The organism is Lentibacillus halophilus (assembly GCF_039522485.1).
Taxonomy (GTDB): domain Bacteria; phylum Bacillota; class Bacilli; order Bacillales; family Amphibacillaceae; genus Lentibacillus; species Lentibacillus halophilus.
The window spans coordinates 173,015-288,357 of sequence record NZ_BAAADM010000054.1; the positions used below are offsets into that span (position 1 = coordinate 173,015).

Annotated in this window: 123 protein-coding genes and 2 riboswitches (2 of these 125 running past the window's edge); of the genes, 107 read left to right on the plus strand and 16 right to left on the minus strand. The window is 42.6% G+C overall.

Annotation, left to right across the window (positions count from 1 at the left end; translation table 11 throughout):
* Positions 1-39 carry the 5' end (the start) of a competence type IV pilus ATPase ComGA gene (gene comGA / locus ABDZ72_RS10615; protein WP_343752875.1) on the minus strand. It extends 1,014 nt beyond the left edge of the window, so 39 of the gene's 1,053 nt are visible here — the first part of the coding sequence; it begins with the start codon at positions 37-39; its stop codon lies off the left edge, out of view.
* A gap of 64 nt (positions 40-103) precedes the next feature.
* Between comGA and ABDZ72_RS10620 the strand changes: the two genes are divergently transcribed.
* Together ABDZ72_RS10620 and ABDZ72_RS10625 are read left to right on the plus strand one after the other, a co-directional pair.
* A complete protein-coding gene (locus ABDZ72_RS10620) occupies positions 104-595 on the plus strand; it encodes a shikimate kinase (protein ID WP_343752876.1) in 492 nt (163 codons plus the stop codon).
* Between the two features lie 76 nt (positions 596-671).
* Positions 672-857 (plus strand): YqzE family protein, encoded by a 186-nt coding sequence (locus ABDZ72_RS10625; protein WP_343752878.1) that lies wholly within the window; start codon positions 672-674, stop codon positions 855-857.
* Between the two features lie 34 nt (positions 858-891).
* On the opposite strand, the gene ABDZ72_RS10630 is transcribed toward ABDZ72_RS10625, so the two are convergent.
* Together ABDZ72_RS10630 and ABDZ72_RS10635 are read right to left on the minus strand one after the other, a co-directional pair.
* A complete protein-coding gene (locus ABDZ72_RS10630; RefSeq protein ID WP_343752880.1) occupies positions 892-1,671 on the minus strand; it encodes a YqhG family protein in 780 nt (259 codons plus the stop codon).
* Entirely contained in the window at positions 1,661-3,322 is a 1,662-nt protein-coding gene (locus ABDZ72_RS10635) for a DEAD/DEAH box helicase (protein ID WP_343752883.1), read from the minus strand. Before ABDZ72_RS10635 ends, ABDZ72_RS10630 begins: the two co-directional genes overlap by 11 nt.
* Before the next feature lie 139 nt (positions 3,323-3,461).
* Positions 3,462-3,554, plus strand: a riboswitch (glycine riboswitch).
* Positions 3,555-3,798: 244 nt separating this feature from the next.
* Here ABDZ72_RS10635 and gcvT point away from each other — a divergent pair.
* Genes gcvT through gcvPB form a run of 3 tightly spaced genes read left to right on the plus strand, consistent with a single transcriptional unit; the run spans position 3,799 to position 7,720 of the window.
* Positions 3,799-4,911 (plus strand): glycine cleavage system aminomethyltransferase GcvT, encoded by a 1,113-nt coding sequence (gene gcvT, locus ABDZ72_RS10640; protein ID WP_343752885.1) that lies wholly within the window; start codon positions 3,799-3,801, stop codon positions 4,909-4,911.
* Between the two features lie 15 nt (positions 4,912-4,926).
* Complete coding sequence (gene gcvPA, locus ABDZ72_RS10645; protein WP_343752887.1) at positions 4,927-6,276, plus strand: aminomethyl-transferring glycine dehydrogenase subunit GcvPA; 1,350 nt, start codon at positions 4,927-4,929, stop codon at positions 6,274-6,276.
* Positions 6,269-7,720 (plus strand): aminomethyl-transferring glycine dehydrogenase subunit GcvPB, encoded by a 1,452-nt coding sequence (gene gcvPB / locus ABDZ72_RS10650; protein WP_343752889.1) that lies wholly within the window; start codon positions 6,269-6,271, stop codon positions 7,718-7,720. The genes gcvPA and gcvPB overlap by 8 nt, the downstream gene beginning before the upstream one ends.
* A gap of 111 nt (positions 7,721-7,831) precedes the next feature.
* Here gcvPB and ABDZ72_RS10655 read toward each other — a convergent pair whose 3' ends face one another.
* Positions 7,832-8,197 carry a rhodanese-like domain-containing protein gene (locus ABDZ72_RS10655; protein ID WP_343752891.1) on the minus strand — a complete coding sequence of 122 codons (366 nt, stop codon included), beginning with the start codon at positions 8,195-8,197 and terminating at the stop codon, positions 7,832-7,834.
* Positions 8,198-8,541: 344 nt separating this feature from the next.
* On the opposite strand from ABDZ72_RS10655, the gene ABDZ72_RS10660 reads away from it, so the two are divergent.
* The 3 genes from ABDZ72_RS10660 (at position 8,542) to ABDZ72_RS10670 (ending at position 12,668) form a co-directional block, all read left to right on the plus strand.
* Positions 8,542-11,100 carry a vitamin B12-dependent ribonucleotide reductase gene (locus ABDZ72_RS10660; RefSeq protein WP_343752893.1) on the plus strand — a complete coding sequence of 853 codons (2,559 nt, stop codon included), beginning with the start codon at positions 8,542-8,544 and terminating at the stop codon, positions 11,098-11,100.
* 140 nt (positions 11,101-11,240) lie between these two features.
* Positions 11,241-11,660 (plus strand): transcriptional regulator MntR, encoded by a 420-nt coding sequence (gene mntR, locus ABDZ72_RS10665; protein WP_343752896.1) that lies wholly within the window; start codon positions 11,241-11,243, stop codon positions 11,658-11,660.
* A gap of 117 nt (positions 11,661-11,777) precedes the next feature.
* On the plus strand, positions 11,778-12,668 hold the full coding sequence (locus ABDZ72_RS10670) for a patatin-like phospholipase family protein (protein ID WP_343752898.1): 891 nt from the start codon (positions 11,778-11,780) through the stop codon (positions 12,666-12,668).
* A gap of 12 nt (positions 12,669-12,680) precedes the next feature.
* Here the strand turns inward: ABDZ72_RS10670 and ABDZ72_RS10675 are convergent, their stop codons facing one another.
* On the minus strand, positions 12,681-13,058 hold the full coding sequence (locus ABDZ72_RS10675; protein WP_343752900.1) for an SA1362 family protein: 378 nt from the start codon (positions 13,056-13,058) through the stop codon (positions 12,681-12,683).
* A gap of 276 nt (positions 13,059-13,334) precedes the next feature.
* On the opposite strand from ABDZ72_RS10675, the gene ABDZ72_RS10680 reads away from it, so the two are divergent.
* From ABDZ72_RS10680 to spo0A, 26 genes are all read left to right on the plus strand, one after another.
* The gene (locus tag ABDZ72_RS10680; RefSeq protein WP_343752902.1) at positions 13,335-13,853 is read left to right on the plus strand and encodes a YqhR family membrane protein; all 519 of its coding nucleotides are present in this window, start codon (positions 13,335-13,337) and stop codon (positions 13,851-13,853) included.
* A gap of 126 nt (positions 13,854-13,979) precedes the next feature.
* Entirely contained in the window at positions 13,980-14,423 is a 444-nt protein-coding gene (gene aroQ / locus ABDZ72_RS10685; RefSeq protein ID WP_343752904.1) for a type II 3-dehydroquinate dehydratase, read from the plus strand.
* Positions 14,424-15,488: a M24 family metallopeptidase gene (locus ABDZ72_RS10690; RefSeq protein ID WP_343752906.1), complete on the plus strand. Its 1,065-nt coding sequence runs from the start codon at positions 14,424-14,426 to the stop codon at positions 15,486-15,488.
* Positions 15,489-15,502: 14 nt separating this feature from the next.
* Positions 15,503-16,060 (plus strand): elongation factor P, encoded by a 558-nt coding sequence (gene efp / locus ABDZ72_RS10695; protein ID WP_343752908.1) that lies wholly within the window; start codon positions 15,503-15,505, stop codon positions 16,058-16,060.
* Positions 16,061-16,183: 123 nt separating this feature from the next.
* The gene (spoIIIAA, locus tag ABDZ72_RS10700; protein ID WP_343752910.1) at positions 16,184-17,161 is read left to right on the plus strand and encodes a stage III sporulation protein AA; all 978 of its coding nucleotides are present in this window, start codon (positions 16,184-16,186) and stop codon (positions 17,159-17,161) included.
* Positions 17,106-17,618 (plus strand): stage III sporulation protein SpoIIIAB, encoded by a 513-nt coding sequence (gene spoIIIAB, locus ABDZ72_RS10705; protein ID WP_343752912.1) that lies wholly within the window; start codon positions 17,106-17,108, stop codon positions 17,616-17,618. Before spoIIIAA ends, spoIIIAB begins: the two co-directional genes overlap by 56 nt.
* Positions 17,619-17,638: 20 nt before the next feature.
* Positions 17,639-17,845, plus strand: a complete 207-nt coding sequence (gene spoIIIAC / locus ABDZ72_RS10710) for a stage III sporulation protein AC (protein ID WP_343752914.1) — start codon at positions 17,639-17,641, stop codon at positions 17,843-17,845.
* A gap of 6 nt (positions 17,846-17,851) precedes the next feature.
* Positions 17,852-18,244 (plus strand): stage III sporulation protein AD, encoded by a 393-nt coding sequence (spoIIIAD, locus tag ABDZ72_RS10715; RefSeq protein ID WP_343752916.1) that lies wholly within the window; start codon positions 17,852-17,854, stop codon positions 18,242-18,244.
* 21 nt (positions 18,245-18,265) lie between these two features.
* Entirely contained in the window at positions 18,266-19,462 is a 1,197-nt protein-coding gene (spoIIIAE, locus tag ABDZ72_RS10720) for a stage III sporulation protein AE (protein WP_343752919.1), read from the plus strand.
* 11 nt (positions 19,463-19,473) lie between these two features.
* Positions 19,474-20,118, plus strand: a complete 645-nt coding sequence (gene spoIIIAF, locus ABDZ72_RS10725; protein ID WP_343752921.1) for a stage III sporulation protein AF — start codon at positions 19,474-19,476, stop codon at positions 20,116-20,118.
* Positions 20,115-20,750 carry a stage III sporulation protein AG gene (gene spoIIIAG / locus ABDZ72_RS10730; RefSeq protein WP_343752923.1) on the plus strand — a complete coding sequence of 212 codons (636 nt, stop codon included), beginning with the start codon at positions 20,115-20,117 and terminating at the stop codon, positions 20,748-20,750. The genes spoIIIAF and spoIIIAG overlap by 4 nt, the downstream gene beginning before the upstream one ends.
* A 12-nt stretch (positions 20,751-20,762) precedes the next feature.
* The gene (locus tag ABDZ72_RS10735; RefSeq protein WP_343752925.1) at positions 20,763-21,335 is read left to right on the plus strand and encodes a SpoIIIAH-like family protein; all 573 of its coding nucleotides are present in this window, start codon (positions 20,763-20,765) and stop codon (positions 21,333-21,335) included.
* A 212-nt stretch (positions 21,336-21,547) separates the two neighbouring features.
* On the plus strand, positions 21,548-22,045 hold the full coding sequence (gene accB, locus ABDZ72_RS10740; RefSeq protein WP_343752927.1) for an acetyl-CoA carboxylase biotin carboxyl carrier protein: 498 nt from the start codon (positions 21,548-21,550) through the stop codon (positions 22,043-22,045).
* Positions 22,046-22,058: 13 nt separating this feature from the next.
* Positions 22,059-23,429 carry an acetyl-CoA carboxylase biotin carboxylase subunit gene (accC, locus tag ABDZ72_RS10745; protein ID WP_343752929.1) on the plus strand — a complete coding sequence of 457 codons (1,371 nt, stop codon included), beginning with the start codon at positions 22,059-22,061 and terminating at the stop codon, positions 23,427-23,429.
* Positions 23,422-23,808, plus strand: a complete 387-nt coding sequence (locus tag ABDZ72_RS10750; RefSeq protein WP_343752931.1) for an Asp23/Gls24 family envelope stress response protein — start codon at positions 23,422-23,424, stop codon at positions 23,806-23,808. Before accC ends, ABDZ72_RS10750 begins: the two co-directional genes overlap by 8 nt.
* Before the next feature lie 136 nt (positions 23,809-23,944).
* Positions 23,945-24,325 carry a transcription antitermination factor NusB gene (gene nusB / locus ABDZ72_RS10755; RefSeq protein WP_343752933.1) on the plus strand — a complete coding sequence of 127 codons (381 nt, stop codon included), beginning with the start codon at positions 23,945-23,947 and terminating at the stop codon, positions 24,323-24,325.
* Between the two features lie 27 nt (positions 24,326-24,352).
* Positions 24,353-25,213, plus strand: a complete 861-nt coding sequence (gene folD / locus ABDZ72_RS10760) for a bifunctional methylenetetrahydrofolate dehydrogenase/methenyltetrahydrofolate cyclohydrolase FolD (protein WP_343752934.1) — start codon at positions 24,353-24,355, stop codon at positions 25,211-25,213.
* On the plus strand, positions 25,203-26,561 hold the full coding sequence (gene xseA / locus ABDZ72_RS10765) for an exodeoxyribonuclease VII large subunit (protein ID WP_343753722.1): 1,359 nt from the start codon (positions 25,203-25,205) through the stop codon (positions 26,559-26,561). The genes folD and xseA overlap by 11 nt, the downstream gene beginning before the upstream one ends.
* Positions 26,545-26,778 carry an exodeoxyribonuclease VII small subunit gene (locus tag ABDZ72_RS10770; RefSeq protein ID WP_343752935.1) on the plus strand — a complete coding sequence of 78 codons (234 nt, stop codon included), beginning with the start codon at positions 26,545-26,547 and terminating at the stop codon, positions 26,776-26,778. Before xseA ends, ABDZ72_RS10770 begins: the two co-directional genes overlap by 17 nt.
* A gap of 2 nt (positions 26,779-26,780) precedes the next feature.
* On the plus strand, positions 26,781-27,665 hold the full coding sequence (locus ABDZ72_RS10775) for a polyprenyl synthetase family protein (RefSeq protein WP_343752936.1): 885 nt from the start codon (positions 26,781-26,783) through the stop codon (positions 27,663-27,665).
* A 682-nt stretch (positions 27,666-28,347) separates the two neighbouring features.
* Positions 28,348-28,947, plus strand: a complete 600-nt coding sequence (locus tag ABDZ72_RS10780; protein ID WP_343752938.1) for a hypothetical protein — start codon at positions 28,348-28,350, stop codon at positions 28,945-28,947.
* A 28-nt stretch (positions 28,948-28,975) separates the two neighbouring features.
* Positions 28,976-29,821, plus strand: coding sequence for a TlyA family RNA methyltransferase (locus ABDZ72_RS10785; RefSeq protein ID WP_425542383.1), 846 nt, complete (start codon positions 28,976-28,978; stop codon positions 29,819-29,821).
* Positions 29,822-29,853: 32 nt separating this feature from the next.
* Positions 29,854-30,303 (plus strand): transcriptional regulator AhrC/ArgR, encoded by a 450-nt coding sequence (gene ahrC, locus ABDZ72_RS10790; RefSeq protein ID WP_343752942.1) that lies wholly within the window; start codon positions 29,854-29,856, stop codon positions 30,301-30,303.
* A 17-nt stretch (positions 30,304-30,320) separates the two neighbouring features.
* Complete coding sequence (gene recN / locus ABDZ72_RS10795; protein WP_343752944.1) at positions 30,321-32,033, plus strand: DNA repair protein RecN; 1,713 nt, start codon at positions 30,321-30,323, stop codon at positions 32,031-32,033.
* A gap of 131 nt (positions 32,034-32,164) precedes the next feature.
* Entirely contained in the window at positions 32,165-33,499 is a 1,335-nt protein-coding gene (gene spoIVB / locus ABDZ72_RS10800; RefSeq protein ID WP_343752946.1) for a SpoIVB peptidase, read from the plus strand.
* A 232-nt stretch (positions 33,500-33,731) separates the two neighbouring features.
* Complete coding sequence (spo0A, locus tag ABDZ72_RS10805; RefSeq protein ID WP_343752948.1) at positions 33,732-34,526, plus strand: sporulation transcription factor Spo0A; 795 nt, start codon at positions 33,732-33,734, stop codon at positions 34,524-34,526.
* 37 nt (positions 34,527-34,563) lie between these two features.
* On the opposite strand, the gene ABDZ72_RS10810 is transcribed toward spo0A, so the two are convergent.
* Positions 34,564-35,910 carry an aspartate kinase gene (locus tag ABDZ72_RS10810; RefSeq protein WP_343752950.1) on the minus strand — a complete coding sequence of 449 codons (1,347 nt, stop codon included), beginning with the start codon at positions 35,908-35,910 and terminating at the stop codon, positions 34,564-34,566.
* 45 nt (positions 35,911-35,955) lie between these two features.
* Positions 35,956-36,189, minus strand: coding sequence for a DUF2627 family protein (locus ABDZ72_RS10815; RefSeq protein ID WP_343752952.1), 234 nt, complete (start codon positions 36,187-36,189; stop codon positions 35,956-35,958).
* Positions 36,190-36,704: 515 nt separating this feature from the next.
* Between ABDZ72_RS10815 and ABDZ72_RS10820 the strand changes: the two genes are divergently transcribed.
* From ABDZ72_RS10820 to ABDZ72_RS10850, 7 genes are all read left to right on the plus strand, one after another.
* Positions 36,705-37,799: a Leu/Phe/Val dehydrogenase gene (locus ABDZ72_RS10820; RefSeq protein WP_343752954.1), complete on the plus strand. Its 1,095-nt coding sequence runs from the start codon at positions 36,705-36,707 to the stop codon at positions 37,797-37,799.
* A 56-nt stretch (positions 37,800-37,855) separates the two neighbouring features.
* Complete coding sequence (gene lpdA, locus ABDZ72_RS10825) at positions 37,856-39,277, plus strand: dihydrolipoyl dehydrogenase (RefSeq protein WP_343752956.1); 1,422 nt, start codon at positions 37,856-37,858, stop codon at positions 39,275-39,277.
* Between the two features lie 61 nt (positions 39,278-39,338).
* Positions 39,339-40,331 carry a thiamine pyrophosphate-dependent dehydrogenase E1 component subunit alpha gene (locus ABDZ72_RS10830; protein ID WP_343752958.1) on the plus strand — a complete coding sequence of 331 codons (993 nt, stop codon included), beginning with the start codon at positions 39,339-39,341 and terminating at the stop codon, positions 40,329-40,331.
* 14 nt (positions 40,332-40,345) lie between these two features.
* Positions 40,346-41,329, plus strand: a complete 984-nt coding sequence (locus tag ABDZ72_RS10835) for an alpha-ketoacid dehydrogenase subunit beta (RefSeq protein WP_343752960.1) — start codon at positions 40,346-40,348, stop codon at positions 41,327-41,329.
* A gap of 35 nt (positions 41,330-41,364) precedes the next feature.
* On the plus strand, positions 41,365-42,639 hold the full coding sequence (locus tag ABDZ72_RS10840) for a dihydrolipoamide acetyltransferase family protein (protein ID WP_343753724.1): 1,275 nt from the start codon (positions 41,365-41,367) through the stop codon (positions 42,637-42,639).
* Between the two features lie 104 nt (positions 42,640-42,743).
* Positions 42,744-43,175, plus strand: a complete 432-nt coding sequence (locus ABDZ72_RS10845) for a BrxA/BrxB family bacilliredoxin (protein ID WP_343752962.1) — start codon at positions 42,744-42,746, stop codon at positions 43,173-43,175.
* 166 nt (positions 43,176-43,341) lie between these two features.
* Entirely contained in the window at positions 43,342-44,325 is a 984-nt protein-coding gene (locus ABDZ72_RS10850) for an aromatic acid exporter family protein (protein WP_343752964.1), read from the plus strand.
* A 64-nt stretch (positions 44,326-44,389) separates the two neighbouring features.
* Here the strand turns inward: ABDZ72_RS10850 and prli42 are convergent, their stop codons facing one another.
* Positions 44,390-44,527 carry a stressosome-associated protein Prli42 gene (gene prli42, locus ABDZ72_RS10855; RefSeq protein WP_343752966.1) on the minus strand — a complete coding sequence of 46 codons (138 nt, stop codon included), beginning with the start codon at positions 44,525-44,527 and terminating at the stop codon, positions 44,390-44,392.
* A 186-nt stretch (positions 44,528-44,713) separates the two neighbouring features.
* Here prli42 and mce point away from each other — a divergent pair, with 186 nt between their 5' ends.
* The 3 genes from mce to ABDZ72_RS10870 all read left to right on the plus strand — a co-directional run bounded on the left by mce (position 44,714) and on the right by ABDZ72_RS10870 (position 47,658).
* Positions 44,714-45,136 (plus strand): methylmalonyl-CoA epimerase, encoded by a 423-nt coding sequence (gene mce / locus ABDZ72_RS10860; protein ID WP_343752968.1) that lies wholly within the window; start codon positions 44,714-44,716, stop codon positions 45,134-45,136.
* 74 nt (positions 45,137-45,210) lie between these two features.
* On the plus strand, positions 45,211-46,338 hold the full coding sequence (locus tag ABDZ72_RS10865) for a M20/M25/M40 family metallo-hydrolase (RefSeq protein WP_343752970.1): 1,128 nt from the start codon (positions 45,211-45,213) through the stop codon (positions 46,336-46,338).
* A gap of 75 nt (positions 46,339-46,413) precedes the next feature.
* On the plus strand, positions 46,414-47,658 hold the full coding sequence (locus ABDZ72_RS10870) for a DNA polymerase IV (protein ID WP_343752972.1): 1,245 nt from the start codon (positions 46,414-46,416) through the stop codon (positions 47,656-47,658).
* An 81-nt stretch (positions 47,659-47,739) separates the two neighbouring features.
* On the opposite strand, the gene rnz is transcribed toward ABDZ72_RS10870, so the two are convergent.
* Together rnz and ABDZ72_RS10880 are read right to left on the minus strand one after the other, a co-directional pair.
* Positions 47,740-48,684 carry a ribonuclease Z gene (gene rnz / locus ABDZ72_RS10875; RefSeq protein WP_343752974.1) on the minus strand — a complete coding sequence of 315 codons (945 nt, stop codon included), beginning with the start codon at positions 48,682-48,684 and terminating at the stop codon, positions 47,740-47,742.
* 126 nt (positions 48,685-48,810) lie between these two features.
* On the minus strand, positions 48,811-49,542 hold the full coding sequence (locus ABDZ72_RS10880) for a glycerophosphodiester phosphodiesterase (protein WP_343752976.1): 732 nt from the start codon (positions 49,540-49,542) through the stop codon (positions 48,811-48,813).
* Positions 49,543-49,694: 152 nt separating this feature from the next.
* A riboswitch (TPP riboswitch) is annotated at positions 49,695-49,805 on the plus strand.
* Between the two features lie 93 nt (positions 49,806-49,898).
* Here ABDZ72_RS10880 and thiO point away from each other — a divergent pair.
* Positions 49,899-51,020: a glycine oxidase ThiO gene (thiO, locus tag ABDZ72_RS10885; protein WP_343752978.1), complete on the plus strand. Its 1,122-nt coding sequence runs from the start codon at positions 49,899-49,901 to the stop codon at positions 51,018-51,020.
* 490 nt (positions 51,021-51,510) lie between these two features.
* On the opposite strand, the gene ABDZ72_RS10890 is transcribed toward thiO, so the two are convergent.
* On the minus strand, positions 51,511-52,764 hold the full coding sequence (locus tag ABDZ72_RS10890) for a DNA polymerase IV (RefSeq protein WP_343752980.1): 1,254 nt from the start codon (positions 52,762-52,764) through the stop codon (positions 51,511-51,513).
* A 179-nt stretch (positions 52,765-52,943) separates the two neighbouring features.
* Positions 52,944-53,858 (minus strand): aldo/keto reductase, encoded by a 915-nt coding sequence (locus ABDZ72_RS10895; RefSeq protein ID WP_343752982.1) that lies wholly within the window; start codon positions 53,856-53,858, stop codon positions 52,944-52,946.
* Positions 53,859-53,971: 113 nt separating this feature from the next.
* Here ABDZ72_RS10895 and ABDZ72_RS10900 point away from each other — a divergent pair, with 113 nt between their 5' ends.
* From ABDZ72_RS10900 to sigF, 12 genes are all read left to right on the plus strand, one after another.
* The gene (locus ABDZ72_RS10900) at positions 53,972-54,517 is read left to right on the plus strand and encodes an NUDIX hydrolase (RefSeq protein ID WP_343752984.1); all 546 of its coding nucleotides are present in this window, start codon (positions 53,972-53,974) and stop codon (positions 54,515-54,517) included.
* A 3-nt stretch (positions 54,518-54,520) separates the two neighbouring features.
* Entirely contained in the window at positions 54,521-55,690 is a 1,170-nt protein-coding gene (locus tag ABDZ72_RS10905; RefSeq protein ID WP_343752986.1) for an endonuclease Q family protein, read from the plus strand.
* 108 nt (positions 55,691-55,798) lie between these two features.
* Positions 55,799-56,443: a stage II sporulation protein M gene (spoIIM, locus tag ABDZ72_RS10910; protein WP_343752988.1), complete on the plus strand. Its 645-nt coding sequence runs from the start codon at positions 55,799-55,801 to the stop codon at positions 56,441-56,443.
* A 108-nt stretch (positions 56,444-56,551) separates the two neighbouring features.
* The gene (fur, locus tag ABDZ72_RS10915; RefSeq protein ID WP_343752990.1) at positions 56,552-57,010 is read left to right on the plus strand and encodes a ferric iron uptake transcriptional regulator; all 459 of its coding nucleotides are present in this window, start codon (positions 56,552-56,554) and stop codon (positions 57,008-57,010) included.
* A 189-nt stretch (positions 57,011-57,199) separates the two neighbouring features.
* Positions 57,200-57,412, plus strand: a complete 213-nt coding sequence (locus ABDZ72_RS10920; RefSeq protein WP_343752992.1) for a DUF4227 family protein — start codon at positions 57,200-57,202, stop codon at positions 57,410-57,412.
* 5 nt (positions 57,413-57,417) lie between these two features.
* On the plus strand, positions 57,418-58,311 hold the full coding sequence (gene xerD / locus ABDZ72_RS10925) for a site-specific tyrosine recombinase XerD (protein ID WP_343752994.1): 894 nt from the start codon (positions 57,418-57,420) through the stop codon (positions 58,309-58,311).
* Between the two features lie 56 nt (positions 58,312-58,367).
* On the plus strand, positions 58,368-59,555 hold the full coding sequence (gene deoB / locus ABDZ72_RS10930) for a phosphopentomutase (protein ID WP_343752996.1): 1,188 nt from the start codon (positions 58,368-58,370) through the stop codon (positions 59,553-59,555).
* Positions 59,556-59,573: 18 nt separating this feature from the next.
* Complete coding sequence (locus ABDZ72_RS10935; RefSeq protein ID WP_343752998.1) at positions 59,574-60,878, plus strand: pyrimidine-nucleoside phosphorylase; 1,305 nt, start codon at positions 59,574-59,576, stop codon at positions 60,876-60,878.
* Between the two features lie 366 nt (positions 60,879-61,244).
* Entirely contained in the window at positions 61,245-62,426 is a 1,182-nt protein-coding gene (locus ABDZ72_RS10940; RefSeq protein ID WP_343753000.1) for a D-alanyl-D-alanine carboxypeptidase family protein, read from the plus strand.
* A gap of 99 nt (positions 62,427-62,525) precedes the next feature.
* Positions 62,526-62,879 carry an anti-sigma F factor antagonist gene (gene spoIIAA / locus ABDZ72_RS10945; RefSeq protein WP_343753002.1) on the plus strand — a complete coding sequence of 118 codons (354 nt, stop codon included), beginning with the start codon at positions 62,526-62,528 and terminating at the stop codon, positions 62,877-62,879.
* Complete coding sequence (gene spoIIAB / locus ABDZ72_RS10950) at positions 62,876-63,313, plus strand: anti-sigma F factor (RefSeq protein ID WP_343753004.1); 438 nt, start codon at positions 62,876-62,878, stop codon at positions 63,311-63,313. The genes spoIIAA and spoIIAB overlap by 4 nt, the downstream gene beginning before the upstream one ends.
* An 8-nt stretch (positions 63,314-63,321) precedes the next feature.
* Positions 63,322-64,077 (plus strand): RNA polymerase sporulation sigma factor SigF, encoded by a 756-nt coding sequence (gene sigF / locus ABDZ72_RS10955; RefSeq protein ID WP_343753006.1) that lies wholly within the window; start codon positions 63,322-63,324, stop codon positions 64,075-64,077.
* A gap of 81 nt (positions 64,078-64,158) precedes the next feature.
* Here the strand turns inward: sigF and spoIIP are convergent, their stop codons facing one another.
* Positions 64,159-65,289 (minus strand): stage II sporulation protein P, encoded by a 1,131-nt coding sequence (gene spoIIP / locus ABDZ72_RS10960; RefSeq protein WP_343753008.1) that lies wholly within the window; start codon positions 65,287-65,289, stop codon positions 64,159-64,161.
* Between the two features lie 239 nt (positions 65,290-65,528).
* Between spoIIP and ABDZ72_RS10965 the strand changes: the two genes are divergently transcribed.
* The 5 genes from ABDZ72_RS10965 (at position 65,529) to ABDZ72_RS10985 (ending at position 70,285) form a co-directional block, all read left to right on the plus strand.
* Positions 65,529-66,146 carry a stage V sporulation protein AA gene (locus ABDZ72_RS10965; RefSeq protein ID WP_343753010.1) on the plus strand — a complete coding sequence of 206 codons (618 nt, stop codon included), beginning with the start codon at positions 65,529-65,531 and terminating at the stop codon, positions 66,144-66,146.
* Positions 66,124-66,552: a stage V sporulation protein AB gene (locus ABDZ72_RS10970; protein ID WP_343753726.1), complete on the plus strand. Its 429-nt coding sequence runs from the start codon at positions 66,124-66,126 to the stop codon at positions 66,550-66,552. The genes ABDZ72_RS10965 and ABDZ72_RS10970 overlap by 23 nt, the downstream gene beginning before the upstream one ends.
* A 96-nt stretch (positions 66,553-66,648) precedes the next feature.
* The gene (locus ABDZ72_RS10975) at positions 66,649-68,130 is read left to right on the plus strand and encodes a spore germination protein (RefSeq protein ID WP_343753012.1); all 1,482 of its coding nucleotides are present in this window, start codon (positions 66,649-66,651) and stop codon (positions 68,128-68,130) included.
* A 185-nt stretch (positions 68,131-68,315) separates the two neighbouring features.
* Positions 68,316-69,623 (plus strand): diaminopimelate decarboxylase, encoded by a 1,308-nt coding sequence (gene lysA, locus ABDZ72_RS10980; RefSeq protein WP_343753014.1) that lies wholly within the window; start codon positions 68,316-68,318, stop codon positions 69,621-69,623.
* A 287-nt stretch (positions 69,624-69,910) separates the two neighbouring features.
* Positions 69,911-70,285, plus strand: a complete 375-nt coding sequence (locus tag ABDZ72_RS10985; RefSeq protein ID WP_343753016.1) for a GNAT family N-acetyltransferase — start codon at positions 69,911-69,913, stop codon at positions 70,283-70,285.
* 68 nt (positions 70,286-70,353) lie between these two features.
* Here the strand turns inward: ABDZ72_RS10985 and ABDZ72_RS10990 are convergent, their stop codons facing one another.
* The gene (locus tag ABDZ72_RS10990) at positions 70,354-70,437 is read right to left on the minus strand and encodes a YjcZ family sporulation protein (protein WP_188632618.1); all 84 of its coding nucleotides are present in this window, start codon (positions 70,435-70,437) and stop codon (positions 70,354-70,356) included.
* 213 nt (positions 70,438-70,650) lie between these two features.
* On the opposite strand from ABDZ72_RS10990, the gene ABDZ72_RS10995 reads away from it, so the two are divergent.
* From ABDZ72_RS10995 to ABDZ72_RS11055, 13 genes are all read left to right on the plus strand, one after another.
* Positions 70,651-71,388, plus strand: coding sequence for a segregation/condensation protein A (locus ABDZ72_RS10995; RefSeq protein WP_343753018.1), 738 nt, complete (start codon positions 70,651-70,653; stop codon positions 71,386-71,388).
* 2 nt (positions 71,389-71,390) lie between these two features.
* Entirely contained in the window at positions 71,391-71,975 is a 585-nt protein-coding gene (gene scpB, locus ABDZ72_RS11000) for an SMC-Scp complex subunit ScpB (protein ID WP_343753020.1), read from the plus strand.
* A gap of 121 nt (positions 71,976-72,096) precedes the next feature.
* Positions 72,097-73,206, plus strand: coding sequence for a D-alanyl-D-alanine carboxypeptidase family protein (locus tag ABDZ72_RS11005; protein ID WP_343753022.1), 1,110 nt, complete (start codon positions 72,097-72,099; stop codon positions 73,204-73,206).
* Positions 73,199-73,783, plus strand: coding sequence for a nucleoside recognition domain-containing protein (locus ABDZ72_RS11010; protein ID WP_343753024.1), 585 nt, complete (start codon positions 73,199-73,201; stop codon positions 73,781-73,783). Before ABDZ72_RS11005 ends, ABDZ72_RS11010 begins: the two co-directional genes overlap by 8 nt.
* Before the next feature lie 2 nt (positions 73,784-73,785).
* Complete coding sequence (locus ABDZ72_RS11015; protein ID WP_343753025.1) at positions 73,786-74,316, plus strand: spore maturation protein; 531 nt, start codon at positions 73,786-73,788, stop codon at positions 74,314-74,316.
* A 74-nt stretch (positions 74,317-74,390) separates the two neighbouring features.
* Complete coding sequence (locus tag ABDZ72_RS11020) at positions 74,391-75,137, plus strand: pseudouridine synthase (RefSeq protein WP_343753731.1); 747 nt, start codon at positions 74,391-74,393, stop codon at positions 75,135-75,137.
* A gap of 52 nt (positions 75,138-75,189) precedes the next feature.
* Positions 75,190-75,765, plus strand: coding sequence for a thiol-disulfide oxidoreductase ResA (gene resA / locus ABDZ72_RS11025; RefSeq protein WP_343753027.1), 576 nt, complete (start codon positions 75,190-75,192; stop codon positions 75,763-75,765).
* A 28-nt stretch (positions 75,766-75,793) separates the two neighbouring features.
* Complete coding sequence (gene resB, locus ABDZ72_RS11030) at positions 75,794-77,425, plus strand: cytochrome c biogenesis protein ResB (RefSeq protein ID WP_343753029.1); 1,632 nt, start codon at positions 75,794-75,796, stop codon at positions 77,423-77,425.
* 33 nt (positions 77,426-77,458) lie between these two features.
* A complete protein-coding gene (gene ccsB, locus ABDZ72_RS11035; RefSeq protein WP_343753031.1) occupies positions 77,459-78,655 on the plus strand; it encodes a c-type cytochrome biogenesis protein CcsB in 1,197 nt (398 codons plus the stop codon).
* Between the two features lie 66 nt (positions 78,656-78,721).
* The gene (locus ABDZ72_RS11040; protein ID WP_343753033.1) at positions 78,722-79,438 is read left to right on the plus strand and encodes a response regulator transcription factor; all 717 of its coding nucleotides are present in this window, start codon (positions 78,722-78,724) and stop codon (positions 79,436-79,438) included.
* Complete coding sequence (locus tag ABDZ72_RS11045) at positions 79,438-81,198, plus strand: ATP-binding protein (protein ID WP_343753733.1); 1,761 nt, start codon at positions 79,438-79,440, stop codon at positions 81,196-81,198. The genes ABDZ72_RS11040 and ABDZ72_RS11045 overlap by 1 nt, the downstream gene beginning before the upstream one ends.
* 128 nt (positions 81,199-81,326) lie before the next feature.
* Positions 81,327-81,866, plus strand: a complete 540-nt coding sequence (locus ABDZ72_RS11050) for an RNA polymerase sigma factor SigX (protein ID WP_343753035.1) — start codon at positions 81,327-81,329, stop codon at positions 81,864-81,866.
* A complete protein-coding gene (locus ABDZ72_RS11055) occupies positions 81,863-83,041 on the plus strand; it encodes a hypothetical protein (protein WP_343753037.1) in 1,179 nt (392 codons plus the stop codon). Before ABDZ72_RS11050 ends, ABDZ72_RS11055 begins: the two co-directional genes overlap by 4 nt.
* Before the next feature lie 120 nt (positions 83,042-83,161).
* Here the strand turns inward: ABDZ72_RS11055 and ABDZ72_RS11060 are convergent, their stop codons facing one another.
* On the minus strand, positions 83,162-83,416 hold the full coding sequence (locus ABDZ72_RS11060; protein WP_343753038.1) for a ferredoxin: 255 nt from the start codon (positions 83,414-83,416) through the stop codon (positions 83,162-83,164).
* Between the two features lie 215 nt (positions 83,417-83,631).
* Between ABDZ72_RS11060 and ABDZ72_RS11065 the strand changes: the two genes are divergently transcribed.
* The 7 genes from ABDZ72_RS11065 (at position 83,632) to ABDZ72_RS11095 (ending at position 90,736) form a co-directional block, all read left to right on the plus strand.
* Positions 83,632-84,681, plus strand: coding sequence for a YpbB family protein (locus tag ABDZ72_RS11065; RefSeq protein ID WP_343753040.1), 1,050 nt, complete (start codon positions 83,632-83,634; stop codon positions 84,679-84,681).
* 78 nt (positions 84,682-84,759) lie between these two features.
* Positions 84,760-86,307 (plus strand): RecQ family ATP-dependent DNA helicase, encoded by a 1,548-nt coding sequence (locus tag ABDZ72_RS11070; protein WP_343753042.1) that lies wholly within the window; start codon positions 84,760-84,762, stop codon positions 86,305-86,307.
* Complete coding sequence (locus tag ABDZ72_RS11075) at positions 86,282-86,884, plus strand: CPBP family intramembrane glutamic endopeptidase (protein ID WP_343753044.1); 603 nt, start codon at positions 86,282-86,284, stop codon at positions 86,882-86,884. The genes ABDZ72_RS11070 and ABDZ72_RS11075 overlap by 26 nt, the downstream gene beginning before the upstream one ends.
* Positions 86,862-87,251, plus strand: coding sequence for a hypothetical protein (locus ABDZ72_RS11080; RefSeq protein WP_343753046.1), 390 nt, complete (start codon positions 86,862-86,864; stop codon positions 87,249-87,251). Before ABDZ72_RS11075 ends, ABDZ72_RS11080 begins: the two co-directional genes overlap by 23 nt.
* 279 nt (positions 87,252-87,530) lie before the next feature.
* Positions 87,531-88,112, plus strand: coding sequence for a genetic competence negative regulator (locus ABDZ72_RS11085; protein ID WP_343753048.1), 582 nt, complete (start codon positions 87,531-87,533; stop codon positions 88,110-88,112).
* A 155-nt stretch (positions 88,113-88,267) separates the two neighbouring features.
* Complete coding sequence (locus ABDZ72_RS11090; RefSeq protein WP_343753050.1) at positions 88,268-89,548, plus strand: Glu/Leu/Phe/Val family dehydrogenase; 1,281 nt, start codon at positions 88,268-88,270, stop codon at positions 89,546-89,548.
* Positions 89,549-89,737: 189 nt separating this feature from the next.
* Positions 89,738-90,736, plus strand: coding sequence for a YpdA family putative bacillithiol disulfide reductase (locus ABDZ72_RS11095; RefSeq protein WP_343753735.1), 999 nt, complete (start codon positions 89,738-89,740; stop codon positions 90,734-90,736).
* A 174-nt stretch (positions 90,737-90,910) separates the two neighbouring features.
* On the opposite strand, the gene ABDZ72_RS11100 is transcribed toward ABDZ72_RS11095, so the two are convergent.
* Positions 90,911-91,882 (minus strand): asparaginase, encoded by a 972-nt coding sequence (locus tag ABDZ72_RS11100; protein ID WP_343753052.1) that lies wholly within the window; start codon positions 91,880-91,882, stop codon positions 90,911-90,913.
* 216 nt (positions 91,883-92,098) lie between these two features.
* On the opposite strand from ABDZ72_RS11100, the gene sleB reads away from it, so the two are divergent.
* The 25 genes from sleB to ABDZ72_RS11225 all read left to right on the plus strand — a co-directional run.
* Positions 92,099-92,929 (plus strand): spore cortex-lytic enzyme, encoded by an 831-nt coding sequence (gene sleB, locus ABDZ72_RS11105; protein ID WP_425542376.1) that lies wholly within the window; start codon positions 92,099-92,101, stop codon positions 92,927-92,929.
* Between the two features lie 15 nt (positions 92,930-92,944).
* Positions 92,945-94,318, plus strand: coding sequence for a germination protein YpeB (gene ypeB / locus ABDZ72_RS11110; protein ID WP_343753054.1), 1,374 nt, complete (start codon positions 92,945-92,947; stop codon positions 94,316-94,318).
* Positions 94,319-94,555: 237 nt separating this feature from the next.
* Positions 94,556-95,251, plus strand: a complete 696-nt coding sequence (gene cmk, locus ABDZ72_RS11115) for a (d)CMP kinase (RefSeq protein WP_343753739.1) — start codon at positions 94,556-94,558, stop codon at positions 95,249-95,251.
* The gene (locus ABDZ72_RS11120; protein WP_343753056.1) at positions 95,248-95,847 is read left to right on the plus strand and encodes a lysophospholipid acyltransferase family protein; all 600 of its coding nucleotides are present in this window, start codon (positions 95,248-95,250) and stop codon (positions 95,845-95,847) included. Before cmk ends, ABDZ72_RS11120 begins: the two co-directional genes overlap by 4 nt.
* A 72-nt stretch (positions 95,848-95,919) precedes the next feature.
* On the plus strand, positions 95,920-97,050 hold the full coding sequence (rpsA, locus tag ABDZ72_RS11125; RefSeq protein ID WP_343753058.1) for a 30S ribosomal protein S1: 1,131 nt from the start codon (positions 95,920-95,922) through the stop codon (positions 97,048-97,050).
* Between the two features lie 122 nt (positions 97,051-97,172).
* Positions 97,173-97,790 (plus strand): YphA family membrane protein, encoded by a 618-nt coding sequence (locus ABDZ72_RS11130; RefSeq protein ID WP_343753060.1) that lies wholly within the window; start codon positions 97,173-97,175, stop codon positions 97,788-97,790.
* A 133-nt stretch (positions 97,791-97,923) separates the two neighbouring features.
* Positions 97,924-99,234 carry a ribosome biogenesis GTPase Der gene (gene der, locus ABDZ72_RS11135; protein WP_343753062.1) on the plus strand — a complete coding sequence of 437 codons (1,311 nt, stop codon included), beginning with the start codon at positions 97,924-97,926 and terminating at the stop codon, positions 99,232-99,234.
* A 15-nt stretch (positions 99,235-99,249) separates the two neighbouring features.
* Entirely contained in the window at positions 99,250-100,287 is a 1,038-nt protein-coding gene (locus tag ABDZ72_RS11140) for an NAD(P)H-dependent glycerol-3-phosphate dehydrogenase (RefSeq protein WP_343753064.1), read from the plus strand.
* A gap of 59 nt (positions 100,288-100,346) precedes the next feature.
* Complete coding sequence (locus tag ABDZ72_RS11145; protein WP_343753066.1) at positions 100,347-100,607, plus strand: stage VI sporulation protein F; 261 nt, start codon at positions 100,347-100,349, stop codon at positions 100,605-100,607.
* Between the two features lie 207 nt (positions 100,608-100,814).
* Positions 100,815-101,012 (plus strand): DUF2768 domain-containing protein, encoded by a 198-nt coding sequence (locus tag ABDZ72_RS11150; RefSeq protein WP_343753068.1) that lies wholly within the window; start codon positions 100,815-100,817, stop codon positions 101,010-101,012.
* A 12-nt stretch (positions 101,013-101,024) separates the two neighbouring features.
* On the plus strand, positions 101,025-101,762 hold the full coding sequence (locus tag ABDZ72_RS11155; RefSeq protein ID WP_343753070.1) for a hypothetical protein: 738 nt from the start codon (positions 101,025-101,027) through the stop codon (positions 101,760-101,762).
* A gap of 193 nt (positions 101,763-101,955) precedes the next feature.
* Positions 101,956-103,434, plus strand: a complete 1,479-nt coding sequence (gene spoIVA / locus ABDZ72_RS11160; RefSeq protein WP_343753072.1) for a stage IV sporulation protein A — start codon at positions 101,956-101,958, stop codon at positions 103,432-103,434.
* Positions 103,435-103,824: 390 nt separating this feature from the next.
* Entirely contained in the window at positions 103,825-104,097 is a 273-nt protein-coding gene (locus ABDZ72_RS11165) for an HU family DNA-binding protein (protein ID WP_343753074.1), read from the plus strand.
* A gap of 151 nt (positions 104,098-104,248) precedes the next feature.
* Entirely contained in the window at positions 104,249-104,461 is a 213-nt protein-coding gene (gene mtrB, locus ABDZ72_RS11170; protein ID WP_343753076.1) for a trp RNA-binding attenuation protein MtrB, read from the plus strand.
* 109 nt (positions 104,462-104,570) lie between these two features.
* On the plus strand, positions 104,571-105,365 hold the full coding sequence (locus tag ABDZ72_RS11175) for a heptaprenyl diphosphate synthase component 1 (protein ID WP_343753078.1): 795 nt from the start codon (positions 104,571-104,573) through the stop codon (positions 105,363-105,365).
* Between the two features lie 4 nt (positions 105,366-105,369).
* The gene (locus ABDZ72_RS11180; RefSeq protein WP_343753080.1) at positions 105,370-106,089 is read left to right on the plus strand and encodes a demethylmenaquinone methyltransferase; all 720 of its coding nucleotides are present in this window, start codon (positions 105,370-105,372) and stop codon (positions 106,087-106,089) included.
* Between the two features lie 123 nt (positions 106,090-106,212).
* Positions 106,213-107,184 (plus strand): heptaprenyl diphosphate synthase component II, encoded by a 972-nt coding sequence (hepT, locus tag ABDZ72_RS11185; RefSeq protein WP_343753082.1) that lies wholly within the window; start codon positions 106,213-106,215, stop codon positions 107,182-107,184.
* Between the two features lie 82 nt (positions 107,185-107,266).
* On the plus strand, positions 107,267-107,713 hold the full coding sequence (gene ndk, locus ABDZ72_RS11190) for a nucleoside-diphosphate kinase (protein ID WP_343753084.1): 447 nt from the start codon (positions 107,267-107,269) through the stop codon (positions 107,711-107,713).
* Between the two features lie 183 nt (positions 107,714-107,896).
* A complete protein-coding gene (aroC, locus tag ABDZ72_RS11195) occupies positions 107,897-109,063 on the plus strand; it encodes a chorismate synthase (RefSeq protein ID WP_343753086.1) in 1,167 nt (388 codons plus the stop codon).
* The gene (gene aroB, locus ABDZ72_RS11200; RefSeq protein WP_343753088.1) at positions 109,063-110,151 is read left to right on the plus strand and encodes a 3-dehydroquinate synthase; all 1,089 of its coding nucleotides are present in this window, start codon (positions 109,063-109,065) and stop codon (positions 110,149-110,151) included. Before aroC ends, aroB begins: the two co-directional genes overlap by 1 nt.
* Positions 110,152-110,155: 4 nt before the next feature.
* A complete protein-coding gene (gene hisC, locus ABDZ72_RS11205) occupies positions 110,156-111,253 on the plus strand; it encodes a histidinol-phosphate transaminase (protein ID WP_343753090.1) in 1,098 nt (365 codons plus the stop codon).
* A gap of 5 nt (positions 111,254-111,258) precedes the next feature.
* Complete coding sequence (locus ABDZ72_RS11210) at positions 111,259-112,359, plus strand: prephenate dehydrogenase (protein ID WP_343753092.1); 1,101 nt, start codon at positions 111,259-111,261, stop codon at positions 112,357-112,359.
* Positions 112,360-112,389: 30 nt separating this feature from the next.
* On the plus strand, positions 112,390-113,673 hold the full coding sequence (aroA, locus tag ABDZ72_RS11215; RefSeq protein WP_343753741.1) for a 3-phosphoshikimate 1-carboxyvinyltransferase: 1,284 nt from the start codon (positions 112,390-112,392) through the stop codon (positions 113,671-113,673).
* 95 nt (positions 113,674-113,768) lie between these two features.
* Positions 113,769-115,034 (plus strand): tetratricopeptide repeat protein, encoded by a 1,266-nt coding sequence (locus ABDZ72_RS11220; RefSeq protein ID WP_343753094.1) that lies wholly within the window; start codon positions 113,769-113,771, stop codon positions 115,032-115,034.
* Positions 115,035-115,067: 33 nt separating this feature from the next.
* Positions 115,068-115,343, plus strand: partial view of a ReoY family proteolytic degradation factor gene (locus ABDZ72_RS11225; RefSeq protein ID WP_343753096.1) — the 5' portion only. 291 nt of this gene lie beyond the right edge of the window; 276 of the gene's 567 nt are visible here — the first part of the coding sequence; its start codon is at positions 115,068-115,070; the stop codon falls past the right edge of the window.

The window sequence follows — 115,343 nt, forward strand, 5'->3', positions numbered from 1 at the left end:
TGAATGATTCACCTCCTTACACAAGACTATATTCGACATGGTTTGCTGAACTCCTTCTTTTTTTATAAAATTATTTTAAAATTTCTCAAAGGCAGGGAATCATATGAAGCCTATTTATTTAATCGGATTCATGGGAAGTGGAAAAAGTACCATAGGAGAACGGTTGTGCACCAAATTGGATGTTCCGTTGGTAGATACCGATCAGATGATTGTGGATAAATACGGACCGATAACAACCATATTTCAGGAACATGGGGAACAAATCTTCCGTAAGTATGAAACCGAAATGCTTAAGCGCACCGGGGGAATGGAACAAATTGTTTCAACAGGTGGCGGCATGGTTGAACGAGAGGAAAACGTTGCGTTTATGACGCATCATGGCCTGGTTGTTCATTTGAACGCCTCTATGAATGCTATTGCTTCTCGATTGGGTGAAGACCCCAACAGACCGCTTTGGGGAAAAGACTCCAGCGAAAGGGTTCGTTTATACAATCGTCGCAAGGATCTGTACACAGAAGCGGCGGATGCGACTGTGTTGACTGATAACAAATCCATAGAGGCTATCGCAGAGGAAATAGCTGACCTCCAGGCATAAAATCGAGTACCATCGGTATAAAGTATGTGGCAGCAGTTGATAATAATGATACAAATAAGCGAAAGAGGTGTGGGCATTGTCTTTCAATGAGTATGTTAAGTACATGGTTCAGCGGTTCACCAAGTTGCTGGATACACCGGCAGAAGAAAGACAGTCACGCAAAACAGATCCCTCTGATGAGCCGAATCAGGCCATTTATACAACCCGATGGCTAGGGTTGCTGCCATTTGCGTGGAAAGTATTTTTCAATAAGGCTGATTGACAAGCCCCTGGCGTTAAGGGGCTTGTCTCATTTTTTAGCTTGCGTCTTCCGTCAGATAAAAAAGTCCTCCATTAACCACACTGAAATGAATGCATGGATAATAGCGTCTTTTAATTTCATCCATTTCCTTTCTTATGTCACTCTCCTGATCCTCTCCTTTATAAAAATGTCGCAGGAGACTTATTTCTTCCTCCATGGTTTCCAATGAACGTTCCGCCCAATCATGCTGTTGATTACGAATATAATCCTCGAGTACACGTTCGATACGTTTATATCCGCTCGACAAGGTAATCATCGGCGTCATGGTATAGCAGTAATCGGAGATGGATGCTTGTATCGTTTTGTTGCGCAATTCGTCCATCATATTCGCTTTCATCGTTCCGTTGATCAAGTGGAGCCCTATGGAGACCATTTCATCCATTTTTTGTTTTCCTTCATAACTGATTTTTACATTGGTGACCAACCATGGGAAAAGAGCGGTTTTCTGATTGGTATTTATTCGTTCAAATAGTTTTGTGTAGGTTTCATTGTCGTGTAAATGATTCAAAATCTGATGAAGACGTGGACTGCCAAAATGAATCCATTCATGTTTTCCATCGCGTTTTTCGGGATCTGTTATCAAGGTCAGTTGTTTTGGATCACCGGCATATCCCATTTTCTTGATATAATGCCAATAGAACGGACGATTCATTAACGCCCGATCCATAGCTTCCGTCAATTGAATCGTGAGCATACCTTCGTCATTATGTACAATGCTGCACTGATGGGCCGTGAAATACGATTCAAGAAAATGGTGCAAATCTTTAATGGCCATAGTGTTCCACCTCCTCGTGTATTGCGTCGTCATGTGTCTTTTGAATGATCGATGACAGATTATCCAGTTTTATTTTTGCTTCTCCGGTTGATGCGGATTCCGAAAAAATGGTTTGAATTTTGGATTCAATATCTTCAATATCTAACTCGGCCAGAATGCTGTCCAAATTGCCGATAATTTGTTCAAAAAGATTAATTTTTTCATACAGCAGTGTCATAATGTGCTCTTCCACTGTGCCACGGGTAGCCAAATTATATATGTGCACATCTCTCTCTTGACCATACCGGTGGATTCTTCCAATACGTTGTTCCAGACGCATTGGGTTCCATGGCAGATCATAATTAATTAAATGGTTGCAGAACTGAAGGTTAATGCCTTCTCCACCGGCTTCTGTGGCGATCAGCACTTGGGCATGATTTTCAAACAACTGTCGCATCCAATCTTTTTTACCTTTGTTAAAACCGCCACGGTATGGCACCGACGTGATTCCACTTTCCTTTAAATACCATTGCAAATAAAACTGTGTCGCCCGGTATTCGGTGAATACAATTACTTTTTCGCCACCGGCATTATTAATGAGATCGACCATTTTGGCTGCCTTCACATGGTGTGGAAGCTGTTCAATTTGTTCGGTGATCGGACGGATCCATTTGTCGTTTTCTTCCGTATCCATCATTTTTTGAAGGGATAGGTAACAGGCTTCTCTTGACGAACATAACTCTCGCAGCAACGTGACTTTTGAAAAGGCGGGAAGAGTTTCCACTGTGTTTTCCAATTGTTTGTAAACCCTCTGTTCATCTTCGGTAAAGTTTACCCAGACTGTTTCAATATGTCGCTTGATTTGATTAAATCGGGCGTTCTGTCGTGTGTTTCGAATCATTACTTTTTGGATGAGCTGCTTGAGATACCCGTCCTGACCAATCGTTTTCCGATCCTTGCCATATTGATTTAAAAATGTATCATAATCGCCGAGGTGTCCCGGCTTCAGGATGGATACGAGGTTAAATATTTCGGAAAGACGGTTTTGAACAGGTGTTGCTGTCAGCAGTAGGCAATACGTTTTCTTCAATTTCGTAATGAATTCGTAATTTTTTGTTTTGTTGTTTTTCAGTTTATGTGCCTCGTCCACTAATAAAAAATCATAGTCCTGCTCCAAAATGTGCTCGCGGTGCGGGGACCGTTTTGCCGTATCAATAGATGTAATGATAACGTCATACTGATCCCAAGGGTGGGTTTTCCTGAATGTCACCGCAGGGATGTAAAACTTTTCATTCAGTTCCTTGGCCCATTGGTTGACCAACGATGCCGGTACGATAATAAGGGCTTTTTTGACGAGACCACGAAGCATATATTCTTTTAAAATCAAACCTGCTTCAATCGTTTTCCCCAACCCCACTTCATCAGCCAAAATAGCACGTCCGTTCATCTCTTCCATCACTTGTTTGGCACAGGAAAGTTGATGATCCATAAATTCCATTTGCGGGAGATATTCCAGTGCTTTTAACCCATCAAATGATGGCGACATGGTTGTCAGAGCTGCCTCATAATTCATTTGGAACAGATTCCATGGGGCGAAAGGACCTTCTTGTCTCAGGGTCGTTTCCAATCCATCCACAAAATGAGGATCATATGATATATCCATCTGATTCATGTTATACTTCCTTTTTCAAAAAGTTGTGATCATCCCTATTTTTGTGAAGGGACCTATGGTATAATGCATTTAATTACATACTTGAGACGTATATTATCTAATACATAGTGTAACCAAAAAAATGCATATCATGATGCGAATGAATACAAGGGGAGAGCTTACTGTGTACAGTAACGCCGAAGGAGCAAACATATTACGTGAATCTCTCAGGCAAAAAGACTCTTGTAGGACGCGACTCTGGAGAGTGTCCGCCAATAGTATGGTGGACCACCCACGAAGCAAGCATTTTTGTTTTGACAAAAATGTACAACTTTCTGGTTGAAGGACAGAGATTTCCCCGGTGACGGGAGAAATCTCTGTTTTTTATGTAAAAACATAAATGTCTGCCGGGGAAAAGCCCATCAAGTGGGGTTTATTCATTTGATTTGTTGGAATAGTTTGTCTTTTATTTAACATGTTTATAAGGAGTGAAAGACATGAGCGCGTTAAAACAAACACCGCTTTTTCCAGAGTATGCCAAACTAGGTGGCAAAACCGTTGATTTCGGCGGATGGGAACTGCCTGTTCAATTCAGCGGCATCAAACAGGAACACCATACGACGAGAACGCAGGCCGGACTGTTTGATGTGTCGCATATGGGAGAGATTCTGATTGAAGGTCCGGACAGTGAGGCGTTTTTGCAATATGTTGTGACCAATGACATCTCCCGATTGACTCCAAACCGCGCCCAGTACACGTTTATGTGTTATGAGGATGGCGGCACAACAGATGACTTTCTCATTTACATGCTTGATGATGATCAATACCTGCTTGTTGTCAATGCGGCCAATACCCAAAAAGACTTTGAATGGCTGACCGGTCAAAAAGACAAGAGCCAGAACGTATCGATTGAAAACGTCTCAGCCGATTATGCCCAGCTTGCCCTGCAGGGACCATTGGCTGAAACCATCCTCCAAAAGCTGACGGAAACGGATTTGAGTCACATTAAATTTTTCCGCTTTGACAATCCGGTATATTTTTCGGCTATTGATGCCGAAGCCATTGTCTCGCGTACCGGCTATACGGGAGAAGATGGTTTTGAAATATATCTTGATGCAGCTAAAGCTCGTGATTTATGGAACATGATTCTTGAAGCGGGCAACGAATACGGCATAGTGCCAGCAGGCCTCGGGGCAAGGGACACGTTGCGATTTGAGGTGAATCTGCCATTATACGGCCAGGAACTTTCGGAAACAATTACACCGGTGGAAGCAGGCATGTCCTTTGCCGTTAAAGTCAATAAAGAAGCAGATTTTATCGGAAAAGACACGTTGAAAAAGCAAATAGAACAGGGGCCGGCAAGAGGATTAGTCGGAATTGAGATGATCGATAAGGGCATCCCCCGAACAGGGTATACCGTGCTGGATGGGGACAGAACAATTGGCTTTGTAACGACAGGAACTCAGTCGCCGACTTTGAAAAAAAATATCGGACTGATTCTCGTGGAAAGCACTTACACTCAACTTGGAACAGAAGTGTTTGTGCAAGTGCGCAATCGAAAATGCAAAGCTGTTGTTGTTAAAACACCGTTCTATCAACGGGATGAATAAAAGGGAGGTTTCCAAATGGAATTTCGCTATTTGCCTATGACCGAAACAGATAAGCAGGAAATGCTCGATGTTATCGGGGTCGATTCAACAGATGCACTATTTGCTGATATTCCCGAGAAAGTAAGGTTTTCCGGTGATTTAAATCTGAAAAAGCCGGCCAATGAACATTCGTTAAAAAAAGAACTCGCCGGAATGGCTGCCAAAAATGCCAATTTAAGCGAATACAGCTGTTTCCTTGGAGCCGGGGTATATGATCATGGCATCCCATCCGTTGTGGATCATGTTATTTCACGATCAGAATTTTATACAGCATATACACCATACCAGCCAGAAATGTCTCAAGGTGAACTTCAAGCCATATTTGAATTTCAGACCATGATATGCGAGCTTACCGGCATGGATGTGGCCAACTCCTCTGTATATGATGGAGGGACAGCGTTGGCTGAGGCAGTCACCTTGAGTGCCGGACAGACCAAACGAAAAAAAATCGTTGTATCAAAAACCGTTCATCCGGAGTCAAGAGACGTCATTCACACGTACGCAAAAGGGCACAATCTGAATGTTGTCGAAATTGATTATACTGGCGGACAAACGAATATCGAGCAATTGGAAAATGAAGTGGATGACCATACAGCCGGGGTTGTCGTTCAATATCCCAACTTTTTCGGTCAAATGGAACCTATGCAGGACATCAATGCCATCATTCGCCAGCAGCAAAAGACGATGTTTATCACTTCCAGTAACCCACTTGCACTGGGATACCTAACACCTCCGGGGGACTTTGGTGCGGACATTGCTGTCGGTGATACACAAGTGTTCGGAATCCCAGCGCAGTTTGGCGGACCGCATTGCGGTTATTTTGCAACAACCGATAAATTAAAACGTAAAATCCCCGGGCGTTTGGTTGGTCAAACGACGGATGAAGAGGGGGAACGTGGTTTTGTCCTCACATTGCAAGCAAGAGAACAGCACATCCGGCGTGATAAGGCAACATCCAATATTTGTTCCAACCAGGCACTGAACGCCCTTGCCAGTTCGGTCGCAATGACATCAATCGGAAAACATGGTCTTGGACACATGGCTGTTTTGAATATGCAAAAGGCTCGCTATTTAAAACGAAAATTGGAGGATATAGGACTATCAGCTGCTTTTGACGGACCATTCTTTAATGAATTGGTTGTCAAATTGCCGGAAAATGTCACCAATGTTAATGAAAAACTTTTTCAACATGGTATCATCGGTGGCTATGATCTGGAGAAGGCCTACCCGGAACTTCAGAATCATATGTTGATTGCGGTCACAGAAATCCGTACAAAAGCGGAGATAGACACGTTTGTAAATGAATTGGGGGATATTCATGGCTAATAAAGACTTTCCTTTGATTTTTGAACGCGGCCAGGAAGGAAGAACCAGTTATAGTTTACCAATGCTTGACGTACCGGAAACAGATTTGGACAGCGAATTTCAGGATGTCTATATCCGGACAGAAGCACCCGATTTGCCTGAAGTGAGTGAACTGGAGATTATGCGTCATTACACCGCGCTCTCGAATCGAAATTACGGGGTTGATTCCGGTTTTTACCCGCTTGGCTCCTGCACTATGAAATACAATCCGAAAATAAATGAGGACGTGGCAGGACTTAATGGCTTTAGTCAACTACATCCATACCAGGATCCGAAAACCGTTCAGGGAGCCATGGAAATGATGTATGATTTGCAAACGTCTCTGGCAGAGTTAACGGGCATGGATGCTGTTTCTCTACAACCGTCAGCAGGTGCACAGGGTGAATGGACCGGACTGATGATGATCAGGGCTTTCCATGAAGCTAATGGCGACTATAATCGGACAAAAGTGATTGTTCCGGATTCTGCTCATGGAACCAATCCTGCCTCCGTTGCGGTTGCCGGGTTTGATGTGGCAACTGTCCAAACAAATGAACACGGATTGGTTGATCTGGATGATTTAAAACGTGTGGTTGATGAAAAGACAGCCGCATTCATGCTTACCAATCCAAACACGCTTGGCTTGTTTGAAACAGATATTGTGGAAATGGCTGAGATTGTTCATGGTGCAGGAGGACGGTTGTATTATGACGGGGCTAATTTGAATGCCATTATGGGTTATACACGGCCGAAAGATATGGGTTTTGATGTTGTGCATTTAAATTTGCACAAAACATTCACCGGACCTCATGGCGGCGGAGGGCCGGGATCAGGCCCTGTCGGCGTGACAAGCGAACTTGCACCGTACCTGCCAAAACCACTGCTTGTCGAACAAAATGGTGAATACTTCTTTGATTATGACCGTCCGTCGTCCATAGGCCGAATTAAACCATACTATGGAAATTTTGGAATAAACCTACGGGCTTATACCTATATTCGTACCATGGGAGCTGAGGGTCTTAAAAAGGTTAGTGAGTATGCCGTTTTGAACGCAAACTACCTCATGCGTATGCTGGAAAACGAATATGCCATGCCATATCCGCAGCATTGTAAGCATGAATTTGTAATGTCGGGAAAAAATCAGAAAAAATTGGGGGTCCGGACATTGGATATAGCCAAACGCTTGCTGGATTATGGCTATCATCCACCGACGATTTATTTCCCGCTTAATGTGGAAGAGGCGATGATGACTGAACCGACGGAGACCGAATCAAAAGACATGCTGGATAGTTTCATTGATGCCATGTATACTATTTCTGAAGAGGCGAAAAATAGCCCTGAATCGGTTCAGGAAGCACCGTTCCATACATCTGTTAAACGATTGGACGAAACGACAGCAGCGCGTAAACCAATATTGCGTTATTAACCTAATACATGCGGTCTGCATCGCTTAGATCAAACAAAAAAGGACGGGATCTTGTCCCCCGTCCTTTTTTGTTTGTTTAAAACCAAACTGACTGGTTCTGCGTTTATTCGATCATTTCACTTTCCCGGTCCATTTTTTAAAACCGCCTTTTAGCTGGCTTAAATCCTGATATCCTTTTTTGTGAAGTAGCTGAGCAGCTCTGGCCGACCTTGTTCCGCTTTGACAGTAAAGATAGACCGGCTTATCTTTGCGGAGCTCTACAAGCCGCTGTTTCATCTGTGTCAACGGAATATTTCGGGCGCCGAGTATATGCCCTTTTTTAAACTCATTTGGTTCACGCACGTCGATAAGTTGCGCTTTACGGTAACCTTGTCGGAATTGATCTTCAGTCAAGGTTTTTAAAAAATTTCGTTGCCTGAAAAAGCGGAACATGATAAAAGCTAAAAGTGCAACAGCTATTATAATCAAATACTCCATAATCGATCCTCCGTCATTACCATACTTTCAAGTCCATTATAGGCTTTATTCGGTAGTTTTTCAAAGTCTTTTTTGCGTAAGGTCAGGTGCAAAAAAAAGACGAAAGATCATGAAAATGGTTTTCTTGTCGAAATAAGCTTGCTTACCCTTTTATCATCTTGATATACTTATTCTTTCATACCTTTGGCATACCTATTATCATCGTTCTTTTTTATCAATATATTGTATATATTTTTTGTTTAAACACTACATATTGTTTTTTGAGATTGGAGTATGATATGTTGAATGTAATAGCATGATAAAGCACTCATGACGAACAACCATATAAAGGAGTGATTTCATTTATGTCGACTGCTGCTGATTTTCAGCAAACCATCGATGTGCCATCACTAAATAATGATATAGAGCTATTTCCGCAAGTATATCCGGTTACCAACGATATGACCTTGACTCACGAAGGTGTTTCCAGACTCGTTATGCTGGATCGGTATGCATTTAAAGATACGGGTAAGCGGACACTGAAAGCTGGGGATTTTGTTGTTCTCACCGTTAAAGCGGATCCTAAGTTTCCGGCGCGCGGTCTGGGCTTTGTTCAATCCATCGATTGGGACAATTATAAAGCTGATATTCATGTGACCCCGGAATTTCATTCGGCTCTTGACGATGACGAAGAAGCATCCACAGGTGTTGTGCGGCGCTTTTTTGATGTGATTGATAAACCATTGGAGATTTATTATGAACAGATTGCCAAACGAAATGCAAAAGGATTGGCAGAAGTGGAAACATCGAAAAACAAACAGGACGAGTGGTTTGAAGCATTTAACCAGCAATTGAAATCCATGAATTTCATCCCTGCCGGACGCGTTCTTTATGGTGCCGGTGCGGATACGGATGTCACGTATTTCAATTGTTATGTCATGCCATATATAAAAGACTCCCGTGAAGGCATTTCGGACCATCGCAAGCAAGTCATGGAGATTATGTCCCGGGGAGGGGGTGTCGGTACGAATGGTTCCACCCTCAGACCCCGAAACACACTGGCCAGAGGGGTGAATGGCAAGTCATCCGGATCGGTATCCTGGCTCGATGATATCGCTAAATTAACACATCTCGTGGAGCAGGGCGGATCAAGACGTGGAGCCCAAATGATTATGCTTGTTGATTCTCATCCGGATATTATTGAATTTATTATTTCCAAGATGCAAAACCCGAGAATTTTGCGGTATCTTATTGAAAATACAGACGATGAGCATATTAAGAAATTGGCTCAAGAAAAGCTTAAATTTACACCGCTGACTGAAACAGAAGCCGATTTGTATCAGGGTATCGTCAATTATCGGTCCATGCCTGGGCAGGGTGGTTTCACCCAAGCGGCCATTCGTGAAGCGGAAGAGAAACTGTTGACCGGTGGAACGTATACGGTTCATAATCCTGAATTCCTCACTGGCGCCAATATTTCGGTTTGCATTACAAAAGATTTTATGGATGCCGTGGAAAATGATGAGGACCATGAACTTCGTTTTCCGGATGTTGAAAATTATACGGCCGAGGAAATGCGTGATTATAACGAACATTGGCATGACGTCGGTGATGTCCGAAAGTGGGAAGCAATGGGTTATGGTGTTCGTGTTTATCGCCGTATAAAGGCTAAGGAACTCTGGAATCTGATTAATATTTGTGCAACCTATTCAGCTGAACCGGGTATTTTCTTTATTGATAATGCCAATGAACTGACTAACGCTCAAGCCTATGGTGATCAAGTGGTAGCCACCAACCCATGTGGTGAACAACCGCTTGCACCTTATTCGGTCTGTAATCTGGCTGCGGTCAATCTGGCTGAAATGGCGGATAAACAAACGAAAACAGTGGATTTTGACAAGTTGAAACAAACAGTAAGGACTGGTGTGCGGCTTCAGGACAACGTTATTGATGCAACGCCATATTTTCTTAGAGAAAATAAAAAGCAAGCGCTTGGTGAACGGCGTGTCGGACTTGGTGTGATGGGTCTCCATGATCTCTTGATTTATTGTGAAACAAAATATGGTTCAGCGGAAGGCAACGCCCTTGCTGAAAGTATTTTTGAGGCCATTGCAACAACCGCCTATCGGGAGTCCATTGAACTGGCAAAAGAAAAAGGCAGCTTTCCGTTTCTTGTCGGTGAAACAGATAAAGAAACCGACGAATTGCGTGAAGCATTTGTCAATACAGGATACATGCAAAAAATGCCGGAGGATATTAAAGAAGCCATCCGCACCCATGGAATCCGCAATTCTCATTTGCTTACTGTTGCACCAACCGGAAGCACTGGAACTATGGCGGGTGTAAGCACCGGACTGGAACCATATTTCTCCTTTTCGTATTATAGAAGCGGCCGTTTAGGGAAATTTATCGAGGTAAAAGCGGATATTGTACAAGAGTACTTTGATGAACATCCTGAACGGGAATCGGATGAACTGCCGGAATGGTTTGTATCCGCCATGGATTTGACGCCTGAAGAACATGCGGATGCCCAATGTGTCATTCAACGTTGGGTGGATAGTTCCATTTCCAAAACGGTCAACGCGCCGAAAGGGTATACGGTTGATCAAGTGGAAAACGTATACCAGCGATTATATAACGGTGGTGCAAAAGGCGGAACGGTCTATGTTGATGGCAGCCGTGATACACAAGTACTCACATTGAAAGCTGAGGAAAAAACGACAACGGAACAAACCGAACTTTTTGACGATGAAAAGCCAAAAGTGGTTCTTATGGATACGATCCAGGAATTGGATAAAACGAATGTCACTATTGGATCCGACGTTGGTGATACGTGTCCGGTGTGCCGGAGTGGCACCATTGAAGAAATAGGCGGTTGCAACAGTTGTACGAGCTGTGGCGCTCAGTTGAAATGTGGTTTATAACGTTATAGAAAAAAGGATCGGTATAACAGCCGATCCTTTTTTCTGCATAAAAGCTTGTCTAATATGCGCCGATCATGTATGCTTTATACAGAAACAATGTTGCATAAAATAAAAAATATTCCCATGAAATGAGTGATTTAATGCCTACGCCGAGCATGGAGGATTATGTCGAACAAATTCATAATTTAATGCAATCAAAAGGATATGCCCGCGTATCCGATATAGCTGAAGCATTGGAGGTTCATCCGTCATCCGTAACGAAAATGGTGCAAAAACTAGATAAAGACGGCTATCTCAACTACGAAAAATACCGGGGCTTCATTTTAACAGCCAAAGGACAAAAATTGGGCAAACGTTTGGTTTATCGACATGAATTGCTTGAGGAATTTCTTGAGATAATCGGGGTCGACAGTGATAAAATCTATGATGATGTAGAAGGAATTGAACATCATCTTAGCTGGAACTCGATCGATCGCATTGGTGATCTCATTCAATATTTTAAAGCGGACAGTATACGAGTGGATCATCTGAGAGAAACCAATGAGGAAAGTGAAGCATAGCTATACCATCGACTAATCTGTCATGGCACCATCCATTTCCCGCACATTTTCCCATATATAAACATAGGAATAGATGAAGAGCATAAATGTTCCAAAAGAGTGGCGGGAGATGACAATATGAAAATTGATGGTGTGTTCTCCGGTGGCGGTGTCAAAGCATACGCCCTTGTCGGTGCTATAAGGCAAGTGTCCGAACATAATCACACCTTTGAACGAGTGGCTGGATCATCGGCAGGGGCCCTGATGGCTTCTCTGCTGGCATCCGGATTCAGCATTGATGAGATTGAGCAAATCGTTGAGGAACTGGATTTGCAGGAATTACTGGACCCACCGGCTTGGACTCTTTTCATTCCGTTTTCCAAATGGTTAAACCTTTATTTCCGGCTTGGTCTGTATAAAGGCAAAAAACTGGAACAATGGATTGACCATTTGCTGGCTCAAAAAGGTGTGTATACGTTCCGTGATATCAAGCCAGGTTATCTGAAAGTTGTTGTAAGTGATATTTCACTAGGGAAATTAGTAGTTATTCCGGATGATCTGCAACGTATATATGGTATGGATCCGAACCGATTTCCGATTGCTAAAGCTATTCGGATGAGTGCAGGTTTTCCATATTTTTTTATGCCGGAAAAACTTCAAGGTGATAAAAAACGAAAAAGTTTGATGGTTGATGGGGGATTGTTGAGTAATTTTCCATTATGGATATTCGAAAATGGAAGAGAACGGAAGGAACGACCGGTGTTAGGGATGAAACTGAGCGGTTATCCCGATGGATGTGAACCTCATAATATCGGGAACGGACTGGATATGTTTCATGCCTTGTTCAGCACGATGCTTGAGGCTCATGATGCTCGGTATGTTTCCAAATCGGATCAGCATCAGATTATTTTTATTCCTGTTGACCATATTCATGCAACCGAGTTTGCTTTGCCGGATGAAACCAAGAAACAATTGATAGAGACAGGAACAGAAGAAGCTCGTCTGTTTCTGAAACGGTGGCCAAATTAAAACCGGTCCAGTTTAAAAGCTGGCCCGGTTTTTTCGTTTCGACTTATTGCCATCGATGACTCTCAAGTGAGATGCGCGTTTATTCGTTTTTTTCTTTGTTGTGGGGGATTGCTGCTTGGATGTTGTATCATTTGGCTTGGGTTGTTTCTGGCTGTATTTTGATTTGGATTGTTTCACGGCCTGTTTATATTTTTTGGCGTCACTGGAAGAAGCACTGCTCTTCCGGAAAAAGATAAAGTAAACAAACGCAAAAACGACAACCGCAAGTCCAATCATGGTGAGTATACTCATCAGAAAGGAAGCAGTATTGGTGAACAGCTGTGTGATGATGCCAATAATGGCAAGACCAATAATCGCATAAACCACCAAAGAAAATTTACCGCGTATCACGTGAATTCCCCCTTTCATTAAAGCACTGCTTATTCATTGTATACCACGATTCAGCAATAAATATCAGCTGCGCCAGAAATATTATCAACAATATTTCCAATTCATTCGTCTGCTACCATTGTTGCCTGTCTGTTATAAAATATTCATTAGCTATCTAATTTCTATTTTACTAAAAAATCTTCCGGAAGACTAATTTTATTTCTTCACCGATTATTTTCAACAGGGATGATTGGATCTCTCTGCCATTGGTCACACTAAGCGTGGAGGTGTTATGAATTGGGAAATCAAGATAAACAACTGGAACAGAATAAAGAAGAGGAACCACGCTCACTGTTGTCCCGCTCACTGCTGACGGGGTTTATTGGAGGCGTGGTATTTGGGTTTTTTGGGATCGTCCTTTATTATTTCAATTTTTCGGAAGTGACACCGAGGAGCTATCTGCTGCGTTCATGGACATCCGAGGAATGGACAGAACGTTGGCATGGCTACGCATTGACGATCGTCTTAACCGGGTTGTTATCCATAGGGGTGGCGTTTATTTATTATGTCTTCTTTAAAAAAATGGAAACATTCGTAATGGGCGCTGTATATGGGTTGATATTGTGGGGAATTGTTTTTTATTTACTGCAGCCTATTTTCTCAAATGTTCCGCCTTTGGTTGACCTTAATGTGTACACGATTGTTTCGACTATCTGTTTATATATCATATATGGCACCTTTATCGGATATTCCATCTCGTATGACTACAATGATACATTGCACCAATTAAAAGCGAGTAAAGGGGAGCAAGGTTAGACATCGCCATTACCATTAGTCATCTGTCATTAGTGGTTTTTAAGCGTTACTATTATTCAAACGGTTCTGTTTATGATAAACTGTAACAGTCCACAGTTACTCAGAAATGGTAAAGGAATGAGTGCAATGAACCGCCTTTTACTTATGAATGGTCCTAATATTAATTTACTTGGAAAACGAGAAAAAGACGTTTACGGAGAGTTTACGCTGCAGACCATCGAGAAAGAACTGATAGATCTGGCACATCAATACGGGGGCGAAATGGATAGTTTTCAGTCCAATCATGAAGGTGATTTAACGGATTGCCTTCATGAAGCGAACGGTCAATATTATGGGATTTTGTTCAATCCAGCTGCTTACACTCATACGAGCATTGCCTTGCGTGATGCTATTGCGGCTATTGATACACCTGTTATTGAAGTTCATATATCCAATGTGCATGGGCGGGAAGCTTTTCGGCACCAGTCCATGCTGGCAGCTGAATGTTATGGGCAGATTGTTGGTTTTGGGAAAGACAGCTACAGACTGGCTGCATTGGCCTTTTTGGAAAAAATGGAAAGGACTGATTGAATGGGGAAAATAAACGATCTTCGTATAAAATTGGAGGAATCCGGTATTGACGCCATATTGGTGAAGAGTCCGGTGAACAGAAGATACTTGAGCGGATTTACTGGTACGGCAGGAGCGGTCATTGTCAGTCAACATGACGCGCGGCTGATCACCGATTTCCGTTACATAGAACAAGCAAACGAACAGGCAGTCGGATTTACTGTTGTGAAACAAACCAACCCGATTCATCAGGACATCGATTCTCAATTAAAACAGATGAATGTGAATCATCTCGGGTTTGAAAAAGATCATGTCACCTATTCGGATTATGAACTTTATCAGGAAACATTCATGGCTGAACTATCCGGGGTGAGTGGGTTAGTCGAAGATTTGCGTCTGATTAAAACCGAAGATGAGCTGAATGTTCTGAAACAGGCGGCTAACATTGCTGATCATGCCTTTGACCATATCCGGAATTATATTAAGCCGGGTGTTAAAGAAATCGATATTTCCAATGAACTGGAATTTTTCATGCGACAACAAGGTGCCGATTCGTCCAGTTTTGATATTATTGTAGCTTCCGGTTATCGTGGCGCCCTTCCGCACGGTGTCGCATCGGATAAAAAGATTCAATCCGGTGAACTTGTTACTATGGATTATGGTGCTTTATTCCAAGGTTATTGCTCGGATATTACGAGAACGGTTGCTGTTGGTGATATTTCAGCAGATCTGGCGGCTATTTATGACACTGTGTTGCAAGCGCAATTGCGCGGTGTTGATGGTGTGAAACCGGAGATGACCGGCAAGCAGGCCGATGCACTGACAAGGGATTATATTAATGACCAGGGGTATGGTGACTATTTTGGCCACTCCACTGGGCATGGGCTCGGTATGGAAGTGCATGAGGCCCCTGGCTTATCATTCCGTTCGGATAAGACATTGGAACCAGGCATGGTTGTGACGGTTGAACCCGGCATTTACATTCCCGATGTTGGCGGCTGCCGCATTGAAGATGACATCGTTATCACCGATTCCGGCAATGAACGTCTGACCGAAGCACCAAAAGAACGACTTCAAGTAGGTTGAAGGAGGATGTCGATATGATATCAGTGAATGATTTTAAAACGGGATTAACTATTGAAGTGGATAATGATATTTGGCAGGTTATTGATTTTCAGCATGTCAAACCAGGCAAAGGCGCTGCATTTGTCAGATCCAAACTTCGGAATTTACGGAGCGGAAATATTCAGGATAAGACGTTCCGGGCGGGTGAGAAAGTGAATCGTGCTCATATTGAAAGCAGCAAGATGCAATATCTGTATGCATCAGGCGATACGCATGCCTTTATGGATACCGACACGTATGAGCAGTTGGAACTGCAAACCAGTCAAATCGAAGACGAACTCCAGTTTATGAAGGAAAACATGGAAGTGACGGTCACCTCATATGAAGGGGAAATTATCGGTGTTGATCTTCCGAAAAACGTGGAATTAACGGTGGCTGAAACAGAGCCGGGTGTCAAAGGTGATACAGCAAGTGGTGGAACGAAGCCGGCCACCCTTGAGACGGGGTATGTTGTACAGGTCCCATTTTTCATTAATCAGGGCGATGTATTGCTCATCAGCACGTCCGAAGGCAAATACGTATCCAGAGCTTAATACTCTGTAAAGAGAACGGTCCTCAAAACAAAGGGCCGTTTTTTTTATGATGGTACAAAGTCATAATTCAAAGGAGCAGTCATATATTTGAGTAATAAGCTATTGTTAAAGCGAGGACATGCTATGGAAGAAATATTACGATTGTTTCCCGAACGAATAAGACAGGCCATCGATCATAAAGCCGCAAACCAATGGGGCTTTATTCAGGAAATACGTTTTCGGATTCAACAGCCTGTGGAACTGATTTTTGATGATCACACCGAGTGGATAGGGCACGTGCGACCGGACCGGAAAGACAGTTTATTTGTTGTGAATCAACTTAGTGAGTTTTCCTTATACCGCATGGAAGATGAACTCCGGGAAGGTTATGTAACGATTGAAGGTGGTCACCGTGTCGGACTATCAGGTAAAGTAAATACGATGCATGGACAGGTGAAAGCTATCCAGCATATTGCTTCCTTTAATATCCGGATTGCCAAACAAAAAATTGGTGCTGCCAAATCATTTATCCCATATCTGTACCGGAATCATTACGTCAATACGCTTCTGATCGGCCCGCCGCAAACAGGAAAAACGACGCTTATTCGTGATATATCTCGTCTGATCGGAACGGGATGGGGGAATGCCCGTGCTCGAAAAGTCTGCATCGTGGACGAGCGTTCGGAAATTGCCGGATCCAAAAAAGGCATTCCACAGCATGAGTTGGGCGTACGGACCGACGTTATGGATGCCTGTCCTAAAAAGGAAGGCATGATGATGATGATCCGATCGATGTCACCAGAAATTTTGATTGTTGATGAAATAGGAAGTACATCTGATGCCCAGGCGCTTATGGAGGCTGTTAATGCCGGCGTAACAGTAATCTGCACTATTCACGGAGAATCATTGATGGAATTGAAAAAACGTCCCTCACTTCAACCATTATTTGAATACGACGTCTTTGAGCGGTTTGTCTTGTTGAATAGAGATAAACGACCCGGAGATATCCATCGTATTTATAATCAAAAGGAAGAGAACCTGTTGACGAAATCGGGGGGCTTCAAAGATGAAGTGGATTGGCGCGCTTCTTTTTATCGCCACAACAACGCTGATCGGATTTGAAATCAGTCGAACATTCCATGAAAGGCCCAAACAAATACGACAAATGAAAAATGCTTTGCAAATTTTGGAGGCCGAAATTTTATACAGTCAGCTGCCTCTGCCGGAAGCTTTTGAAACGATATCTAAGCAAATACCGGAGCCCATAAGCACGTTTTTTTATAACATGCACATTTCCGTGCATGAGGCAGGGATGGACTTATATAACGTCTGGGACCGATGTGTTAATGATTTGCTGGAAACATCATCGCTGTCTGCCATTGAAGGGGAAATTATCAAGCAGTTTGGAAGAACACTCGGTCAGCATGACTTCGATCACCAGCAAAAGCAGATTCATTTAACCATCAATCATTTGGACCGGCAATTGGAAGAGGCGAGAGAAAATCAATTCAAATACGGAAAAATGGCGAAAAGCTTGGGCGTATTGTGTGGTTTATTTGTCGTGTTGCTGTTGATTTAGATGGGAAAGGAGCACACTTAATGTCTATTGATGCATCCATACTATTTCAAATTGCTGGCATAGGGATAATTGTTGCATTTATTCACACCATTTTGAAACAAATGGGAAAAGAAGACATGGCCCATTTTGCAACCGTTGTAGGTTTTGTCATTGTCATGGTCATGGTTGTTCAACAACTGGCAGACCTGTTTCAGCAGATAAAATCGGTATTCCTTTTCCAGGGGTAGTGCGTAATGGATATCATACAAATTGTCATCATTGGTATCATTGCGAGCATTCTTTATATAATCCTGAAAGATATTAATGCGTCCTACGCTTTTTTATTGGTCGTTATTACCGGAATTATGATTTTTCTTGTTGTCATTAAGGAAATCGGAGCGATTTTTCGGCTGATTGAATCGCTCGGTACGAAAGCAAACGTTGATGGAATGTATATGAAGACCATTCTAAAAATCATTGGCATTGCCTACATTGCTGAGCTTGGGGCAAATTTGACCAAGGATGCCGGGCTTGCTTCTGTGGCAGCAAAAATTGAAATGGCTGGAAAAATATTTATTCTGCTGTTGGCTATACCGATCATCAGTGCGCTGGCCGAAGCAATTATGCGCTTTGTCTCATCCGTATAGGCGTTGTCCGGAAAAGAGGTGATGTGCTCTGTGAAACAGACGAAATGGGCGATAAGTGTCTTGTTTATTTTGTTGGTATTCCTGATTGGACAACCAGTTTCAGCCGAAAAGAATCAGAGTGAAAAAAAGCCCTCTGAGATGGAGGATACACTGTTAAACGATATTTCTCTTGATGGAATTCGGTCGTTCTGGAACACGCTTGAACATGAGTATGGCGGCTATGTCCCCGAACTAGAAAAGACAAGCATTTATGAGTTCATTAAGCAGGATGGTTCGTTTTCCATTAAAAGTATATTATGGGGCTTTGTTGAGTTTTTGCTGCACGAGCTTTTTTTGAACGGAAAGCTCCTCGGCAAATTGTTAATACTAACGTTGTTTTCTGTTATTTTACAAACCATTCATACAGCTTTTGAACAAACTACTGTCAGTAAAATAGCGTACTATATTGTCTATATTGTTTTGATTTTCCTCGCGTTGAACAGTTTTTACGTAGTTGTTTCTTATGCCAGTGATGCCGTTAATACCATGAGTAGTTTCATGATAGCCCTTCTTCCTTTGATGTTAAGCATTATGGCAACGCTTGGAAATGTCGTGACGGTGGCTTTTTTTCAGCCAGTTATTGTATCGCTTATTCATTTGAGCGGGGTTCTCGTATCAAAGTTTATACTGCCTTTATTGTTTTTATCCGCCTTGTTGCTGATTGTCAGCACGTTAAATGATAACTACAGCGTATCCAAACTCGCGAATTTGATGAAACAGGTTGCCATGGGCACACTCGGCATTTTTTTAACGATCTTTGTCGGTGTCATGTCTGTTCAGGGAGCAACCAGTGCTGTACAGGATGGCGTGGCGATGAAAACGACCAAATTTATTACTGGAAACTTTATCCCCGTTGTCGGTCGAGCGTTTACTGATGCAGCTGATACGATTTTAAGCGCTTCACTACTTTTGAAAAATGCTGTTGGTATGGCTGGTGTGCTCATTATAGTTTTTATTGCTATATTCCCGGCAATCAAAATTTTTGCCATCGCACTTATCTATAAACTGGCGGCGGCTATATTGCAGCCCGTCGGGGATGGGCCGGTCATTTCCATTATGGATACGATCAGCAAGTATATAGTGTTTATTCTCGCATCGTTACTGGTTGTAACATTCATGTTTTTCCTTGCCATCGTTATCTTGGTGGCCGCAAGCAATATAACCATTCTGCTGCGTTAGGGGGCGTAACAATGGGCGCTTTGGTTGATTGGGTTACACAGATTATCCTGTTTTTACTGTTAGCATCTGTGGTCGACCTTATGATTCCGGCAACATCGATGAAGAAATACATCAAATTGATTGTTGGGCTGATCTTGATTCTTATTTTTTTGAAACCTGTATTCTATTTGTTTGATATGGACGTTAAACGTGCCCTGCAAGCCTCTTATACGGAAATGATGAATGAACAGCCGGAAAAAAAAGATCTTGAAAACACGATGGAAATGAAAAAAAGTGAAATACAAACCTCTCAGCGTGCATATATTGGTAAACAAATGGCTGTCCAATTAAAACAATTGGCGAATGAGCCCCTTGAGAAAAATTATGAGCAGCAAATTGCGTCTATTGACCCTCAATTTGCGAAAGAGGTGGATGATACGGATGAAGCCATGAAAAAGAAAATTGAACACATAACGGTTTATCTGAAAAAACCACAAACAGAAGAAGAGGAAGGGGAAGGGGGAGTCGCAGTTGTTGAAAATGTTGTCATAGATGGGGATAAACCGGAATCAGATGAAAACGGCATCGACACGAATGGAATTAAGAATTTATTACACGATGTATGGGGCATAGACAAGGAAAAAATGACCATCGCAAGGGAGGGAGAGCCATCGTGAAGAAATACTTGCAAAAGCTTCTCGGAATGTCAGGGGGCACAGGCAAACCTTCCAAAAAAGCCGGATATATCCTTGTTATTGGTTTAATTGGACTGCTGCTGCTTATTGTAGGAAATGTATTTTCCTCAACATCAAAACAAGACCCGTCCATTAGTGAAGAAATTCCGGGAGAGGTGAAAGAGGAGTCCACGGATGAAACAATGCTGGACAAGTCCAAGTCGTCCAGTTCCGGCGTCAAAGAAATTGAAACAAATTATGAGGAGGATCTCCGTGAACTGCTGAATAAGATACAAGGTGTTTCAGAGGCCGAAGTCATGGTCAATTTGAACTCCAGCAAGGTCAAGGTTTACGAAAAAAATCTGATCAAAAGTCAGCAATCAACCGAGGAAACAGATACAAACGGCGGTGAGAGAGATATAGAAGAAAATTCTGAGGAAACAGAAACTGTTCTGGTGCGACAAGGAGATAAAGAAGTGCCGCTCCTTATCCAGACAAAAAAGCCGGATGTCAGGGGGGTGTTTGTTGTTGCGAAGGGAGTTGATCATAAAAGTGTTGAAAAATGGGTGATGGAAGCTGTTTCCCGGGTGCTCGGTGTACCTGCACATAGAGTATCGGTAATGCCAAAAAATTAGGAGGGTGTAACGATGTTAAAAAAACAAACGGTATGGCTTTTAACAATGCTGAGTTTAATGATTGTGTTGAGTGTCTACTATATGACCTCCCCAAGCAGTGGCGATCTCGCTTACTTGCCTGAAGACGATGATTCCGCGGAGGAAACAGCCTCCGATGCGTCAGAAAATGATGACACAGACAAAAACGATAGTGGCGCCAATGTTGATGACATCTCCAACCTGGAAGAAAATCAGCTTTTCACATCGATTCGTATGGAAATCCGGGAAGAGCGCAGTGCGGCTAAAGAGCGGCTGGATGACGTCGTTGCTTCGAGTTCCGCAAGTATGGACGAGAAAAACGAGGCAAAAAACAAAATAAATAGGATGGAGGAAATATCCAGAAAAGAAAAAATGCTTGAACAATCAATTATTGCCTCTGCTGACTACAACGATGTGCTTGTACGTCATGAAGACGACCAAGTTTTCGTTCACGTAAAAGATAAAGAAAACCTTTCCAATTCTGAAGTGGTCAATATGATGCAAATGGTTCGCGATGAATTCGGAAACATTGAAGTGAAGGTGGATAATCAAGCAATGAATAAATGATGGCATGAATGATAACCGGGTGTATACAGACGCCCGGTTATTTTAATGAGAACAGGGACAAGAGACCGATTTGCCCAGATGTCCATAATTGTCTATTATCATACCGAAAGTCGTTCCGTTCTGGTTGCAGTATGGAATAAAGTTATCGTAAAATGTTAAGAGAAGTTAACAGTATCTATTATCAAACTGTTGTAAACGAAAGGGTGCCAGTAATGCTGAAGATACAAGAATTGCGTGAATTAATAAAAATCGTTGACGAGTCGGCCATTGACGAATTTTCTTATGAAGAAGAAGGAACCTCCGTTACCCTGAAAAAATCTGGTAACGGGACAACTGTTCCAACGGAGCCTACATCACCGGTGGAATACCGTGCTGAACCGATCAAACAGACCGCGCCTGAAACAGATGCTATGTCGGAAGAGCGTCCGGTAAAAGAACAATCGGATGCAGACAATAAGACGGATGATTCTGACCATGAAATTGTTTCTCCCATGGTGGGAACGTTTTATGCGTCACCGAATCCGGAAAGCGATTCTTACGTAACAACCGGTTCCGAGGTTAAAAACGATACCGTTGTCTGCATTGTAGAGGCAATGAAACTGTTTAATGAAATTGAAGCAGAAACAACAGGTGACATTACAGAAATTCTTGCAGAAGATGGTGAGTTGGTTGAATATGGACAACCGCTATTTCGAGTGAAGAAAAAGTAAGGGGATGTTTCGGGTGATCAATAAACTTCTGATTGCAAATAGGGGCGAAATTGCGGTGCGGATAATCCGCGCATGTCAAGAGATGGGCATTTCGACAGTAGCGGTCTATTCGGAGGCGGATAAAGACGCACTTCACGTGCAAATGGCAGATGACGCCTACTGTATAGGCCCCGCACTGAGCAAAGAGAGCTACTTGAATTTCACAAACATCATGAGTGTTGCCACATTGACCGAAGTTGATGCCATTCATCCCGGTTATGGTTTTTTGGCAGAAAACGCTGATTTTGCTGAGATATGTAAGGCATGCAATATTACGTTTGTGGGCCCTGCTGCGGAGTCCATTCAAAAAATGGGTGTGAAAGATGTGGCTCGTGAAACGATGAAAAAGGCAGGTGTTCCGACTGTACCCGGCTCGGAAGGGATTATTGAAAATGAGGAAGAGGCGATCAGACTTGCCGGGGAAATCGGGTATCCGGTTATTATCAAAGCGACTGCAGGTGGTGGCGGAAAGGGCATCCGTGTTGCCAAAAACCAGGATGAGTTAATAAAAGGCATTCGTGTGACCCAGGAAGAAGCTGAAAAATCGTTCGGTAATCCTGGCGTCTATTTGGAAAAATTCATCGAGGATTTCCGTCATGTGGAAATACAGGTTCTGGCCGACAAATATGGCCATGTTCTACACTTGGGTGAACGCGATTGTACCATCCAACGACGGTTGCAAAAATTAATTGAGGAAGCACCCTCACCAGCCATAACACCGGAGACTCGTGAAAAAATGGGCGAAGCAGCTGTAAAAGCCGCCAAAGCGGTTGATTATGTCGGTGCCGGCACCATCGAATTTATTTTTGACAGAAAAACCGCGGATTTTTATTTTATGGAAATGAATACACGAATACAGGTTGAACATCCGGTAACTGAAATCATCACCGGTATTGATTTGATTAAAGAACAGATAAACGTCGCAAACAATGAACCGTTGCCATTTCAACAGAACGATATTAACGTTAGTGGGTGGGCCGTGGAATGCCGTATCAACGCGGAGGATCCGTTTAAAGATTTCATGCCATCACCCGGGAATATAACGATGTACCTTGCTCCCGGTGGTCCCGGTGTCCGCAATGACTCAGCAGCATATCCGGGTTATCGCATTCCCCCGTTTTACGATTCCATGGTTGCGAAACTTATTGCGTACGGAGAAAATCGTGAAGAAGCTATCCAAAGAATGAAACGTGCACTCGATGAATTTGTTGTTGAAGGGGTTCACACAACGATTGCTTTCCACCGGGAAATTATGGATCATCCCGTTTTTGTGGATGGCGACTTCAACACCAATTTTCTGCAAGATAATCCCATACTGAAAAAGGATGATGGAGACTATGAGTGAACAGCCTTTGTTAAACGTCAGTGACGATGAAAGTTTGGGAACGGTCGAGATTGCACCGGAAGTGATTGAAGTCATAACAGGTATTGCTGCGTCTGAGGTGAAAGGTGTCTCGGAAATGCGCGGCAATTTTGCAACCGGTGTTGTGGAGCGATTCGGAAAAAAATCACATGGTAAAGGCGTTAAGGTAGACCTTACGGAAAATGGCATTTTGATTGATTTATTCGTGGTTCTGAATTTCGGTGTGTCCATCCCAAAAACAGCACAGGAATTGCAGGAAAATATTCGACACACATTAAAAACAATGACGGCGCTGGAAATGGATGAGATTAATGTTCACGTCGTTGGTATCCAAATGGAGAACACAAACGAGGGTGAATGAGTTCATGTGCCAAAAAGGAGGATGGGATAAGTAATTTGTTTTGTTTTTTCCCATCCTCCTTTGCTTGTGTCTAGCTTTTCCGCTTAAAGCCGTGTTATGATTTCATCAAGATACGAATTCAAAGGAGTTATGGATGATGAACCGGCATGCAGCAAGAGAGAACGCATTTCAAATACTGTTTCAGCTGGATATGAATGATAAGCAACCTGAACAGGCAATGAAAGACTACTTGGAGACATTGGAGATCGATCCATTTATCCATACGCTCGTCGAAGGAGTGGCAGCGAACAAACAGGCCGTCGATGATATCATTGCCGCCAAATTGGAACATTGGTCTATTGAACGAATTGCTTCGGTGGAGCGAGCCGTATTACGTATTGCTGTTTACGAAATCCGTTGGCAGGAAGATGTTCCTGTTAATGTATCGATTAACGAAGCCGTGGAACTGGCCAACGTGTATGGCGATGACAAGTCCGGAAAGTTCGTCAATGGGGTTCTTTCCAAACTTACAGTATAAACGACTGAAGGAAAGGAGATGGGGTTTATGACCGCCATTGAAATGAATGGAAAAGATCTGTCGCAAAAAGTCAGGTCGGATATAGCTGAGGACGTGCAGCAACTGAAAGAAAAAGGTATCACGCCACATTTAACGGTAATTATTATTGGTGACGACCCGGCTTCCAAATCTTACGTGCGGGGTAAAGAAAAAGCTTGTTCAGAAACAGGTATGTCCTCTGATATCATTGAATTGCCATCCTCTACGACGGAAAAGGACCTTCTGACCCGGATAGATGGACTTAACAAGGATGAAACGGTACACGGTATTTTGGTACAACTTCCGCTTCCCGACCATATCAATGAGCAAAACGTGATTGAATCCATCAGCCCGACAAAAGATGTGGACGGTTTTCATCCCATTAATGTTGGCAAATTAATGACCGGACAAAGCACTTTTCTGCCATGTACACCATATGGCATTATAACGATGCTCAACGCCTATGATGTGACGATAGAGGGTAAGCATGCTGTGGTGCTCGGGCGAAGCAATATTGTCGGAAAACCTGTCGGCCAGTTACTCCTGAATGACAATGCCACGGTAACGTACTGCCATTCAAGAACGAAAAACGTGACGGCCTTTACGCAGGAAGCTGACATCCTTATTTTAGCAACGGGACGAGCCAATAGTATTCGCGGCGAACATGTCAAAAGCGGTGCAGTCGTCGTTGATGTCGGTATTAACCGAATGGAGGACGGTACCCTGTCAGGAGATGCCGATTTTCCGTCGGTGGCTGAGAAAGCATCACTGATTACACCTGTTCCCCGGGGCGTGGGACCGATGACTATTACGATGTTGCTAAAAAATACCATTACGGCTGCTGAAGGATTGGATGCAGTTGGTAAATAGTTACTTAACCGTCACTGCGCTTACGAAATATATCAAACGGAAATTCGAATCAGACGCTCATTTGAAAGATATTTGGCTTCAAGGCGAAATATCCAATTTTAAACATCATAGTCGAGGGCATATGTATTTGACGATTAAAGATGATAACGCACGCATACAAGCTGTCATGTTTGCCGGGAATAACCGTCGTCTCAAATTCACACCCGAAAATGGCATGAAAGTGTTGATTAAAGGAGAAATCGGTGTATTCGAACCATTTGGCCAGTATCAATTGTATATACAGCAAATGGAACCGGATGGCCTTGGATCTCTCTATATGGCGTATGAGCAGCTGAAGGAAAAGCTACATAAACTGGGTTATTTTGATGAGACATACAAACAACCAATCCCCGCCTATCCACGGCATATTGGAATTATGACATCTCCAACAGGTGCTGCCGTACGTGACATAATTACGACTCTAAAACGACGGTACCCCATTGCTCAAACAACCGTCGTCCCGGTGCTTGTCCAGGGTTCCAATGCAACGGAATCGATTGCTGATGCGATTAAACGAGCAAATGAAAAAGATGTGTTCGACCTCCTGATAGTTGGGAGAGGAGGTGGATCTATCGAAGAATTGTGGGCTTTCAATGAAGAAATAACAGCCCAAGCGATTTTTAATTCGTCCATTCCGGTCATATCTGCTGTTGGACATGAAACCGACACGACCATCAGTGATTATGTGGCTGATGTCCGAGCCCCCACCCCGACAGGTGCAGCCGAAATAGCTGTGCCTTCCCAACTTGAACTTATCGAAAAACTGGATAATTCGCGGCGGTATTTAACCAACATGATGAATCAATGGATATCCCATGCTGGACAACATTTAAACCGGGTAAAGCAATCTTACGCATTCCGTTATCCAGAGCAACTGATGAAACAGAAAGAACAGGAACTGGATAAACAGGTTGATCGACTGGAAAAAATGGCGGATATGAAATGGCGGTTAAAGCGGGATGCTTTTGTGCAGATGAATACAAGATTAGCGGCGTCCCATCCGAAACAACAATTGTCCTATGCAGAAAAAGAGTTGGGGCAGTATCAGAAACAGCTGAAAGATCGGATGAACAGCTATTTGGAAAAAAATACGGATAGACTTCAAACAGCTATTGAAAAATTATCCCTGCTAAGCCCATTGGAGACGATGAAACGTGGCTATGCTATTACGTATCATTCGGCCGGCGGGCTGGTCAAGTCTGTCGATCACGTATCGTTGAACGATCATATTGCCGTGAAACTCGCGGATGGGTCACTCGATTGTCATGTAATGGATAAAAAGGAGGAGACCGATGGAGCAGGAGAATAAACTCTCATTTGAAGAGGCCATGCTTGAGCTTGAAAAAATTGTGGAAAAGCTCGAGAAGGGTGATGTGCCGTTAGAAAAAGCAATCACTTATTATCAGGAAGGGATGAAACTTTCCAAGGTGTGCAGCGATAAATTGACCGATGTACAGAAAAAAATGACACAAATCATGAATGATCAAGGCGAACTGGAAACCTTTAATATACAAGGGGATGAATAAGGGTGCAACAGGAGCTGAACGATTTCATGGATGAACAAAAAATAGCTATTGAACAGGAATTGCATTACCGATTGACCAATCTGGATATCCCGGAACGACTGAAAGATTCGATGCTTTATTCGGTTGAAGCCGGTGGAAAGCGACTCCGGCCTGTCCTTTTGCTCGCAGCTCATCGAGCATACAGCCATGGATCGGACGCACCATTCGGGCCGGCCATTGCTCTGGAAATGGTTCACACGTATTCACTTATACATGATGATCTGCCCGCTATGGACAATGACGATGTGCGGCGCGGACAGTCGACAAATCATAAGAAGTATGATGAAGCGACAGCAATTTTAGCTGGAGATGCATTGCTGACATATAGTTTTGAAATGATTGCCGGTGACCCGGGACTGACGGATAACCAAAAAGCGTCTATAACAACGTCCTTTACACAAGCAAGCGGTCCAAAAGGAATGGTGGCCGGGCAAATACTTGATATGAAAGCTGAGGACAGGGAAATCACCCTGGATGAGTTAGAACACATTCACATACTGAAAACAGGAGCACTGCTTCGTTTTGCCGTCAGTACTGGAGCTTATCTTGGCGGTGCCGATTCTGGGCAAATAAGACACCTTGACACATTTGCCTACTATCTTGGCTTAATATTTCAAGTGCAGGATGACATTTTGGATGTGACTGGTGAAGCGGAGAAACTTGGAAAGCCGGTCGGGAGCGATGCAGTTAATGATAAGAATACGTATCCCAAAATTCTTGGTTTGGACGGTGCCATTCGGAAAAAATTCGACTACGTGAAACAGGCGAAAGAAGCCTTAAATCAAGCCGGGGCCAAATCTACTTATCTTTCTATGCTCACCGATTATTTCAGTACAAGAGATTATTAATCGATCGTAGCCATCTTTTATTTTTTATGGTATAATACAATTATAAATGGAGTGGTGCAGTATTCTAGTCGGTCCTCCGTTCCTGAAGGCGGGCCTAAAAATCCGCCAAAGGGCATATCGATGAAGTTCCTTGTGCTGGCTTGAGGCGCCCAGCCTTGGGTCAGTGCTGGGAGTTAAGGTTTTCGGGCGATCCACAAAGGCATGTGGGCGTTGACCCGATTACCGTGGAGGCCCATATCTGTAATGGAGTCTAAGCCTAGGCTCCGTTATGGAATGGGGTATGAACCTGTATAATAGGGTGTGGGAGCCTTATTTGCAGCGTAGCCTGCCTTGAGTGGTGGTGAGGGGATTAGAGCACACACCATGGCTTTATCCGGGCGGCCACCGGTTAGGTTATGTATTCTCTATGAAATCATCACTGCAAAAGAGGCTAAGGAACGGTCAAAGGCTGTCGAGGAAAACTCCTAGACTGCTCAAAGGACATTTGAAAGGGATTATAGTGCGGACTCAGTGGTAATCCAGTCCGACTTTCCGGTGACGGGGTCGAGATGGATTTAAAGGGGAACCGCCTCTATGGCAACATGGGGTATCCATCTGGGAAAACCTACTGGACCTAAGCCGCAGTTTTTACCTTTCAAATGACCATTCCTTCTCTACATATTTTTAAAAATCCGAGGTTAATATGAAACCGCAAACTAAAAAATCGCTTCATTTCAGTGTTACTATAGCCGTTATCACGTTCGTGTTAGCGGCTATTTTTTCAGTGGTGTCCGAATCCATTTTAAGCAATGTGATTTGGGTATTGGGACTGGTCATTGTTTTTATCATTGTATGCATTGGTGTTACGTTTGATATGCTTGGAATTGCTGCTACTGCCGCTAATGAAAAGCCTTTTCATGCCATGGCTGCTGAAAAGATTACCGGTGCCAAGGAGTCTGTTAAAATTATCCGCAACGCTGATAAATTTGCTAGTTTTTGTAATGACGTAATCGGTGACATATCAGGTGTTGTTAGTGGTACTGCATCAGCAACTGTCGTCCTGCAGCTTGCAGAAATTTTTGGAAAGGGTGAGGGATCCGAACTTCAAATTATTTTGTCAGTTGTGCTTACCAGCTTGGTTGCTGCTTTAACAGTGGGTGGAAAAGCAGTCGGGAAGTACGCTGCGATCAATAGCTCCACATCCCTTATTTTCTTTGCAGGAAAAATGGTTGCATTTTTGGAAGGACGTTTGAAAATAAGAGTTCTCCCGAATAATAATAATAAAACTGGAAGAAACAAATAATTTCCGTTATTTTACAGAAGAAAAGGAAATAAAAATGAGCAAAAAACGTTTAGATGTGTTGTTGGTAGAGCGGGGGTTCATTGATACAAGAGAAAAAGCAAAACGAATGATTATGGCTGGCCTCGTTTTCTCCAATCAAACCCGTTTGGACAAGCCGGGCATAAAAGTAAATGAATCCATGTCTTTGACAATAAAAGGAAAAAGCATCCCTTACGTGGGACGAGGTGGGTTAAAACTTGAAAAAGCCATCGACCAATTTTCATTATCGCTAAAAAACAGCATTTTTATGGATATTGGGTCATCGACTGGCGGGTTTACGGATTGCGCCCTTCAGAATGGTGCCCAGTTAAGCTATGCTATTGATGTTGGCTACAACCAATTGGATTGGAAATTACGCAATGATGACCGGGTTATCGTCATGGAACGGACCAATTTCAGGTATGTTACACTGGACATGCTTAATAATGGGAAACCGGATATGGTAGCCATTGATGTTTCATTTATTTCGTTGAGACTTATCCTCCCTGTATTGAAGCTGCTTTTGCCACCGGGAAGCGATATTATAGCACTCATTAAACCGCAATTTGAAGCCGGGCGGGAACAGGTAGCGAAAAAAGGCATTGTTCATGATAAAAACGTGCATTTGGACGTTCTTAAAAACATAACGGATTATGCCCGCCGGGAAGGTTACCAGTTGATCGATTTGACGTATTCACCGGTAACCGGCGGTGATGGAAATATCGAATTTTTAGTCCATTTTGGATGGGATAAAATGGAAGACATGACTAAAATAACGCCCGACTTAAATAATATGGTGGAGGATGCCCACTGTGATCTCAGGGAGAATCGACAGCCAGAGACGAAAAAGGAATAACCTCAGGGAATCCATTTTTAATGGAGGTTTTTATGAGCAAACTTCAGCGCCATATTAAAATACGTGAATTGATAACAGAAAAAGAAATTGAAACGCAGGATGAACTGGCCGATCAGCTCCGGTCCGCTGGTTATGATGTAACACAGGCAACCGTTTCACGCGACATAAAGGAACTTCATCTGGTTAAGGTTCCATCGCTCACTGGAAATTATAAGTACAGTCTGCCGGCGGATAATCGTTTCCATCCGCTTGATAAATTAAAACGCTTAATCCGGGATGTTTTTGTCAAAATGGAGTATACAAGTCATTTTATTGTATTAAAGACCTTGCCTGGCAATGCGCATGCCCTCGGTGCTCTTATCGACAATTTGGAATGGGATGAAATTATGGGAACGATCTGCGGAGATGACACGTGTTTGATTATTTGCAGAAAACCGGAAGATCCGGCCATTGTCCATGACCGTTTTTTAGATATGCTGTGAACAGTGAGGTGACGCATGTGCTGACAGAACTGTCGATACAGGATTTTGCCATTATTGACGAAATATCCATTACATTTGATGAAGGATTAACGGTCCTTACTGGTGAAACAGGAGCAGGAAAATCGATTATCATCGACGCCCTTAAACTGTTGGCCGGCGGAAGAGGGTCAGTGGAATATGTCCGGCATGGAACAAACAAGGCTCAAATGGAAGGGTTGTTTACGCTGGACGACAATCATGGAACATTGTACGATATCGCCGATCAGTATGGAATTGACATCCAGGATAATATGATGGTATTGAACCGAGTGATTACGTCAGGCGGTAAAAGTATCTGCAGAGTGAACGGTAAATTAGTCACCCTTGCGATTTTAAGGGAGTTTGGAAAGCGCCTGATTGATATACATAGCCAGCATGAAACTCAATCATTGATGGAACCGGATAATCATATCCGATTGCTTGATATGTACAGTGAAAACCAACTCACACCAACAAAGCATGAATATGCTCGCTTATATGAAAAATTGTCATCACTGCAAAGCCGGTATAAAGAACTGAGTGCCAATGAGCAAGAAATGTCACAGCGATTAGATTTATTGCAATTTCAACAGAATGAAATTAAGCAGGCGAATCTGGTTCCTGACGAGGATATACAACTTGAAGAGGAACGGAGCCAACTTGCGAATTTTGAACGTATCTATAATGGTCTGCTGGATGCTTATAATGCTCTTTACGGTGAAGAGAGAGGTACTGAATGGTTGAACACGGCAAGTCAGGCGCTTCAGAATAGCAAAGACTATGACACGTTTATTGCTGAAAAAGCTGAAGAATTATCCAATCATTATTTCTTGGTGGAGGAACTGATGTATGATATCCGTAATTATGCAGATTCCCTGCATTATGATCCGGAACGTCTGAATGAAGTTGAATCCAGGTTAAATGAAATCGATCGGTTGAAAAAAAAGTACGGTTCTTCGGTAAATGATATTTTGGAGTACCTTGCTCATATTGAAGAAGAAATTGAGCAGCTTACTGACAAGGATACACATTTGGCAAAATTGGAAGAACAAATAAGGGAAACATATCAGGATGCTTATCTGGAAGCCAAAGAGCTCCATGATTTGCGTCAAAAATTAGCACAGTCCTTAACCACTCAGATACATGAAGAATTGGCGGATCTTTATTTGGAAAAAACGTACTTTTCCATCGCCTTTGAGGTTAAACCCGATACAGAATCAGGAAATGACGTTAAATTGCATCAAAATGGATTTGATTACGTTCAGTTTCTTATCTCCGCCAATCCCGGAGAACCACTTAAACAACTGCATAAAGTCGCTTCCGGTGGTGAATTGTCACGGATGATGCTAGCTTTAAAAAAACTTTTCGCCAAACATCAAGGTGTCACTAGTGTTATTTTTGATGAAGTTGACACCGGTGTCAGTGGACGAGTTGCGCAGGCCATTGCCGAAAAAATTTATCAAATTTCACGGCAATCACAAGTGCTATGCATCACCCATTTGCCTCAAGTGGCAGCCATGGCCGACATTCACAAGCTGATTGAAAAGCATGAAAAAGACGACCGAACAGCCACTGTCGTCGACGAACTGAATGAATATGGAAAAATGGACGAGTTGAGCCGGATGATTACCGGAACGGAATTAACAGAAACAACGAAAGAACATGCTAAAGAAATGCTTGAATTGGCTTCCAAATATAAACGGAAAAATTGAATTGGTTTGCAAAAAACCGACACATGAAAAGCTGGTGTTTTTTTGAAAGGAAAAGATACACAGCTTTTCTTTTTTTTCACCAGTTTAAAACAGGTACGGTTCGGTCAAATTAGAAGTACAAAGAAAAAATAATGGTTTGGGGTTGGCCGAGGAGAGTGAATTGGGTGAAGCAGCAACACAGTAACATTCGAATATGGCTAGGCATTTTTCTTTTAACAGCTGTATTGGCACTGCCTTTTATAAAACCAGTTCAGCAGTACCTTTCCATTCCGGACAAGGTTGTCACATTTTCTGACACCGCATCACCTTTGGATATACCTGCACTCGGCACCAATGTAACGATTAATTCCTCTGGAGACAGCGTCCAAGCAACGGATTCATCTGTATTTTATCCGGATAAGCAAGGAAATAGTCAACTTATGTATGAAGCAGCTGGAATTCCGCTTAAAAAAGTGGATGTTTCTGTCCTTGAAGATATTCGGGTTGTGCCCGGCGGACAGTCCATTGGTGTACAACTTCATACATTAGGGGTGTTAGTCGTTGGACATCATCAAGTTAAAAGTGAGGATGGCGAGAAGTCTCCTGGCGAGGAAGCCGATATACAGGTGGGGGATGTCATTTTAAAAATAAATGGTGAAAAAATAAAAGATATGAACGATGTCAAGCCTTTGGTTAAAGAAGCCGGAAAGAACAACGAAGAGCTTGAACTGACCATTAAGCGGGATAATGAGAAAAAGGAAACGACTTTGGATCCCATCAAAAATGAAAAAACAGATAGGTTTCAAATTGGATTGTATATACGTGATTCAGCAGCTGGTATTGGCACGATGACATTTTATGATCCGGAGACGAAAAATTATGGAGCACTTGGCCATGTGATATCGGATATGGATACACAAAAGCCAATTGAAATCCATAATGGATCTATTGTCCGTTCTGATGTGACGTCGATTGAAAAGGGCAATAACGGAACACCAGGAGAGAAGCAGGCAAAGTTCTCTGTAAATGATAAAGAAATCGGAAATATTACGAAGAACAGCCCCTTTGGTATTTTCGGGAAACTGAATAAACCGATTAAGAAAAATGGCGAATACGACAAACCAATGCCAATTGCATTATCGAACCAGGTGGAAGAAGGACCCGCTAAGATACTGACCGTGCTCGATGGAGAAAAAGTGGAAGCGTTTGATGTGAAGGTTGTCAGCAGCGTTCCACAAAAGTTTCCCGCTAAAAAAGGAATGGTTATTCAAATCACCGATGAGCGCCTTCTGAATGAAACAGGAGGTATTGTGCAAGGCATGAGTGGCAGTCCGATCATTCAGGACGACAAAATCATTGGTGCGGTCACACACGTTTTTGTTAATGATCCGACGAGTGGTTACGGTGTTCATATTGAATGGATGTTGCAGGAAGCCGGAATTGAAGTCAAAAGCCCGTCGGAGAAGGATAAAGATAAAGCAAGTTAAACAAAGCTTGTTATAGGGAGCTGTATTCCTATAACAAGCTTTTTTAATGACATTGAACCCATTTCGACAAAAAATGTCAAAAATGATCGAATCAACATAAAAATTGAAGAAAAAATGATCTAATCTAAGCAAAAGTAAAAAAATATAAAGTTTTTCAAATAAAAAAAGGATATTTGGAACTTGTGTCGAATATAGTGCATAAGAAAAATCGAATTTTTAAGGAGGAAACAACGTGGATAAAGATAAAATTTCAGTTTGCTTAGTTGATGATAACAGAGAACTCATTCAATTAATGGAAGAATACTTTGAAGATCAGGCAGACATCGATGTCACAGGGATTGCCCATGATGGACGGGAGTGTCTGGAAATGCTTGAGGAAAAAGAGCCTGATGTTCTTATTTTGGATATTATAATGCCTCATATTGATGGCCTCGGTGTATTAAATACGATTCGTGGAAGTGAAAATAACAATGATCTGAATGTCATTATGCTGACGGCTTTTGGTCAGGAAGAAGTTATGAAAAAAGCGGTTGATCTTGGCGTGTCCTATTTTATTCTTAAGCCATTTGAATTGGATAATCTGGCCGAGCAAATACGGCAAGTTTCCGGAGAAGGGGTGAATTCAGTTCATCCGCCGGCGTCAAAGAAACCCGCAGGCAAAGAACGCAAAAAGAAGGATTTGGAAGCAAGCATTACGAATATTATTCATGAAATTGGCGTACCGGCACATATCAAAGGTTATATGTACTTACGAGAAGCCATTACGATGGTTTATAATGATATTGAGTTGCTTGGTTCCATTACGAAGGTTCTTTATCCGGACATAGCTAAAAAGTACAATACGACGTCTTCCCGTGTAGAGCGTGCCATTCGTCATGCCATTGAGGTAGCCTGGAGTCGTGGAAATATTGAATCCATCTCAGCTTTGTTCGGATATACTGTAAATATTTCAAAGGCAAAACCGACCAATTCTGAATTCATAGCCATGGTGGCCGACCATCTTCGGCTGGAACATAAAGCAAGTTAATAAAAAACTGTATGTGCTGTTTGCACATACAGTTTTTTTATCCGAAATATGTCTCGTATAATGATTGTATCGCTTGATGAAGTTTGTTGGCTTTTATGCCAAACATCATGGAAACTTCGGAAGACCCCTGATTAATCATTTCAATATTAACATTGGCACCTGACAATGCTGAAGCTGCCTTATTGGCAATCCCTATTGTATTATTCATACCTTCTCCGACAACCATAATCATGGCAAAGTTGTGATCAATGGAAATCATATCAGGATTCAGTTCATTTTTAATCCGTCTGATGACCGTTTCTTCTTTGTTGGGCGTCAGTTGTGTTTCGCGAAAAATGACGGACATGTCATCGATTCCAGATGGAGCATGTTCAAATGAAATATTTTCTTCTTCCAGTATTTGCAGCAATTTCCGTCCAAACCCAACCTCACGATTCATTAAATATCTACTGATGTATAAACTCGCAAAGCCTGTATCACTGGCGATTCCAACGACACATTTTTCTTGTGGCATCTTATCGGCGACAATCATGGTTCCGGGAGAATCTGGATTGCCAGTATTTTTAATGCACACGGGAATCTTCGCTTCGAATGCAGGAAGCAGTGCTTCATCATGGAAAACGGAGAACCCGGCGTAAGAAAGTTCGCGCATTTCCCTATATGTCAATGTGCTTATTTCTTTCGGGTTATCGACAATGGTCGGATTAACGGTATAAACCGAATTGACATCAGTGAAATTTTCGTATAAATCGGCATTCACACCTGCAGCCACGATGGATCCGGTAATGTCCGATCCTCCTCTGGGAAATGTCATTAACTGTCCTTCTTTTGTAAAACCGAAAAAACCAGGTATGACAATAATGTTCTCTTGTGTGCGCAAACGGCTTAGTGCGTCAAAGCTTTCCTGCAAAATGCGTGCTTGCCCCGGCTCATTGCTGACGATAATTCCAGCATCTTTTGGACTCATGTAAACCGCTTGATAACCTTCTGTCCTAAGGTAAGCACTAATCAGTTTAGCGGAACTATCCTCGCCGACGGATTTTAAAGCGTCCATTTTCATATGTTCTGGCTGATCGCTTGCAAGAATTTGCTCGATTGTCTGTTTAATGTCATCAACAATATCTGAAGAAATCGAGAGCTCTTCTGCAATGGAAGAAAATCGGTTCAGGATTTTTTCTTTAAGTTCTCCGGTCGGTTCATTGGCAAAGGTTGCATTGCCCATTGCGATAAGCAAATCCGTTACTTTAGAATCATCTTTAAAGCGTTTGCCAGGTGCGGAAACGACCATTATTTTTCTATCCGGATCACTGGTGATGATGGATGTGATTTTTTTAATTTGTTCGCCGCTTGCTGCGGAAGTTCCTCCAAATTTTGCCACTTTCATAAACATCGCTCCATAACTTAATAGGATAAAAACTGACGAACTATGTCATTTTTTCCCTGTTTTTTTATCTTTCCACTTTTTCCTATCCCGGTGAATGATAAATCCGCCAATAAATGCCAAACCGCCGAGAAACAGCAACAAACCGGAAACAAACTGGATTCCCTGATTCATAAAGACCGGGATGAATGTATTAAACAGCGTGTCACGCATAAGTTTAATACCAATTGCCGACATCAAGCCGGGAATGACGAGCAGAAGCACGGCGATAATACGGATCATGTCTTTTCTCCTTTAATGCGTACATGCTGACTTGCCAAGTATAGCAACAAGTATAGCAAATGGCTGAAAAAATGGAAACAGAATGCACCGTATTTCTTTATATAGTGCATCTTTTTGGTTGGAAATTTGCATGCAAGTTATTGTTTGTTTACAATTATATAATCGAGTATACTTGAAATGCACAAATTGTTACAAGTATGGATTGCGATATGGTCATTTTCACGATACCACTAACGATGAAATGGGACTTTATAATCAGCGTGAGTTAAATGGACCGAATGGCAATCGTTATGATAAACGTAACCGTACCATATTGTCTGCTTGCCATCATTTTGATAACTGCATTATATAATGTCATTGCATTTAGCTACTAATGCGCTTTTATTTTAGTAAAAGTGCATGTTTTTTACTTAAAAATCGATGGTCATAAAAGATGTAGATGCAAACACCATTCCGATGCCATTGACAATGGCTGTTAGGACAGAAACAATCTGAACACTATGAGGAGGTTACAGATGAATATTTTTACATATATGGAAGATGAGGATTATGAACAATTAGTTTTTTGTCAAGATAAAAACTCCGGTTTAAAAGCTGTCATTGCTATTCATGATACAACACTTGGTCCGGCGTTGGGTGGGACAAGGATGTGGAATTATGATTCAGAAGCTGATGCCATTGAAGATGCACTCCGACTTGCAAGGGGCATGACATACAAAAATGCTGCTGCAGGCTTGAATCTTGGTGGCGGTAAGGCAGTTATTTTCGGTGATCCTCAAAAGGATAAGAATCCGGAAATGTTCCGTGCTTTTGGTCGCTATATTCAAAGTCTCAATGGACGGTTTATAACGGCGGAAGATGTGGGCACGACTGTAGATGATATGGACTTGATTTATATGGAAACAGACTATGTAACCGGCACATCTCCGGAATTTGGCTCGTCCGGAAATCCGTCTCCTGTTACCGGTTATGGCCTTTATATAGGGATGAAAGCCACTGCAAACGAAGCGTTCGGAAGTGACGCACTTGAGGGAAAAACGGTGGCCGTGCAAGGGATGGGCAATGTAGCCTATGAACTGTGCAGGCATCTGCATCATGAGGGTGCTGATTTAATAGTGACCGATATCAACCGTGAAGCGGTTCAGCGTGCTGTCGATGATTTCGGTGCCGAAGCAGTGGCACCTAACGACATTTACAGCGTTGATTGTGATATTTATGCACCTTGTGCGCTGGGAGCTGTTATTAATGATGAAACGATTCCTCAATTGACGGCCAAAGCCATTGCGGGGTCCGCGAACAACCAACTGAAATCAGATGAACATGGAGAAATGATTCATGAAAAGGGTATCGTCTTTGCTCCCGATTATGTTATCAATTCAGGTGGTGTTATTAATGTGTCCGATGAACTGAACAATTATAATCATGAGCGTGCGATGAAAAAAGTGAACAAAATTTACGATAATCTATCCGAAGTATTTGCCATATCCGCCCGTGATAATATTCCGTCCAGTATTGCTGCAAACCGGATGGCTGAGGAGCGTATACAATCATTAAAGGCATCTCGTAATCAGTTTTTGCCCAATGGCCATCATACATTAAGCAGACGTTAAACGATCCGACCGTATAAGTATCCATTCCGATGATGATCGAGAGGAGTATTCATGGCATGACAAAAGATTATGATTTAGTTGTCCTTGGCGGGGGTACAGGCGGATATACAGCAGCAATCCGGGCATCACAGCTTGGTATGAAAGTTGCTGTTGTCGAAAAAAAGGAACTTGGTGGGACATGTCTACACCGGGGCTGTATTCCGTCCAAGGCTTTGCTCCGGAGCGCCGAAGTGTTTAGACAGACGAAAGAGGCGAGCGCATATGGTATTGACACAGGAGCACCGACACTGCAATTTGCTCATGTGCAGGAACGTAAAAATCGTATTGTGCAGACTCTTCATCAAGGTGTTAAAGGACTAATGAAAAAAGGCCATATTGACGTTTTTAACGGATTCGGACGGATTCTTGGTCCAAGTATTTTCTCCCCCGTTGCAGGAACGATTTCCGTTGAATATGAAAATGGGGATGAAAACACTGTGATGGTACCCGAACATGTCTTGATCGCCAGTGGATCCTATCCAAATTCCCTTTCAGGTCTGACTATTGATGGGGATTATGTTTTGAGCTCCGACGAAGCTTTACATATGGAATCACTCCCTGAGTCCATGCTGATTGTGGGCGGAGGGGTTATAGGTATTGAATGGGCATCCATGCTGACGGATTTCGGTGTGGATGTTACGATTTTGGAGTATTTGGGACAAATATTACCGACAGAAGATAAAGAGATAGCCGAAGAGATGGAGAAACAACTGAGTAAAAAAGGCGTCCGTGTTGTTAAAGAGGCCCAAGTACTCTCTGAAACATTGCAAAAAGACAAAGGAGTATCCTTGGACGCAGATACAAGTGATGGTAAAGAAACGTTTATAGCCGATAAAATGCTTGTTTGTGTTGGACGTGCTGCCAACACCGACCATATTGGGCTGTCCAATACACGTATTGCTGCCCTCAGCGGTTCTATCCAGACAAATGATTTTTATCAGACAGAAGAACCGCATATATATGCTATTGGTGATGCCATAGGTGGTATGCAGCTTGCTCACGTGGCTTCCCGCGAAGGCATAGTGGCTGTGGAACATATGGCAGGCAAAAACCCACTCCCGCTGGATTATCATCATGTTCCAAACTGCATTTATTCCCATCCAGAGGCTGCTAGTGTCGGGTTAACAGAAAAACAGGCAACAGACAGGAATTTTGATGTTAAAATTGGTAAAATCCCATTTAGAGCAATCGGCAAGGCAATGGTATATGGCGAATCGGAAGGCTTCGTCAAAGTGATTGCCGACCGGACAAGTGATGACCTTCTCGGCATTCATATGATCGGTCCGCACGTCACCGATATGATTTCAGAGGCCGGTTTGGCTCAAGTGCTTGATGCAGCGCCATGGGAAGTGTCACATAGTATTCACCCGCACCCATCGCTTTCCGAAGTGATCGGAGAAGCAGCACTCGCCGTTGATGGCAAGCAACTACATGGATAATGATTAGACGTATAGGAAGATGAACAGTTACATGGTAAACCGTTGAAGGAGGGAGCACGCTATGGCAAAAAATCGTCATGAAACATTGGGTCTGTCTGATGAACAAGTACTGGATATGTACAGGCACATGCTATTGGCCCGGAAGCTTGATGAACGGATGTGGCTATTGAACCGGGCCGGAAAAATACCGTTTGTTGTTTCTTGTCAGGGGCAGGAAGCAACACAGATAGGTGCATCCTTTGCATTGGATCGGGAAAACGATTATACATCCCCGTACTACCGGGACTTGGGAATCGTTCTAGCGTTTGGTATGACAGCAAAGGAATTGATGCTTTCAGCGTTTGCAAAAGCGGAAGATCCCAATTCCGGTGGCCGTCAAATGCCGAGCCATTTCGGGCAGAAGAAGAACCGTATTCTCACACAGTCCTCCCCGGTAACCACGCAAATTCCACATGCTGTTGGTATTGCTTTAGCTGCCAAAATGGATAATAAAGATTTCGCATCGTTTGTAACATTGGGAGAAGGGTCAGCTAATCAGGGTGATTTTCATGAAGGCTTGAATTTTGCCGGGGTTCACAAGCTTCCGGTCATTACATTGGTTGAAAACAACAAGTACGCTATCTCCGTACCTTTGGATAAGCAGATTGCTAGTGAAAATGTCTCCGTTCGGGGGGAGAGTTACGGTATGCCGGGTGTTACGGTTGATGGCAATGATCCATTGGCTGTTTATGATGAGGTGAAAAAAGCAAGACAGCGTGCGGCCAATGGCGAAGGGCCTTCCCTTATAGAAGCAGTAGCCGATCGATTGACTGCTCATTCCAGCGACGATGATGATCGTCAGTACCGTGAAAGCAAGGAAGTGGAAGAAGCGAAAAAAAATGATGGGATAAATACATTTGCCGAATATTTGAGAGAAACAGGTGTCATGACAGAGACAAAAGAAAATGAGCTGATAGCAGACATTGATAACATCATCAATGAAGCTACGGATTATGCCGAAAATGCACCTTATCCCGAGCCGGAAGCTACTCTCGGGCATGTATATGAGGAATAAGGGAGGAACCATCAATGCCAGTCCAATCATACATTCAAGCCATTACAGCCGCATTAAGAGAAGAGATGCTGCGTGATGAGGACGTTTTTATTCTTGGGGAAGATGTGGGTATAAAAGGCGGTGTTTTTGGTACCACGAAGGGGCTTTATGACGAATTCGGCGAATACCGCGTACTCGATACCCCACTTGCTGAATCTGCTATTGCCGGTGTCGGTATCGGTGCAGCTATGTACGGCAAACGTCCTGTCGGGGAAATGCAGTTTGCGGATTTTATTTTTCCGGCCGTGAATCAGATTATATCCGAGGCAGCAAAAATCCGTTATCGCTCCAACAATGACTGGAATGCACCCGTGACTATTAGAGCGCCTTATGGCGGGGGTGTTCATGGTGCCTTATACCATTCACAATCCATTGAAGCCGTGTTTGCCAATCAGCCAGGACTAAAAATAGTCATGCCATCGACGCCATATGATGCCAAAGGCTTATTAAAAGCAGCCATACGTGACAATGATCCGGTTCTATATTTGGAGCATAAACGTGCTTACCGCTTATTAAAGGCAGACGTTCCGGAAGGTGATTATGTTCTACCTATTGGAGAAGCGGATGTGAAACGGGAGGGATCAGACGTTACCATCATCACATACGGTCTGGCTGTTCATTATACGTTGCAGGCCGCGGAAAAGTTGGAAGAAGAAGCGATAAGTACGCATGTTCTCGATCTTAGGACAGTCTATCCAATGGATCAGAAATCGATCATCGAGGCAGCGCAGAAAACAGGCAAGGTCCTGTTGGTTACGGAAGACAACAAAGAAGGAAGCATCACGGGGGAAATGGCGGCAATCATTGCTGAGAATTGCTTGTTTGAACTGGATGCTCCCGTACAGCGACTTGCTGGACCGGATACTCCCGCCATGCCATTTTCGGCGCCAATGGAGGACTACTTTATGATGAATCCGGATAAAATTGAAACAGCGATCCGCGATTTGGCGGAGTTTTAAATGACAGTTAATGTGTCGGAAGGAGGGTTATAATGGTGGCGACAGAAAAAATCAATATGCCGCAACTCGGTGAAAGTGTGACAGAAGGTACCATAAGCTCCTGGTTGGTTGGGGCGGGTGATCATGTTCAAAAATATGACCCGATTGCCGAAGTCATGACGGATAAAGTGAATGCGGAAGTCCCATCATTATTCTCAGGCGTTATCCATGAGCTTGTTGCGCAGGAAGGGGACACTGTTCAGGTTGGTGACCTTATTTGTTATATTGAGTCGGAAGCTGAAAACGGATCGGATAAACTTTCCGAAGCAAGCGTTGGCTATGCAGACGACCAACGATCCGCAAAGGAAATGACCGATGAAACGACATCCATGAAAAAACGATACTCCCCCGCTGTGTTAAAACTGGCACAGGATAACCATATTGATCTTGATCAGGTTGAGGGAACAGGCCGTGGTGGACGGATCACAAGAAAAGATATGGAGCGATTGGTTGCTGCCGGGACCAAATCACCGTCGGCCGAGTCGGCGAAAAGCACAGTTGCACCGGATACCAACAAGCAGGATGCATCACCAATGTTGCAGGAAACGTCATCACAGCAGACAACCAGTGCCGGCGACGTCGAAATTCCTGTATCCAATGTAAGAAAAGCCATTGCTCAAAACATGGTCCGTTCAACACAGGAAATTCCGCATGCATGGATGGCTGTGGAAGTGGATGTCACGGATCTGGTGACCTATCGTAATCAGATGAAAGATGCATTTAAAAAAGAGGAAGGGTTCAATCTTACATTTTTCACCTTTTTCATTAAAGCTATTGCACAAGCTTTAAAAGAATTTCCACAATTGAACAGTACATGGGCGGGAGACAAAATTATTCAGCACAAAGATGTTAATATATCCATTGCTGTGGCAAAGGGGCAGGAACTATATGTTCCGGTTATCAAACATGCTGATGAAAAAAACATTAAAGGAATCGCTAAATCTATTCATGATCTTGCGGCAAAAGCACGCTCCGATTCATTGACCGCCGATGATATGCAGGGTGGCACGTTCACCGTTAACAACTCAGGCTCTTTCGGATCTGTACAGTCGATGGGCGTTATCAATTACCCTCAGGCGGCGATTCTACAGGTTGAATCCATTGTTAAGCGACCGGTCATTGTCAATGATATGTTTGCTGCACGTGATATGGTTAATCTTTGTCTATCCCTTGATCATCGGGTGTTGGACGGACTGATCGTTGGACAATTCCTTGCACGTGTTAAAGAAATACTGGAAAATATCAATAAAGATACAACGAGTGTTTATTGATGGGTGCATCAGGAGGAAGTTGTTCGGATTGATAAATCTGGCTAAAGTTGATATGCTGAAGCTAGTCACACATAAAATTAACGCTTACAAGGAGTGTCTATTATATGGATTTTGACCTGTTCATGAAGGACGTTGTGGATGCTGCACGGAGCGATGTTAAAGAGGCAGGCTATGAAGAGTTGACAACACCTGAGGCGGTCGACGAAGCTATGAATCGTGACGGATCAACCCTGGTTATGGTTAATTCGACATGCGGCTGTGCAGGTGGTGTAGCACGACCGGCAGCTGCGAATGCCATCCATTATGATAAGCGTCCGGATCACCTCGTCACCGTATTTGCAGGACAGGACAAAGAAGCGACGGACAAGGCACGGGAATACTTCGGCGATTACCCACCATCATCTCCGTCCTTTGCCTTTTTGAAAGACGGAAATATTGTCACGATGCTGGAGCGGTCTGAGATAGAAGGTTTCAGTGCTGTGGATGTAGTCGGTAAGCTTCAACGAGTGTTTGATGACCATTGTGAAGAAATTTAAAACAACCGGTGCATAACTAACCGGTACCGAATTGAGGCTGGCTCCATTTGAACGGGTCAGTCTTATTTTGATCATATGATATATCACATCGCTCATGTCATGGCTAATGTGAGCCTGAATGAGTCAAATGTTTTTTCCAGCTAATTAAATATAAGGGGATATAATGGTGCGTATCGGTTACAGGACGATTAAAACAGCAATAGGCATTCCGATTTCCGTTTTAGCTGCACAGCTTTTGGGCATATCCAATTTCGTATCTGCAGGGATTTTAACCATTTTATGTATTCAGCCATCCCGTAAACGTTCCGTATTGAGTGCATGGCATCGTTTTCTAGCCTGTGTGGTCGCTTCATTGTTTGCGGTGATTTTTTTTGAACTGATAAGCTATAATCCGGTTGTTATCGGTATTATGATGCTTTTTTTTATACCTGTAACGGTTTGGTTAAAAGTTACCCCGGGCATAACAACAAGTTCTGTTATTATTCTGAATATGTATGGATCAGGAGGTGTTACCAGCTCATTTCTGATTGATCAGTTGTTATTAATTGTGGTCGGGATTGGCACAGGTCTTTTGATCAATTTGTATATGCCCAGTCTGGATAAACCGCTCAGGCGGAAACAGATTGAACTTGAAAACAATTTTCAGACGATATTGCGTGAGTTTGCATTATACATACGTGATAAAAACGAGAACTGGGACGGAAAGGAACTGAACAGAAGTGAAGAACTCTTGCAGGAAGCCATGAGTTTGGTGTCGCTGGACAAAGAAAATCATTTGCTGCGAACAGAGCATCCATATTATGACTATTTTGTCATGCGCAGAAAACAGTTTGAATTATTGCAAAAAATGCTCCCGTTAGTGACAAAGCTTCCGGAAACCGATGCTATTTCCATAGAGATTGCGGCATTTTTTGAAAAACTTTCTGATGCGGTGCACCCGGGTAATACAGCCGTCCTTTTTTTGGATGAGCTGGACAGGCTTCGTGAAAGTTTTGATCAGGAGGACTTGCCGGAGACGCATGACGTATTTATAACACGAGCCAATTTGTTTCGATTGCTGCATGAGATGGAAGATTATTTAGTGTTGAAGAAAAAATTTAAAGAAAGTGATGTGCCTGTTGGAAAATCAATAAAAAAAAGACCGCGATAGTTTTATCGCCAGTCTTTTTAACAATAATTGAGATTGCGAAGGAGATCAGCATCATTCTTTTCGCTTATATAAACGTGGCCAACCCCATTGTCACGGTGGATAATATCATTGCCACAATCATAAGATAGATGATGACTTTCATTCTGCGTTCACGCTTTGATTTTTTGCGGGGGGCTTGCCTGGTTGCTGGTTTTTGAGCCATTGGAATCCCTCCTTACTCGTATTCATACGTGTATTTTATCGTTAAACGGTATACAAGGCAAGTACCGGCTTATTATTATTTCCGTATCATTGAAGAGATGTATATTGAAATGCACCTTCTGATTATCATTAAAACCGGGCAATCTTGGTGACATGATGGAAAATACTCGACTGGAGCCTGATGGTCATGAAAGCACCAAAAAAAATCGCACATATTGGGATTGCAGTACATGATATGGATTACGTATTGCCTTTTTATACGGAAACGTTGGGTTTGGAATTGGAGCGTGTCGAAACAATCGATACAGAAATGGTAAAAACGGCCTTTTTGACCATTGGGGAATCAAGAATCGAATTATTAGAACCATCAAGCGAACTTTCGCCCGTTCAAACATTTCTTGATCAAAGAGGTGAAGGGGTTCATCATGTGGCTATTGAAACAGACGTTATTGATGACAGGCTGCAGCACATAAAAGACAAAGGACTTCCGCTGATTAATGAAGAACCGAAACAGGGAGCACACAATGCACGTATTGCTTTCATTCATCCAAAAGCGGCCAATGGTATTTTGTTTGAACTGTGTGAATCCCCTGTAAGGAACGATGACTGATGGGAATAGTTGAAATTAATGAATAGTCGGATCACTATTTGATAGGTGATGAATGATCAGAGGAGGAACGAACGATGGTGACGATCAACAGAGAACGATTACTAAAAACGTTTTTTGACCTTGTCCAAATTGATTCAGAAACAGGATATGAAAGTGACATAGCCTACACATTAACCAACCAATTCACGGAACTTGGTCTTGATGTGACCGAGGATAATAGCAAATGGGAAACCGGACATGGCGCCGGCAATTTAATATGCACGCTGCACCGCAATAAGGACGGAGCTGATCCGATTTACTTCACCTCTCATATGGATACAGTTGTGCCCGGGAAGGGAGTGGCACCTTCCATAGAGGATGGCTATATCGTCTCAGATGGTACAACCATCCTTGGTGCGGATGATAAAGCCGGTCTGGCTGCCATATTGGAATCCATTCGCACGTTAAACGAACACGATATGTCACACGGTGATATCCAATTTATTATCACTGTCGGTGAAGAATCAGGCATGGTCGGAGCCAAATCGCTCGATTCCTCACTTCTCCATGCTGAATACGGCTATGCTATTGATAGCAACGGCTCGGTTGGTGACATTGTTGCAGCGGCTCCCACACAAGCCAAACTGCATGCGGTTATGAAAGGTAAATCAGCACATGCCGGGTTGGCTCCGGAAAAAGGCATCTCCGCCATTACACTCGCGGCGAAAGCCATTGCCAAAATGCCACTCGGTCGTATTGATGACGAAACAACAGCCAATATAGGATGGTTTGAAGGTGGTAAACAGACCAATATTGTTGCTGATCATGTTGACATACTGGCTGAGGCAAGGTCGCTTGATCCAGTGAAAATGGAAAAGCAAGTAACCCATATGAAAGAAGCATTTGATTATGCGGCTTCAACGTATGGCGGCCACGCAGATGTAGATGTAGACATTGTGTATTCCGGCTTCAAACAGGGAGACGGTGATAAAGTGGTTGAGGTTGCCAAACAGGCCGCATCTTTCATAGGCCGTGAAAGCAACCTGCAGGCAAGTGGAGGCGGAAGTGATGCGAATGTTATCTCCGGATTGGGTATTCCCACTGTTAATTTGGCTGTTGGATATGAAGAGATTCATACAACGAATGAGCGGATTCCCGTTGAAGAATTAGTGAAGATAACCGAGCTTATCATTGCTATTATATCAGTTTCAGCAGATAGATAACGGTTAAAAAGGAACATAACGTCTGTTTTAGCTATGGTTTACTGGAAGAAAATTTATGTGAAGGAATGTCGCTTAATGGCACAACAGAGTTTAAAAAAAGCCAGGATTATATTCCATGTTGATATGAATTCATTCTATGCCTCAGTTGAGATGGCTTACAATCCACAACTGAAAGGAAAACCGTTGGCGATTGCCGGTAATCCTGAAGAACGAAAAGGAGTTGTTGTTACAAGCAGCTACGAGGCAAGAGCGAGAGGTGTCAAGACAACCATGCCGTTATGGAAGGCACAAAGACTATGTCCGGAGCTGATCGTTCGTCGCCCCGATTTTGACCGATATCGGTCCGTTTCCAAAAAAATGTTCCAAATGTTAGAAGACATCACTCCGTATATACAACCGGTGTCCATTGATGAAGGGTATATGGATGTGACCGGGACAGAGCAGTACAGAAGTCCCATTGAAATTGCCCAAAATCTGCAGCAAGCAATCAAAAATGAACTGGATGTACCTTGCAGTATCGGGATCGCCCCTAATAAGTTTTTAGCAAAGATGGCGTCTGATATGAAAAAACCGATGGGGATAACGATTTTACGGAAGCGGGACATTCAGGAAAAACTTTGGCCGATGCCCATCGAAGACATGTATGGGGTTGGCGAAAAAACGGCGTCTAAAATGCGCACCATAAATGTTAGCACCATCGGCGATCTTGCACAAAGTGATGGGTATCAACTCAAACAGCTATTCGGAATTAACGGCGAGCGACTGAAGAACAGAGCAAATGGTTTGGATGAGCGTTCGGTTGATCCGGATGCAGTGCATGAATTTAAAAGCATCGGCAGTTCACAGACATTACCTGCTGATACGGATGATGAAACCGAAATCAGCCAACTTATAGGAAAGATTGCTGAAAACGTGGAACGACGAATGAAACGAAAGCAGGCAGCAGGAAGAAGCATCCAGATTATGATCCGATACCATGATCGGACAACTGTTACCAGAAGCAAAAAACTGAACGATTATATCGAAAAAAAAGAAACCATTATGGATACAGCTGAGGAACTGTTTCAAAAGCATTGGAACCGGGAACCAATCCGGTTATTGGGGATCACGGTTCAGGAAACGGATGAAAAGCAAAACATCGCGAGGCAACTGGACTTATTCACATATGAGAAAGAAATGGAAAAAGAAAAACTTCAGATCACCATAGACCGACTGACCCGAAAATATGGAAAAGATACATTTAAACAAATGCAGGATGAAACGTCTCACGAGCTGCGCACCAGTTTTCAGAAGGATTTTCTTGATGACTATAAGAAATGATAGCTCAGTTGTTTGTGGATCTTTCTAAAACCTATTTTTCTCTGAATCATCAATAATATGACGAGCCTCTCCCATGAATCATCAGCGGTGGTACCTTCCATTAGCAGATTCAATGGTAATATGATAAAAATCGTCCGCCAGTTCCGTTTGCGGGAAAATGGTCCGGGCCTGCTTGAGAAGCATCTCTGCATCGGAGTTGCTCTGGTATCTCGACGATATATGCGTCAGGACAAGTTTGTTTACATTGCTTAGCCGGGCGAGCTGTGCCGCTTGGGTTGTGGTCGAATGAAAATAAGCGTGTGCCAAATCAGCCTTGTGTTTATCAAATGTAGCTTCATGAATAAGTACGTCCGAATGTGCTGCCAACGACCGGTAAGCCTCTGAAAAACGTGTGTCGCCCATGATCGTTACGATGCGCCCTTTTTTGTCCGGCCCGAGGAAATGATCACGCCGGATCACTCGCCCATTTCCCAACGTTACAAACTCGTTCTCTTTTATCTGCTGATAGACTGGTCCTGGCTTAATGCCCATTTTATCGAGTTTTTCAACGAGCAGCTTGCCTGGTTTATCCTTTTCTTTAATGCGGTAACCATAACTTTCTACGCCATGATCCAATTTTTGTGCTGTCACCGTAAAATTCGCATTATCATACACACAGCCTTCGTTGATCTCTACAATCTCAAGCGGATAGGTTAAATGAGTGCCGCTTACAGCAAGTGCTGTTTCAATAAAAGGTTTGATACCTTTTGGGCCATAGATGGTCAAAAGCTCATCACCACCCTGAAAAGACCGGCTGCTTAATAAGCCGGGCAATCCAAAAATGTGATCGCCATGCATATGGGTAATAAAAATTTTTGTGATTTTCCGTGGTTTGATACTGGTCCGTAAAATTTGGTGCTGTGTCGCTTCACCGCAATCAAACAGCCAAATACTGTTTTGCTCCTGCAATAATTTCAAAGCTATGCTGGAAACATTGCGTTCCTTGGATGGGACACCGGATCCGGTCCCCAGAAAAATGAGTTCCATATTATTGCCATCCTCGCTCATAGGAATACTTATACATTGATGACATATCATTCCGATTTTGAAGGGTGACAATGTTAAATAATCTGGTCATGGGATATCCTCCTGCGATGCTCATTAATTTTCGGTTCATTTCCGCTGCTCCAATGCGGTGTGTGGCACGTCGGTTATAATAGCGTCACAGCCTGATTGAAAACAGCGTCTCATAATGTCGGGACGATTGACAGTGTACACACGAAGGGGCATGTTCGCCTCATCGCTTTGCCTTAGAAGCCGTGGAGAAAGCAATCGATGGTTGATATGTAAAGACCCGGCTCCTAATTTTTCAGTGTATCCGACAAGATTTTTTGCCCTTTTGGATCTTAAGAAACCTATATTGGGTGAATCGCTGAGTAAACGTAATCGTTTGATACTGTGAGGATTCGATGTTGATAATATTGTCCGGTTAGTCAGCCGATACTGTTTCACTTGTTCATATACGAGATGTTCAAGATATTTATAATCGATTTTATTATTTTTCAGTTCAAGGTTTAAATATAATGATTTATTCCGAACCCAATTCAACAATGTCCCCAAAGTAAGAATAGAGACACCTGCATAGTCGGATGAAAACCACGATCCGGCGTCCAGCTTCTGTAGTTGTTCATAAGTGAAATTTTTAATGTATCCGTGACCATTGGTTGTCCGCTTAAGGTGCTCATCATGCATTAATACGGTTTCATTGTCTCTGGTAAGGTGTACATCGGTTTCAATACCTTCAGCCCCCAATTCATAGGCCAGTTTAAAGGAAGGCATGGTATTTTCCGGGGCCAGGCTGCTGGCACCCCTATGCGCAAAAATTGTCGTGGGCAATTCATTCACCTCTTATTTGATTGTGTTGCATTTCAGATGAGAAGTCAATATGAAAACATACCCATAATAACATTCTATTTTAGTCGCCAATTAACATCAAGGTTATTAATTGACATTTGCCAATATTATTGATAAATTAAAGTTAAACTATAATCGTTTTTCATTTCCACTGGGGGTGCCTTTTGAAAAGGCTGAGATCAAAGTGATAAACTTTGGGACCCTTAGAACTTGACGCGGTTAACACCGGCGTAGGGAAGTGGTGGGCTGAGATGGTTTATTTTAAAATAAAGCACACCAACCATTTTCCGATCCATTGAGGGAAGTGGTTTTTTGCGTTTTGCCGGGAATTCAGCAGGAGGGATAAAATGAAACAACATTATGATGTGATTATCGTTGGCGGGGGAATTATAGGAAATTCCATTGCCTATCAGCTGAGTAAACGAAATAAGCACGTTCTGATCATCGAAAAAGATGGACTGAATGAGAAGGCTTCCAGTGCGGCAGCAGGTATGTTAGGTGCACAGTCGGAGCTAGAAGGTGACAACCCGCTTTTTCAGCTGGCCCAAAAAAGCCGAGCTATGTTTCCTGAATTGGCTGAAGAATTACAATCCCTTTCCGGTATAGATATCGAACTCAAACAGAGCGGCATTTTAAAGGTAGCGCAAACAGACGATGAACGTGCCCATTTAGAATCGGTTGCAGCATTGCAGCAATCGATGGGGCAAGAAGCGGAATGGCTTTCGGCGGAAAAAATAAGGATGAAAGAACCGGAACTTTCTGATGCGGCTTTGGGCGGTTTTTATATACCTAATGACGGGCAAGTTTCCGCACCGCTATTATCTCAAGCGTTTGCTCAATCGGCAGCTGTTTTAGGGACAGATATCCTGGAACATATGAATGTGGACGATTTTTTACAGGAAGATAACCGTATCATCGGCGTAAAAACATCGTCTGACTCGTTTTATGCCAAAGAAGTAGTTGTTGCGGGAGGAGCATGGAGCAATGAAATCCTTCGAAAAGCCGGCGTATCACTTGATGTTCACCCTGTGAAAGGGGAGTGTTTTGCGGTGCGGCATGATCAACCAATTGTATCATCCAGCATCTTTTTGGAAAATGGCTATATTGTGCCAAAGTCTGGCGGAAGGATTATTATCGGAGCCACGCAAAAACCAGATGAATTCGATCAATCTGTTCAATTGCAGGGCGTATCAGGTCTGATAGAGAACGCCACAAACATTGTCCCAGCTTTACAGGAGGCCAGATGGGAAAATGCATGGGCTGGCATTCGTCCGCAAACAGGAGATGGATTACCTTATATTGGAAGACCTCCTCACGTCAATGGCTTATCGATTGCGGCCGGTCATTTCCGCAACGGAATTCTGCTTAGTCCGATTACAGGTATACGTGTAGCAGACTTGCTGGAAGATAAGCCAATCGATGCTGCGTTTGCGGTGGACCGTAAGCCTTTGGAGACGATAACGACGTGACATGGAAAGTTAAAAAGAGATTATGCACATGCTTAATATCATAATGGGCATGGATATCGGGTGTACAAAAACTGTTTTCGTGGTATAATGATTACAGATAGTCATATCATATTAAAAACCGCTCCATGTGCTGACATGGAACGGTACAATAGACCAACCCCAACAAGAGGGGATGGCACCATTGGGAATGAATCCCTCATGGCCGGGCTAAAGCACATGAGGGGTTATTTTTTATCGGACATGATCAACGCAATTAATACGCCGAAGGAAATCATCAGCGTTAATACATCGTTCATATCCATTGGCAACACCTCCCTTCCATGGGAAGTATCCCAGAAGAGAAGACGTGTGCCATAGTCCCTCATGTGAAGCCAGTCTATTGTAAAAATAATTATAACATATACGATCATATGTTCCTAGTGTAAAAATTTAAAGTGGATTCATTCACCTGTCATTCAGTAAAGGTCCTCACTATCAACAGTGTGCATAATCATGCTTGATGTCCTCCTATCTTTGAGCTTCGATCGATGGTAATGCCCGCTTTGGTATAGCTTGTAGCACGTAAAATGGCCGTGGGCCCGTATGCGGCTCGAATGTCATCCATTACATAACCGATATCTTTTTTTTGGGTCGTGTTGTCAAATAAACTCAATTGTTCATTTCCATCATCATCGTACAGATTGTTCAGTGTCACATATACATGTCTGATATCGCTTAGTCCATCATAAAATGTACTGAACAACTCCATGCAAACATGATACATGTCCATTGTACTGTTGGTTGACAGCGGAATGGATTTGGACCGACTGAATCCACCTCCTGATGTTTCGGAATAAGTTATGCCAAGGTGAATGGTTCGGCCGGCTTTGTTTGCTGTTCGCGCTCTTCTACACACTTCTTCGCACAAGTCGAGGATACAGACGGCGACATCATCTCCGGAATAATCGCGCAACAAAGAAATGCCGTGACCGAATCCTTTTTGCTCGGTTTTCGTGAAATGGCCAAGCACAGGGCTTAAGTCAATTCCCCAGGCATGCCAGTACAATTGTTCTCCCATAACGCCAAACCGTTTTCTTAATTGCTTGAACGGGAAACGAGCGAGCTGACCAAGGGTGATAATTCCCATTCGGTTCATATTGTGCTGCATTCGCCGGCCGATGCCCCAAATATCCTGGACCGGATGCGGCCACAGTTTTTCTTTGACATCGTCATATGTGCATTCCGCTATGCCTTCTTTTTTGGCGTATAAGTCCATCATCACTTTGGCCAGAAATTTATTGTCGCCTATTCCGATTGAACAAGTAATGCCGAAGTTTTCCAAAATATCCTGTTTAATGGAAGCGGCCATTTGCCACCGGGTACCGAATAATTTCTCCATTCCGTTCACCGTAACCCAGACTTCATCAACGGAATAGGGGTGAATCGCTTCTTTCGGGGCATATTGGTTCAGTAGTTTGGTGATTTCGATGGACACGTCCAGATAGTCGGCCATGTGTGCTGGTGCAATAACGATATTCGGGTCGTTGGGCAGTTCAAAAAAACGGCTGACATTACTTATTCCATGTTTTTCCTTTAATGCCGGAGAAGCGGCCAGGACGATACTTCCCGGCCTGTTCACATCCCCAACGACAGCCAATTGGGCAACCATGGGATCCAGCCCCCGTTTAACAGCCTCAATACTGGCGTAAAAGGAGCGCATATCAATGCACAGGACATTATTCCGCGGGTAACCAGTTTTCTCCATAGATATTCACCTCCAGAATAAGAACATTTGTTCCCTATTGTATACCTTTCGCAACATGGTATCAATGGAAATATGTCCCATTACTGGGGGACACTACTGAAATGGATTCCTCTATATAATAAACGTGGCACATACAATTTTTATGCCACGTCTCTCATCCGACAACCGATTATAAAAGGCTACCGATGATTCGTATACTGAATCGGTTTGGTCAGGTTTTGTATCGTTTTGTATGTTTCATCGTTCAGTGTGGTGTGGTCAAATTGGGTGTTTTCTGTGACTTGTTCCTTGGAACTTGCGCCAAACACGGCACTCGCAACCGCGGGATGCTTCAGCACATAGTTTAATGCCAGAGCATTCAGTGACTCATCGCCTGCAAGTTGTTCCAGTTTCTGCTGAATGGTTTCCAATTCTGCATGCGAATAATCAAGAAAACCGTCTTTTCCTTTTTTAGCAATTTGTTCGTGTGCGTGATTACTGAGCATGCCTTTTGCCAGAGGTCCACGCGTTAAAACACTAATATGATTGTCGTGCAAGAGATCCAATATTTCTTCTTCGGGACGGCGGTCAAGAAGATTATATTGCATCATAACCGCGTCAATATCTGAACGATGCACGTATTCGCGTATGACATTCGGCCGGATGGAAGAGAGGCCGTACGCCCGAATCAAACCGTCTTGTTTCAGGTTTTCAAATGCTTCTATGGTTTCATCGATTGGGTCATCAATCGTTCCGCCATGGAGCATGTAAAAATCGATATAATCTGTGCCCAAACGGTGCAGACTATCCTTGCATCCTTGTTCGATATGTTCTTTGGAAGGATCCCAAAACCAGTCTTGTTTATCCCTGTCGAAGTTGTTGCCCACTTTTGACGTTACAACCATTTGATCACGTTTATTTTTTATCGCATGGCCGACAACTTCTTCATTCCGGCCGAAACCGTACAGATCCGCTGTATCTAAATGATTGATACCGGCATCAAGTGCGCGGTCAATAACAGTTTGCGCTTGTTTGCTATCGGTTCCAAGCGACATGCAGCCGAGAGTTAGTTCAGAAACATACACGTCCGATTGCCCAATTGGATTCTTTTTCATATGACTGACCTCCATTACAATAGTTATTTTCATTGTAAAAGAGGAGTGAGGACAAGTACAATGATTGGTGTTAGAATAAACGTTAATCATGTTGACATAGAAGGGTGACGCTTATGAGTGAATGGGAAGAAAAGACGATTCGGACGGAATCTATTTATGACGGGAACATAATTCAGCTGCAGGTGGATGATGTCCTATTGCCTGACGAGAATATATCCAAGCGTGAACTCATCAAACATCCCGGAGCAGTGGGGATTATCCCGATAACAAAAGATAACAAAATTGTTTTTGTCAAGCAATACCGGAAACCACTGGAGAAAGCCCTTGTGGAAATTCCGGCCGGAAAACTGGAAGATGCTGAAGATCCGCAAGTGACTGCACGGCGCGAATTGGAAGAGGAAACAGGGTACAAAGCGGGTTCCCTTGACTTTGTCGTGTCGTTTTATACGTCACCTGGATTTGCTGATGAAATCATGCACCTGTATGTAACGAAAGACATTGAACCGCTTAAAGACGCCTTGCCGGGTGATGCGGATGAATTCGTGGAACGGGTGGAACTGACGCTTGATGAAGCAAAACAATATGTGAACGAACAGCGGATTCATGATGCAAAAACCAATTACGCCATTCTATACTTGGAACGCATGAAGGAGATGTAGTGAATGCTGCCATCGTTTTTTGCCGATATGCATATTCATATTGGACGCGACAGATACAATCATCCGGTGAAAATAACCGCAGCCGAGACATTAACGCTGACCAATGTTTTAAAAGAGGCTAGTCGGAATAAAGGCATTCATCTTGTTGGTGTGATCGACAGCCATGTGCCGGCCGTGCAGCAAGAGATGAAAGAACTGATCAAAGCAGAGCATGCCTATGAGTTGGATGACGGAGGAATCCGTTTTGAAAATGCAACCTTACTGCTAGGTTCGGAGATCGAAATTTATGATGACTATTGCCAGGGCCCCATCCATATTCTTTGCTTTTTTCCAACATTGGATGTAGTGGAGGAATTTTCTGAGTGGCTGACGACGAAAATGACGAATATAACGTTGAGTTCCCAGCGCTATTACGGTTCTGCTAAAGATTTGCAATATAAAGTAAAGGAACTTGCGGGTTTGTTTATCCCTGCCCATGTTTTCACCCCATTTAAAAGTATGTATGGAAAAGGTGTCGAACGATCATTGACAGAAGTATTCGACCCCGATTTGCTGGACGCGATTGAATTGGGTCTGAGTTCAGATACAGCCATGGCCGATCAAATAGCAGAACTGCACCATTTTACCTTTCTATCCAACTCTGATGCTCATTCTCTTCCCAAAATAGCCAGAGAATATCAGGAGGTAATAATGGCCGAAGCATCGTTCAAGGAGTTTTCCCGAGCGCTTCACCATGTGGATGGTCGGCAGGTGAAACGCAATTTCGGGATGAATCCCCATCTCGGGAAATATTATACAACTGTGTGCAGCCAATGTTTGGAGCCGCTTGCTGCCAATGCTTCAATATGTCATAACTGCGGATCGAAAAAAATAGTGAAAGGTGTGTTCGATCGTATTAAGCAATTGAAGGATACAGATTTCGAAAAGCCGGACCGTCCGCCGTATTTATATCAAGTGCCTTTGGAATATTTACCATCGCTTGGTCCCAAGACGTTCGCAAAACTGTTGCAGCAGTTTCAAACGGAAATGAATGTCATCCATCACGTTCCTTTTCATGAACTGAGAACGGTTGTGTCGGAAAAACTAGCATCAGCCATCACGGATATGAGAGAAGGGAAACTGACTATAAAGGCTGGTGGTGGCGGGAAGTACGGCAGTGTGTCACCACATTGATATCGTTTTGAAAAATCATTTGGTATGTTTGTATGGAATTCTTCATAGATTTCAATAGAGGATGTTCATCAAAGGACACCGAAAAATAGGGGTAATGGAGGATTCCAAATGTATAATAAACGGACACTGCTGATAGACCATGTAAAAGACCATGCAACCATTTACATTTTTATGGCGATCCTGTTTTTAACAGGAATTATCTTTGGTGCCATTATTGTAAATAGTATGAATTTTATTCAGAAGCAGGATCTGTTTTTCTATTTGGAACGATTTTTTGGTGGGATAACGGCTGACGAACAAGCTGCAAATAATGCGATATTGAAAGACAGTTTCTTTTATCATGTAAAATATTTGTTTATCCTGTTTGTTTTGGGTTTATCGGTTATTGGGTTGCCGGTTGTGTGGATTTTATTGTTTCTTAAAGGAATGATTGTTGGGTTTTCGGTCGGGTTCATGGTTAATCAAATGAACATGAAAGGCCTGTTTCTAGCATCCATGTCCATTGCACCGCAAAATATCATTATTATCCCTATCTATATCACAGCAGGCAGTCTGTCTATGATATTTTCCCTGACCCTTTTGGCCAAGCTCTTTTCCCGGAGAATGTCACAACCTGTTCTGCACCCACTCGGCAAGTATGTAACGGCATTCGCATCCTTGATCGCCCTTTCTTTGGCAGCTGCGGTGATGGAAGCTTATGTTGCCAACGAAGCCATGGAAATGATTATTAAGTCCTTTTATAAACAACAATAATTATTATATAATAACAGATATGGATAGCAATTTATAATAATTATATTTTGACACGTATCAGGTGCGTGCCTATAATATATATGGGGATTTATAGGGAGGAGACTTGCCATGGAACACCGCTTGGAACAAATAAAAAAACAACTCCATGCTCAAAGTTATAAACTGACACCACAACGAGAAGCTACGGTCAGAGTGTTGTTGGAACGTGAAGAAGATCATCTCAGTGCTGAAGATGTCTATCTGCTTGTTAAGGAAAAATCTCCCGAGATAGGGTTGGCTACCGTGTACCGGACACTGGAACTGTTATCGGAATTAAAAATCGTTGATAAAGTCAATTTTGGTGACAGTGTATCGCGTTATGATTTAAGAAAAGAAGGAGCAGAACATTTTCATCATCACCTCGTTTGTGTGGAATGTGGATCGGTTGAGGAAATTGAGGAAGACTTGCTGGAGGAAGTGGAACAGATTGTTGAGAAAGATTGGTGTTTTCAGGTAAAAGATCATCGTCTTACGTTTCACGGTGTCTGCCAACACTGTCAAGAATCAGTCGTTGAATCAACCAAATGACAATCGGATTATACGAGAGACCGCCTTTTTTCTGAGTGAGAAGAAAGGCTTTTTGTTTTTCGTTTACTTTTCGGGTGGAATAAGTTATTTTTAAAATGGAAATCTATTCATCCGTTTCCCCAAGCATGTATATTGTCATCTATTTTTGGCATAGATTTATGATAGATAGCCAAAAGAGGTGATGACGTTATGAAACAGTTGCTGTGGGATACGCTGAAAGTATTTGTTATTTTCATCATCTGCACGGTTCTTTTTTATGCAGGGTTAAGGTATATGCATGCTGAATACAAGCAATATAACCGGTATGATCCGCCGGAAGGTCCGTCAGAAAAAGTGTTTAATATAGATGATGATGAGACGGTTATCGACCGTTTGAACATATTTTTCCAGTTGGGGGAGTAATGATCATGCTCAAGCCCGCTTTTCATGAATTTATGCATTACCTGCAAATAGAGCGCGGGGTCTCGGAAAATACCTTGAAATCATACGAGCGGGATTTAAACCAATATGTGCTGTATATAGAGAAGGTGACTCACAAGTCTGCATGGAATGATATTGGACGGGCGGACATTACTGGCTTTTTATATAAGATGAAAGATGACGGAAAATCATCCTCCACCATTGCACGGGCGCTCTCATCGATTCGTTCCTTCCATCGGTTCCTCATCAGGGAACAGTTGACTGATCACGATGCCAGCATACATATTGAAACTCCTCGAAAGGAGCGCACATTGCCGTCCGTTCTGTCCAATCAGGATGTTGATGCGTTGCTTGCCATCAGCGGGAATACCCCCTTGGAAGTTCGCAACAAGGCGATGCTTGAAATGCTGTATGCAACAGGACTTCGGGTGAGTGAGCTGGTGTCGCTAAAGGTGAGCGATTTGCACTTGACCATGGGTTTTGTCCGTTGCTATGGAAAGGGATCGAGAGAACGCATTGTCCCGCTCGGTGATATGGCCAAAAATGCTATCGAAACGTATTTGCAGTCTTCACGCGCACATCTGGTGAAACGGAAACAGGATAAACATGCATTATTTGTTAACCAGCACGGACGTCCGTTGTCACGGCAAGGTTTCTGGAAAATTCTAAAAAAAGTCGTGCACGGTGCCGGAATTAAAAAGGAAATTACCCCGCATACATTACGGCATTCGTTTGCTACCCATTTGTTGGAAAATGGTGCCGATTTACGTTCTGTTCAGGAGATGTTGGGACACGCGGACATATCCACAACACAAATTTACACGCATGTCACAAAAGCCCGATTAAAAGATATTTATCAGGAGTACCATCCACGAGCTTAACCAACGATGAGGATGATAGAAAAAAGCGGAGAAACCAAGGATAGGAGGCCAAAGGTATGAAACATTTTAAGCGTGTTTTTTTAATTGTCATGGATTCAGTCGGAATCGGTGAAGCACCGGATGCAAAGGAATTCAACGACGATGGAGCAGACACTCTCGGACACATTGCTGAACGGATGAACGGACTTACTATGCCGAATATGGCAAAGATGGGGTTAAGCAATATCAGGGAGATTCCAGGTATTGAAAAAGCAGCATCGCCAATGGCTCATTATACCAAAATGCAAGAAGCTTCCAATGGCAAAGATACAATGACCGGGCACTGGGAGATCATGGGGTTACATATTCGGCAGCCATTCCGAACGTTCCCGGACGGATTCCCGGATGAGTTGATCACGGAATTGGAAATGAAAACTGGGAGGAAGGTGATCGGCAACAAGCCGGCCTCAGGTACAGCTATTATTGAAGAATTGGGCCAGGAACAGTTGGATACTGGAGCAATAATTGTTTATACATCGGCGGATTCGGTTCTGCAGATAGCTGCCCATGAGGAAGTGATTCCACTGGAGGAATTGTACGCCATCTGTAACATCGCACGTGAGTTGACGTTGGATGAAAAATATATGGTCGGCCGAGTCATTGCACGGCCATTCATTGGCGAACCAGGAAGCTTTGAACGAACATCAAACCGCCATGATTACGCACTGAAGCCATTCGGCCGCACTGTCATGAACGATTTAAAAGATGCTGATTTTGATGTCATTGCACTTGGAAAAATTTCGGATATTTACGACGGTGAAGGCATAACCGAAGCAATACACACGGAAAATAATGACGACGGAATGACGAAATTAATTGATTCCATGGCCGATGAGTTTACGGGGTTAAACTTTCTTAATCTGGTGGATTTTGACTCTAAATATGGGCATCGTCGTGACCCTGAAGGTTATGGAAAAGCTCTGGAATCCTTTGACGAAAGACTTCCGGACGTTTTGAAAAGACTGGACAAAGACGACCTACTAGTCATTACGGCGGATCATGGCAATGATCCGGTTCATCATGGCACAGATCATACGAGAGAATATGTGCCGTTGCTTGTTTATTACCCAGGCATGGAATCGGGATCGGAACTGCCAATTCGGAAAACATTTGCCGATATTGGTGCAACGATTGCTGACAATTTCCAAATTCAAATGCCGACACATGGCACAAGTTTTTTAAAGGACCTTCATAGAGCCGAGTAAAAGAGTTAGGTGGTAACTATGAGAATGTATGAGCTTATTGAAAAGAAACGTGATGGCTATGAACTGTCAAAGGATGACATCCGGTTTTTTATCCAAGGGTATACCCATGGGAATATTCCAGACTATCAGGTAAGCGCTTGGTTAATGGCTGTCTACTTTCAGGGTATGACGAGAGCAGAGCGTGCAGAATTAACCACTGCCATGGCCGCCTCGGGGGATCAGATCGATCTTTCGGCCATTTCCGGTATAAAAGTGGATAAACATTCAACAGGCGGGGTTGGGGATACAACAACACTGATTCTCGCCCCGCTTGTTGCATCTCTTGGTGTTCCAGTCGCCAAAATGAGCGGCCGGGGACTCGGTCATACCGGTGGAACGATTGATAAACTGCAATCCATACCAGGGTTTCATGTCGAGTTAACCAATGACAAATTTATCGATTTGGTTAATAAAAACAAGGTGTCAGTGGTTGGGCAGACAGGCAATCTTACTCCGGCAGACAAAAAATTGTACAGTTTGCGGGATGTAACGGCAACGGTCAGTTCTATGCCGCTCATTGCCAGTTCCATCATGAGCAAGAAAATCGCTTCCGGAGCTGATGCCATTGTGTTGGATGTTAAAACAGGCGCCGGGGCTTTTATGAAACAATACCACGATGCTAAAGATTTAGCCGAATCAATGGTTTCCATTGGCAATCATGTCGGCAAAAACACCATGGCGGTTATTTCGGATATGACTCAGCCGCTTGGAAAAACCATTGGGAATGCACTGGAGGTAAAAGAAGCCATTGACACACTGAAAGGCAGTGGCCCCGATGATTTGACGCGACTATGTCTGGAACTAGGCAGTCACATGACAGTTTCAGCGGGTATAGCCGATACTGCTGATGAGGCGAAAAAACGTTTGGCTGCCAATCTGTATAATGGTAAAGCACTCGAACGGTTCCAAACTTTTTTGGAATCACAGGGTGGTGATACGCGTGTCATTGATCATCCCGAATTATTGCCACAGGCAGCATACCGAATGGAGCTGACCGCCGGTAAATCCGGTAGCGTTTCCAAAATTGCTGCCGACACGATCGGTACAGCAGCCATGATGCTTGGGGCCGGAAGAGCAACGAAAGGTTCAGAAATCGACCTGGCCGTCGGAATTATTCTGCACAAAAAAGTCGGTGATCCTGTACGCAGAGGAGAGTCGCTTTTGACCATCCATGCCAATGAATCGTCCGTTGAAGCGGTGAAAGAAAAGCTGTATAACAGCATTGAACTGTCTGATAAAGCGGTTGACCCCCCTGATCTTATTAAAAATACTATATTTGAATAGAACATTGTCGAAACAGGGCTGGGACAAGGCTGAACAAATCGCTTCTAAATACAAACGATATATTTAAGACGTGGCCATCGCTTCGGAAAAACACTGCGCTTTCCGCGGGCGCTGATAAGCCTCCTCGTGCTTGTCGCACTGCGGGGTCTTATCTAGGCTTTTCATCCCGCAGGAGTCTTCGTGTTTTTCCTGCGCTAAACAAAAAATCCGAACTGATTCAGATTTTTCGCGAATCATAGTTCGGATTTCTATTTGACAAAACGTCTTTTGTCCCAGCCCCGTTTCATTATCAACATCATCAGATACGGTATAAACCCCTCCTCTAATGGCAATCCTATAATTATATTACATACTGGAGGGTGGAAAATGAAAACATTTGTCTTACTGACCGGTATTGTGTTTTTCAATTTTGTAATGCCGGGCACTTCTGTTTTTGCTGAGGACGATGACCAGAATGGGGAGGGTGAGCAAGAATTAAATTTGGTGCCGGACGCCAAATCGGCCATTTTGATGGAACGGGATACAGGCAAGGTGTTGTATAAAAAAAACACTGATGAGGAACTTGCTCCTGCAAGCATGACTAAAATCATGACCCTTTTATTAATTATGGAAGCCCTTGACAATGGGGAAATCGAAAAGGATGAAACTATACGCGTCAGTGAACGGGCTGCATCTATGGGAGGATCCCAGATTTTTCTTGAAAAAGGTGAAGAAATGAGTGTTGATGACCTTCTTAAAGGAATAGCCATTGCATCCGCAAATGATGCCAGTGTTGCGTTGGCAGAACGAATAGCAGGCAGCGAAAAAGCGTTCGTAAAGAAAATGAATCAAAAAGCCGACACATTAGGGTTGAATAATACACAATTTCAAAATTCCACGGGTCTCCCTGCCGACAATCATTACAGTACAGCACGTGACATGGCGTTAATTTCCAAAGAACTACTGACGTATGAATCGGTGACAAACTATACATCTATTTATGAAGACTATTTACGAAAAGGCGAAGAAAATGAATTCTGGCTGGTTAATACTAACAGACTGGTGAAATTTTATCCGGGTGTTGACGGGTTGAAAACCGGTTATACCAATGAAGCAAAATATTGTTTAACAGCAACTGCTGAAAAAAATGATATGCGCATGATTGCAGTCGTTATGGGGGCTGAAACAACGAAAAAACGCAATGCTGCCATAAGTAAGATGTTGGACTACTCTTTCAATCATTATGAGACTGAAAACTTATATGATAAAGGAGACACGGTAACAACGATTGACTTTTTGAAATCGGAACAGCAAACGGTTGATGTTGCTGTTTCTCAGTCCGTGAGCACCATCCATGAAAAAGGGGAAGCCGACAAACATGTGACTACGTCAACAGAGATGGATGCTGATTTGACATTGCCACTTCAGAAAGGGGATCAGGTTGGCCGTTTGGTTGTGAAGAATGATGGAAAAACCTTATCCACAACACCGTTGACGATTACAGATGATGTTGATAAGGCATCGTATATAACACTATTGAAGCGGACAGTGCAAAATATGGTGAGATAACGTGTATTCAGGCGAATTTCTTCTTCTTTTGTCAAGGGGCAGGAATTTCCTTTGACCAAATTGAATAGCTACTATAACGAAAAATAAGGAGGAACTGGAATGAGTCTGACTACGTCGTTTGATGTAAAACAAGATGTATTAATTGTACGCTTATCCGGTGAACTGGACCATCATGAATCCGAAACACTGCGAACGGAATGGAAGGAAATGATGAACAAAAACAACATCAGACATGTCATTGTGAATCTTGCAGATGTATCATTCATGGATAGTTCTGGGCTCGGTGTTGTCCTTGGCAGATATAAGGAAATGCTCCAGATTGGTGGAGAGATGGTGGTTTGTTCCGTTTCAGCACCTGTTAACAGATTATTTGAAATGAGCGGTATTTTTAAAATTGTCCGCTTGGAGGAGAACGAAGAACTCGCATTATCCGCGTTGGGGGTGGCTTCATGAAAAATGAAATGCATGTAACATTTTCGAGTGTCAGTGAGAACGAAGCATTTGCCAGAGTGACCGTGGGATCGTTCGTAGCGCAGCTGGATCCAACAATGGATGAACTGACCGAAATTAAAACCGTTGTCTCGGAAGCAGTGACCAATGCCATTATTCACGGGTATAGCAATGAGCCAGGTTATTTTGTGGCAATCACCTGTACATTATTGGACGATACAGTGGAAATAATGATAAAAGATGAAGGAACGGGCATCAATAATGTGGATGAAGCCCGGCAGCCGCTGTATACCTCAAAGCCTGAATGGGAACGGTCCGGAATGGGATTCACCATCATCGAAAATTTCATGGACAATCTGGAGATTATATCGTTACCTGAGAATGGTACAACGGTTCATATGAAAAAGCAATTATCAAAAAAAACGGTTTCTAAATAGGGATGTCTATGGATGTAAACGTTAAACATGAAAACAATCAGGAGTCGTTGACGAATGAACAGGTGAAAGCGTATATTTATAAAAGCCAGCAAGGTGATAATGACGCTCGTGACATCCTTGTTGAAAAGAATGTCCGGCTCGTTTGGTCAGTTGTGCAGCGATTCGTCAATCGCGGATATGATCCGGATGATTTGTTTCAAATCGGGAGCATTGGATTAATTAAGGCGATTGATAAGTTTGATTTGTCCTATGATGTCCGGTTCTCCACATATGCTGTACCAATGATTATCGGTGAGATACAGCGCTTTATCAGGGACGACGGCAGTGTGAAAGTAAGCCGTTCCCTCAAGGAAACCGGGAATCGCATACGCAAAAAACGTGATGAGCTAACAAAAACACTTGGCCGTTCGCCATCGGTGCTTGAAATTGCCGAAGCACTGGGTATTACGACAGAAGACGTCGTTCATGCTGAAGAGGCGTCCAAGTCACCGCATTCCATCCATGAGACTGTATTTGAAAATGATGGTGACCCGATTACACTACTTGATCAAATTGCTGATGATGATACGTCCTGGTTTGATAAACTCACATTACAGGAAGGGATCAGAGTTCTGGACGAACGTGAACGATTAATTCTGTATCTCCGGTATTATAAGGACAGAACACAGGCAGAAGTTGCGGAGCGCCTGGAGATTTCGCAGGTTCAGGTATCAAGACTTGAGAAAAAAATTCTGGATGATATAAAGGCGTATATAAATGGATGATGAAAACTGTTCCGCCTACAAAAGGCTGGAACAGTTTTTTTGATCCGTTTAATGCTGTTTTGCCTGTTACATACAAAAGAGTTATTGAGGATTGCTTACTTTTTCGGCGTTTTGACGTTTTTGATGGTCTTGAATCACATCCGCAAGTGCAGCCGATGCATTTCGCAGTTCGTTGCGGGTATTGTCAACACCGCCAAACTCAACGAGCATCGATCGCTTGGAGACATCTTGGTTATAGATACCATTGCCTTCTGATTTACTTTTTGGATAGACGCCTTTACTGAGATTAGGGTATTTTTCATTAATCATGCGACTCATTGTTTTTGCAAATGCCAGATTTTGTTCGTAATCTTTATGACCAGTACCTACCACAAAATACAGCTTGGCATACGACTTCCCATTGATGGTAACTGTCGTTGCATCTTTACGCTGGGCATCCCGGTGTACGTCAATAAAATAATCAACGGAATGGTTGGAAGCTGTTACTTCCTGTAAGGTTTGCCGGGAAAATTTATAGGAATCATTGAAATCCCATCCGCGTTCATGAAGTTTTGCCGTAACATTGGTTTTATCATGGACCGCGGTAACCCCCTGTTTTTCCAATTGTTTGGTGAGCATGGATCCCACCTGAACAATATTTTCATCATCTTTTATACTGGACGCTTCACTCGGCTTTTTATTTTTATCATCCATTAATGGCAAAAATGCTTCCCAGGCATGACTGTGATAAATGAATACATTGGCATTTTCCTTGGATTGTATATCTTCCTCTTCCTGCTCAGAGGTGGTCTGTTTCGTTTCGTCCTCAAGTAATTTCTCAAAATCGGGAGGCGGTGACTCGATAGCCATGGCTGTGCCGGATCCTTCCGTTTGTATTCCATTTGAAAAAGCATTCATACCGGGAAGTGTTACACCAAGTAACGTTGTAAAATTATGTGGAGTGATTCCGGATGAAAACTCAAACAATAAAGATGAGAGATCGGGTGCCGTAATATTATTGGCTTTCAAATTATTTTCCAGTTGAGGAATTTCCGAGCTCATCATTAATAATAGCGATTCGGAAATAAGCACCGATTCCGTCAACTCATTAACGATGGGCAAGTGGAAAAAACGCTGTTGACTTTTTGACAAAGATATAAATGATATAAGCAAAAATATAATGATCATGGCTGCCAGGTACCCAAGAATATGATATTTCCATTTCAGATTCATTTTATATCAACCTTCCCAGAATAAATGTACTGTTTTCGATTGTTCAAACGTATGTCTTCACAATTTCTATTAATAATCTCAGTAAAAAGATATGAACAAGATATATCTAATAGAACGATGAAATACATTTTATTAGTTAACATAAATCAAACGGATGGCATGGCATTTCTTTGTGATAATTTTTCTGTATCCGGCCAATACTATGAGAACGAATGCGTGATGAAAAGAGTGGTTTTTACATGGCACCGATCGTTTATGTACGTATGAAAAAAAATGTGGAATGGAAGGGGTCGCAAAACGTCAAACTTAAAGATGTCGCATTTATATCAGCCACATACCGATTTAAAAGAGAATTGGAAGAAACGTCTCTTTTTACTATTTCCAAAAAGAATCAGAATGTGGTTGTTATTGACAGTTTTTTGGTCATTGATCAATTGAACGAGCGATATAACGACACGGAATTTCAACTGATCGGACCAGCGCAAACCATCATTCATATTAAAATTGACAAAAAGCCACCCAATATCCTGCTTGTATCCATGGTATGGTTGCTTCTTTTCATTGGCACCGCCATGACCATTATGAACTTTCACTACGACGTCAGTATGCAGGAAGTTCAACAGAAATTGCATTTTTTGCTAACGGGTGAGAAAGAGAACTACCCGTTATGGATTCAGATTCCCTATTCTATCGGATTGGGTATAGGCATGCTTCTGTTTTTCAACCATTGGTTCAACAAGCGGTTCAATGACGAACCAAGCCCTCTGGACGTGGAAGTATTTAATTACCAGCAACATTTGGATCACTATCTCAGTCATCATGAAAATGAGCTGAATAATCGTGACCATTTGGATTAATCTGCTAGAAATATGGATTGGTTTTGCTGCTGGTATCGCTGTGGGGGGTGGGTTTGTTGCATTTTTGACACTGTTGGGGGTTATTCCTCGACTGATTCAGCTGAGTAAGTCAAGCGCCTATATAAAAGGATATATTGCCAGCATTATCAGTGGGTCTCTATTGGGTATTCATATGTCATTTGCGGATATAACGTGGGATCAGTCGGAGATACTGTTGCTCGTATGGGGATTATTTCATGGTGTGTTTAACGGTATGCTTGCAGCCGCATTGACGGAAGTGTTAAATGTATTTCCTATTTTGTCCAAACGTATACATATGAATGATAAACTGATGTGGCTTTTAATGGCCGTTGTATTCGGGAAAGTGGCCGGATCTCTTTTTCAATGGATAATTTTTGTCAAGTGACGGTTCGTTATCATCGTTTCGCTTCTGCATTATATGGCGCGGGACTTTGTCATACAGCGGATGCTGAACCAGTTTGTAATGAGTGGAGTGTTATATATGACGCAAGATAAAAAAAAGAATCCTGTTTATGCAAAGATTGAACAAAATGATGACTACTTAAAAAATCAACTCGGAATCGGCACCTCTTTTGATCTCGGTTTCCGTAAGCTGACCGTTCTTAAGAGGAACGTTCATCTATATTATTTGACCGGTCTTTGTGACAGCACGGTCGTACAGGACATTATTTGGCAACTGGTTGATATTAATGATAAAGAAAGCAATATGAAAAAAGTTCCGGAAATTATTGAAAACCGAATTGTCTATATGCAACTCAATAAAGCGGAAACGCTTGATGAAGCCGTTGATCAAATGTTGTCCGGTTTGGTTATTATATTTGTCGACGGCATTAAGTACGCATTTATTGCGGATACGCGCAATTATCCCGGACGGACACCACAGGAACCTGATACAGAACATGTCGTCCGAGGTTCGCGGGATGGTTTCACGGAAAATATTATTGAGAATACAGCATTAACAAGAAGACGGATTCGTGATGCAAGGCTCCGTCATGAAATGTTAAAGGTTGGGGAACGATCCAAAACGGATGTTTGCCTATGTTATATTAAGGATATCGCCAACGAAGGACTTATAAACGAAATCAGAGACAGGATTAATCAGATTGAAGTGGATGGGATTCCGATGGCGGATAAAACGCTGGAAGAATTCATCATTCACCGGAAGTGGAAACCTTATCCTTTAGTAAGGTATACGGAAAGACCGGATGTTGCATCGACTCACTTGATGGAAGGACATGTTCTTATCATTGCGGACACATCACCAAGTGTGATGATTCTGCCGACAACATTTTTTCATCATGTGCAGCATGCCGAGGAATACCGTGAAGCACCTGCCATTGGAACATTCATACGATGGGTAAGATTTCTCGCCATTATGGTTTCTATCTTCCTCTTGCCTTTATGGCTTTTGTTTGCCATGGAACCAACATTGCTTCCGGGTGAACTCTCGTTTATTGGACCAAAAGATGAAGGAACGATTCCGATTGCGTTGCAAATTGTTCTTGCTGATCTCGGTCTGGAATTTTTACGGATGGCCGCGATTCACACGCCCACGCCGTTATCCACTGCCATGGGGCTGATTGCAGCGGTGCTGATCGGTCAAATTGCCATTGATGTCGGCCTGTTCGGTCCGGAAGTTATTTTGTATGTAGCTCTAAGTTCCGTTGGTATCTATGTAACGCCGAGTTATGAACTGGGAGTGGCCAATAAAATGGTACGATTTGGATTAGTTATTTTAACCGGTCTATTTGGAATGGTTGGATTTACCATTGGGACAACGTTCTATATCCTTTGGCTTATCCAAATTAAATCAATCAGAACGCCATATATGTGGCCGCTGTTGCCATTTAATCCAAGAGCGATGATTGAAATTCTTTTCCGTGTTCCTATGCCATATTCCAATCGTCGTCCAAGCATTGTCCATCCGAGAAACGATTACCGGCAGCCGAGACACAAAAAATGATTATGTGTTTTCTTAAGTCAAAAGAAAAATATCGCTCAAGGCGTGTTGGTATATCCCCCCCTTTTATTTTTGTTGTTCCTATGGTAGAGTGTTTTTACGTTATACCATGTAAACAAATGTCAAAGGATGGCAGATAAGGAAGTCAGCACATGTCACTGTGTTGAAAATGGAAAAGGGGAAAGTGCATGATAACGGATAATCATCCATTTAAAATAAACGAAGCAGGACATCTGGAGGCGGGCGGCGTTGACCTGGTGAATCTGGCAGAAACGTATGGGACACCGTTGTATGTTTACGATGTATCGATCATCAGGGATAATTGCCGCCAGTTTATACAGACATTTAAGGAATTAGGTGTCCAGGCACAAGTTGCTTATGCAAGCAAGGCTTTTTCTGCTATTGCGATGCTGCAGGTAGTCAATCAGGAAGGAATGAGCCTGGATGTGGTGTCAAAAGGGGAATTATACACGGCACTTCAGGCAGACGTCCCCGTCAACAAAATCCATTTGCACGGCAATAATAAAAGCCTGGAAGAATTGACGATGGCTATTGATCACGACATCGGCTGTATTGTCGTCGATAATTTTTACGAAATTGATTTGATTGAGCGCATTCTTCATGACAAACATAAAACGATCCATGTGTTAATGCGCGTTACACCCGGAATTGAATCCAATACGCATCAATATATTATGACAGGAAATGAAGATTCCAAATTCGGCTTTAATTTGAGCAATGGACAAGCTGATCAGGCATTTTTGCGTTTGCGCCGTAATAGCCGAATTCATGTTAAAGGACTGCATTCCCATATTGGATCACAGTTGTTTGAATCAGACGGACCACTACTTGCAGCACAATTGCTGTTTCAAAAATTGGATTACTGGCATACGGAATACGGTTTTATTCCGGATGTACTCAATTTGGGAGGTGGTTTTGGCATCCGTTATACGGCTGAGGACGAACCGTTGTCTTATCCGGCCTTTGTAAAAGAATTGGTGTCCGCGGTACAACAACATGCTGCCGCCATCGAAATCCCAACGCCGGAGATATGGATTGAGCCAGGACGTGCCATTGCTGGCAATGCCGGGCTGACCTTATACACAGTCGGCGCCATGAAAACTGTTCCCGGCGTCCGTCATTATATATCTGTTGATGGCGGTATGACGGATAATCTTCGTCCCGCACTTTATCAGGCCGCCTACGAAGGCGTGCTTGCCAATAAAGCCTCTCTGCCAAACGTTCAAACTGTTTCAGTGGCTGGAAAGTGCTGTGAATCAGGAGATATACTTATATGGAATTTGCCATTGCCTGCTGTGGAACCGAACGATATTTTGGCTGTGTTTTCCACAGGGGCCTATGGGTATTCCATGGCTAATCATTATAATCGTTTTGCCAAACCTGCAGTGGTATTTGCGGAAAACGGAAAATCTCAAGAGGTAGTTCGGAGAGAGACATATGAAGATGTCGTTAAAAATGATAGATCCTATGAGTGACTGAATTCTTTTATCCAGACAGCTCGATGGGGCATAAAACGTATGGTTGCTACCTGTTAGTATGCGGCGTACAATAACCATTAACAAGGGAAAAATCAATGGTCAAAAGAGTGATATAGGCTGGTTCGATCCGGCACATTGATAAAATATTTCACACAATGGAGGTTCATTGTATAGAATGAATGAAAAATTGGCTCTGTCATGAATTCTGTACATGAGCACAATGGATACGATTGGGTGGTTTGCGCTTGTGTCTGGCTCAAGTCATTTCATAATGAGGGATAAGTATGTTAATTCGTTATAAAAAAAATCACGAAAAGATTGCAATGGGTTTGCTGTCGTTTATGCCTGAAGAAAAAGACGTGAAAAAATTGCAGCAGACTATTAAGGAATATGAAGCCAATCAAGATTGGCATCTTTTTCTTTGGAAAGAAGAAGATGTGATTGGTACCATCGGTATCCGGATTGAAGATGGTATAAACGCTGTTATACAGCATATCTCTGTGAATCCATCCCACCGCGATTCAGGAGTTGGCCAACAAATGGTGCAGGAAATCCGTCAAATGTATGGGGATAAATATGCAGTCTGTGCTGATGATGTAACGCAACACTTTTTCAATAAATGCAGTGATACCGATCAGCAAAACGGAAAAGATGATTAAACAAAAAGCCAGCTCCGGAAAGCTGGCTTTTTATCTGTGCATAAGCCGATGATAACAGTTGTGAACTGTTACATCCAAGCAGCACCAACGATAATCAGGAGAATAAACAATACGACGATAAGCGAAAATCCACCACCATAATTGTAACTCATAGTGATATTCCTCCTTTTTAATTTGACCGGATAAATGATTTTGATACCATTTATCTTGCATTAATAACCTATGACGGGAACGTCCTTGGTGTATAGGCGATTCCGCCATATTCACTTAATTTTTTACAACGACGACGATAAATGAATGGTTATCCAATAGGAATCAATCCGGGCGATGTGAAAAGCGAACCGTGAGAGGGAGGAGGGTAACCTGTGAATCAATCTTATTACGTTAAATTAGATGCGTTTGAAGGTCCATTGGATCTATTGCTTCACTTAATACATCAATACGAGATTGATATATATGATATTCCCGTAGCGCAAATCACGGAACAGTATATGGAGTATATCCATACCATGCAGCAGTTGGAGCTTAATGTGGCCAGTGAATATCTTGTCATGGCTGCGACGCTTCTGGAATTGAAAAGCCATATGCTACTGCCAAGACAAGAATGGCAAGACCCTGATGAAGAATATAGCGAGGATCCACGTGAAGAATTGGTGCAGCGTCTGGTGACGTATCGCACATATAAACAAGCAGCACAACAGCTTGGAGAAATGGAAAAAGGCACCAATCAAACATTCATGCGGCCTCCCGCTGTCCTTTCCGGTACCGAGCCATATGAACCTGTTCAGGAAAAGACGTTGTCCATTTATGATATGATACATGCACTGAAACGGATGAATGATCGTCACAGATGGAATGAACCTTTGGAGACGAGGGTTAAGACCGGTGAGATTCCCTTGGAAGAACGTATGACAGCAGTGCTTGAAACCGTTAAACATCATGACAATGGAATAGCGTTTACTCAGCTGTTTGTGTATCCGTCACGATCCTATATTGTCGTTACATTCATGGCTATTCTCGAGCTGATGAAAAACAATGACATTACATGCCGACAAGAAGAGTCTTTTGGAGAATTATATGTTTTTTATAGTTTGGGGGACTAATGGTGAAAATGAGCGAATTAAAAGCGATCACAGAAGGATTGTTGTTTGCCGGGGGCGATGAAGGTGTGACATGCAAACAACTAGCGGCAGTATTGGATATGACGATTGAGCAAACGGGCCATGTACTGGAAGAATTGCAATCTGATTATGAGCATACGAATCGCGGTATACTGCTTATGCAATCCCATCATGTATATTATTTAACGACGAAACCGGAACACAGTTCATATGTGAAGAAATTGCTGCAAACGTCATCATCCTCAAAGTTATCTCAGGCTGCCCTGGAAACATTAGCGATCATCGCTTATTTGCAGCCCATTACAAGGACGGAGATTGAGGAAATACGTGGGGTTAAAAGTGATCGTCCTGTACAAACATTGATAACACGGTCATTGGTTGAGGAATCCGGTAGAAAAGAGGAAGCGGGGCGTCCGATTCTATTTGTAACTACAAAAGATTTTCTGACGTATTTCGGCTTAGTGTCTCTGGAAGAATTACCACCGCTTCCGGAAACGATTAATGAACAAGAGATCGAACAAGAAGCCGACCTATATTTTTCAAATGGTCATGAACCGGCTGGCGAATAAGTGAATGAAATGTAGCGCTTTTTTCTTTCTTATAATTAGCAAGCCTGGCCGATTTCAGTCATATGTGTCTGCCCCGCACGCATAAACTGTAACGACAACACATCGGCAGGAGGAAAAGTTTATGCGTGGTTATGCCGTATTAATGATTATTTGTTTTTTTATGATAAGTCTGATTCATCCGTCAGTCGGACAAGCCAAGCCTGGAGTGTCAGCCAACAATGCTGTCCTGATGGAACAGTCCTCCGGGCGCGTCTTGTATAATAAGCAAGCACATAAACAACGGCCCATAGCAAGCATTACGAAAATCATGACAGCCATCATTGCTGTTGAATCGGGTAAACTGAATGAGACAGTAACCATCAGCGAACGGGCCGAGCAAGCCATTGGATCATCAATCTACTTGGAAAAAGGAGAAAACATAAAACTAAAAGATCTTGTTTATGGATTAATGCTTCGATCCGGTAATGATGCTGCCGTTGCGATAAGTGAACATATAGGCGGAAGTGTGGAAGGATTTGTCTATTTAATGAATAAAAAAGCAGAATGGCTGGGAATGACCAACACTGTTTTTGACAATCCACATGGGCTTGATGCAGACAACCATTACTCCACCGCGTATGATATGGCTCTTTTGATGAGCTATGCCATGGATAATGACATTTTTAGGAAAGTTGCCGGAACAAAAGTTTATAAAGCCGAAAACGGAGATTATGTCTGGCGCAACAAACATAAATTGGTCACCTCTCTTTATAGCCACACGACGGGGGGGAAAACCGGGTACACAAGTACTGCCGGTAGAACATTGATGACGGCTGCGGAAAAGGATGGCATGGAGTTGATTGCTGTCACACTCGATGCACCGGATGATTGGCAAGACCATATCGGGCTGTTCGAGTGGGGTTTTGAAACCTATGATATGACGACCATTGCCGAAAAGGGTGAGAATCGTTACGACATAAAGGATACCGACCATCAGATTGTTGGCTATTTGCATCATAATATAACCATTCCGCTTCGTGAAAAGGAACAGAATGCGATTGACAAACAATCGTTTATTCGTCAAGAATCCAAGTATCCAAATGGGCAAACCATCGGAAAGACCATTTTTTTTGCAAGGTCGCTACCTATTGCAGAAACGCCAATATATGCTGAACGAAGACAACCAGCATCATTTGTGAATACGATTGTAACTGTTTACAAGCAAATGATGGGGCTCGATACTTATGGTTAATGTCATATGGGCGTTGATGGCGGTTATTGGCATTGTGTACGCCATGTTTAACGGAACGATGGACGAGGTTAATGAAGCATTGTTCGATAGTGCCGAAGAGGCAGTCACCTTGTCCATCGGATTGATCAGTATATTGGTTTTTTGGCTTGGGATCATGAAAGTTGCAGAAGAAGCAGGGATTTTGGCGTTCCTTTCCAAGCTATTCAGGCCATTGATTATTCGAATATTTCCTGATATACCGAATGATCATCCGGCCATTGGTTATATTTTGTCCAATATTACCGCTAATCTATTTGGATTGGGCAATGCTGCAACACCAATGGGCATTAAAGCGATGGAGGAAATGAAAAAATTGAGCGGTTCGGACGAGGCTTCACGATCAATGATCACGTTTTTGGCATTAAATACATCGAGTCTGACCATCATCCCAACGATGGTTATCTCCATACGGATGCAAAATGGTTCGGCCTCTCCCACGGAAATTGTTGGTACAACCATCATTGCGACGTTTATTTCGACTGTCAGTGCCTTAGTGATTGATCGTGTGTTTTATTATAGAAGCATCAGGAGGAAATAACGATGGGAATTATCACAACCATCAGCACATGGCTGATCCCATGCTTTATTGCCATTGTCCTCATCGTATCCACATGGAAACGAGTGCCTGCCTATGAGACCTTTGTGGAAGGCGGAAAAGATGGTGTTCGGATGGCGTTTTCATTACTCCCCTTTTTAGTTGGAATGATTGTGGCTATTTCTATTTTACGCAGCTCCGGTGCTCTGGAAGCTTTTATTCAGCTTATTTCGCCGTTTCTGGTCAAAATAGGGGTGCCACCGGACATTATTCCGCTGGCACTGGTCCGACCTATTTCGGGAACAGCAGCACTGGGAATGACGACCGAATTAATCAGCACACATGGGCCTGATTCATTGGTGGGCCGACTTGCTTCAACCATGCAGGGAAGTACGGATACAACGTTATATATACTAACCGTTTACTTCGGGGCGGTTGGAATTCGCAAAATGCATTACGCATTAAAAGTTGGACTTCTTGCCGATTTGGTTGGTATTATAGCATCGATTGTTGTCGTTACCTTATTATTTGGATAATCTCTTCAACTAGCGTTAACATTAAGTTAACGCTATTATTATGGTTGGACTCAATGAAGGAAAATGGTGATATAATGACGAACACGAATGAACGACTGCAAAAAGTGATCGCAAAGAGTGGGGTGACATCCCGACGAAAAGCAGAACAACTGATTGTTGCGGGCAAGGTGAAAGTCAACGACAACGTGATAACGGAATTGGGAACCAAGGTGTCCCCCCGTGATAACGTGGAAGTCAATGGCGTTCGTTTGGAAAAAGAAGAACCGGTTTACTATCTTTTTTATAAACCAAGAGGTGTCATTTCCAGCTTAAACGATGATAAAGGCAGAAGCGTTGTAACGGATTATCTTGGTGAGGTTAAGGAACGGATTTATCCGATCGGCCGACTTGATTACGATACGTCAGGCATTCTTCTTTTGACCAATGATGGAAATTTCGCCAATCAGCTCATGCACCCGAAATATCAAATAGACAAAGTGTATGTGGCCAAAGTCAAAGGAATTCCAAGCAAAAAAGAGCTGTATCGAATGAAAAAAGGCATCCACTCTGACAGTGATTTATTAAAAGCCGTGACGTATCGAATGTATGAAGTGGATAAGAAAAACAATACGGCCATTCTGGAAATAACACTTCATGAAGGGAAAAATAGACATATCCGGCGTATGATGGATGAAATCGGTTATCCGGTTTTGAAATTGAAGAGGGAACAATACGGCATTCTTCATCTGCAAGGAATGCAGCCGGGAGACAGCAGACCGCTCACCCCACATGAGGTTAAAAGAATGCGTCATTTAGCATCCGATAAAAATGTTAAAAAATAGACAAATTCGTTTCTTTCGTTCCATGATACAATAAGATCGGGAGTGAATGACTATGGATACGGATAAAAGAAAAGCATCCAAAAAAAATAAAAAGAAAAACCGGCTTATATTCAGGTCCATTGTCTTAGCCGTTTTACTCGTTGCTGTCATCTACGCGCTCGTGTCGAATTTGACCAAGGATACGACTGATGTCAGTGTTGGTAGTCAGGCTCCTGATTTTAAACTGGAACAGATTAATAAAAATAATGAGCTTGACACTGTCAGATTAAGTGATTATGAAGGCAAAGGCGTTATGCTGAATTTCTGGGGTACATGGTGCCCGCCGTGTAAAAAAGAAATGCCTTACATGGAGTCGCTTTATCCGGAATACAAGAAAAAAGGTGTTGAAATCATCGCTGTCAACTTGGACAGGACGACATTTGTTGTCGATAAATTCATAAATGAGTATGATTTGACATTTCCGGTCCCGCATGATTCCAATAAAGAAGTACGGAATGCCTATCAGGTTGAACCGCTTCCAACTACATTTTTCATTGATCCGGACGGTAAAATTGTCGAAATTGTGGAAGGCGGCCTGACACTCGACAGGATAGAAGGGTATTTGCAGCAAATACAGCCTGAGAAGTAACTGAATGCACGGATTGTGAGGGATTCAAATGGAAAAAATAAAATGTGAGTGCGGCCATGTCAATCCGGAAGGAACAGTTCTCTGTGAAGCATGCGGCAAACCGGTTGAAGGCAATCAACATATTGACGGAAATGATAAACGGAAACTGTTGAACATGCGTTATGATGGCAGTGCACGCCGCTCGCAGACATATAATAAATCAATCATTGATAAAACATGGAATTTTTTCTCTTCCGTTAAAGTTGGGGTATGGTTGATTGTGTTAGCTTTGACTGCTTCAGCCATCGGGACGATTTTCCCGCAGGAACAATACATACCGGCAGATGCAACACAGGATCCGTCTATTTATTATGAAGCACAGTATGGCATCTTGGGACAGATTTACTACCAACTTGGCTTTCACAATCTATATGGGTCCTGGTGGTATATGCTCCTGATTGCCTTTATTGGTATGTCATTGGTTATTTCCAGTATTGATCGTTTCGTTCCGTTGTATAAAACATTGAAAATGCAAAAACCACGACGCCATGATACCTTTCTCAAAAGGCAGCGTTTATTCAGTGAGACGGAACACGTATCATCCGATGAAAAGAAAAAATTGGTTTCCGGTTTAAAAAAGCAACGTTATAAAGTATGGGAAGACAATGGGCACGTTCTGGCTGAAAAAGGGCGGTTTTCCCGTTGGGGACCGTATGTTAACCATCTTGGTCTTATTATTGTCCTTATTGCAGCGTTAATGCGGATGACATCATTTATGTATATGGATGAGTATGTTTGGGTACGCGAAGGAGAACAAACAGTCATCCCCGGTACAGACAAGGAATATTACATTGAAAATAAGGATTTCATTTTGGAAACGTATGACAAAGATGACGAACGATTTAAGAACGCGATCGAAAAACAAGGAAATGTTGCTAAAAATTATCAGACCAATGCCGTCATCTATAAAGAACAAGGGGACGATGTAGCCGGTGCCGATCCGGATTTAAAAAAAGTAACCGAAGATAGTATTCGCATGAATGAGCCGCTAGAGTTTGATGGATACACCCTTTATCAGTCCGGTTACCAGCAGAATGAATTTAAACGTATGTCGTTTAAAATTCATAAGACGGACGATCCTGAGGAAGCATCACTGGGTTCGTTCTCTATTGACTTGACGGATCCAAAAGAAACGTACCAATTGGATAATGGATTCCAGGTTGGAGTCACCCAATATTACCCGGATTACGAACTACAGGAAGAGGAACCGGCATCGAAGACACCTTATCCGAGAAATCCGGCGTTTGTTTTCACCATTCATCCGCCGGGAAATGAAGAACCGGAGACGAGTTTCGTCGGTATTGGGAAAAACATCGATGCAACGGGAGAAAATGACTACAAATTAGGTATAGAAGACTTTGAAACACGATATGCAAGCGGGTTGTCTGTCAAACGTGACTATACGTTGCCATTGTTTATCATCGGTGCAGTGATCTTTATGATTGGTGTCAGCCAAGGCATGTACTGGCAACATCGCAGAATCTGGCTACATCCAAAGGGGGAAGGCATCCTGGTTGCAGGTCATACGAACAAAAACTGGTTTGGCCTGAGGCAGGATATCGAACGTATGATAGCGGATACCAACGTGAACATGGTTCAAGATCAGCAAGAAACGGAATGAGCTTAAGAAGACTGCTTAAAGGAGGATATGACTATGGACTCATTAATTAACGTTAGCAGTGCCATGCTGTATACGGCCTTCATCCTTTATTTGATTGCCACTTTTTTCTTTGGTGCGACGATACGGGATAAAAATAAAAACTCCAATAAAGGTGTCGGTATTAGCGGAAAAATTGGAATCACACTGACCATTATTGGATTTTTGGCGCAGATTGTTTACTTTATTACGAGGTGGATTGCCAGTAAACACGCGCCTGTTAGTAATTTATTTGAATTTATGACATTCTTCGGGATGGCGCTTGTTTTTGCGTTCATCATCCTTTACTTTATTTATAGGCTAAATATTTTGGGACTATTCGCCTTACCGATAGCCATCATTGTCATCGCTTATGCCAGTGTATTCCCGACCGAGGTCGCACCACTTGTCCCATCGCTGCAGAGTAATTGGCTGTATATCCATGTGACGACAGTTTCACTCGGTGAGGCTATTTTATCGATCAGTTTTGTAGCAGGATTGATTTACTTAATCAGGCAAATTGATCAGTCTGTCAGAAGCAAGCGGACAATATGGCTGGAAGTCGTACTGCTTTCCATATTTATTTTCGCCGGTTTCAGCATTATTTCCACAGCATTTAATGTGTCGGGGTATTCGGCGGAATTTGAGTACAGTGTCAACGGCACGACACAAACAACCGACTATCATCTGCCACCGATAGCTGGTCCGAATGAAGGAGAACTGCTTACAGGTGACCGGATGAATCCATTATTTGAAGCGCCGGGCTGGATGAAAGGCGTCGATGCCGCCCGGAAGTTCAACACGGTTATTTGGTCTGTCATAACGGGATTGATATTATATGGTCTCGCTCGGTTGATTCTGCGTAAGCGCGTCGGCGCTTTCATTCAGCCGTTTCTGCTCAAAGCAAAGCCGGACATGCTTGATGAAATTTCGTACAGAGCTGTCGCCATCGGTTTTCCAGTATTTACACTGGGGGGTCTGATTTTTGCATCCATTTGGGCGCAAGAGGCATGGGATCGTTTTTGGGGTTGGGATCCCAAAGAAGTATGGGCCCTGGTAACGTGGCTCTTTTATGCAGCATTCCTTCATCTGCGCCTTTCGAAAGGTTGGCATGGTGAAAAATCAGCTTGGCTTGCCGTCGGAGGATTTGCCATCATTATGTTTAATCTGGTTGCTGTCAATCTGGTATTGGCCGGCCTTCATTCCTATGCGTAAAACATAAAAATCATACTGAGCTGTCGGCTGTTAGTCAGGGTGATGGCACAATAATGGAGGGATTCCATGAAGACAAACGCCAAAATTTTGGTTGTTGACGATGAAGACAGAATTCGGCGACTGGTAAGAATGTACTTGGAAAAAGAAGATTTCACAGTCGAGGAAGCGGTGGATGGAACAGAAGCGTTGCAACTTGCACTGGATCATGATTATGATGTTATTTTGCTTGATATCATGATGCCGGAGATGGATGGCATTGAGGTTGCAAAAGAATTGCGTAAACAAAAATCAACACCCATTATCATGCTCACGGCTAAAGGAGAAGAAGCCAATCGCGTCGAGGGTTTCGAAGTGGGAAGCGATGATTATATTGTCAAACCGTTCAGCCCTCGTGAAGTCGTGTTGCGTGTGAAGGCTGTGCTCAGGCGTGCAGCGTCACATGATTATCAGGAGGCGGAAACTCAGACCAAAAGTCTTATTGTCTTTCCTCATCTGACGATTGATTATGATGCCCATCGTGTAACAGCGGATGGTACAGACGTGAGTCTTACGCCAAAAGAATACGAATTATTGTGTTTTATGGCTGAAGATCCCGATAAGGTATTCAGCAGGGAAGTGTTGCTGAAAGAAGTTTGGCAATATGAATTTTTCGGGGATTTGCGTACAGTTGATACACATGTAAAACGGCTGCGTGAAAAACTGACAAATGTGTCCAAAGAAGCTGCTGATATGATTGTGACAGTGTGGGGCGTCGGTTATAAATTCGAGGTGGATGACGCATGATGTTTTGGCGCAGTGTTGTAGGGAAACTAGCAATGACCATCTTATTGCTAGTTTCTTTTGTATTATTTATTTTAACTATACTATTGCTTGAATTTTTTGAAAATTACCATGTTAATCAAGCGGAAAAAGATATGTTGCAAACCGCTAATCAAGTCTCAAGAATGGTTGTGCAATATGAAGATCAGCAATTGGCCCAGGAGAATGCTGAATTGGTCAAAGATCCGCTGAGTCGGGTAAGTGTCATTTATAGTGATGGAACGTCTTGGGCGTCGGACAGCACAGATAGCGACCTGAACAAACTGAATGCTGATTGGCTTCATGATGACGACGAACTGAAAGGTGCTTTCACAGACGACGAAAACGTTAAAAAGCAAACACTCCTTCCCGATACCAATATCGAAGCGATGGTTGTTGGAATACCAATTAAACAAAAGGGTGCTGTATTTGTCTATCAATCATTGGATATTGTCAACCAAACAAAGGCTGAAACAACAAAAATTATCTTGCTGGCTGCCGGGATTGCGATTATCCTTACGACCATATTTGCCTTTTTTCTTTCAACCAAGATTACATCTCCATTAATTAAAATGCGTGAAGCAGCAGTTGATCTCACAAAAGGTGAGTTTAATACCAAGGTTCCTATCCTTACCCGTGATGAAATTGGTGAATTGGCGATGGCATTTAACCGAATGGGGCGGCAGTTGAAGTTTCACATCAATGCCTTAAGGCAGGAAAAAGAACAAATATCCAGCATTGTCAGCTCCATGGCCGATGGCGTTATTACACTGAACCGTAATGGTGACATGCAAATTACGAACCGGCCGGCTGAATTGTTTATCGAGAATTTATACTACGAAAATGACTATGACATTGCTGAGGATCGATCCAAAGCCCCCGAGCCATTAACGAAACTGTTGGCGAGCGTTATTCAGGATGAAAGAGAAGCCACGGAGGAAATAACGACCCAGGGGCGTACATGGGTGATGATTATGACACCGCTTTACGATCAATCCCACGTACGTGGAGCTGTGGCTGTACTTCGGGATATGACGGAGGAAAGACGATCTGATAAACTTCGAGAAGATTTTATAGCAAATGTCTCGCATGAACTGCGAACACCCATTTCCATGCTGCAAGGGTACAGCGAAGCCATCGTTGACGGTGTCGCTGAATCGAAAGAAGAGAAAAATGAGCTTGCCCAGATCATTCGTGATGAATCAATGCGTATGGGCCGCCTTGTCAACGAATTGCTTGACCTGGCCCGTATGGAAGCAGGACATAATCAACTGAATAAAGAAACAATTGATGCCGGCGCCTACATCGATCGGATTATGAAAAAGTTTAAGGGTCTGGCCGAGGAAAACGATGTCACACTACATCTCGATAAACAATTGGAAACGGAATCCATTGTCATCGATCCCGACCGCATGGAACAAGTTTTTACCAATTTGATTGATAATGCTATCCGACATACAGACGATCATGGTTTTGTTGCGGTAACTGTTGAAAGTTCGGAAACAAATGTTTACGCCTCCATTAAGGACAATGGCGCAGGTATTCCGGAAGATGATCTGGCATTTGTATTTGAACGTTTTTATAAAGCTGATAAATCCAGAACTCGAAATGGAAAGAAAAAAGGAACTGGTTTAGGTCTTGCGATTGCTAAAAACATCGTGGAGGCTCACGGTGGTTCGATCACCGTTAAGAGCACGAAGAATGAGGGGACAACGTTTGAAATCCATTTGCCGCAGCAAGCATGACACGGTTGAATGCCCCACAAAGCTCATTGCAAAATACCAACGTATGATTGGTATTTTGCAGCTTTTTTTATCCTAACTGTAACGAAATAATGGATTCAGACGACTATAAAATGGAATGGGGGATTGGAATGGATTCCATTTTCGAGCATTTCTACACAAACTATCATAATGACTTATATCAATTTATCTTTTATATGGTTAAAGATCGGCATATATGTGAGGATCTCGTTCAAGATGTATATATCAAAGTAATGGAGTCGCATCACTCATTCCGTGGAGACAGCAGTGAGAAGACGTGGCTTTTTTCGATAGCACGCCATATCACCGTTGATTATTTCCGGAAGCAGAAGCGAAAACGTAAACGGATTTTGGATTTTTTTGACTGGAGCGAAAAAGGACATATTGTGCGTGATCAGCATTTATTACCCGATGAAATTGCTACGCAAAATGACATGATTCGCACAGTGTATTACTACTTGGACAAATGTACGCCGGATCAAAAGAGTGTTCTTCTACTGCGATATATGCAGTCGTTCAGTATTCAAGAAACAGCTGATATTTTAAATTTCAGCACAAGCAAAGTGAAGACGACACAGCACCGTGGATTAAAGCAATTGCAAAAGTATATGAACCAACATCATGAGGAGGAAGGGGGAAATGCGCCATGAAAAAACAGAACCGAAAAGACAAACATTTGCAAGAAACATTGAGACAAATGCCTGAAGTCAGGGACCATCTTGATAAAGACACTTTATTCCGGCGTATCTCTTCTAAGCAACGCATAAAAGATGCCTCACACAAAAAGAAATGGTTCGCTTTTTGGCCGATCATGGGCAGTGTTATAGCGCTCGGATTGCTGTTTGTCCTGGCCCCGTTGCTGCTGAATGGGGAATCCATGCAGCGGGCAGGCGAGGATAGTGCTGATAATGCATCAGACAGGGCTAATAGGGTAGAGGAAAGCAGTGGAAATGAAACGGACCGTCCGGAAATGTTTGATAATGAGAAAGAGCGTTCAACCATTGACCGATATGATAAGACACAACACCCCCTCGTTGTTCGGTCGTCGGAAAAAAATCGGACTGTTATACATGGTGCAGTAGCTGATGTTCAGGGACAATATGTTATTCCTCTGTCTTTTACGGCTCCGGCTGAAGTCAATAAAAATGACTATTTAAATGAATTGGGACAGTATATGCAGGAGAAAGCGTGGGGGACCAGTCATTATATGTTCGGGGAGACATCATTCCAATTGGATGAAGCCAATCAGCAAGTGAAAGCAACATTTCCGGAAAACTTCTTGCCCACAAAGCAAGGATCAAGCGGAAGTTATATGCTAGAAAATCTTCTAGCAAGCATGTTTAAGCCATATCAGGTGAACAAAGTGGTGTTTACAGAAGAGGTGGACCTTGGCAAAATTGGAAGAGTAAAACAGCTTCCCTTACGTTCCGGTAAAGTGGTTTATAAAATTCATAAGCCGGAAAAAGGAAATAGGACATTCCTCATCGAAGTGCCCGTTACAGACCAGACGGACTTCAGCGCTGCTTTGGATGAAATGAAAAACGATGAAAAAGCCTTTCACGTTTCCGGAAGTGTGCCGGAAAACACCAACCTGTCCGTCAGCGACAATGGACAGCAGCTCCTGCTTTCTTTTCGTTCAAATAAAAACGTGCCAAAAAATCAGGAGCTAGTCACAATGATTGATGCCATCCTCATGACGGCTAAACGTTTCGGTTACGAGGAAGTGCGATTTTCGCATGCCGGTGAAGAACAGGCAGGTCCATACGATTTAACCGAACCGTTAAACGTTCCTCTTGGCGCAAATCCAATATCTCGTTCCTTCTAATTTATGACAAGCGCCCTTATTGAAGAAATGATGTAAGGGTGCTTTTTTGACTTTTCAAATAGATATGTTTAAGATGAATTCAGAATGGTTTTGAATGGTTCCTTTGTATGTGATATCGTTTCAGGCTTCCTCAAACTTTAACGGATCTCCGTCAAAAGGGCTATCCGCAATTTTAATGGAATCGGTCGGACAGCCTTCATACGCATCCATCATATCATCCTGCAAGTGTTCCGGTATCCTGCCGGTTCCCTGATTATTGTCCCACATCACGTATGCAAGTGCCTCATCGTTATAATCAAATAGATTTGGTGCATTGAGACCGCAAGCTCCACAGGCAATGCATGTTTCTTGATCAACGATGGTAAATTTAGACATATGTCTCATCCCTTTGCTCAAACGCATTGATGACCGGAAATGTCCAGTTTCCTAGTGTCGTAAAACGGGAATCATCCGTATCCGTGCGTTTCTATAATGATTCCATATCGTTTATTGTAAATTGATCCAGTCGACATTTCAACTGGTTGCTGACGTGTTAAGATTGGAAATATATATGTATAAAGCAATTAATGCCGTGAAAAGGGGGAGGACGAATGCTGTTTGATGCGATTATTTTAACATGTTGCTCGCGGTTTCAAGGGGGACGGAGCGTATCCGCTATCTATCATCTGCTTAAGGGAAAGCGAGCTATCCAAACCGTGCAGGATGCCCGTCTCTATCAGTTGGAACAGTTCTATGGCATCCATCCCACACTCCGGAAACAGGATTTGGATCAGCTCGTATCTAAACTTAATATGGGGGACTATTTGAAGCTAACAAATGAATCCACAGCACTGCCGATGGAGAAGGGACGCCAATGGGTGAAGGAGCATATAGACGAGCTACCCGTAAATTGCTTTAACGGGCTTTTATACAGCCGGTCCGCCCCTATTTTTCAGGAACGATTGCTTTTGCTTATTCAAACATTGACTAATAGCAGAATGCAAAATATGACCTTTATCCCGGTTGTTGATAACCCGATTGTAACGGAGTGGGTGAAACGAACATTTTATATGTATCGGAATGAGCAAGAGTCGTTTCTAAACAATCTGTATGCCGAACTGCACTTGATGTTGACACATTTTAAAGAATGGGAAGCATCTATGTTTACCGATAGTTTGACAGGGTATCAGCATTATGGATGGAGCAGTTTTCAAGTAAGTGAAGTGTACGGTGTTAATAAACAGGATGTTCCATTATACAAAACAGCGATTGTTCATCGCATGATGGCGATTGCCAAAGAGAAACAGGTAATGTTTCCTCTTCTGGCACAATTTTTGAGAGAGCTTCCGAACGAATCAAAGCTATCGAAATCAGCCAAGAAAACAAAAATCTTATTGGATAATCACTTTACAGCTGAAAACATTGCCGATTACCGTAACTTGAAATTGAATACCATTTATGACCATCTTGTTGAAATAGCGCTGTATGATCATAACTTCCCATTCAGCATGTATGTTAATTTAGCTGAGCAGATGGAAATCAAAAAAGCCATGCAAACAACATTGACCTATAAATTAAAAGATATTAAAGAGGCGGTGGATGATTCGATCAGTTATTTTCAGATCCGTCTTGTTCTGGCTATGGAACGACTACCGCAATAAGTGAGCGGGAAGGGGGGAGACGGTTACATACTCCGTATCGAAACAAAATGACGAGGTTGAACTACGTAGAAATGGGGGATGACATTGGACATACATAAGTTGAAACAACAATTGTGGAAATACTTCAAAATAAGCTCATTCCGTCCTGGACAATCAGAAATTATAAGGGACAGCCTAGCTGGTAATGATGTACTAGGGGTTCTTCCGACAGGATCGGGGAAATCTTTATGCTATCAATTGCCGGCAACACTTCTGGGTGGTGTCACAATCGTTGTCTCGCCGCTTATTTCGTTAATGGAGGATCAAGTGAAACAGCTGAAAGCGGTCGGTTTTAAATCCGTCGTATCCTTAAACAGTTTCATGAATCCAGTGGAAAAAAAACATGTCCTGCAGGGGTTGGATCAGTATCAACTGATTTACTTATCTCCGGAACTTTTGCAGCAACGATCGATCATTCAATGGTTGCAAGAAATGACCGTTAAACTGTTTGTTATTGATGAAGCGCATTGCATATCGCAATGGGGACATGAATTCCGCCCGGATTACTTACGGCTTGCAGACGTTTTGAATCTGCTGAATCACCCGCCTGTCATGGCTTTAAGCGGGACAGCAACACCAGAAGTGCAGGATGATATTGCAACATCACTCAACCGACAGGAAATAAAAAAACATATATATCCGATGGACCGTGATAATATAACATTTTCTGTGAAAAAGGTAACCGGTGAACAAGAAAAACAGGACATTATTGTAAGTTTGTTAAAACGTTTCCGGGTACCAGCACTGATTTATTTCTCAAGCAAGCGCAAAACGGAAGAGGTGGCAGCATTTCTTTCGGAACATATGTCTTCACATCGTATAGCTTTTTATCATGGTGATATGGATCAAATGGACAGAATTACTATTCAGCAGCAGTTTATGAATGATCAAATAGATGTGATTTGCTGTACAAGCGCATTTGGAATGGGGATTAATAAACAAAATATCCGTATGGTCGTTCACTATCATTTTCCGATGCAGATGGCGTCATATATACAAGAAATCGGCAGAGCTGGACGTGATGGAAAGTCCAGTATCAGTTTGCTGCTTTATAGTCCGTCAGATCAGGCTATTCCGCATTCCATCATTGAAAATGAATTACCGAAAGCAGACGATTTGCCTCATATTGGAAGGCAATTGAGACAGTGGGAGCAATTACCGACCACAGAGGAATTGTTGCAGACACTAGGATTAAATGAAATCCAATGGCGTTTTTTGCACTATCAGATGGAATGGCATGGACTAATAAAGAACAATCAAATGATTTACGATCAGGGTTATTGGGATCGGGCCTTGCAACATATAGGAAAACTTATCGGCAATCGGTTGGAGTGGAAACATGAGAAATTACAGGAAATGCTCCGTTGGATTCAGGAGCGACATTGTCTTCGCCGTGAGCTTTACAAAGGATTTCAGGATTCGTATAAACCGCCTGTGTATGCATGCTGCAGTAATTGCGATTTTTCATTTAAACATTGGTCACCGGTACAGACAAGCCAGTACCGACCCAGTTTAACTTGGGAAACAAAATTAAAACATATATTTTTCGCTGAGGAGTCATATGCAAAAACAGAGCGAACTAATTAAACAATTATCGGATAGAGAATTAATGAAACAGGTGATCGTTACTCAACTGCTACTGGCTGGTGCCAGCCTCGTTCTAAGTTTGGTCTTTTTTGGAAATATGAATGTATGGCTTGATCTATTTCACATGCAAGTATATGAGATGGCGTATTATGGACTGCTCACAGGTGTCATTATTGTCATTGTTGATTTGTTTCTTATGGCCATTTTCCCAAAAACGTATTATGATGATGGTGGTGTGAATGAACGACTTTTTCATAACCGATCCATTCTAGGGATATTTGGACTGGCACTGGCAGCAGCTGTCAGCGAGGAATTGCTTTTCCGCGGGGTTATCCAGACAACATTCGGGTATGTCATTGCCAGTGTTTTGTTCGCTGTGATTCATATACGTTATCTAACCAAACCTGTATTGTTTATTTCTGTTCTCATGGTCAGCTTCTATATCGGCTATATGTTTGACATTACAAAAAATCTGGCTGTCGTGATCCTGGCACATTTCACAGTGGATTTTGTATTGGGTTTGATTATTCGTTTTCGAAAGGGAGGCGGGCGAGTTGCGCACAGAAATAAAAGATGATAACGATCAAGCCAAGGATTTGCGTGAATTGGTGGATGAAGTGGAAAGTGAAGAAAATAAAAAAGACGGTTGGAACGAAGGAACGAGCCAGGAAACAAATGAATCATCACGCAATCGCTCCAACATTCACGGCGTTGAGGCAATGTCGGAACATGAGAAAAGGGATACATCAGCACGGCAGCAGGTTGATATATTGGATTTGCCGCCACGCCGGGACGTGCATACTGTTAAACATAAACGTGTGAAAATGAAATTGAACCGAGCCAGTTGGAGGATGTTAAGCGTCATTATTGTGCTTCTGATACTGTTTGGTGGTGCGTTTTTCCTTTGGGATAACGAATTATTTGAACTCATTCAGCGCATGTAAAGGATAATATGCTCAACGTTATTCTCATTATTTTTCAATAACTTTTAATGCTACGGGTGAGCCTTCGGAATGCTTTTCTTTTGCGACAATCGTTAGTATAATAGGATTTTAGGAATAATAAACAGGAAAGCAGTTATAAATCTACATAGTGTCAATTATCATGTTCAATTATGGCTGTATTAGCATATAGTATAGTAAAGGATAATGCTGCCATAAGGGATGAATGTATTCAATCATAATAAGGCAGCATTGATATGTACTGGAAAAGGGGGATGCTTTATGCGCATTGAGCGAGTATCCGACAGCCAATTTACTATATTCCTTACGTTTGATGACTTGGTTGACCGCGGCTTTACAAAAGAAGATCTGTGGCATGATGCAGCAAATGTGCGGCATTTATTCAGCGATATGATGTATGAAGCAAGTTCCGAATTGGGTTTTGAACTGGAAGGTATGTTGCTCGTTCGGGTACAGTTAATGCAAGCACAAGGCATGCACGTTGTTGTCACACAAAAAACGAGTGAGTCGGACTTGGATTATGACTTTGTCGAGATGAAAGTAACCTTGGATGAGAGCAAGGAATTAATCTTTTCGTTTTCTGACTTTGAAGACATTATTCAAGTGTCGGCCTATCTCGCGGCATTGCCGGTAAAAGAAGGGCAAATATATCATATGAATGACCGTTATTATATGGTGTTGGAGGAAGCGGAACTTCAGCAAAAGGGCAGGGAAGATGTTATTGCCATCATGTCTGAATTCGGTGTCCCAAGCATTATTACTTCCCATAGGCTGAAGGAATATGGAAAGGTGATTATGGACTCATGTGCCGTCGGTAAAATAATGACTGCTTTTCATGAATGAACAAGAGCGGTTGCGGTCTAACAGGCGCAGCCGCTATCATCTGTAGTTCCTCGGGAAACGATCAGTTTGTTTTATTGCATATTTATGATGAAGGTGTATACTGAAGTCGGAGCGCAGCTGAATAAAATATTTTAGATCATTTAGGAGGTAAATGCATGGTAGCCGATAACGCAGCAGAATCTGCCAAGGATAAGACTGAAAATACGGACGTGTTGCATTCCACACACACTGTCATTAAAAATGCTTTGAATAAGTTAGGTTATCCTGACGAAGTTTTTGAATTGATGAAAGACCCGATGCGGCTGATGACAGTAAGAATCCCAGTGCGGATGGATAATGGTGATATCCAAATTTTCACCGGTTATCGCGCACAGCACAATGATGCTGTCGGTCCAACTAAAGGCGGGGTACGCTTTCATCCAAATGTGACGGAAAAAGAGGTAAAAGCTTTATCGATATGGATGAGTCTCAAAGCCGGTATTGTTGATTTGCCGTATGGTGGCGGTAAAGGCGGCATCATTTGTGATCCCCGTGAAATGTCATTTCGGGAATTGGAAGGGCTGAGCCGGGGTTATGTTCGTGCTATCAGCCAGATTGTTGGCCCCAATAAGGACATCCCTGCACCGGATGTGTTTACCAACTCACAAATAATGGCGTGGATGATGGATGAATACAGTCGCATTGATGAATTTAACAATCCAGGATTCATCACGGGGAAACCGATTGTTCTGGGTGGATCTCACGGCAGAGAGTCCGCAACGGCAAAGGGTGTCACCATTTGTATAAATGAAGCTGCCAAGAAGAAAGGCCTTAATATTGAAGGCTCCAGAATTGTTGTACAAGGTTTTGGAAATGCTGGCAGTTTCCTTGCCAAGTTCCTGCATGATGCCGGAGCCAAAGTGGTTGGTATATCGGATGCTTACGGCGGATTGCATGATCCTGATGGTCTTGATATAGATTATTTACTGGATCGTCGGGACAGTTTTGGAACGGTTACGAATTTATTTGATCATACCATTTCAAATGATGAACTGCTTGAATTAGATTGTGATATTTTAGTCCCAGCAGCCGTTCAAAATCAGATTACGGAACAAAATGCGAACAAAATCAAAGCCGGTATAGTCGTGGAGGCTGCCAACGGGCCGACAACATTGGAAGGAACAAGAATACTGTCTGAACGGGGGATTTTGCTCGTTCCGGATGTTCTTGCATCATCAGGCGGCGTCACCGTTTCTTATTTTGAATGGGTTCAGAATAACCAAGGTTATTACTGGTCTGCGGAAGAAATTGATGAAAAACTTCATGAAAACTTGATAAAATCCTTTAATAATATTTATAACACCTCCGAAACGAGACGTGTTGATATGCGTCTTGCAGCCTATATGGTTGGTGTACGGAAGATGGCCGAAGCCGCACGTTTTCGTGGTTGGGTTTAGACCAGATGATGGGTGCCGGGTGCCAACTGAATCCAATAAAAGTAGTGACGGAAAAACTCTTGTCATGTATCGCGGGATAAGAGTTTTTCCGTTCGTTCATTAAAAAATCATAACCGATATAACATTCTATGTTAAAATAGGGTGTCCGGAGAAGTTATGGCAAAAAGTTTTGATAAGGAAGTGTGTAAGTTGCAAAAAGAACATACAATTATTGTTGGTGGCGGTCCTTGTGGTATGTCCTGTGCCATCGAACTGCAAAAACAGGGGATAACTCCTTTGATTATTGAAAAGGAAAATGTCGTTAATACTCTTTACCATTTTCCGACACACCAAACGTTTTTCAGTTCAAGTGAGAAACTGGAAATAGGTGGAATTCCATTTATTACAGAAAGACAAAAACCGGTACGCAATCAAGCGCTGGCTTATTATAGGGCCGTTGCCAGCCGTGAGAATTTACGGATAAATGCCTTCGAAAAAGTTCAGGAAATCACATCGGATGTCAATGATTTTCACCTTAAAACACGGAAACAAAAGAATGGGGACGAATGCGTGTATGTGGCTCAAAATATCATTATAGCGACTGGCTATTATGATCAGCCGAATCACATGGGTATTCCTGGTGAAACATTGCCGAAAGTAATGCATTATTTTAAGGAAGCGCATCCTTATTTTAATAAAAACGTGACCGTTATTGGGGGTAAAAATTCAGCTGTTGATACCACACTGGAATTGCATAAAGCAGGTGCCAATATTACGGTGCTATATCATGGAGATGACTATTCCCAAAGCATCAAACCATGGATATTGCCGGAGTTTGAGTCATTGGTCCGAAAAGGAATTGTACAGATGGAATTTAATGCATGCGTTGAACAAATTACAGATGATAAAGTGATTTATACAGTCGGTGATACAACCAAAGAAGTTGACAATGATTTTGTTTTCGCCATGACTGGATATAAACCCGATCATGACTTTTTGAAAGACGTGGGTATTGCAATTGATGAAGAAACTGGGCGTCCCCATTTTGACAGCGAGACCATGGAGACGAATATAGACGGTATATATGTCGCAGGTGTTGTTGCCGCCGGATACAATAATAACGAAATTTTTATTGAAAATGGCCGTCATCATGGAAACATGATCGCTGAATCCATTGTTGACAAACAGGTCATGCATACGAAGAGTTAGCTGTTGAATCAAGGTGTTTAGAAGGCTGGATCTTAATGACGATATCGAGGAAAATCCGAACGATGATTCAGATCTGTCCGTCAGATTTGAATCCCGTTCGGATTTTTACGTGTTGAATGTTGAAACAGTGTTCCTGACCTTTTGTTGCTGGTTTTAAAGCAAACCGTATCCGGATTAATGTGCTTGTTCGAATATTTGTTTAAGTTTTTTAGGATTCCCAGTTTCCTCCAGGGCCATCAGCAATTCTATTCTTGCTTTGGGGCCTGTTAATCCGCCAGCAAATATAATCCCCATCTCTTTTAACTGTTTTCCGCCTCCTTCATACCCATAAGTGGGTTGAACCATTCCGGTATGACACCGTGAAACCATTAGGACCGGTATATTGTCATTTACAAACGACGTCAGTGATGCAACCGTATTGTTCGGCAAATTTCCCTCTCCAAGCCCCTCAATCACGATCCCGTCCGGCTTGGCTTGCTTCACTGTTTCCAACAATTCCTCGTCCATCCCTGCATACCCCTTACACAAAAACACTTTTTTTGTCAAGTGGTTTATTCGGTATGTATGCCGCTTGAGAATAGCATGGTAAAAAAGAATCGACTGTTTTGTGATCATGCCGATTGGTCCACTTTGCGGACTCTGAAACGTTGCCACATTGCTAGTAGACGTCTTTGAAACATGGCGTGCTGTATGTATTTCATCGTTCATAACAACCAGCACTCCCTGATCCCATGCCTGTGGGTGTGCCGCTGTACGAATGGAACTGATCAAATTGTATAATGCATCGGATCCTATTTCGTTGGCAGAGCGCATCGCTCCAGTAATAATGATCGGTTGCTGCACAGATGTTGACAAATCAAGAAAATAGGCCGTTTCTTCCAATGTATCCGTTCCATGTGTTATGACAAATCCGTCGTATGTGTCAGATAGTTCATGGATCTTTTGAGCTAGCTGCAACATGTGCGCGGGCGTTATTTGCGGCGATGGAAGTGAAAATGGTATGTATTCAACCACATTTGCAATTGATTGAAAGTAATACGTAAGATCTGTCATCGGATGTTTATTTGCGGTCGTTACGTCCCCACTTGCCTTATCTGTCCTCATGGAAACCGTTCCTCCGGTATGAATCAATGCAATTGTTTTCAAAAGAATCACCTTCGTTTTTTGTGTTTTCTTTCCCAAACCCATCATACGACAATGCTGCGTTAATAGGAAGGGTTGCGAATGTCTCTCTCAGAATCTTTTCTTCTGATGTATCGTTTTATGGTAGTGTTTTTGATGATACGTAATCCTGATGAATAAAAAGGTTGTTATGTAAAAAAATAAAATTAACATGATACTTGACTATCAGGAGGATATAAGATGACCTATAAAAAATGGTTCCTGTTTACCATGTTATGTTTTTTAATTGTGGGATCGCAAACAACCTCTTCTCCAAATCCGGCGAATGCATTTACGTCGCAGGTTATTCAGCAAGGTGCGACCGGAGAAGATGTAATTGAACTGCAGGCAAGATTGCAATATATCGGATTTTACAAAGGAAACATAGACGGTGTGTTCGGATGGGGTACATACTGGGCACTCCGTAACTTTCAGAAAGATTTCGGTTTGACAATTGACGGGTTGGCCGGACAGAAGACGAAACAGAAATTGGCTGATGCGTCCAACTATGATGAAGGCTTTGTTAAAAAACAAATACAAAAGGGAAATGAATTCACATATTATGGTGGTGTGGATCCGTCTAAACAAACGAAACCCGATTCTGGTGGCGACGCGGAACAAAATCAAAATACATCTAACAATGTGGAACCAAGTGCCGCAAACGTTCCGCAGGGTTACTCCAAAAATGATATTCAATTGATGTCCAATGCGGTACATGGAGAGGCACGAGGAGAACCTTATGTCGGACAAGTAGCTGTTGCTTCTGTTATTTTAAACCGGGTCGAAAGCTCGACATTCCCTAATACGGTATCAGGGGTGATTTTTGAACCGAGAGCATTCACTGCTGTTGCGGATGGACAAATTTGGCTGGAACCGAACAAAACAGCAAGAGAAGCAGCTCTCGATGCCATTAACGGCTGGGATCCTTCCGGCAATGCGTTGTATTATTTTAACCCGAATACGGCAACATCGGATTGGATATGGTCCAGGCCGCAAATTAAAAAGATCGGAAAACATATTTATGCTAAATAGGAAGGAGCGATCAGTATGTTGCGCTGGATAGTGATATCCGTTCTTGCATTGGGTGTTGCAGGCACTGCATTTTGGGGCTACCAGGAGCATCAGGAGAAAAACTCCATCCTGATACAGGCTGAAAATAATTATCAGCGAGCATTTCATGAATTATCTTATCATATGGATATTCTCCATGATAAAATAGGAACAGCATTAGCTATGAACTCAAAAGAAAGTCTGTCCCCGCAAATGATTGACATATGGAGGCTCACCTCAGATGCAATATCAAATGTTGGGCAACTTCCATTGACATTAATGCCATTCAACAAAACGGAAGAATTCCTGTCCAAAATAGGTGACTTTACGTATCGGACGGCTGTCAGAGATTTAAATAAGAAACCGTTAAGCGATAAAGAAATATCAACGTTGGAGAGCCTTTACAAACAATCCGGTAACTTGAAGGATGAACTGCGACGTGTTCAAAATACAGTGTTGGAGGAAGATCTTCGTTGGATGGATGTTCAAATGGCTTTGGCTACCCAGGATGAGCAATCGGATAATACGATTGTTGATGGGTTTAAAACAGTGGAAAAGAAAGTGGAAGGGTTTTCTGAAAGCAACGTTGATTCATCACTTACCGGGACCTCTTCAAAAGAACACGAATATAAAAATCTCAAAGGAAACAATATTGGACAAGAGGAAGCCATCAAACGAAGTAAACAAATGTTTGACATTGACAATGATAATAAATTGAAAGTTACTGAAAGCGGAAAAGGCGCCAATTTACCGATTTACAGTATTTCGTACAATAATGGCGATGAAAACGGGTATTTGGATATGTCGAAAAAAGGTGGACACCCACTCACACTATTAGTGAACCGGGAAGTCAGCAAAAAGAATCTAAGCCTGAATGAAGGATTGCAACAAGCAAAAGGCTATTTGAATCAATTTGATTTTGACGATATGGTATCGTTTCAAAGCAATCAATTCGACAATGTCGGTGTTTATTCGTTTCTTTATAATCAGGATGGTGTCCGGATATACTCCGATGCGATCGAAGTAAAAGTTGCGTTGGATAATGGGGATTTGCTGGGACTGACATCCAGAAATTATTTCATGAACCATAAAAAGCGTGATATTCCGGAACCTGAGCTGTCGCCAGAAGAAGCGAAAGAGAAAGTCAATCCCGAAGTAACAATTAACGAAGAAAACATGGCAGTGATTGACAATGATATTGGTGAGGAAGTACTGGTCTACGAATTTCTTGGTGTGCTTGAAAATGAGACATACCGTATTTTCATCAATGCAATAAACGGTAAGGAAGAAAAAGTGGAAAAATTGGACGGCACGGAAATAAATTTTGCATCCGTTTCAGAGGGAAGAGTTGTTTCTTCCCTTTTTCCTTGATGTTTGTACCATGCAGACGGGTTGTTGCTGCATGATGGCAGAATCTTTCACATTGTTATCAGCTCCTACGATAATCTATATAAAAAGATTGAATGGCAACAGTCAAAAAAAGAATGGCATATATAGATATTTCGAGTAGAACTTTTATTCTTATATATGTTATCATTTTGGTTAACGGATACATAAAGTTGCCGTCAGGATTGATATGAGAGGAATGAATAATAAGCAATGGCAGGTATGGAAGCGAAAGGGATCAGGGTTGCTATTGATGGGCCGGCTGCTGCCGGAAAAAGCACCGTGGCCAAAATCGTTGCAGAAAAATCATCATTTATCTATATAGATACGGGCGCTATGTATCGGGCATTGACATGGAAAGTGCTTCAGAACCGGATATCTCCGGAAGACAGCCAATCTATTGTTGACTTGCTGGCGAAGACGGATATAGATCTGGAACAGGGTAAGAGTGGTCAGCGTGTTCGAGTGGATGGCGATGATGTGACGGAAGCTATTCGCACCGAACAGGTGACAGGCAGCGTGTCTCATATTGCGAAACACCCAAACGTACGTGAACAAATGGTTCAGCGTCAACGTAAACTGGCCAATAAACACGATATTGTTATGGACGGACGGGACATCGGAACTCACGTTATTCCAAACGCAGAGGTTAAAGTTTTTTTAAAAGCATCGGTTGAAGAACGGGCAAGACGACGCTATGATGAGAATATGCAAAAAGGATTGACCACCGATTTTGAAACATTAAAAAACGAAATTGAAGAGCGAGACCGGATTGATTCCAATCGAGAGACTGCCCCGTTGGTAAAAGCAGATGATGCCATCGCGTTGGATACAACGGATTTAACTATCGATGACGTTGCCTCATCCATTCTTGAGAAAGTTAATCAAGCCATTATTAACGAGGGAGGGTCTGGATGAGTTTATACAAAACTGCAAAAGCCATTGTTTCCGTCATTTTTTTTCCTTTATACCGTATTCGTGTTATTGGAAAAGACAATATTCCCGATCAAGGACCGGTCATTATTTGCTCCAACCATATTTCGAATCTGGATCCACCGGTTGTCGGAATCACTTCCCCGCGGGATATTTCCTTTATGGCCAAGGGAGAACTGTTTGAACGCCCATTATTGGGAACGTTGTTAAACGCTATTCGTGCGTTTCCCGTGAAAAGAGGGGGAACCGACCGTTATGCATTGCGTCAAGGTCTGGACATACTGAAGGACGGCAATGTACTGGGACTATTTCCAGAAGGGACCCGGAGTAAAACGGGTACGGTTGGCAAACCTTTGGCAGGGGCCGGTTTTTTCGCGCTGCGATCCAATGCCGTTATTGTTCCATGCGCCATTATAGGCTCCTATAAACCCGGGAGGAGACTGACGGTAATTTATGGAAAACCCATGGACATGGAGACACACCGTTCGGCGAAAACGGCCGCTAAAGATGCAGCTGAAGCCATTATGGAAGAAATTCAGAACCTGATCGATTATTCTCAGCATGCATCTCTTGACAAATAATTATAATTATTAGAAGTTATAGATACAATATTTTTTAAGTTAGGTTGTTTGTATTTTAAGGAGGGCGAAGGTATGAGTGAATCAAGTAATGACATGCCACAATTGAATATAGGTGATATTGTAACAGGGACTGTCGTGAAAGTGGAAGAAAAACAGGTTCTTGTGGATGTCGGCTATAAAACAGAAGGGATTGTTCCCATCAGTGAATTGTCCAGTCTTCATATTGAGCAAGCTAGTGACATCGCACAAGCCGATGATGAGATTGAATTGTATGTCAAAAGAATGGAAGATGATGAGGTTATCCTGTCTAAAAAAGCAGTAGATGCCGAAAAGGCATGGGAATCTTTGGAAGAACAGTATAATAATGGCGACGTTTTTGAAACGGAAGTGAAGGAAATTGTGAAAGGCGGCCTTGTTGCTGATGTTGGGGTGCGCGGTTTTATTCCAGCTTCACTGGTCGAAACGTACTATGTGGATGACTTTTCCGATTACATTAATCAACCATTACGTGTGAAAATAGTTGATTTGGATAGAGAACAAAACCGGGTTATTCTTTCCCATAAAGATGTCGTTCAGGATGAATTAAATGAAAAGAAACAGGAAGTTCTCCAATCATTGGAAGAAGGGCAAGTTCTCGAAGGAGTGGTTGAGCGGATCACCAATTTTGGTGTTTTTGTAAATCTTGGCGGAATTGATGGGTTGGTACATATTTCCCAATTGGCACATGAACACGTGGAAAAGGCATCCGATGTTGTCAGTGAAGGTGACACAGTGAATGTGGAAGTCCTTTCCGTTGACCGCGATAATGAACGCATTTCCTTATCCCGCAAAAGAACACTGCCTGGTCCATGGGCCAATATTGAAGATCGTGTGAGTCAGGGCGACATCCTTGAAGGAACAGTTAAACGGCTTGTGAACTTTGGTGCATTTGTTGAAGTCTTTCCTGGTGTTGAAGGATTGGTTCATATATCACAAATTGCCAACCGCCATATAGGAACACCGCAGGAAGTACTGGAAGTGGGTGAGGAGATTAACGTGAAGGTTCTTGATGTCAGTCAAAGGGATGAACGCATATCGCTCAGTATTAAAGAATTGGAACAAGAACAAGAAGCTTCTGACGTTAAAGAATATCAAAAAGATGACGATGAACCAGGATTTCAACTTGGTGATTTCATTGGTGACAAATTGGACAAATATAAATAGTCGGGACGAATAATGACGTTTCGCGGCATAATAAAAAAGGGCTTTTTCCCGTTTGGAAAGAGCCCTTTTTATGTTTAATGTTAAAAAAAGCTTGCCATACTTATAATGGTAGGTGTTTTTTTATGAATGATGGACTTATTTTTTATTGGCTCGCTTGGGCCGGCTGTATTATTGTTGCATGTTTTATGCCGGAAGGAAAAACCCGGACTACTTTTACGTGCTTCGTATTAATACTGATTCTTTTTGCTGATGTTCAATTGCCGTTTGGTATATTCCATTTTTCCCTAAGTTATGTTGTTTTGCTGACGGTAACCTTTTATCAGCTTGCCCGCCTTAACCGTTTTCTGTTTTCTTTGTTGGTATCATTTACTATCATGATAGGGTATACGGGTCTGCTTATTTGGTACATGCTTTCTCCGATCGGGCTGTTTTTGCCTAAGATTGTATGGATTCCTTTGTTTATTCTATTGCTGACCATTTGGATGATCCGCACGTTCCGAAACAGGCTGTTCTGCTGTATTGCTGGAATAGTAGGGGGAGAATGGCTATACAGTCTGATTTTGACAACATATTCATTTTCGGATGTCATTGGTGATATGGTTTTTCTGGATACCGTCTCAATCGTTACAGCTGCTTTGATTGGACAGCATCTTTTGAATACTGGAACACGTAAATTAAATGAACAACTGAAAAACGCTGCATTAAGGCGAGGAACGTTTATAAAAAAGAAAGCACAGTAGTTATTCCGATTGTGTGAAGGATAGCAAGACCTGAACGGAAAGAAGCTTTATAATATAATTGTGCTCATCCCGTTCATTTGCTAGAATATTTACTTAGTATGATGCAGAGAGAAACGGAAAGGATGGCCTTTTCATGAGGAAATCGGTTGTAGCAATTGTAGGAAGACCGAATGTGGGAAAATCAACTATTTTCAATTGGCTTGTCGGGGAACGCATTTCCATTGTGGAAGACACACCAGGCGTGACACGCGACCGGGTCTATGCCGAAGCTGAATGGCTCACAACATCGTTTAATGTTATTGACACTGGCGGAATTGAAGTGAGCAATGAACCACTGCTGGTACAAATGCGGCATCAGGCTGAAATTGCCATTGAGGAATCGGATGTCATTGTTTTTATGCTTAATGGCCAGGAAGGAATAACGGCAGCTGATGAAGAAGTTGCCAAAATTCTTTACAAATCAAACAAGCCTATTGTTATAGCTGTCAATAAAATGGATAACCCCAAAATGCGTGAGACCATTTACGAGTATTACGCATTGGGTTTCGGTGAGCCGTACCCGATATCGGGAGAGCACGGACTGGGTCTGGGGGATTTGCTGGATACTGTTATCGGGTATTTTCCTGAACAGCACGTTGCTAGTCGTGATGATGATACAATTTATTTCAGTGTCATTGGACGGCCGAATGTAGGCAAATCATCGCTTGTCAACGCGCTTCTGAACGAAGAACGTGTCATTGTCAGTGACATTGAGGGAACAACACGAGAAGCCATTGATACCCGTTTACATAAAGATGACCAGGATTTTGTCATTATTGATACAGCGGGTATGCGAAAACGCGGGAAAGTTTATGAAGCGACGGAAAAGTACAGTATCCTCCGGGCTTTGAAAGCCATTGAGCGATCCGATGTTGTTCTGGCGTTGATCGATGCTGAAACCGGTATACGAGAACAGGATAAAAAGGTTGCCGGTTACGCCCACGAGTCCGGAAAAGCGATGATCCTTGTTGTCAACAAATGGGACACAGTCGATAAAGATGAAAAATCGATGAGGGAATTTGAGAAAAAGGTCCGCTCTCAATTTCAATATTTGGATTATGCCCCTATGGTATTTCTGTCAGCTAAGACCAAAAAACGGATACATACATTGACTCCAGCCATCAAAACGGCCAGTGAAAATCATGCGAAACGTGTTCCAACAAATGTTTTGAATGATGTTATCAATGATGCACTCGCATTAAATCCGGTGCCAACAATCAAAGGCAAACGTCTGAAAGTGCTTTATGCAACACAGGTGGCTGTTAAACCGCCATCATTTGTCATATTTGTCAATGATCCATCGTTAATGCACTTTTCATTTGAACGCTTTTTGCAAAATAGAATCAGAGAAGCGTTTGGTTTTACTGGAACACCGATTAACATTTTCGCTCGTAAACGTGCTTGAAAAGGGGGAATATGATTGCAAAAAATAGCCGTATTAGGTGCCGGCAGTTGGGGTACCGCATTAAGCATAGTGTTGGCGGATAACGGTCATGATGTTCGACTATGGACCCATCGTAGCGAACAGGCAAAGGAAATCAATACATTCCACACAAATGAAACGTATTTACAGGTACAGTTGCCGATGAAGCTAAAGGCGTATGATAAGCTTGAAGAAGCTGTTGAGGATGTGTCGGCAATTGTTATAGTGGTGCCGACGAAAGCCGTTGATGACGTTTGCCGTAAATTAAACAGCCTTGTCCACCATCAACCGGTCATTATCCACGCAACAAAAGGTATTGAGCCGGAATCACTTAAACGTGTCTCACAGTTAATTAGTGAGGAAATGGATGCCTATTCCTATGAAGATATTGTTGTACTTTCAGGCCCCAGTCATGCTGAGGAGGTTGGTAAGCGCCAGCCCACCACTGTCACTGTATCATCGATGAATGAGGAAAATGCGGCATTCGCACAGGATTTGTTTATTAACGAATCATTCCGGGTTTATACAAGCACAGATATGGTAGGCATTGAGTTGGGAGGTGCATTAAAAAACATTATTGCTCTGGGAGCAGGTATTTCCGACGGCTTAGGGTATGGTGACAACGCTAAATCTGCCCTTATTACGAGAGGGCTCGCGGAAATAACCCGGCTTGGAGCATCCCTAGGGGCTAACCCCATCACCTTTTTAGGACTTCCAGGGGTGGGAGACCTGATTGTTACATGCACAAGCACCCATAGCCGCAACTGGCGTGCAGGAAACATGCTTGGTCAGGGCTGGAAGCTGGATGATGTGCTGGAACAAATGGGGATGGCTGTTGAGGGTGTCCGAACAACCAAAGCCGCGAGCCAATTTGCACACCAGCAACAAATCGAGATGCCGATAACGAATGGACTTTATCAGGTTCTGTTTGAAGATAAAGCCCCTGGGGATGTGGTCGATCAGCTTATGAATCGTCATAAACGGGAAGAAATGGATGATTTATCAGGATTTATCCGCACAGATTGCTCAGACTGACACGTCATCGTCTGCCATGCATATAATATGTTGAAGTTAATATGCAAGGAGGCGAGCATGTGAGTCATTTTCAGGGTAATCCTTTTGATAAGGTGAAGCAGCAAACGAATATAGACCCGAATGATATTCATAAAGTGGCAAACTCTGTGAAAAACGCTGACTTTTCAGATGAAAAAACGGTTCGGGATCTTGTTCAACAGTTAGCAACGATGGCTGATAAACCCATTTCCAAATCAAAAGAAGACCGGATCGTTGAAACGATAACGAAAAACAATATGCCAATGGATATGGACACGTTAAATGAGATGTTAAAACGATAGATATATCTGGGCAAGTGAGGAGACATTGTTTTGCATGCTTGCATAAACTAAATCGCACAAGCATTCATGGCTGGAGCTGCTGTGGGTATTTATTTAGTCAATCCGGGATGAAGACAGCCCCTCTTCGCCCGGATATTTTTATGTATCTGCCCTTATCGATTATGTTATAATGCATGTTGTTTGCAGCAATGAATTGAGGTGAGTTAAATGTCTGAAGGAATGCTGAATATGTGGATTTCGTTCATCGGTATGGGGCTGCTGCTTTTAGCCATGGGGCTTATTCTTGTTAGCAGATACAAACTAAAAGGATGGGCGTCAGGCATTGTGTCTATTTTGGCCTATTTGTCCTTGATCATTGGCGCTGTCATTATTTTATACATCGTGTTCAGCGGTCCAACACGCTAGGAGGTTTCCTATATGATTAAGCATACATATACAGTTCTTTATTTGACGGTTATGGTTATTTTTTTGACCGGGTGCCTCTATCCGGAAAGTGAAATGTCTAAAAACAACGTACCGAACGAGTCCCAATTGAAAAAGGTACAGACAGCGGTTGATCAGTATCAAAAAGAAACAGACGGACTGCTGCCGATTAAGACAAAATCAAAGGACACACCGATTTTCCGAAAGCATCTAATTAGCTTTCAGGACTTAAAAGATCGGAATTTGTTGTCAGAAATCCCTGGAACGGCGTATGAAAATGGTGGTATTTATCAATATACGATTATAACACCGGATGAGAACCCGAGAGTGAAGCTGATTGATCTGCGGATGGCTGATGCCATAAGAGAAGTGATCACAAAAGTACAAATGTATCGTAAAGAGAATAAATATCCTCCATTCGGTCATGAAATTTCGAAAGGCGTTTACCGGATTAATTATAAAAAACTCGGATTGGACAAGCGTCCCTATGTAAAAAGTCCCTATTCCAAAGAAAATCTTCCCATCGTGATGGATACCAACGGTGATTTGTATGTTGATTATAGTGTAGATTTGAATCGGGCACTGCAGAAATATGATCATCATTATCAAATAGGGGACGATATAAGGTATTTGCTTGCGGAAAACACCCCTTTTGTCCCGGCATACTCCCTTCCATACACCATTCAGGACGGCAAACCAGTATTCCAGGTTTCCGTTAATAAAAATCAATAATCAATCATAATCGATCCTTTGTAACATATAGTGTGTTGCAAGGGATTTTTATTATTGTTTTAAATCAGATTCATCTTTTTCACTCTTTTCGTCAGGATCAGGGCATATTTTGATGGGACAACATCATATATTTATAATGTCTATATTTTTCAGGTATTTATGATTATGCAATAGGAGATCGGGAGGGGATCACTTGGAGAAAGTTGATATTTTTAAAGATATTTCGAAGCGGACAAACGGCGATATTTACCTTGGAGTCGTGGGCGCGGTCCGGACCGGAAAATCAACATTTGTTAAACGATTTATGGAACTGGGAATCATGCCGAATATATCTGATGAAGGTGAACGGGACAGGGCTCATGATGAATTGCCGCAAAGTGCTGCTGGACGAACAATTATGACGACGGAACCGAAGTTTATTCCCAACCAGGCCGTGTCTATCCATGTTGACGAAGGGCTTGATGTAAATGTCCGTCTGGTGGATTGTGTCGGTTATGCTGTGGAAGGGGCAAAAGGTTTTGAAGATGAAAATGGACCAAGGATGATCAATACACCGTGGTATGAAGAACCGATTCCATTTCATGATGCCGCCGAGATTGGTACGAGAAAGGTTATCCAGGAGCACTCAACCATTGGCGTCATCATAACAACAGATGGGTCGTTCGGTGATATTGAACGTAGCGATTACGAGGAGCCGGAAGAAAAAATCGTTGAGGAAATGAAAGAAGTCGGCAAACCCTTTATCATGGTTGTCAATTCATCGCAACCTACAAGTGATGAAACGGAACAATTGCGACATGATCTGGCGGAAAAATATGACATACCCGTTTTGTCCGTCAACATTGAATCAATGTCGGAGCATGATGTTTATAATGTGATGCGTGAAGCCTTATATGAATTCCCTGTGTTGGAAGTTAATGTGAACCTTCCTAGCTGGGTGATGGTGCTGCATGATGATCACTGGCTGCGCAAGGATTATCAGGAAGCCATTCAGACAACGGTGAAAAACATCCGAAGGCTTCGGGATGTGGATAGCATTGTCGGTGACTTTGACGGTTATGATTATATTGACAGCGCCAATCTTGCTGGTATGGAAATGGGAGAGGGCGTAGCGGAAATTGACCTCCATGCCCCCAACTATTTATATGACGAGGTTCTAAAAGAGATAGTCGGGGAGGAAATACGTGGCAAGGAACATTTGCTTGAATTAATGCAGGAATTTGCCCATGCCAAACGGGAATATGATCAGGTTTCAAGCGCCTTGCAAATGGTGAAGCAAACCGGTTATGGAATCGCTGCTCCGCAATTGGAAGATATGCAGCTGGATGAACCAGAAATTATACGACAAGGGTCTCGATTCGGTGTACGACTGAAAGCCATTGCTCCTTCCATTCACATGGTCAAAGTGGATGTTGAATCGGAATTTGCCCCTATTATCGGAACGGAAAAGCAAAGTGAGGAATTGGTCAGGTATCTGATGCAGGATTTTGAGGAGGACCCGCTGTCGATTTGGGAATCCGATATATTCGGGCGATCATTGAATTCCATCGTCAGAGAAGGTATACAGGCGAAAATCTCCCTTATGCCGGAAAATGCAAGGTATAAATTGAAAGATACACTGGAACGGATTATCAATGAAGGTTCCGGTGGTTTAATAGCCATTATTTTATAGCAGCTAGCCATAGTTGCTATTTTTTTGTCTAATGTTTTTTTTTAATATGGGCATACCTTAAGATTTTTAATCAAAGGCAGGATTTCACATCTTTATGTCGTATATAGTTTGTATGGGGCGGTATGATGCATTCGGGGACACATCGCACTTCATTTTACCATTAATATCCATCATTCGTAATCGGAACAAGAAACATAACCAAAAAAAGAAATAAATATGGATAAATTATATGTATATTGTTGAATTTTGGTTTCATCTCGTTTAACATAAGCCTTGTCATCATTGATTTGATGGTGTTGGGTTTAAAAATGCACGATTTGGAAACAAATGGTTGTACATGATAAGATGTTTCTATACCGTTTGGAAACTTCATGGGAGGAGGTGAATGTCATGAATAAAACAGACTTGATAGATGCTGTTGCAGAAAAAAGCGACCTTTCCAAAAAAGATGCTACAAAAGCTGTGGATGCAGTTTTTGACTCTGTCATGGATTCACTTAAACAAGGTGAAAAAGTACAATTAATCGGCTTTGGCAACTTTGAAGTGCGTGAACGTTCGGAACGGAAAGGACGCAATCCGCAAACAGGAGAAGAAATAAAGATTCCTGCAAGCAAAGTTCCTGCGTTCAAACCAGGCAAAGCCCTTAAAGAAAGTGTTCAATAATTTTCTTACATAGGGCATAAGGGCACGTTCAGACGTGCTCTTTTTTCACTTTAATACCTTTTTAAACATCTCACCATTGATAAAGGTTTAAGATTTATTCATGAATCTGTTGGTCAGAGATCAGATATGATGGTGTACTGGGAGTGTTAAAATGGAAAAAAATGACTTTTTTGTTATAAAAGCGTTGGAAGATGGTGTGAATGTAATTGGTTTGACAAGGGGCAGTGATACACGCTTCCATCATTCGGAAAAACTGGATGCAAATGAAGTGATGATCGCACAGTTCACAGAACATACGTCGGCTGTAAAAGTGAGGGGAAAAGCTGTTATTCAAACAAGTCACGGGGAGATGGAAAACGGCTAGCCGGTAAGAACGGTCCCCTTCTGCCACGTCTTTTCGATTTTTTGTTATGGAACATGCCGAGATTATGCTATAATATATGTACAATTTGCAGCAAATAAGAAGGGTGCCGATGGTTATGTTGGACAGATCCAGTATGAACATGAGCGATCTAAAAGAGCTGATTCGTGATAAAATACATAATCCGCTGATTGCAAAATATGTACAGGTTCCGTATTTGAATGATGATAAATTATATATACTAACCACCATCCTTAACAATACATTATTATCGGATGAAACGAAGAAAAATTATATTTTGGCAACCATGCTTGTTCAAACAGCGTTGGATATACATGATACAGTGCCTGAAACCAATGAACGTCCGCATACGGAATGTGAAGAGAAATCCAAACAATTATCCGTCCTGGCCGGTGATTATTACAGCAGTCTATATTACCTGCTTCTTTCCGAGACAGAGGATATTGGACTGATTAGCGTGCTGGCAGCGGCTATTAATGAAATCAATGAAACGAAAATGCAATTATATTATGAAAGAAATCATGAGTCGTTTAATTTAGTCCTCCAGCGTATTAAAAAATTGGATTCACTCTTAATTACACGGGTTGCTGATTTTGCTGGAGAAAAAACCATCCGGAGTGTTGCCCCGGAATGGCTTGCCGTCAAAAAGCTGGCTACTGCGAGAACATCCATAAAAAATGCCGATGTAGCATCGTTTGATATATGGAATGAATATATTGCAGCTGAAAATGATCAGACCATTGTATCGTTTCTTAATAGGGAGTTGGAAGCAATGGATACTTGTTTGCGGCAATTTCCGGCCGATTTTGCGTGTTTGAGTGCTGAGCTCAGAAATACTAGTAATGAATCCTTATCCGAAAGCGGATCGATTGCGGAAGAAGGGTAGAGGTATGAAGCCATCACCGAAAGAAGAACGGGTACATCATGTGTTTGAAAAGATTTCGGATCGATATGATAAGATGAACTCGATTATTTCCTTTCAACGCCATAAAGCCTGGCGCAAAGATGTCATGAAACAAATGAACGTGCCGGAAGGGGCATCAGCATTAGATCTATGCTGCGGTACCGGGGACTGGGCTTTTTCTCTCGCGGGAGCTGCAGGCGAATCCGGTCATGTGATCGGTTTGGACTTTAGCAACAATATGCTGGCTGTGGCTAGATCAAAAAAAGACACGGCTCAACACAAACAGTTGACTTTTATGCAGGGTAATGCCATGGAGCTTCCGTTTGAAAGCCATTCATTTGATTATGTCACCATTGGTTTTGGACTGCGTAACGTTCCTGACTATATGAGAGTACTTGAAGAAATGCATCGTGTTGTTAAACCGGGCGGATCAGCTGTATGTCTGGAGACTTCTCAGCCAACGCTGATTGGCTTTCGACAAGCCTATTATTTTTATTTCCGTTTTATCATGCCGTTGCTGGGAAAATTATTTGCCAAAAGTTACAAAGAATATGCATGGCTGCATGAATCAGCAAAAGATTTTCCTGATAAACAAACACTGAAACAAATGTTTTATACGGCCGGTTTTGACTATGTCAAGGTGAAGCCGTATACGGGAGGAGTGGCTGCTATGCATATGGGAATGAAAAAGGACCAGGATGGGTAAGTGCTTTCCGCACAGCACAATGACGTTTTTATATCGATGTTGTGACGGATGAGTCCGCTTTTGCTATTGGATTATACAGGTGAGACAGGACATCCAGTCAATACAGGATTAAAGGTGACATGCATGAAGTTGACGAAAACATACGGGCATTTAAAAAAAGAATTGGATATCATTGAACATGCTCTCGCTGATACGATTCAAGCCGATCATGATATATTGCGTGAAACGTCCACACAATTGTTGCAGGCGGGGGGAAAACGCATCCGCCCTGTTTTTGTCTTGTTGTGCGGCCAGTTTGGAGAATATCATACTGAGCGCATTAAAACAGTTGCTGTATCGTTGGAATTGATACATATGGCATCACTCGTACATGATGATGTGATCGATAATGCTTCATTACGGCGGGGCAACCCTACCATTAAATCGCTATATGGCAACCGCACAGCTATGTATACCGGTGATTTCATTCTGGCCAAGGCATTGGAAAACATCACCAAGCTGGAAACGCCTGCTGCACACCGCATTCTTTCCCGGACGATGGTTCAAGTTGCCAAGGGCGAAATTGAACAAATCAACGATAAGTATAACTTTGAACAAACCTTGCGTGATTATTTGCGAAGAATCAAACGCAAGACGGCATTGCTTATTGCCGCCAGTTGCAAACTTGGTGCCATTGCATCCGGTATCCCTGATAGACAGGCGGACAGGTTATTCCGCTATGGTTATTATATTGGTATGTCTTATCAAATTATTGATGACATCCTTGATTTCACCGCATCGGAACAGGAATTGGGAAAGTCCGCCGGAAATGATTTAATGCAAGGGAATGTTACCTTGCCAGTGCTTTTTGCAATGAAAGATCCATCGTTTGAGAAAAAACTGCGCGAAACATTCAGTAATCCGTCGCAGGTGACCGCTGCATCCATGGATCCATTGGTCAAATCATTAAAGCAGACCCATGCTATGAATGCTTCTTACCGGGTCAGTGATCACTATTTGCAAAAAGCGCTGATGCAGTTGGAATATCTTCCACATGATAAAGCAAAGCACACATTGCAACGCATTGCGAAGTATATTGGTAAAAGACGTTCTTAAGCATGTTGTTATTCAACCGGAAGTCTGATAAAATTTTTTACGGTTCGTTTGAACAAACTACATAAAAAAAGAGGTGCACAAAATGGAAAAAACATTTTTAATGGTAAAGCCGGATGGCGTTCAACGCAATCTGGTCGGTGAAATGGTAAGTCGATTTGAGCGTAAAGGATTTAAATTGGTCGGAGCAAAGCTTATGCAAATGTCTGATGATATGGCAAAAACACATTATGACGAGCACCAAGATAAACCATTCTACGGGGAATTGGTTGAATTCATCACATCCGGACCTGTTTTTGCAATGGTGTGGGAAGGAGAAAATGTCATTGCGATAGCACGCGATATGATGGGCAAAACCAACCCACTTGAAGCAGCTCCCGGCACAATTCGCGGAGACTATGGTATGACGGTCGGAAAAAATATCATTCATGGATCCGATTCTCCTGAGAGTGCTGAAAAAGAAATCAATCTTTTCTTCCAGGACAATGAAATTAAAACTTATTCCAAACAGGATAGTGAATGGATTTATTGAGTGTTGGGCCTCCGTTTTTGAACGGAGGTTTTGTATACACGAAAAACATACCTAACCGTTTGATGTGATGCAAACGTATTTTTTTTACCAGTCAGAAGATGCGGTAAATTTTTTAATGAAAACTACCAATAGTGAGCTTTGATATGATATAGTAATACAAAATTCCGTGAAGGAGGAAGTGACATGCGGTACATGACAGCCGGTGAGTCTCATGGTAAACAAATGACGACAATTGTGGAGGGCGTCCCTTCCAATATGCCGTTGCTTCAGGAAGATATTAACGGATCATTGGTCCGGAGGCAAAAAGGGCATGGTCGTGGCAAACGAATGCAAATTGAAAAAGATATGGCGGAAATCACAAGCGGTGTAAGGCATGGGTATACCCTCGGTTCACCGATATCGCTGGTCATACATAATGATGATTTTAGACACTGGGTTGACATCATGGGTGAAGACCCCGTTGAGGACGACAAACAATTGCGGCGGAAAGTATCACGTCCAAGGCCAGGACATGCTGATTTGAATGGAGCGCTGAAATATGGTCACCGTGATATGCGGAACGTTCTAGAGCGTTCATCAGCAAGAGAAACGGCTGCACGTGTTGCGGCTGGTGCGGTTGCCAAAACGCTGCTTAAACAGTTGGACATCCATATTGCCGGTTATGTCAAAGAAATAGCCGGAATTACAGCAGAAGACGACAGTTCCTTAACCATTGCCGACAGACAACGGATTTCTGAAGATTCCCCTGTCCGAACCCTTGATGAAAATGTCGAGCAACCCATGAAGGATGCCATCGATCAAGCCAAAAAAGATGGCGATTCCATAGGTGGTGTTGCGGAAGTGTATGTTGAAGGATTGCCAGCAGGCATCGGATCATACGTTCATTATGATCGTAAATTGGATGGACGAATAGCGGGCAACGTTATGAGTATTAATGCATTTAAAGGGGTTGAATTCGGGCTGGGATTTGAAGCAGCTCGAAAACATGGCAGTCAGGTTCACGATGAAATCACGTGGAGTGAGGAAGCTGGTTATTATCGAAAGACAAACCGACTTGGAGGATTGGAAGGCGGAATGTCAACCGGTATGCCGCTTATCATAAAGGGGGTTATGAAACCCATCCCAACGCTGTATAAGCCACTTCAAAGCATTGATATCGAAACAAAAGAAGCCTTTAATGCAAGCATTGAACGGTCTGATTCCTGTGCTGTGCCTGCTGCATCCGTCGTCATGGAGCATGTTGTGGCTTTTGAAATTGCTAAAGCTATAACGGAGCAATTTCCGCATGATCAATTCCCGAAACTACAGAAAGCAATTAACGATTATCGTGAAGAAATAAGGTGCTTCTGATGGATGTTTTGAATGTAAAGGCCGCTTCCAGGACATACCCCATATACGTCGGAGAAGGTATTCGTCGTGACATCAATTATTTGTTGCCCGGATCCTATACGTCCGTACTGATTATTACGGATGAAGCAGTCAGTGGCCATTACCTGGAAGATGTTAAAGAAGGATTGGACCAGTCCCGTGTTTTCACCCATGTTATTCCAGTGGGCGAACAAGCAAAAAGTGTCGACATATTTTATCAACTCCACACCAAAGCCATCACATGCGGACTTGACAGACAGTCACTGATTATCGCGCTTGGGGGCGGAGTTGTAGGGGATGCGGCAGGCTTTGCAGCAGCAACTTTTATGCGCGGAATTGATTTCATTCAAATGCCGACGACCATTCTTGCTCATGATAGCAGTGTCGGTGGGAAGGTTGCTATTAATCATGAGCACGGGAAAAATTTGATTGGCAATTTTTATCCACCGAATGCCGTCATTTATGATATACAAACATTGCACACACTCAATAAGCAGGAAATACGGTCAGGTTATGCGGAACTTGTCAAAGAGGCGCTACTTTCTGATGCCGATTTTTTTCACACACTGATGAATCGAAATTTAGCATCATTGACCAATAACGAACTTACTGAGGATATTATGAGAGGTATTCGTATAAAAGCATCCATTGTTGAAACGGATGAATACGAATCAGGTGTCCGCACATATCTCAATCTGGGTCACACACTGGGACATGCGCTGGAAGCTTTGCTCGGTTATGGAAAATGGACACATGGGGAGCTAGTGGCCATTGGGTTGTTATTTGCCATACGGGTCAGTGAGGGAGCCTATGATACAAATCTTCCATTGGAAAAGCTATATACTTGGTTGAAAACAAACGACTATCCATTAGAATTGCCGGTAATTGATGCAGAGACGATCATTACAAAGATGAAACTGGACAAAAAAGCAAACAATGCCTCCATCCGAATGGTTCTTTTGAAAGAAGTGGGTCACCCATGCACCGATAACATCGATGATGCAGATTTACGAGTTCACTTGACATCTTTTCTGGATGAACTGGCAAAACAAGCAAAGAATGGGGGATGAGACGATGAGGAATAAAGATATACTTGAACAAATGACACCATATAAACCCGGCAAACGAATAGACGACGTGAAGAACGACTATGGGTTGAACCGGATTGTCAAACTGGCGTCCAATGAAAATCCATACGGCTGTTCCGATCAAGTATATACATATATGGCTGGGGCAACGATTCCGTATCATTTTTATCCGGATGGTTATGCATCGGAATTGCGGAAGACTTTAGCGTCTAAATGGCATGTATCCGAAAAGCAGTTGCTGTTTGGAGCTGGAACAGATGAGATTGTACAAATGATTGCCCGAGCTTTTTTATACCCTGGTGCAAACACCGTTATGGCTGCACCAACTTTTCCCCAATATAAGCACGGGGCGTGGATTGAGGGAGCAGAAGTGACGGAAGTGCCCCTAATTGATGGGTATCATGATTTATCTGGGATGCTTGATGCGATTGATGATCGGACGACTGTTGTATGGCTTTGCTCGCCAAATAATCCGACGGGATGCGCTATCCCTGAAAATGATTTTTATACGTTTATGAATGCTTGTCCATCTGATGTTCTCGTTGTACTGGATGAAGCTTATTACGAATACATGAGCAAAGATGCTGATCCTCATGTGCTGAACAATTTGGATAAGTATGATAATTTGATTGTTCTCCGCACATTTTCCAAGGCTTACGGTTTGGCGGGCTTAAGAGTGGGATACGGCATAGCATCTGAATCATTGATTAAAAAGTTGGATGTTATTAGAGGGCCATTCAACGTATCGTCTTTAGCTCAGGAAGCGGCATCCGTGGCGATCCAGGATAATGTGTTTCTTGAGCAGACACTACAAAATACACACGCTATTAAAAATTCATTTGAGCACTTTTTGGATACGATTGGATGGCAATATTATGATTCGGAAACAAACTTTTTACTCATATCAACACCTATAAGCGGTACGCGTGTGCATCAGCATTTACTGGAGAATGGGTTCATTGTTAAAGCAGGGGAAGACATCGGTGCACCCCGTACCATCCGTGTAACGATTGGTGAGGAAAACGATATGGAAGATATGAAAGGCGTTCTGCGCCAAATGAATGGCAAACTGGATAAGGAGTAATCATTGTGAACAAAACTGTTTTTGTAATTGGTTTGGGATTGATTGGCGGCTCATTAGCTAAATGTTTTACCAAATCAGACGATTATCACGTTATCGGATACGACATAAACCAGAAAACTATCGATTTTGCACGATTGCACGGTATCATTCACGAGTCTGGGACAGATATAACGGCTTCAGCCAAGAAAGCAGACTTAATCGTGTTGGGTGCCCCGATTACAGAAACGATTAAAATGATGCATAAACTCGACGCCATCACGTTTGATCATGATGTCTTGGTCAGTGATGTGTCATCGGTTAAAGAACCAGTCATGGCTGAGGCCAACCATTTGCAAAACGACCGCATTCAATTTATAGGCGGACATCCCATGGCCGGTTCGCACAAAAAGGGAGTCAATGCAGCGAAAGACCACCTTTTCGAGAATGCCATTTATGTATTAACGCCAACGGAATCGACCGATGAATCCGCACTATCTCAGCTGCGGGACATGCTTCAAGGAGCCAAAAGCCATTTTTTATATTTAACAGCAAATGAACACGATGAAATGGCTGGTGTCATATCACATTTTCCGCATTTGATAGCTTCTGCACTTGTCCAGCAGGCCAATAAATGGCAAAAAACCCATGCATACATTCCTAAACTTGCAGCTGGAGGATTTCGAGACGTGACCAGAATCGCCTCTGGGAGTCCTGAGCTATGGCAGGATATTTTCTATCATAATAAATGGAAAATGATTGAATTAATTGACGATTGGATGGAAGAAATGGCGTCCTTAAAACACATGCTTTTTGAGAATGATAAAGAACAGCTCACCGGCTATTTGAAACAGGCAAAAGAATACCGGGACGGGCTTGGTGCTAAGAAAAAGGGTGCCATCCCGTCATTTTATGATCTTTATGTTGATATACGGGACCAAACAGGCGCTATTGCCTCTGTGGCCAGTGTGCTGGCTGAAGAAAATGTCAGTATTACCAACATACGAATCCTTGAAATAAGAGAAGGTATAACAGGTGTGTTACGTCTTAGTGTATCAACGAAAGAAGAGCAACAGAAAAGCTATCAATTGCTGCATGACAAAGGATATGAATTAATGCTTGAAGAATAGCACGAAAAGGGCGTGAACGAATTGAGTGAAATGGCTCTTACCCCAATTTCATCACCAATAACAGGGGAAATGCAGGTGCCAGGGGACAAATCGATCTCCCATCGGTCGATTATACTGGGAGCCCTTGCAAACGGTACAACAACCATTACACAATTTCTGACCAGTGAAGACACGAGGCGCACGATCGAAGCTTTCCGGCAGATGGGGACCCTGATTGAGGAAAACGAAACATCACTGATTATTCATGGAAAAGGCACATCATCATTGTTGGAGCCGGAAGAGCCAATTTATTTCGGCAATTCAGGGACAACGGCCAGGTTAATGCTTGGAGTTCTGGCCGGATTACCGTTTTTTACTTCCGCGTATGGGGACCCGCATTTAACACGCCGTCCCATGGATCGAGTCGTCAAACCGCTTTCGACAATGGGTGGACATTTTGACGGGCGCAACAACGGGAATTATTTACCACTAGCCATTAGAGGCGGGAACCTCCAAGGCATACATTACAGGCTCCCGGTGAAAAGTGCCCAGGTGAAATCGGCTGTACTTCTGGGTGGATTATTCGCAACAGGAACGACCGAAGTGATTGAAGAAACGCCTTCGCGAAACCATACCGAAAACATGCTCCGCGCATTTGGTGCAGACATAACAGCAAACGGTCACAGCATTCAAGTGTCCAGTGACAAATCGTTAACGGCTGCAGACGTGGCTGTTCCTGGTGATATTTCTTCCGCTGCGTTTTTTATGGTTGCTGCAGCCATTGTTCCTGGAAGTGAATTGACCCTTCGCCGTGTCGGTCTTAATCACAGCCGGACAGGGATAATGGATGTTTTAAGCAGCATGGGAACAGAAATCCATATCACAAATAAACAAACTACAGGCGGTGAACCATTGGGCGATATTACCATTCGGCAACGTCCTCTGAATGGTACTGTTATCGAAGGAGATATGATTCCAAGGCTTATTGATGAAATTCCAGTACTCGCTTTGGCAGCGACGCAAGCGGATGGTGAAACAAAGATCCGTGATGCCGAAGAACTACGTTTGAAAGAGACTGATCGGATAAAAGCAACAGCGGACGAGTTGAACAGAATAGGGGCATCCATTCGGCCAACAGATGATGGAATGGTGATTAACGGTACATCCGTTTTGACCGGAGGCAGGACTATAACATATAACGATCACCGCATGGCTATGATGCTTGCCATTGCGTCGCTAATTGCAGAAGAAACACTTGTTATCGATGATATTTCACCCATTGCTATTTCTTATCCTGACTTTTTTCAACATTTGCGCCGGATCACTCATTCGTAATCGCGATCATTGCAGTCTGATTCGTTTGCGATTGAATCAACCTATTGTATTCTGTATGATGGATGAATGAGTTTGAGGCAGAAAGGATGTTCCGGATGGATACCACTATAATGGAAGCCGTTCATTTAATGGAAAATAAGCAAATGGAAAAAGCCATAGCCCTCCTTGAGGACTACCTTCCGAAAGCCGATGATGAAGAAAAATTCACGATTGCCGAACTATATGTGCAATGGGGATTTTTAAATGAGGCAGCCGACATTTTAGATGAACTGATGCATCAATTTCCGAAAGAAAATGAAATAAAAATTATGCTAGCGGACGTTTATATCGAACAGGATTATGATGAAGAAGCCATTAATCTTCTGAATGAGGTGGGAGAGGATGATCCCGATTATGTTCAGGCGTTATTACAGTTGGCCGATCTCTATCAAACGCAGGGTCTGTTCGAGGTAGCTGAACAAAAGTTGTTGACGGCAAAACATTTCGACCCCAATGAGCCGATTATCGACTTTGCACTTGGAGAGCTGCTATTTTCAAACGGTGATTACCGAAAAGCCATTACGTACTATGAAAAGGTTTTGCCCGTTATGAAAGAAGTCAACCATGTATCGGTCAATGATCGACTTGCTGAAGCATACGCAGCGTCCGGTGAATATGAGATTGCACTCGACATATTTCAGGAGGTTGACTCTGAAGATCCTGATACGTTATTTAAATATGGGTTCACGGCACTGCATGCTGGGCGCAGGGATATCGCCATCAAAGCATGGAAACATGTGTTGGAACAGGACGTATATTATCATTCCGCGTATTATCAATTGGCTAAAGCATATGAATCCGAGGAAATGATTCAGGAGGCATATGACACCGCCTTACAAGGTATTCAAGTGGATGAATTCAATAAAGAATTATACTTTTTCGCAGGCTCCATGGCCCATCAGCTTAAAAACGATAATGAGAGCGAAAAGTGGGTACGTGAGGCCATTACCCTTGACCCGGACTATAAAGAAGCTGTTCTGTTTTTAATTCAGCTGTTAAAACAGCAGGATAAACATGATGATATTATCGAATTGCTTACGGAAATAAGTCAGGAAGAAGGAAAAGACCCCATTTATGAGTGGGAGCTTGCACGCGCCTATAACGAAACGGAATCTTATAACCATGCATTAAACCATTATAAAGAGGCATATAATAGCTTAAACCAAGACAGTGACTTTCTGAGGGAATACGGCTATTTTCTTGCCGAAGAAGGGAGGTTTGAGGACGCGATTGAATTGTTAGAAACATATCTGCAACTGCAGCCGCTCGATGCTGACATAGAAGAGTATGTTTCCAGGCTGAAAGATACGCGTGATGCGTAATGATCCAAATGGAGCGTGAGGGAGGTTATTGTGATGCAAACTCCTGTTTCCGTACAAGACAAAAAAAGCTTTATTCGGTGGTTTTTAAATCATTATCAGTTAAAAAAACGGGAAAGTGTATGGATTTTAAATTATATAGTCAATTATCCCAATTTGTTGGAAAACACTCACTTTGTTCGTGAAGCAAAATATTGCCCAAGAGGACTCATCATAACCAGCCAATGCTCAGAGGACGTTCCTTTCCGTTTCTATAAAAAACAGCTTGTCACAACGGATGCTGAGAAATCGTTTCATGATATTCGCATGAAC

Coding starts and splice junctions, on each gene's coding strand:
- ABDZ72_RS10620 (WP_343752876.1), top strand. CDS start 104: ATGAAGCCTATTTATTTAATCGGATTCATGGGAAGTGGAAAAAGTACC.
- ABDZ72_RS10630 (WP_343752880.1), bottom strand. CDS start 1,671: ATGGCCATTAAAGATTTGCACCATTTTCTTGAATCGTATTTCACGGCC.
- ABDZ72_RS10635 (WP_343752883.1), bottom strand. CDS start 3,322: ATGAATCAGATGGATATATCATATGATCCTCATTTTGTGGATGGATTG.
- gcvT (WP_343752885.1), top strand. CDS start 3,799: ATGAGCGCGTTAAAACAAACACCGCTTTTTCCAGAGTATGCCAAACTA.
- gcvPA (WP_343752887.1), top strand. CDS start 4,927: ATGGAATTTCGCTATTTGCCTATGACCGAAACAGATAAGCAGGAAATG.
- gcvPB (WP_343752889.1), top strand. CDS start 6,269: ATGGCTAATAAAGACTTTCCTTTGATTTTTGAACGCGGCCAGGAAGGA.
- ABDZ72_RS10655 (WP_343752891.1), bottom strand. CDS start 8,197: ATGGAGTATTTGATTATAATAGCTGTTGCACTTTTAGCTTTTATCATG.
- ABDZ72_RS10660 (WP_343752893.1), top strand. CDS start 8,542: ATGTCGACTGCTGCTGATTTTCAGCAAACCATCGATGTGCCATCACTA.
- mntR (WP_343752896.1), top strand. CDS start 11,241: ATGCCTACGCCGAGCATGGAGGATTATGTCGAACAAATTCATAATTTA.
- ABDZ72_RS10670 (WP_343752898.1), top strand. CDS start 11,778: ATGAAAATTGATGGTGTGTTCTCCGGTGGCGGTGTCAAAGCATACGCC.
- aroQ (WP_343752904.1), top strand. CDS start 13,980: ATGAACCGCCTTTTACTTATGAATGGTCCTAATATTAATTTACTTGGA.
- ABDZ72_RS10690 (WP_343752906.1), top strand. CDS start 14,424: ATGGGGAAAATAAACGATCTTCGTATAAAATTGGAGGAATCCGGTATT.
- efp (WP_343752908.1), top strand. CDS start 15,503: ATGATATCAGTGAATGATTTTAAAACGGGATTAACTATTGAAGTGGAT.
- spoIIIAA (WP_343752910.1), top strand. CDS start 16,184: ATGGAAGAAATATTACGATTGTTTCCCGAACGAATAAGACAGGCCATC.
- spoIIIAB (WP_343752912.1), top strand. CDS start 17,106: ATGAAGTGGATTGGCGCGCTTCTTTTTATCGCCACAACAACGCTGATC.
- spoIIIAC (WP_343752914.1), top strand. CDS start 17,639: ATGTCTATTGATGCATCCATACTATTTCAAATTGCTGGCATAGGGATA.
- spoIIIAD (WP_343752916.1), top strand. CDS start 17,852: ATGGATATCATACAAATTGTCATCATTGGTATCATTGCGAGCATTCTT.
- spoIIIAE (WP_343752919.1), top strand. CDS start 18,266: ATGTGCTCTGTGAAACAGACGAAATGGGCGATAAGTGTCTTGTTTATT.
- spoIIIAF (WP_343752921.1), top strand. CDS start 19,474: ATGGGCGCTTTGGTTGATTGGGTTACACAGATTATCCTGTTTTTACTG.
- ABDZ72_RS10735 (WP_343752925.1), top strand. CDS start 20,763: ATGTTAAAAAAACAAACGGTATGGCTTTTAACAATGCTGAGTTTAATG.
- accB (WP_343752927.1), top strand. CDS start 21,548: ATGCTGAAGATACAAGAATTGCGTGAATTAATAAAAATCGTTGACGAG.
- ABDZ72_RS10750 (WP_343752931.1), top strand. CDS start 23,422: ATGAGTGAACAGCCTTTGTTAAACGTCAGTGACGATGAAAGTTTGGGA.
- nusB (WP_343752933.1), top strand. CDS start 23,945: ATGAACCGGCATGCAGCAAGAGAGAACGCATTTCAAATACTGTTTCAG.
- folD (WP_343752934.1), top strand. CDS start 24,353: ATGACCGCCATTGAAATGAATGGAAAAGATCTGTCGCAAAAAGTCAGG.
- ABDZ72_RS10770 (WP_343752935.1), top strand. CDS start 26,545: ATGGAGCAGGAGAATAAACTCTCATTTGAAGAGGCCATGCTTGAGCTT.
- ABDZ72_RS10780 (WP_343752938.1), top strand. CDS start 28,348: ATGAAACCGCAAACTAAAAAATCGCTTCATTTCAGTGTTACTATAGCC.
- ahrC (WP_343752942.1), top strand. CDS start 29,854: ATGAGCAAACTTCAGCGCCATATTAAAATACGTGAATTGATAACAGAA.
- spoIVB (WP_343752946.1), top strand. CDS start 32,165: ATGGTTTGGGGTTGGCCGAGGAGAGTGAATTGGGTGAAGCAGCAACAC.
- ABDZ72_RS10810 (WP_343752950.1), bottom strand. CDS start 35,910: ATGAAAGTGGCAAAATTTGGAGGAACTTCCGCAGCAAGCGGCGAACAA.
- ABDZ72_RS10815 (WP_343752952.1), bottom strand. CDS start 36,189: ATGATCCGTATTATCGCCGTGCTTCTGCTCGTCATTCCCGGCTTGATG.
- ABDZ72_RS10820 (WP_343752954.1), top strand. CDS start 36,705: ATGAATATTTTTACATATATGGAAGATGAGGATTATGAACAATTAGTT.
- lpdA (WP_343752956.1), top strand. CDS start 37,856: ATGACAAAAGATTATGATTTAGTTGTCCTTGGCGGGGGTACAGGCGGA.
- ABDZ72_RS10830 (WP_343752958.1), top strand. CDS start 39,339: ATGGCAAAAAATCGTCATGAAACATTGGGTCTGTCTGATGAACAAGTA.
- ABDZ72_RS10835 (WP_343752960.1), top strand. CDS start 40,346: ATGCCAGTCCAATCATACATTCAAGCCATTACAGCCGCATTAAGAGAA.
- ABDZ72_RS10845 (WP_343752962.1), top strand. CDS start 42,744: ATGGATTTTGACCTGTTCATGAAGGACGTTGTGGATGCTGCACGGAGC.
- prli42 (WP_343752966.1), bottom strand. CDS start 44,527: ATGGCTCAAAAACCAGCAACCAGGCAAGCCCCCCGCAAAAAATCAAAG.
- mce (WP_343752968.1), top strand. CDS start 44,714: ATGAAAGCACCAAAAAAAATCGCACATATTGGGATTGCAGTACATGAT.
- ABDZ72_RS10865 (WP_343752970.1), top strand. CDS start 45,211: ATGGTGACGATCAACAGAGAACGATTACTAAAAACGTTTTTTGACCTT.
- ABDZ72_RS10870 (WP_343752972.1), top strand. CDS start 46,414: ATGGCACAACAGAGTTTAAAAAAAGCCAGGATTATATTCCATGTTGAT.
- rnz (WP_343752974.1), bottom strand. CDS start 48,684: ATGGAACTCATTTTTCTGGGGACCGGATCCGGTGTCCCATCCAAGGAA.
- thiO (WP_343752978.1), top strand. CDS start 49,899: ATGAAACAACATTATGATGTGATTATCGTTGGCGGGGGAATTATAGGA.
- ABDZ72_RS10890 (WP_343752980.1), bottom strand. CDS start 52,764: ATGGAGAAAACTGGTTACCCGCGGAATAATGTCCTGTGCATTGATATG.
- ABDZ72_RS10895 (WP_343752982.1), bottom strand. CDS start 53,858: ATGAAAAAGAATCCAATTGGGCAATCGGACGTGTATGTTTCTGAACTA.
- ABDZ72_RS10900 (WP_343752984.1), top strand. CDS start 53,972: ATGAGTGAATGGGAAGAAAAGACGATTCGGACGGAATCTATTTATGAC.
- ABDZ72_RS10905 (WP_343752986.1), top strand. CDS start 54,521: ATGCTGCCATCGTTTTTTGCCGATATGCATATTCATATTGGACGCGAC.
- spoIIM (WP_343752988.1), top strand. CDS start 55,799: ATGTATAATAAACGGACACTGCTGATAGACCATGTAAAAGACCATGCA.
- fur (WP_343752990.1), top strand. CDS start 56,552: ATGGAACACCGCTTGGAACAAATAAAAAAACAACTCCATGCTCAAAGT.
- ABDZ72_RS10920 (WP_343752992.1), top strand. CDS start 57,200: ATGAAACAGTTGCTGTGGGATACGCTGAAAGTATTTGTTATTTTCATC.
- xerD (WP_343752994.1), top strand. CDS start 57,418: ATGCTCAAGCCCGCTTTTCATGAATTTATGCATTACCTGCAAATAGAG.
- deoB (WP_343752996.1), top strand. CDS start 58,368: ATGAAACATTTTAAGCGTGTTTTTTTAATTGTCATGGATTCAGTCGGA.
- ABDZ72_RS10935 (WP_343752998.1), top strand. CDS start 59,574: ATGAGAATGTATGAGCTTATTGAAAAGAAACGTGATGGCTATGAACTG.
- ABDZ72_RS10940 (WP_343753000.1), top strand. CDS start 61,245: ATGAAAACATTTGTCTTACTGACCGGTATTGTGTTTTTCAATTTTGTA.
- spoIIAA (WP_343753002.1), top strand. CDS start 62,526: ATGAGTCTGACTACGTCGTTTGATGTAAAACAAGATGTATTAATTGTA.
- spoIIAB (WP_343753004.1), top strand. CDS start 62,876: ATGAAAAATGAAATGCATGTAACATTTTCGAGTGTCAGTGAGAACGAA.
- sigF (WP_343753006.1), top strand. CDS start 63,322: ATGGATGTAAACGTTAAACATGAAAACAATCAGGAGTCGTTGACGAAT.
- spoIIP (WP_343753008.1), bottom strand. CDS start 65,289: ATGAATCTGAAATGGAAATATCATATTCTTGGGTACCTGGCAGCCATG.
- ABDZ72_RS10965 (WP_343753010.1), top strand. CDS start 65,529: ATGGCACCGATCGTTTATGTACGTATGAAAAAAAATGTGGAATGGAAG.
- ABDZ72_RS10975 (WP_343753012.1), top strand. CDS start 66,649: ATGACGCAAGATAAAAAAAAGAATCCTGTTTATGCAAAGATTGAACAA.
- lysA (WP_343753014.1), top strand. CDS start 68,316: ATGATAACGGATAATCATCCATTTAAAATAAACGAAGCAGGACATCTG.
- ABDZ72_RS10985 (WP_343753016.1), top strand. CDS start 69,911: ATGTTAATTCGTTATAAAAAAAATCACGAAAAGATTGCAATGGGTTTG.
- ABDZ72_RS10990 (WP_188632618.1), bottom strand. CDS start 70,437: ATGAGTTACAATTATGGTGGTGGATTTTCGCTTATCGTCGTATTGTTT.
- ABDZ72_RS11005 (WP_343753022.1), top strand. CDS start 72,097: ATGCGTGGTTATGCCGTATTAATGATTATTTGTTTTTTTATGATAAGT.
- ABDZ72_RS11010 (WP_343753024.1), top strand. CDS start 73,199: ATGGTTAATGTCATATGGGCGTTGATGGCGGTTATTGGCATTGTGTAC.
- ABDZ72_RS11015 (WP_343753025.1), top strand. CDS start 73,786: ATGGGAATTATCACAACCATCAGCACATGGCTGATCCCATGCTTTATT.
- ABDZ72_RS11020 (WP_343753731.1), top strand. CDS start 74,391: ATGACGAACACGAATGAACGACTGCAAAAAGTGATCGCAAAGAGTGGG.
- resA (WP_343753027.1), top strand. CDS start 75,190: ATGGATACGGATAAAAGAAAAGCATCCAAAAAAAATAAAAAGAAAAAC.
- resB (WP_343753029.1), top strand. CDS start 75,794: ATGGAAAAAATAAAATGTGAGTGCGGCCATGTCAATCCGGAAGGAACA.
- ccsB (WP_343753031.1), top strand. CDS start 77,459: ATGGACTCATTAATTAACGTTAGCAGTGCCATGCTGTATACGGCCTTC.
- ABDZ72_RS11040 (WP_343753033.1), top strand. CDS start 78,722: ATGAAGACAAACGCCAAAATTTTGGTTGTTGACGATGAAGACAGAATT.
- ABDZ72_RS11045 (WP_343753733.1), top strand. CDS start 79,438: ATGTTTTGGCGCAGTGTTGTAGGGAAACTAGCAATGACCATCTTATTG.
- ABDZ72_RS11050 (WP_343753035.1), top strand. CDS start 81,327: ATGGATTCCATTTTCGAGCATTTCTACACAAACTATCATAATGACTTA.
- ABDZ72_RS11055 (WP_343753037.1), top strand. CDS start 81,863: ATGAAAAAACAGAACCGAAAAGACAAACATTTGCAAGAAACATTGAGA.
- ABDZ72_RS11060 (WP_343753038.1), bottom strand. CDS start 83,416: ATGTCTAAATTTACCATCGTTGATCAAGAAACATGCATTGCCTGTGGA.
- ABDZ72_RS11065 (WP_343753040.1), top strand. CDS start 83,632: ATGCTGTTTGATGCGATTATTTTAACATGTTGCTCGCGGTTTCAAGGG.
- ABDZ72_RS11070 (WP_343753042.1), top strand. CDS start 84,760: ATGACATTGGACATACATAAGTTGAAACAACAATTGTGGAAATACTTC.
- ABDZ72_RS11075 (WP_343753044.1), top strand. CDS start 86,282: ATGCAAAAACAGAGCGAACTAATTAAACAATTATCGGATAGAGAATTA.
- ABDZ72_RS11085 (WP_343753048.1), top strand. CDS start 87,531: ATGCGCATTGAGCGAGTATCCGACAGCCAATTTACTATATTCCTTACG.
- ABDZ72_RS11090 (WP_343753050.1), top strand. CDS start 88,268: ATGGTAGCCGATAACGCAGCAGAATCTGCCAAGGATAAGACTGAAAAT.
- sleB (WP_425542376.1), top strand. CDS start 92,099: ATGACCTATAAAAAATGGTTCCTGTTTACCATGTTATGTTTTTTAATT.
- ypeB (WP_343753054.1), top strand. CDS start 92,945: ATGTTGCGCTGGATAGTGATATCCGTTCTTGCATTGGGTGTTGCAGGC.
- cmk (WP_343753739.1), top strand. CDS start 94,556: ATGGAAGCGAAAGGGATCAGGGTTGCTATTGATGGGCCGGCTGCTGCC.
- ABDZ72_RS11120 (WP_343753056.1), top strand. CDS start 95,248: ATGAGTTTATACAAAACTGCAAAAGCCATTGTTTCCGTCATTTTTTTT.
- rpsA (WP_343753058.1), top strand. CDS start 95,920: ATGAGTGAATCAAGTAATGACATGCCACAATTGAATATAGGTGATATT.
- ABDZ72_RS11130 (WP_343753060.1), top strand. CDS start 97,173: ATGAATGATGGACTTATTTTTTATTGGCTCGCTTGGGCCGGCTGTATT.
- der (WP_343753062.1), top strand. CDS start 97,924: ATGAGGAAATCGGTTGTAGCAATTGTAGGAAGACCGAATGTGGGAAAA.
- ABDZ72_RS11150 (WP_343753068.1), top strand. CDS start 100,815: ATGTCTGAAGGAATGCTGAATATGTGGATTTCGTTCATCGGTATGGGG.
- ABDZ72_RS11155 (WP_343753070.1), top strand. CDS start 101,025: ATGATTAAGCATACATATACAGTTCTTTATTTGACGGTTATGGTTATT.
- ABDZ72_RS11165 (WP_343753074.1), top strand. CDS start 103,825: ATGAATAAAACAGACTTGATAGATGCTGTTGCAGAAAAAAGCGACCTT.
- mtrB (WP_343753076.1), top strand. CDS start 104,249: ATGGAAAAAAATGACTTTTTTGTTATAAAAGCGTTGGAAGATGGTGTG.
- ABDZ72_RS11175 (WP_343753078.1), top strand. CDS start 104,571: ATGGTTATGTTGGACAGATCCAGTATGAACATGAGCGATCTAAAAGAG.
- ABDZ72_RS11180 (WP_343753080.1), top strand. CDS start 105,370: ATGAAGCCATCACCGAAAGAAGAACGGGTACATCATGTGTTTGAAAAG.
- hepT (WP_343753082.1), top strand. CDS start 106,213: ATGAAGTTGACGAAAACATACGGGCATTTAAAAAAAGAATTGGATATC.
- ndk (WP_343753084.1), top strand. CDS start 107,267: ATGGAAAAAACATTTTTAATGGTAAAGCCGGATGGCGTTCAACGCAAT.
- aroC (WP_343753086.1), top strand. CDS start 107,897: ATGCGGTACATGACAGCCGGTGAGTCTCATGGTAAACAAATGACGACA.
- aroB (WP_343753088.1), top strand. CDS start 109,063: ATGGATGTTTTGAATGTAAAGGCCGCTTCCAGGACATACCCCATATAC.
- hisC (WP_343753090.1), top strand. CDS start 110,156: ATGAGGAATAAAGATATACTTGAACAAATGACACCATATAAACCCGGC.
- aroA (WP_343753741.1), top strand. CDS start 112,390: ATGGCTCTTACCCCAATTTCATCACCAATAACAGGGGAAATGCAGGTG.
- ABDZ72_RS11220 (WP_343753094.1), top strand. CDS start 113,769: ATGGATACCACTATAATGGAAGCCGTTCATTTAATGGAAAATAAGCAA.